The sequence below is a fragment of the Companilactobacillus kedongensis genome (assembly GCF_003946625.1).
Lineage (GTDB): Bacteria > Bacillota > Bacilli > Lactobacillales > Lactobacillaceae > Companilactobacillus > Companilactobacillus kedongensis.
Window position 1 is genome coordinate 1 of record NZ_RHOR01000006.1, and the last position, 115,343, is coordinate 115,343.

Annotated in this window: 109 protein-coding genes and 1 tRNA gene (1 of these 110 running past the window's edge); 48 read left to right on the top strand and 62 right to left on the bottom strand. The window is 35.9% G+C overall.

The genetic code is table 11. From position 1 onward, the window contains the following. Positions 1-521 precede the first annotated feature (521 nt). The 12 genes from EKM60_RS05015 to yycF all read right to left on the bottom strand — a co-directional run bounded on the left by EKM60_RS05015 (position 522) and on the right by yycF (position 15,042). Positions 522-1,727 carry a glycosyltransferase family 4 protein gene (locus EKM60_RS05015; RefSeq protein ID WP_125713080.1) on the bottom strand — a complete coding sequence of 402 codons (1,206 nt, stop codon included), beginning with the start codon at positions 1,725-1,727 and terminating at the stop codon, positions 522-524. Beyond that, positions 1,727-2,665 carry an ABC transporter ATP-binding protein gene (locus tag EKM60_RS05020; RefSeq protein ID WP_125713083.1) on the bottom strand — a complete coding sequence of 313 codons (939 nt, stop codon included), beginning with the start codon at positions 2,663-2,665 and terminating at the stop codon, positions 1,727-1,729. Before EKM60_RS05020 ends, EKM60_RS05015 begins: the two co-directional genes overlap by 1 nt. After that, positions 2,637-4,286, bottom strand: a complete 1,650-nt coding sequence (locus tag EKM60_RS05025; RefSeq protein ID WP_125713085.1) for an ABC transporter permease — start codon at positions 4,284-4,286, stop codon at positions 2,637-2,639. Before EKM60_RS05025 ends, EKM60_RS05020 begins: the two co-directional genes overlap by 29 nt. Before the next feature lie 64 nt (positions 4,287-4,350). Beyond that, positions 4,351-5,409 (bottom strand): ABC transporter substrate-binding protein, encoded by a 1,059-nt coding sequence (locus tag EKM60_RS05030; protein ID WP_125713087.1) that lies wholly within the window; start codon positions 5,407-5,409, stop codon positions 4,351-4,353. 114 nt (positions 5,410-5,523) lie between these two features. Then, complete coding sequence (locus EKM60_RS05035) at positions 5,524-6,834, bottom strand: dicarboxylate/amino acid:cation symporter (RefSeq protein WP_125713089.1); 1,311 nt, start codon at positions 6,832-6,834, stop codon at positions 5,524-5,526. Positions 6,835-7,085: 251 nt separating this feature from the next. Continuing rightward, positions 7,086-7,565, bottom strand: coding sequence for a 23S rRNA (pseudouridine(1915)-N(3))-methyltransferase RlmH (gene rlmH / locus EKM60_RS05040; protein ID WP_125713091.1), 480 nt, complete (start codon positions 7,563-7,565; stop codon positions 7,086-7,088). A 381-nt stretch (positions 7,566-7,946) separates the two neighbouring features. After that, positions 7,947-9,302, bottom strand: a complete 1,356-nt coding sequence (locus EKM60_RS05045) for a S1C family serine protease (protein ID WP_125713093.1) — start codon at positions 9,300-9,302, stop codon at positions 7,947-7,949. Positions 9,303-9,426: 124 nt separating this feature from the next. Continuing rightward, entirely contained in the window at positions 9,427-10,230 is an 804-nt protein-coding gene (locus tag EKM60_RS05050) for an MBL fold metallo-hydrolase (protein WP_125674585.1), read from the bottom strand. Further along, on the bottom strand, positions 10,220-11,032 hold the full coding sequence (locus EKM60_RS05055) for a two-component system regulatory protein YycI (protein WP_125713095.1): 813 nt from the start codon (positions 11,030-11,032) through the stop codon (positions 10,220-10,222). Before EKM60_RS05055 ends, EKM60_RS05050 begins: the two co-directional genes overlap by 11 nt. Before the next feature lie 2 nt (positions 11,033-11,034). Next, positions 11,035-12,348, bottom strand: a complete 1,314-nt coding sequence (locus EKM60_RS05060; protein WP_125713097.1) for a YycH family regulatory protein — start codon at positions 12,346-12,348, stop codon at positions 11,035-11,037. After that, positions 12,338-14,233, bottom strand: coding sequence for a cell wall metabolism sensor histidine kinase WalK (gene walK / locus EKM60_RS05065; protein ID WP_125713099.1), 1,896 nt, complete (start codon positions 14,231-14,233; stop codon positions 12,338-12,340). Before walK ends, EKM60_RS05060 begins: the two co-directional genes overlap by 11 nt. A gap of 104 nt (positions 14,234-14,337) precedes the next feature. Then, on the bottom strand, positions 14,338-15,042 hold the full coding sequence (gene yycF / locus EKM60_RS05070) for a response regulator YycF (protein WP_125713101.1): 705 nt from the start codon (positions 15,040-15,042) through the stop codon (positions 14,338-14,340). A 156-nt stretch (positions 15,043-15,198) separates the two neighbouring features. Between yycF and EKM60_RS05075 the strand changes: the two genes are divergently transcribed. Then, a tRNA-Lys gene (locus EKM60_RS05075) sits at positions 15,199-15,271 on the top strand. A gap of 759 nt (positions 15,272-16,030) precedes the next feature. Here the strand turns inward: EKM60_RS05075 and EKM60_RS05080 are convergent. Together EKM60_RS05080 and EKM60_RS05085 are read right to left on the bottom strand one after the other, a co-directional pair. Continuing rightward, on the bottom strand, positions 16,031-18,769 hold the full coding sequence (locus EKM60_RS05080; protein ID WP_125713103.1) for a cation-translocating P-type ATPase: 2,739 nt from the start codon (positions 18,767-18,769) through the stop codon (positions 16,031-16,033). A gap of 181 nt (positions 18,770-18,950) precedes the next feature. Continuing rightward, entirely contained in the window at positions 18,951-19,583 is a 633-nt protein-coding gene (locus tag EKM60_RS05085) for a pentapeptide repeat-containing protein (RefSeq protein ID WP_125713105.1), read from the bottom strand. 250 nt (positions 19,584-19,833) lie between these two features. Here EKM60_RS05085 and EKM60_RS05090 point away from each other — a divergent pair, with 250 nt between their 5' ends. Next, complete coding sequence (locus EKM60_RS05090) at positions 19,834-21,126, top strand: L-cysteine desulfidase family protein (RefSeq protein WP_125713107.1); 1,293 nt, start codon at positions 19,834-19,836, stop codon at positions 21,124-21,126. A gap of 458 nt (positions 21,127-21,584) precedes the next feature. Here the strand turns inward: EKM60_RS05090 and EKM60_RS05095 are convergent, their stop codons facing one another. Genes EKM60_RS05095 through thiD (EKM60_RS05105) form a run of 3 tightly spaced genes read right to left on the bottom strand, consistent with a single transcriptional unit; the run spans position 21,585 to position 23,448 of the window. Next, on the bottom strand, positions 21,585-22,142 hold the full coding sequence (locus EKM60_RS05095) for a TIGR01440 family protein (RefSeq protein WP_125713109.1): 558 nt from the start codon (positions 22,140-22,142) through the stop codon (positions 21,585-21,587). 10 nt (positions 22,143-22,152) lie between these two features. Further along, positions 22,153-22,653 (bottom strand): ECF transporter S component, encoded by a 501-nt coding sequence (locus EKM60_RS05100; RefSeq protein ID WP_125713111.1) that lies wholly within the window; start codon positions 22,651-22,653, stop codon positions 22,153-22,155. Between the two features lie 9 nt (positions 22,654-22,662). Further along, complete coding sequence (thiD, locus tag EKM60_RS05105; RefSeq protein WP_125713113.1) at positions 22,663-23,448, bottom strand: bifunctional hydroxymethylpyrimidine kinase/phosphomethylpyrimidine kinase; 786 nt, start codon at positions 23,446-23,448, stop codon at positions 22,663-22,665. A 123-nt stretch (positions 23,449-23,571) separates the two neighbouring features. Here thiD (EKM60_RS05105) and EKM60_RS05110 point away from each other — a divergent pair, with 123 nt between their 5' ends. From EKM60_RS05110 to EKM60_RS05130, 5 genes are all read left to right on the top strand, one after another. After that, positions 23,572-24,978, top strand: coding sequence for an aminotransferase-like domain-containing protein (locus tag EKM60_RS05110; protein WP_125713116.1), 1,407 nt, complete (start codon positions 23,572-23,574; stop codon positions 24,976-24,978). Positions 24,979-25,017: 39 nt separating this feature from the next. Next, positions 25,018-26,784: a glycerophosphodiester phosphodiesterase gene (locus EKM60_RS05115; RefSeq protein ID WP_125713118.1), complete on the top strand. Its 1,767-nt coding sequence runs from the start codon at positions 25,018-25,020 to the stop codon at positions 26,782-26,784. 49 nt (positions 26,785-26,833) lie between these two features. Then, positions 26,834-27,754 (top strand): aldo/keto reductase, encoded by a 921-nt coding sequence (locus EKM60_RS05120; RefSeq protein ID WP_125713120.1) that lies wholly within the window; start codon positions 26,834-26,836, stop codon positions 27,752-27,754. A gap of 189 nt (positions 27,755-27,943) precedes the next feature. Further along, complete coding sequence (locus tag EKM60_RS05125; RefSeq protein ID WP_164508328.1) at positions 27,944-30,265, top strand: SpaA isopeptide-forming pilin-related protein; 2,322 nt, start codon at positions 27,944-27,946, stop codon at positions 30,263-30,265. Positions 30,266-30,420: 155 nt separating this feature from the next. Next, entirely contained in the window at positions 30,421-32,478 is a 2,058-nt protein-coding gene (locus EKM60_RS05130; protein ID WP_125713124.1) for a HelD family protein, read from the top strand. Here EKM60_RS05130 and EKM60_RS05135 read toward each other — a convergent pair. Next, the gene (locus tag EKM60_RS05135; RefSeq protein ID WP_125713126.1) at positions 32,458-33,219 is read right to left on the bottom strand and encodes a YibE/F family protein; all 762 of its coding nucleotides are present in this window, start codon (positions 33,217-33,219) and stop codon (positions 32,458-32,460) included. The genes EKM60_RS05130 and EKM60_RS05135 overlap by 21 nt on opposite strands. Beyond that, positions 33,219-34,295, bottom strand: coding sequence for a YibE/F family protein (locus EKM60_RS05140; protein WP_125713128.1), 1,077 nt, complete (start codon positions 34,293-34,295; stop codon positions 33,219-33,221). The genes EKM60_RS05135 and EKM60_RS05140 overlap by 1 nt, the downstream gene beginning before the upstream one ends. A gap of 459 nt (positions 34,296-34,754) precedes the next feature. On the opposite strand from EKM60_RS05140, the gene trpX reads away from it, so the two are divergent. Genes trpX through EKM60_RS05155 form a run of 3 tightly spaced genes read left to right on the top strand, consistent with a single transcriptional unit; the run spans position 34,755 to position 37,395 of the window. Beyond that, positions 34,755-35,762 carry a tryptophan ABC transporter substrate-binding protein gene (gene trpX, locus EKM60_RS05145; RefSeq protein WP_125713130.1) on the top strand — a complete coding sequence of 336 codons (1,008 nt, stop codon included), beginning with the start codon at positions 34,755-34,757 and terminating at the stop codon, positions 35,760-35,762. Next, positions 35,759-36,649, top strand: coding sequence for an ABC transporter permease (locus tag EKM60_RS05150; RefSeq protein WP_125713132.1), 891 nt, complete (start codon positions 35,759-35,761; stop codon positions 36,647-36,649). Before trpX ends, EKM60_RS05150 begins: the two co-directional genes overlap by 4 nt. Continuing rightward, on the top strand, positions 36,646-37,395 hold the full coding sequence (locus tag EKM60_RS05155) for an ABC transporter ATP-binding protein (RefSeq protein ID WP_125713134.1): 750 nt from the start codon (positions 36,646-36,648) through the stop codon (positions 37,393-37,395). The genes EKM60_RS05150 and EKM60_RS05155 overlap by 4 nt, the downstream gene beginning before the upstream one ends. A 597-nt stretch (positions 37,396-37,992) precedes the next feature. On the opposite strand, the gene EKM60_RS05160 is transcribed toward EKM60_RS05155, so the two are convergent. From EKM60_RS05160 to EKM60_RS05170, 4 genes are all read right to left on the bottom strand, one after another. Beyond that, positions 37,993-39,144, bottom strand: a complete 1,152-nt coding sequence (locus EKM60_RS05160; RefSeq protein ID WP_125713137.1) for a serine hydrolase — start codon at positions 39,142-39,144, stop codon at positions 37,993-37,995. A gap of 133 nt (positions 39,145-39,277) precedes the next feature. Next, the gene (locus EKM60_RS11205) at positions 39,278-39,664 is read right to left on the bottom strand and encodes a phenylalanine--tRNA ligase beta subunit-related protein (protein WP_263853088.1); all 387 of its coding nucleotides are present in this window, start codon (positions 39,662-39,664) and stop codon (positions 39,278-39,280) included. Further along, on the bottom strand, positions 39,643-39,846 hold the full coding sequence (locus EKM60_RS11210) for a hypothetical protein (protein ID WP_225427006.1): 204 nt from the start codon (positions 39,844-39,846) through the stop codon (positions 39,643-39,645). Before EKM60_RS11210 ends, EKM60_RS11205 begins: the two co-directional genes overlap by 22 nt. 127 nt (positions 39,847-39,973) lie before the next feature. Then, positions 39,974-41,113, bottom strand: a complete 1,140-nt coding sequence (locus EKM60_RS05170; RefSeq protein WP_125713139.1) for a trans-sulfuration enzyme family protein — start codon at positions 41,111-41,113, stop codon at positions 39,974-39,976. Positions 41,114-41,641: 528 nt separating this feature from the next. Between EKM60_RS05170 and EKM60_RS05175 the strand changes: the two genes are divergently transcribed. The 4 genes from EKM60_RS05175 to EKM60_RS05190 all read left to right on the top strand — a co-directional run bounded on the left by EKM60_RS05175 (position 41,642) and on the right by EKM60_RS05190 (position 45,789). Then, the gene (locus tag EKM60_RS05175) at positions 41,642-42,445 is read left to right on the top strand and encodes a WxL domain-containing protein (protein WP_125713141.1); all 804 of its coding nucleotides are present in this window, start codon (positions 41,642-41,644) and stop codon (positions 42,443-42,445) included. 218 nt (positions 42,446-42,663) lie between these two features. After that, entirely contained in the window at positions 42,664-44,040 is a 1,377-nt protein-coding gene (locus EKM60_RS05180) for an amino acid permease (RefSeq protein ID WP_125713143.1), read from the top strand. A gap of 126 nt (positions 44,041-44,166) precedes the next feature. Further along, a complete protein-coding gene (locus tag EKM60_RS05185) occupies positions 44,167-45,105 on the top strand; it encodes an AEC family transporter (RefSeq protein ID WP_125713146.1) in 939 nt (312 codons plus the stop codon). 9 nt (positions 45,106-45,114) lie between these two features. After that, the gene (locus EKM60_RS05190; protein ID WP_125713148.1) at positions 45,115-45,789 is read left to right on the top strand and encodes a YoaK family protein; all 675 of its coding nucleotides are present in this window, start codon (positions 45,115-45,117) and stop codon (positions 45,787-45,789) included. 16 nt (positions 45,790-45,805) lie between these two features. Here EKM60_RS05190 and EKM60_RS05195 read toward each other — a convergent pair whose 3' ends face one another. Together EKM60_RS05195 and EKM60_RS05200 are read right to left on the bottom strand one after the other, a co-directional pair. Then, positions 45,806-46,972, bottom strand: coding sequence for a MalY/PatB family protein (locus tag EKM60_RS05195; RefSeq protein WP_125713150.1), 1,167 nt, complete (start codon positions 46,970-46,972; stop codon positions 45,806-45,808). Positions 46,973-47,263: 291 nt separating this feature from the next. Beyond that, positions 47,264-47,791, bottom strand: a complete 528-nt coding sequence (locus EKM60_RS05200) for a GNAT family N-acetyltransferase (protein WP_164508329.1) — start codon at positions 47,789-47,791, stop codon at positions 47,264-47,266. Between the two features lie 251 nt (positions 47,792-48,042). On the opposite strand from EKM60_RS05200, the gene EKM60_RS05205 reads away from it, so the two are divergent. Next, complete coding sequence (locus tag EKM60_RS05205) at positions 48,043-48,474, top strand: MarR family winged helix-turn-helix transcriptional regulator (protein WP_125713154.1); 432 nt, start codon at positions 48,043-48,045, stop codon at positions 48,472-48,474. 525 nt (positions 48,475-48,999) lie between these two features. Here the strand turns inward: EKM60_RS05205 and guaB are convergent. Then, positions 49,000-50,478, bottom strand: a complete 1,479-nt coding sequence (gene guaB, locus EKM60_RS05210) for an IMP dehydrogenase (RefSeq protein WP_125713156.1) — start codon at positions 50,476-50,478, stop codon at positions 49,000-49,002. A gap of 222 nt (positions 50,479-50,700) precedes the next feature. Here guaB and EKM60_RS05215 point away from each other — a divergent pair, with 222 nt between their 5' ends. The 6 genes from EKM60_RS05215 (at position 50,701) to EKM60_RS05240 (ending at position 52,978) form a co-directional block, all read left to right on the top strand. Next, on the top strand, positions 50,701-51,036 hold the full coding sequence (locus EKM60_RS05215) for a DMT family transporter (protein WP_125713158.1): 336 nt from the start codon (positions 50,701-50,703) through the stop codon (positions 51,034-51,036). Position 51,037: 1 nt separating this feature from the next. Further along, a complete protein-coding gene (locus EKM60_RS05220) occupies positions 51,038-51,352 on the top strand; it encodes a DMT family transporter (protein ID WP_125713160.1) in 315 nt (104 codons plus the stop codon). Positions 51,353-51,451: 99 nt separating this feature from the next. Beyond that, a complete protein-coding gene (locus EKM60_RS05225) occupies positions 51,452-51,928 on the top strand; it encodes a DUF2975 domain-containing protein (RefSeq protein WP_125713161.1) in 477 nt (158 codons plus the stop codon). 9 nt (positions 51,929-51,937) lie between these two features. Then, on the top strand, positions 51,938-52,414 hold the full coding sequence (locus EKM60_RS05230) for a DUF2975 domain-containing protein (protein ID WP_125713163.1): 477 nt from the start codon (positions 51,938-51,940) through the stop codon (positions 52,412-52,414). Continuing rightward, entirely contained in the window at positions 52,411-52,614 is a 204-nt protein-coding gene (locus EKM60_RS05235; protein WP_125713165.1) for a helix-turn-helix domain-containing protein, read from the top strand. Before EKM60_RS05230 ends, EKM60_RS05235 begins: the two co-directional genes overlap by 4 nt. Positions 52,615-52,681: 67 nt before the next feature. After that, positions 52,682-52,978, top strand: coding sequence for a nucleoside triphosphate pyrophosphohydrolase (locus tag EKM60_RS05240; protein WP_125713167.1), 297 nt, complete (start codon positions 52,682-52,684; stop codon positions 52,976-52,978). A 345-nt stretch (positions 52,979-53,323) separates the two neighbouring features. On the opposite strand, the gene EKM60_RS05245 is transcribed toward EKM60_RS05240, so the two are convergent. Next, entirely contained in the window at positions 53,324-53,878 is a 555-nt protein-coding gene (locus EKM60_RS05245) for a TetR/AcrR family transcriptional regulator (RefSeq protein ID WP_225427008.1), read from the bottom strand. A gap of 178 nt (positions 53,879-54,056) precedes the next feature. Between EKM60_RS05245 and EKM60_RS05250 the strand changes: the two genes are divergently transcribed. Both EKM60_RS05250 and EKM60_RS05255 read left to right on the top strand, forming a co-directional pair. Further along, a complete protein-coding gene (locus EKM60_RS05250) occupies positions 54,057-54,425 on the top strand; it encodes a DUF1304 domain-containing protein (RefSeq protein WP_125713172.1) in 369 nt (122 codons plus the stop codon). Between the two features lie 30 nt (positions 54,426-54,455). Then, positions 54,456-56,063, top strand: coding sequence for a putative polysaccharide biosynthesis protein (locus EKM60_RS05255; RefSeq protein ID WP_125713174.1), 1,608 nt, complete (start codon positions 54,456-54,458; stop codon positions 56,061-56,063). Between the two features lie 142 nt (positions 56,064-56,205). Here the strand turns inward: EKM60_RS05255 and EKM60_RS05260 are convergent, their stop codons facing one another. The 10 genes from EKM60_RS05260 to EKM60_RS05305 form a co-directional block, all read right to left on the bottom strand. After that, positions 56,206-57,096 (bottom strand): hypothetical protein, encoded by an 891-nt coding sequence (locus EKM60_RS05260; RefSeq protein ID WP_125713176.1) that lies wholly within the window; start codon positions 57,094-57,096, stop codon positions 56,206-56,208. 105 nt (positions 57,097-57,201) lie between these two features. After that, positions 57,202-57,624, bottom strand: a complete 423-nt coding sequence (locus tag EKM60_RS05265; RefSeq protein ID WP_125713178.1) for a GtrA family protein — start codon at positions 57,622-57,624, stop codon at positions 57,202-57,204. A gap of 17 nt (positions 57,625-57,641) precedes the next feature. Beyond that, entirely contained in the window at positions 57,642-58,439 is a 798-nt protein-coding gene (locus EKM60_RS05270) for a metal ABC transporter permease (RefSeq protein WP_125713180.1), read from the bottom strand. A 1-nt stretch (position 58,440) separates the two neighbouring features. After that, entirely contained in the window at positions 58,441-59,130 is a 690-nt protein-coding gene (locus EKM60_RS05275) for a metal ABC transporter ATP-binding protein (protein ID WP_164508330.1), read from the bottom strand. A 104-nt stretch (positions 59,131-59,234) separates the two neighbouring features. Beyond that, entirely contained in the window at positions 59,235-59,795 is a 561-nt protein-coding gene (locus EKM60_RS05280; RefSeq protein WP_125713182.1) for a hypothetical protein, read from the bottom strand. A gap of 70 nt (positions 59,796-59,865) precedes the next feature. Next, on the bottom strand, positions 59,866-60,600 hold the full coding sequence (locus EKM60_RS05285; protein WP_125713184.1) for an aspartate/glutamate racemase family protein: 735 nt from the start codon (positions 60,598-60,600) through the stop codon (positions 59,866-59,868). 1 nt (position 60,601) lies between these two features. Then, on the bottom strand, positions 60,602-62,119 hold the full coding sequence (locus EKM60_RS05290; RefSeq protein ID WP_125713186.1) for a UDP-N-acetylmuramoyl-L-alanyl-D-glutamate--2,6-diaminopimelate ligase: 1,518 nt from the start codon (positions 62,117-62,119) through the stop codon (positions 60,602-60,604). 24 nt (positions 62,120-62,143) lie between these two features. Then, positions 62,144-63,370 (bottom strand): D-alanyl-D-alanine carboxypeptidase family protein, encoded by a 1,227-nt coding sequence (locus EKM60_RS05295; protein WP_125713188.1) that lies wholly within the window; start codon positions 63,368-63,370, stop codon positions 62,144-62,146. Between the two features lie 2 nt (positions 63,371-63,372). Then, positions 63,373-64,503 (bottom strand): sensor histidine kinase, encoded by a 1,131-nt coding sequence (locus EKM60_RS05300; RefSeq protein WP_125713190.1) that lies wholly within the window; start codon positions 64,501-64,503, stop codon positions 63,373-63,375. A gap of 3 nt (positions 64,504-64,506) precedes the next feature. Next, on the bottom strand, positions 64,507-65,193 hold the full coding sequence (locus EKM60_RS05305) for a response regulator transcription factor (RefSeq protein WP_125713192.1): 687 nt from the start codon (positions 65,191-65,193) through the stop codon (positions 64,507-64,509). A gap of 93 nt (positions 65,194-65,286) precedes the next feature. Here EKM60_RS05305 and EKM60_RS05310 point away from each other — a divergent pair, with 93 nt between their 5' ends. Beyond that, positions 65,287-65,484, top strand: a complete 198-nt coding sequence (locus EKM60_RS05310) for a hypothetical protein (protein ID WP_125713194.1) — start codon at positions 65,287-65,289, stop codon at positions 65,482-65,484. A 113-nt stretch (positions 65,485-65,597) separates the two neighbouring features. Here the strand turns inward: EKM60_RS05310 and EKM60_RS11290 are convergent, their stop codons facing one another. From EKM60_RS11290 to rsmG, 7 genes are all read right to left on the bottom strand, one after another. Beyond that, a complete protein-coding gene (locus EKM60_RS11290; RefSeq protein ID WP_263852825.1) occupies positions 65,598-65,723 on the bottom strand; it encodes a hypothetical protein in 126 nt (41 codons plus the stop codon). 189 nt (positions 65,724-65,912) lie between these two features. Then, complete coding sequence (locus EKM60_RS05315) at positions 65,913-66,656, bottom strand: DUF1129 domain-containing protein (RefSeq protein WP_125713197.1); 744 nt, start codon at positions 66,654-66,656, stop codon at positions 65,913-65,915. 15 nt (positions 66,657-66,671) lie between these two features. Further along, on the bottom strand, positions 66,672-67,772 hold the full coding sequence (gene ychF / locus EKM60_RS05320; protein WP_125713199.1) for a redox-regulated ATPase YchF: 1,101 nt from the start codon (positions 67,770-67,772) through the stop codon (positions 66,672-66,674). A gap of 2 nt (positions 67,773-67,774) precedes the next feature. Next, positions 67,775-68,038 carry a DUF951 domain-containing protein gene (locus tag EKM60_RS05325; RefSeq protein ID WP_125713201.1) on the bottom strand — a complete coding sequence of 88 codons (264 nt, stop codon included), beginning with the start codon at positions 68,036-68,038 and terminating at the stop codon, positions 67,775-67,777. Between the two features lie 10 nt (positions 68,039-68,048). Continuing rightward, positions 68,049-68,921: a ParB/RepB/Spo0J family partition protein gene (locus EKM60_RS05330; RefSeq protein ID WP_125713203.1), complete on the bottom strand. Its 873-nt coding sequence runs from the start codon at positions 68,919-68,921 to the stop codon at positions 68,049-68,051. Further along, on the bottom strand, positions 68,902-69,678 hold the full coding sequence (locus EKM60_RS05335) for a ParA family protein (protein ID WP_125713205.1): 777 nt from the start codon (positions 69,676-69,678) through the stop codon (positions 68,902-68,904). The genes EKM60_RS05330 and EKM60_RS05335 overlap by 20 nt, the downstream gene beginning before the upstream one ends. Before the next feature lie 84 nt (positions 69,679-69,762). Next, entirely contained in the window at positions 69,763-70,488 is a 726-nt protein-coding gene (gene rsmG / locus EKM60_RS05340; RefSeq protein WP_125713207.1) for a 16S rRNA (guanine(527)-N(7))-methyltransferase RsmG, read from the bottom strand. Between the two features lie 184 nt (positions 70,489-70,672). On the opposite strand from rsmG, the gene EKM60_RS05345 reads away from it, so the two are divergent. From EKM60_RS05345 to EKM60_RS05355, 3 genes are read left to right on the top strand one after another with little or no spacing between them, the layout of a single operon-like run. Then, entirely contained in the window at positions 70,673-71,647 is a 975-nt protein-coding gene (locus EKM60_RS05345) for a zinc ribbon domain-containing protein (protein ID WP_125713209.1), read from the top strand. Positions 71,648-71,651: 4 nt separating this feature from the next. Then, a complete protein-coding gene (locus tag EKM60_RS05350) occupies positions 71,652-72,473 on the top strand; it encodes an SGNH/GDSL hydrolase family protein (protein ID WP_125713212.1) in 822 nt (273 codons plus the stop codon). Beyond that, positions 72,463-73,584, top strand: a complete 1,122-nt coding sequence (locus EKM60_RS05355) for a zinc-ribbon domain-containing protein (RefSeq protein ID WP_125713214.1) — start codon at positions 72,463-72,465, stop codon at positions 73,582-73,584. The genes EKM60_RS05350 and EKM60_RS05355 overlap by 11 nt, the downstream gene beginning before the upstream one ends. Positions 73,585-73,603: 19 nt before the next feature. Here EKM60_RS05355 and EKM60_RS05360 read toward each other — a convergent pair whose 3' ends face one another. After that, positions 73,604-74,338, bottom strand: a complete 735-nt coding sequence (locus tag EKM60_RS05360) for a MerR family transcriptional regulator (protein ID WP_225427009.1) — start codon at positions 74,336-74,338, stop codon at positions 73,604-73,606. 155 nt (positions 74,339-74,493) lie between these two features. Here EKM60_RS05360 and EKM60_RS05365 point away from each other — a divergent pair, with 155 nt between their 5' ends. Continuing rightward, positions 74,494-75,153 (top strand): EAL domain-containing protein, encoded by a 660-nt coding sequence (locus EKM60_RS05365; RefSeq protein ID WP_125713218.1) that lies wholly within the window; start codon positions 74,494-74,496, stop codon positions 75,151-75,153. 73 nt (positions 75,154-75,226) lie between these two features. Further along, a complete protein-coding gene (gene deoC, locus EKM60_RS05370; RefSeq protein WP_125713220.1) occupies positions 75,227-75,949 on the top strand; it encodes a deoxyribose-phosphate aldolase in 723 nt (240 codons plus the stop codon). A gap of 27 nt (positions 75,950-75,976) precedes the next feature. Here the strand turns inward: deoC and EKM60_RS05375 are convergent, their stop codons facing one another. The 6 genes from EKM60_RS05375 to EKM60_RS05400 form a co-directional block, all read right to left on the bottom strand. Continuing rightward, entirely contained in the window at positions 75,977-76,777 is an 801-nt protein-coding gene (locus EKM60_RS05375; protein ID WP_125713222.1) for an energy-coupling factor transporter transmembrane component T family protein, read from the bottom strand. Continuing rightward, positions 76,778-77,632 carry an ATP-binding cassette domain-containing protein gene (locus EKM60_RS05380; RefSeq protein WP_125713224.1) on the bottom strand — a complete coding sequence of 285 codons (855 nt, stop codon included), beginning with the start codon at positions 77,630-77,632 and terminating at the stop codon, positions 76,778-76,780. 2 nt (positions 77,633-77,634) lie between these two features. Beyond that, the gene (locus EKM60_RS05385; RefSeq protein ID WP_125713226.1) at positions 77,635-78,483 is read right to left on the bottom strand and encodes an energy-coupling factor transporter ATPase; all 849 of its coding nucleotides are present in this window, start codon (positions 78,481-78,483) and stop codon (positions 77,635-77,637) included. A gap of 6 nt (positions 78,484-78,489) precedes the next feature. Next, positions 78,490-79,059 (bottom strand): CD3073 family putative ECF transporter S component, encoded by a 570-nt coding sequence (locus EKM60_RS05390; protein ID WP_125713228.1) that lies wholly within the window; start codon positions 79,057-79,059, stop codon positions 78,490-78,492. A 33-nt stretch (positions 79,060-79,092) separates the two neighbouring features. Next, the gene (locus EKM60_RS05395) at positions 79,093-79,632 is read right to left on the bottom strand and encodes a CD3072 family TudS-related putative desulfidase (RefSeq protein WP_125713230.1); all 540 of its coding nucleotides are present in this window, start codon (positions 79,630-79,632) and stop codon (positions 79,093-79,095) included. A gap of 128 nt (positions 79,633-79,760) precedes the next feature. Continuing rightward, positions 79,761-81,077, bottom strand: a complete 1,317-nt coding sequence (locus EKM60_RS05400; protein ID WP_125713233.1) for a C1 family peptidase — start codon at positions 81,075-81,077, stop codon at positions 79,761-79,763. Positions 81,078-81,135: 58 nt separating this feature from the next. Between EKM60_RS05400 and EKM60_RS05405 the strand changes: the two genes are divergently transcribed. The 4 genes from EKM60_RS05405 to EKM60_RS05420 all read left to right on the top strand — a co-directional run bounded on the left by EKM60_RS05405 (position 81,136) and on the right by EKM60_RS05420 (position 86,828). Continuing rightward, a complete protein-coding gene (locus EKM60_RS05405; protein ID WP_125713235.1) occupies positions 81,136-81,801 on the top strand; it encodes a type 1 glutamine amidotransferase in 666 nt (221 codons plus the stop codon). A gap of 616 nt (positions 81,802-82,417) precedes the next feature. Beyond that, positions 82,418-84,178 (top strand): ABC transporter ATP-binding protein, encoded by a 1,761-nt coding sequence (locus EKM60_RS05410; protein ID WP_125713237.1) that lies wholly within the window; start codon positions 82,418-82,420, stop codon positions 84,176-84,178. Next, positions 84,171-85,958, top strand: coding sequence for an ABC transporter ATP-binding protein (locus EKM60_RS05415; RefSeq protein WP_125713239.1), 1,788 nt, complete (start codon positions 84,171-84,173; stop codon positions 85,956-85,958). Before EKM60_RS05410 ends, EKM60_RS05415 begins: the two co-directional genes overlap by 8 nt. Positions 85,959-85,982: 24 nt before the next feature. Beyond that, positions 85,983-86,828 carry a DUF3737 family protein gene (locus EKM60_RS05420; RefSeq protein WP_125713241.1) on the top strand — a complete coding sequence of 282 codons (846 nt, stop codon included), beginning with the start codon at positions 85,983-85,985 and terminating at the stop codon, positions 86,826-86,828. A gap of 44 nt (positions 86,829-86,872) precedes the next feature. Here the strand turns inward: EKM60_RS05420 and EKM60_RS05425 are convergent, their stop codons facing one another. From EKM60_RS05425 to EKM60_RS05455, 7 genes are all read right to left on the bottom strand, one after another. Further along, positions 86,873-87,232: a type II toxin-antitoxin system PemK/MazF family toxin gene (locus tag EKM60_RS05425; protein WP_125713244.1), complete on the bottom strand. Its 360-nt coding sequence runs from the start codon at positions 87,230-87,232 to the stop codon at positions 86,873-86,875. Beyond that, the gene (locus EKM60_RS05430) at positions 87,232-87,492 is read right to left on the bottom strand and encodes an AbrB/MazE/SpoVT family DNA-binding domain-containing protein (RefSeq protein ID WP_125713246.1); all 261 of its coding nucleotides are present in this window, start codon (positions 87,490-87,492) and stop codon (positions 87,232-87,234) included. Before EKM60_RS05430 ends, EKM60_RS05425 begins: the two co-directional genes overlap by 1 nt. Positions 87,493-87,629: 137 nt before the next feature. Further along, on the bottom strand, positions 87,630-88,298 hold the full coding sequence (locus EKM60_RS05435) for a type 1 glutamine amidotransferase (protein ID WP_125713248.1): 669 nt from the start codon (positions 88,296-88,298) through the stop codon (positions 87,630-87,632). A gap of 13 nt (positions 88,299-88,311) precedes the next feature. Continuing rightward, entirely contained in the window at positions 88,312-88,902 is a 591-nt protein-coding gene (locus tag EKM60_RS05440) for an ECF transporter S component (protein WP_125713250.1), read from the bottom strand. Positions 88,903-89,049: 147 nt separating this feature from the next. After that, complete coding sequence (gene proC, locus EKM60_RS05445; protein WP_125713252.1) at positions 89,050-89,817, bottom strand: pyrroline-5-carboxylate reductase; 768 nt, start codon at positions 89,815-89,817, stop codon at positions 89,050-89,052. Between the two features lie 110 nt (positions 89,818-89,927). After that, positions 89,928-91,307 carry a DUF3329 domain-containing protein gene (locus EKM60_RS05450; RefSeq protein WP_125713255.1) on the bottom strand — a complete coding sequence of 460 codons (1,380 nt, stop codon included), beginning with the start codon at positions 91,305-91,307 and terminating at the stop codon, positions 89,928-89,930. Between the two features lie 110 nt (positions 91,308-91,417). Continuing rightward, positions 91,418-92,176: a MerR family transcriptional regulator gene (locus EKM60_RS05455; protein WP_125713257.1), complete on the bottom strand. Its 759-nt coding sequence runs from the start codon at positions 92,174-92,176 to the stop codon at positions 91,418-91,420. A gap of 143 nt (positions 92,177-92,319) precedes the next feature. Between EKM60_RS05455 and thiD (EKM60_RS05460) the strand changes: the two genes are divergently transcribed. From thiD (EKM60_RS05460) to cydC, 6 genes are all read left to right on the top strand, one after another. Continuing rightward, positions 92,320-93,129, top strand: coding sequence for a bifunctional hydroxymethylpyrimidine kinase/phosphomethylpyrimidine kinase (gene thiD / locus EKM60_RS05460; RefSeq protein WP_164508331.1), 810 nt, complete (start codon positions 92,320-92,322; stop codon positions 93,127-93,129). A 29-nt stretch (positions 93,130-93,158) separates the two neighbouring features. Then, positions 93,159-94,181: a hypothetical protein gene (locus EKM60_RS05465; RefSeq protein WP_125713261.1), complete on the top strand. Its 1,023-nt coding sequence runs from the start codon at positions 93,159-93,161 to the stop codon at positions 94,179-94,181. A gap of 176 nt (positions 94,182-94,357) precedes the next feature. Then, positions 94,358-95,800, top strand: a complete 1,443-nt coding sequence (locus EKM60_RS05470) for a cytochrome ubiquinol oxidase subunit I (protein WP_125713263.1) — start codon at positions 94,358-94,360, stop codon at positions 95,798-95,800. After that, positions 95,797-96,810: a cytochrome d ubiquinol oxidase subunit II gene (cydB, locus tag EKM60_RS05475; RefSeq protein ID WP_125713265.1), complete on the top strand. Its 1,014-nt coding sequence runs from the start codon at positions 95,797-95,799 to the stop codon at positions 96,808-96,810. The genes EKM60_RS05470 and cydB overlap by 4 nt, the downstream gene beginning before the upstream one ends. Before the next feature lies 1 nt (position 96,811). Then, a complete protein-coding gene (cydD, locus tag EKM60_RS05480; RefSeq protein WP_125713267.1) occupies positions 96,812-98,551 on the top strand; it encodes a thiol reductant ABC exporter subunit CydD in 1,740 nt (579 codons plus the stop codon). Next, the gene (gene cydC, locus EKM60_RS05485) at positions 98,548-100,278 is read left to right on the top strand and encodes a thiol reductant ABC exporter subunit CydC (RefSeq protein WP_125713269.1); all 1,731 of its coding nucleotides are present in this window, start codon (positions 98,548-98,550) and stop codon (positions 100,276-100,278) included. The genes cydD and cydC overlap by 4 nt, the downstream gene beginning before the upstream one ends. A gap of 91 nt (positions 100,279-100,369) precedes the next feature. On the opposite strand, the gene EKM60_RS05490 is transcribed toward cydC, so the two are convergent. Further along, positions 100,370-101,974 carry an ArnT family glycosyltransferase gene (locus EKM60_RS05490; protein WP_125713270.1) on the bottom strand — a complete coding sequence of 535 codons (1,605 nt, stop codon included), beginning with the start codon at positions 101,972-101,974 and terminating at the stop codon, positions 100,370-100,372. 299 nt (positions 101,975-102,273) lie between these two features. Here EKM60_RS05490 and EKM60_RS05495 point away from each other — a divergent pair, with 299 nt between their 5' ends. After that, complete coding sequence (locus tag EKM60_RS05495) at positions 102,274-102,489, top strand: hypothetical protein (RefSeq protein ID WP_125713272.1); 216 nt, start codon at positions 102,274-102,276, stop codon at positions 102,487-102,489. Positions 102,490-102,531: 42 nt separating this feature from the next. Here the strand turns inward: EKM60_RS05495 and EKM60_RS05500 are convergent, their stop codons facing one another. Continuing rightward, on the bottom strand, positions 102,532-103,503 hold the full coding sequence (locus EKM60_RS05500; protein WP_125713274.1) for a polyprenyl synthetase family protein: 972 nt from the start codon (positions 103,501-103,503) through the stop codon (positions 102,532-102,534). A gap of 82 nt (positions 103,504-103,585) precedes the next feature. On the opposite strand from EKM60_RS05500, the gene EKM60_RS05505 reads away from it, so the two are divergent. Next, a complete protein-coding gene (locus EKM60_RS05505; RefSeq protein WP_125713276.1) occupies positions 103,586-104,500 on the top strand; it encodes a 1,4-dihydroxy-2-naphthoate polyprenyltransferase in 915 nt (304 codons plus the stop codon). On the opposite strand, the gene EKM60_RS05510 is transcribed toward EKM60_RS05505, so the two are convergent. Beyond that, complete coding sequence (locus EKM60_RS05510; RefSeq protein WP_125713278.1) at positions 104,497-105,690, bottom strand: acetate/propionate family kinase; 1,194 nt, start codon at positions 105,688-105,690, stop codon at positions 104,497-104,499. The genes EKM60_RS05505 and EKM60_RS05510 overlap by 4 nt on opposite strands. Positions 105,691-105,815: 125 nt before the next feature. Between EKM60_RS05510 and EKM60_RS05515 the strand changes: the two genes are divergently transcribed. The 5 genes from EKM60_RS05515 to EKM60_RS05535 all read left to right on the top strand — a co-directional run bounded on the left by EKM60_RS05515 (position 105,816) and on the right by EKM60_RS05535 (position 111,919). Continuing rightward, positions 105,816-107,723 carry a coiled-coil domain-containing protein gene (locus EKM60_RS05515; RefSeq protein ID WP_125713281.1) on the top strand — a complete coding sequence of 636 codons (1,908 nt, stop codon included), beginning with the start codon at positions 105,816-105,818 and terminating at the stop codon, positions 107,721-107,723. A gap of 89 nt (positions 107,724-107,812) precedes the next feature. Next, a complete protein-coding gene (locus EKM60_RS05520) occupies positions 107,813-108,751 on the top strand; it encodes a glycosyltransferase family 2 protein (RefSeq protein WP_125713283.1) in 939 nt (312 codons plus the stop codon). Between the two features lie 137 nt (positions 108,752-108,888). Next, on the top strand, positions 108,889-109,476 hold the full coding sequence (locus EKM60_RS05525; RefSeq protein ID WP_125713285.1) for a TetR/AcrR family transcriptional regulator: 588 nt from the start codon (positions 108,889-108,891) through the stop codon (positions 109,474-109,476). A 9-nt stretch (positions 109,477-109,485) separates the two neighbouring features. Then, positions 109,486-110,643, top strand: coding sequence for a cation:proton antiporter (locus EKM60_RS05530; protein ID WP_125713287.1), 1,158 nt, complete (start codon positions 109,486-109,488; stop codon positions 110,641-110,643). A gap of 88 nt (positions 110,644-110,731) precedes the next feature. Continuing rightward, on the top strand, positions 110,732-111,919 hold the full coding sequence (locus EKM60_RS05535; protein WP_125713290.1) for an NAD(P)/FAD-dependent oxidoreductase: 1,188 nt from the start codon (positions 110,732-110,734) through the stop codon (positions 111,917-111,919). A 201-nt stretch (positions 111,920-112,120) separates the two neighbouring features. Here the strand turns inward: EKM60_RS05535 and EKM60_RS05540 are convergent, their stop codons facing one another. Then, the gene (locus EKM60_RS05540) at positions 112,121-113,311 is read right to left on the bottom strand and encodes an ammonium transporter (protein WP_125713292.1); all 1,191 of its coding nucleotides are present in this window, start codon (positions 113,309-113,311) and stop codon (positions 112,121-112,123) included. Between the two features lie 175 nt (positions 113,312-113,486). Between EKM60_RS05540 and EKM60_RS05545 the strand changes: the two genes are divergently transcribed. After that, a complete protein-coding gene (locus EKM60_RS05545; protein WP_125713294.1) occupies positions 113,487-114,251 on the top strand; it encodes a DUF1003 domain-containing protein in 765 nt (254 codons plus the stop codon). Between the two features lie 21 nt (positions 114,252-114,272). After that, positions 114,273-115,343: the 5' portion of a KUP/HAK/KT family potassium transporter gene (locus EKM60_RS05550; RefSeq protein WP_125713297.1), read on the top strand. 945 nt of this gene lie beyond the right edge of the window; 1,071 of the gene's 2,016 nt are visible here — the first part of the coding sequence; its start codon is at positions 114,273-114,275; its stop codon lies beyond the right edge, outside the window.

Sequence of the window (115,343 nt, forward strand, 5' to 3'; positions counted from 1 at the left end):
ACTTCTTGTACATCAGCTCGGTACTTTGTCTTAGGCTTCCTTCAGATTCCACCTCGCGGTGAACACCCTTTCCCTCAACTAGTGATTCCGACTACTACGGCTCACAGTGGACTTTCACCACCAAGTTAACACCCATGCCGGGCGCACTGAGGACCGATCCGAGTCTCCGTCTCGAATCTCGGTTTGAAGCCTTGTAAAGTTCAACAAGTCTTCAAACACGCCCGATGGCGTAAGAGCTAAAGCTCTAACGCCAATACCACAGCTGGTAAATATTCTCAGATCTTCCAACTTGTTTAGTTTTTAAAAGAGTACAATCAATGTTTTTCTATAACAAAAAAAGGAGCTGTATCACGCTTGAGATAAATCAAGTATGATACAGCTCCTTTTTCGATATATTTTTAATTATATATATACTATCTAGCCGAAGATGACGTAAAGCTTGCCCGCAGTACAAGTGGCGTTATAACGGCGGTTTCCCGTTATTACAGCATGCAAGCCTTTGCGCCATCGTAGGCGGATTTTTAATGACCGCTTATTATTTCCTCAATTCGTTTTATCAAATGAGGCCAACTATTAGTTAGCACTGACTCCTTAACTGATTCGGTAAATTGTGGCTTCTCAAGTGCACCGGCAATCTGTTCTCGTAATGCAGCTTCAAGTCTATCGTAAAACGCTGGCAAGTCCTCTTTTACTGGCTCATCCTGATTGACCAATCTAGGAAGATCAACATAACTGATATAGCCACTTTTATTAACCGTATCCCCCAGTTGAGCCTGCAGAGCGGGAATTGTTGTCGTAACAACTCGAAGATCACAGGCCAGTGCTTCAATCGAAATCAAGCCGATGCCTTCATAATACGATGGCAATACAAAAACATCAGATTTTCTAAATACATCCGCTAGTTTCTTCTGTTCTTGAAATCCATAAAATTTAATTTGTGGATTTTTTTGATATGGTTTCAATTTTTCTTGAGCATATTCGTCTGCGTTACCGATCAAATTTAAAACTGCTTTAGGATACTCCGAACTGATTCGATCAAATACTTTGGCTAATGCAAAAACACCTTTGGCATCAGACATTTTCCCAGCGAATACTAGATCAACTGTATCTTTTTTAGGCTTAGGTGCCGGATAAAAAATATCAGAATCAAAACCACCACCAATGGTAGTAATTTTTTCAGCAGGAATATGATAGATATCCTCAATTTGTGTAGTTTCTGGATGACTAAGTGCAAATACATGCGTCAAACGATTCATATTAGTTACATATTTTTTCAAAAGATCCGGATGTTGATTTGCCTGACGAATGTCCGTCCCATGGCAGAAAGCATAAATCGGAATATTCTTTGTCTCCTGACAAACTAATGATGTTAAAAACCAGAGATGGTGCGTAAGAATGACATCCGGTTTAAAGGCATCAATAGCTTGATGAATTTTCTTGCGAAATACATCTTGCCATTCGGCGATCATTTCTGGTGTCATTTCACCATAAACAGTGCTTTTATATGGCATAACATCACTCATACCAGGTAGTGGAAAATCACAAATTTCATTAGGAAATGAGACTGGGAATTGCTTATTTTCTGGTAACACATCATATTTGAAGTCACCAAATCGACCATAGATACAGGCTTGTTGATGATTGTCCAAACCCTTTATAACATTAGAGAAATAAACACCACTGCCGGTTTTTGATGGAAGCTGCGCTTGAACATGTAGTATTCTCATTATCTCTCCTCCAATTTCGATACTTTATATTGTACATCAACACGAGTTCCTACTCTTAAAGGCTCCATCCGATTTAAACAAGTTACATGAAAAACATGTTTATTATAGTTAATTAAATAATTGATCGTAGAACCTTGAAAATCCATCTGTTCGATAACGCCATCCCCATTAGGATCATCCGTTATAACGATGTCCTCAGGACGGATGTAGTCGCCATTATCAAGTAAATTAGAATCTCCAATAAATTTCAAAACAAAGTGGTTTTTAGGCGTCGAATATAATCCTTGTCCTGTATCTATCTGCTGGATTTGCCCTTGATCCATTACCAAAATTTGGTCTCCAATAGAAAATGCTTCCTGTTGATCGTGAGTCACAAAAACCATCGTCATATTGAGCTCTTTTTGAATTTGGCGTAATTCATGTCGCATGGTCAAACGTAATTTTTCATCTAAATTGGAAAATGGCTCATCCAACAATAATAGTTTAGGTTCAACAATCAAACTGCGTCCCAAAGCGATTCTTTGTTGCTGACCACCACTGAGATCTTGAATTTTAGTATTGGCGAACTCATCCATCTGCAATAAATGGAGCATTTTTAGAGTTTTCTTTCGAGCATCATTACGACTCATTTTTTTAAATTTCAGTCCATACATCAAATTTTGCATGACATTCATATGGGGAAATAGACTATACGATTGAAAAACGGTCGTAATGTCACGTTCTTCAGGAGCTAATTTCGTAATATCTTTTCCATCCAAAAGAACTGCCCCCTCATCAACTGTTATAAATCCGTTTAGACAAGACAATAGGGTACTTTTCCCACAACCACTGGGACCTAAGACAACTAGGATCTTATTTTGATCAACACCAAATGATAATGAATGTAGAACGGTTTTACTTGAATATTTTTTAGTGAGATTTTTTACTTCTAAAAACATAGCCCCAATCCTTTCCGCTTAGACTGATCAATCCAAAGACAATTCCAGACATTACTAAACAAATCAAAATAATCATGCAGGCAATAACTGCGGCTACTTGATATTCTCCTCGTTGAACAACGTCAAACATTACCAAGGTCATCATATTTTGACCAGGATGAACTAAGAAAATGATTGATCCAATTGTAGTCATCGTACTAATAAACCCATTTAAAAATGTTATCGCAAATCCTTGTTTAGTCATCGGAAAGAAAACATCTTTCCATTCGTTAACTACCGTTCCACCAAGATCATGGACTGTTTTAAAATATGTCGGTTCGATCTGGCTAACAGATGCCTTAGCGGCTTTGGTAGCAAATGCCACCTGTTTAAAAATCACGTTGATAATAACGATGATCGAAGTTCCAGTCATTATTAATGGTGGTTTTGAGAAGGCGTACAAATATCCCAAGCCAAAGAATGTCCCTGGCAAAATATACGGAAATGTCCCAACCATTTCAATAAATTTCATAAATCGATCATTACGCACTTTACTGTAGTAAATAATCAAGAAACTGATCAAACTACCTAATAATCCAGCAACCAGACTGTACAAAATAGTTCTAGTAATGGTGTCATTGAGATATATTTGTGAATCAATGATCGGTTGTAAAGAAAATCGATAATTTCCCATCACTTTTACGGAGAAAGCATTCATAACGATCGATCCATATTGTAAAAGTAAGGCTAGATAAAAAATCACTGACAATATCACCGAACCTACAAAGAAGAAACCCTTTTTAGGTAGTGGAAAAGCCTTCATATTGCTGGAAAGACCATGATGTTGAACACTCATCTCACGATCGTATTTTATATATAAGAAAAAACCGATCAAGGCTGGAATCGCCAAAGTTAAGTTGATCAAAGCGGCTTTATGAATATCGCCCATACTTATTACGGCAAAATATCCTTCACTGGCTAACATTTTAAAACTTCCACCAATGATCGTTGGTGTTTGGAAGTCAGCCAAACTGCGAATAAAACTAATCAAAGCTACAACTATTAGACCTGGTTTCAATAACGGTAAAATAATATCTTTAATAACCGCATCAGTTCTTGCACCAAGACTTCTAGCACTATTGATCAAACTAGGTTCCAATTGTTTTAATAATCCAATCAACACTAAGGCATTCAAGGAAGCAAAACTCAATGTTTGCATGAGGATTATTCCCTGTGGTCCATAAGGATCAATTGTCATTTGCAACAAATCATGTGTGATCATCCCTCGACGACCAAAGAGTGTTATATAAGCCAATGACGTTACAAATGGTGGTGAAACCATTGTTATCAAAAGAAATACTCTAAGTATGCTTTGCCACTTTTTAGAAATAAAGACAAAACAAAGGGTCACTGAAACTGCTAGAAAAACAGACAAAACCATTGTAATGATAGCAACAAATAGCGAATTTTTGGTTAAATCAATATTTTGCATAAAAAAATTATTAAATGTTTCGCCAGGTTCATGTAATGCTTGAACAAAGATACTCAGATACGGATAAAAAATAAATAATAAAATACTAAGTGATATAACTATGTACACAAACCAGTTAGTAATTTTGCTACCGAGATGATTCTTGCCCATATTTTATCTCCTTTCACAATTTGAAAAAGCCGAGAGCAACTCTCGGCTTTTCGTATTACTTATTTTATTTATCTCCGACCATATCTGACCATTTGTTTAAGATAGAAGTTCTATCTGAACCAAAGTTCGATAGGTTTTCTTTAATGAGATCTTTTTTGTTTAATCCTAAATCAAGGCCCTTAATACCAGGCATGATAATTTGATCTGTATCTTTACCATCAAGTTTAGCTAATTCTTTCATATTCCTTGGTTCAAGCATGAAGTCGATGAAAGCTTCAGCAACTTTTTTACCAGGTGCGTTCTTAAATACAGCAACACCTTCGGGAACCCAAGGAATACCATCTGATGGATAAATTACTTTAAGGTCATCTTTCTTTGCAGCATCGAAGGCCATCTTGTCAACTGGAATAACTCCGATTCCAAATTCACCTGAAGCAGTCTTTTCTTGTGGATCTTTACCACGTTTGCCGTAGAAAGTAATATTATCATTTACTTTGTTCCAGTAATCCCAGCCAGCTTTTTCACCTTTTTTATCGATGATTCCTTTAACAATGGCATACATTGTACCGGAAACTGATGGATCACTCATAATGATTTCGCCTTTATATTCGCTCTTAGCTAAGTCATCCCAAGTCTTTGGAACAGGTAGGCCTTTTTCTTTTAGAACCTTTTTGTTAACTACAAATCCACCAACAGTTAATCCTTTAGATAACCAATAACCGTCTTTATCACGATATTTGGTACTGATCTTGTCGATCGAATTTGATTGATACTTTTCAAGCTGATGATCTGTCTTAGCTTGCATGAAGGCATCTAGACCACCACCAAACCAAAGATCAGCCATTGGCTTACTCTTATCAGCTTTCATTCTGGCAAGTACTTCACCACTAGACATTGATAAAACTTTAACTTTAGCCCCAGTTTGCTTGCTAAATTTATCAAATAGCGGTTGATAAGCGTCGGATGTTGCTACGACGTTCATCGTTTGACCCTTAAACTCTTTGGTTGTCTTGGTGTCAGACGATTTACTTGAACTCTTTGAAGAATTGTTCCCACATGCCGTTACAAGGACCAATCCCAAAAGAAATACGAATAAAAGTCCCAGACGTTTAATCGTTTTCATTCCTATAACACTCCCCTTTTATATAAGAAATACATTTAAAGTATAACTAATATTTTTATAAACTACAACGAAGTGTTAATGATTTCACATATTTATTTAGCTCTATTACTTTACCTAAGCCATTGCAGGTTCATTTTTTGATGTATTTGTTACAGGAACTTTATGTTCAGATGCATCAACTAATGTTGCTGCAACCATTGAACTAGTAACATTGGTAGTCGTTCTTGCCATATCAGCGAAAGCATCGATACCGGCAAAGATACTTACTAACTCTACAGGTAATCCAAGTGTGACAAACATTGCTGTTGCAAGCATGATGCCACCACCTGGAACCCCAGCTGTCCCTAATGACACTACTGGACAAAGCAAAACTATTACAGCAATTTGGAGAAATGAAACATTCATTCCCAAGGAGTTCATAGCATAAATAGATAGTAATGGCGGCCAGATCCCAGCACAACCAGACATTCCTACTGTGGTTCCCAATGGACCAACAAAATTAGCTATATTTTCGGAAACACCTTCCTTTTTAGTTAAGCATTCAACATACAAAGGTAGTGTTCCTGATGAACTTCTGGATGAAAAAGCCATCAATTGTGCAGGCATGATATTTTTAAAATATTGGATCGGTGATCTCTTAGCAACAAACTTCAATAGTAAACTATCCGTTACATACATGTGGAAGAAGCAGCCAACAAATGCTAAGACAATAATTGTTACTAAAGGCATCAAAGCTTTAGCGTCACTCGTTCCAATTGTATCTGCCATCAAAAAGATAATTGAATATGGTAAAAACTTAATAATTACACGAATAATTTGATAGACGATATCATGACAATCATCGATAAATGATTTAAAAGTCTTCATCGAATCTGGACGTTTGCTTGATAAAGCAACCACAGCTATCCCGACAATGATAGAGAAGAAAACAATTGGGATAACTTTGCCTTCGGCCATAGAAGTAAACAAATTATCAGAGAAAAAGTCCGTTATAACCTCCGTAAACTTAGGAATCTTCTCCACTTTAAATCCATTCACGACACTCAAATGACTGCCTTTACCAATTCCCGATCCAACGGCTAACGCTGCACCGACAATTGCGGCTAGTAAAGTTTGAAACAATAACCAAAACAATGATTTTGATCCGATTTTTTTCAATTGTTTCAAAGATTGCATTGAATAAATACTTTTGATCAGTGAAACCATCAACAATGGAATAACCATCATTGAAATGACTCTTGTGTAAATAGTTCCCAGAACGGCAACATAGGACGTGTATCCTTTAAAAATAATCCCTATGAAAATACCAACTATCAGAGCTACAACCGAAGTAAACGTAAAATTAGTTTTCCGGTTCAACACATAAATAAAATAACAGGCAACTAAAGAAACAAATAACGTACCTAAATTCATTGTTATATTCATCAAATCCCTCGCTTTGATAAATTTCTTTACTGTTCTTTTAGATTTGCTCAATAATCAAATCTATTTTCACCTCTTTTATTAGTTCTTTTAATTATTGAAGCATAGAACACAATTAGAATAACAAAAAAAGGAAACACCGAAAGCGTTTCCTTGTATGTTAATTCACTAATCTAATTTTTTTGATATTAATCTAATATTTTTGTTAAATTCTTTAGAGCTTGTTTTATTAAATACCCACTGTGGATAATTTCTTACTTATGATAAGTACGATGATTAATGATCATAAACGAACGATAGATCTGTTCAGTCATAACCAGGCGCATCAACTGATGTGGCAAAGTGAATTTACCAAAACAGACACTATAATCGGCTCGCTTAGTAACCTCTGGACTAACACCAAGTGACCCACCAATTACGAATGTAATGTCGCTAGTTCCATATGTGGATAAATCGTCGATCTTCTTAGCTAGTTCTTCAGATGTTAATTCCTTACCACGAAGATCTAGTAAGATCACATATTCCTTATCCTTGATTTTAGATAGAATCCTTTCACCCTCGACTTCTTTAACGTGAGCATCTTCTGCCTCACTTAAGTTCTCGGGGGCTTTTTCATCTGGACATTCCACCATTTGGAACTTACAAAAAGCGCCTAAACGCTTGGCATACTCGGCAATACCAGCCTTTAAATATTTCTCTTTTAATTTCCCTACTGTTACTAATTTAATATTCATTAATAGTCTCCTCGTAAATATAATAAGCAAAAATTGTCTCTTTGCCAAACAGTAAAAATCGAATTATCTTACTACTAATCTTATCCACATTTAATAAATAGTTTGTGTAAACCTGTGTAACATCCATAACCCCTGTTATATTAGGCTTTCACTACTAATTCATGTCAAGTTATTAGCACTTATTAACAGGTGGACTGTTAATTGTGGATAACTTGTCGACAACGTAAATATAAATAATTCATTAGTTTTACACAAGTTATCCACATATGTGGAAAATTAATTTTTATTCATCTACTAAAAAGCCGAAAAAAAACTGTCATTTATTGATAAATGTTCAAAAAAAGACGTGAAACTATTTAAATAATAGTAACACGTCTCATTTTATTCAGAAGTTTTTTTAGTTAAATGAACCTTAGATGTCTTCAACTTACCGTTATGGTAATATTGAACGCTAACCGTTTCGCCAATTGAATGCGAATACAAAGCACTGTGAAGGTCAGCAACCGAACTTACAGTTTTACCACCGAGCTTCACGATAACATCATTCTTGGATAATCCAGCCATTTTAGCAACTGATCCTGCAGTTGTACTATAAACAACTACACCCTTAGTTACTTTACTTGGCAACTTCAAACTTGATTGTGAATCATCAGTTATTTGATCCAAATCGACTACTTTAACACCTAATGATGGTCGCTCGACTTTACCACTCTTAACTAATTGATTAATGATCTTGACCACTTCGTTACTTGGAATGGCAAATCCGATACCTTCGACTGAAGTTCCATCGGTACTTGAAGCTAGTTTCATTGAATTAATACCAATTATCTGTCCCGCAGAATTGACCAGTGGACCACCAGAGTTACCTGGGTTAATAGCCGCATCTGTTTGAATAACAGTTGCTTCACCATTTGCTTGACCGGTATTTTGATCCTGTGTCTCAATAGTTCTATTTGTAGCTGAGATAATACCTTGTGTTACTGTCGTGGCATACTGGCTGCCTAATGGCGAACCAATGGCAATGACAGGGTCACCAGGTGAAATATTATCTGAATTACCAAAGTTTGATGTTGCAGGTACTTTGTCACCAGAAATTTCCAAAACAGCCAAATCGGTAGTGGAATCTGTACCGACTAATTTGGCTGACAGCTTAGTTCCATCGGCAAGGATAACTTCAAGTGAATCAGATCCAGAAACAACGTGGTTATTAGTTACGATGTAACCTTTACCATTTTGTTTAGCGTAGATCACACCTGAACCCTCACTATATTCCTGCAAATTAGCATTGGAACTATTTGAATCACTGTTAGAATTCTGATCATTTGATCCTGATGAATCAGAGTTACTATCGCCGGAATCCGAATTTGAATTTGAGTCTGAGTTACTGTCGCCAAACAGATCACCAAAGATAGACGATAAATCGCCATCACTATTCTGTTTCTGTTTTTGCAGGTTAACAACAGACACGACGGAATTACTTACTTTCTTATAGGAGCCAGACATTGTGCTGGCCGTATTTGCTTTGCTATAACTGACTTGGGTCGTTCCTGGAGAACCGTCAGATGCCGTATCAGCGACTCTATTTCCAAAGTAAGAGAATCCGGCAAAAGCTATCCCAACACCCAGCATGGCTGAAACAAAGGCTACTACGGCCGTTTTCAGCATTGAGTGATTGTTAGAGCCTCGCTTCTTTTCTTCTACTCTCGAATCAGTTTTATGGTTATTATCCATAAACATTTACCTCCCCAATACTCGATACTCTTAATATAACCTTAAATTTTGAACAAATTATGAACTAGATAAGATATTTTTTCAAAAAAAGCGCGAAATCTATTAAATTTCGCGCTTTTGTACTATTTTTTTACAAAGTTATCAATGGATCGGCAATTGCTGGATCAGTATCATGGATCGAGAAGTCGTGTTCAACTCCAAAATCATGATCTTCCAGAATATCAGCTACTGCTGTATGAGCAACTTTTTTGGTATTGTTCTCATGACTCAAATGTCCAAGATAAATTTGTTTAGTATTATTACCGATAATATCCATCAGAGTATGAGCACCGTCATCGTTAGATAAATGACCCTTTTCACTTAAGATACGTTGCTTCAAAGGCCAAGGATACATTCCATTACGCAACATTTCGACATCATGATTACATTCCAATAAATATCCATCCGCATTTTCAATCGTCTTTTGAACACGTTCAGACACATAACCGGTATCTGTCAAAATAACAAATTCCTTGCCATTATGATAGAACTTATAGAATTGTGGATCTGCGGCATCATGCGACACTGCAAAGCTTTCGACATCCAAGTCATCTAATGTCATTACTTTATTGTGCTCAAAAAGATTGATTTTTTCTTCTGGGACTTTGCCGATCTTTGGCATCATAGCATCCCAAGTCTTTTTGTTGGCATAAACGTTTAAATCGTAGCGTCGAGCAAGTACCCCGACACCTTTTATATGATCAGAATGCTCGTGTGTTACAAACAAAGAATCAATCGTATTGATATCTTTACCAACACTTTCTAATGATTCTTTGATTTTCTTGCCGGACATCCCTGCATCTACTAAAATATGGTGCTTAGGAGTTTCGATATAGGTAACATTGCCTGAACTACTGCTGGCCAAAACACTTATTTTTAAATCATCACTCACTATAATCTTCTCCTGTTGTTGAACTCTTGATCACATTCCCTGTGAAGGCATTGACCTTCTTTAGAGAATTTACTTTGCTATCACGGTTTTGGATCGTTACAAACCAAACCGGAATATAAATTGTACTGCCTTTTGCTTCCAATAACTTAGCATAAGCCAAGTTAGCGTAAGTTATTTTAGAATTATTGGAAATTTCGGAATTAGCATAGAGATTGATAATAATATCCTTCTCACTCTTAGTTGCTTCTTTTTCATGCAAGATCATCAAATCATGAATATATGTCTGTGTATACCCCGTAACCTTATCATCGTTGACTGTAAAAGTCAGTTGTGCCGTCTTATCGTAAACTTCTCCTAAATCCTTGTCTGTCTGTGAAAAAACAATCTGGCTACTTGTTGATTGTTGTGGCGAATACTTGTATTGGGTACCGAATAAAACATTTGATTCTTTTTTAATAAATTCATTGATCTTCTTTACACGATTATCTTTAGTAACAGTAATTGGTGTATTCAATGAACTTGTTAATTTATGGCTGCTTTCGTCATATTGGAATTCTTGATCACGTAATTTACCAACATTATTAACTAGAGCATCATTTGGCTTTGATCCCAAATAATAAGCCGAACCACTCTTAGTATCAAGTTTGCCAAAACTAATATCACGTTTTCTCATCTCAGAAACAGTTGACGTATTGGTACTGCTACTTGTGACAATTTGTTGACTGTTACGAAAAGATAGCAATAGGAACACATCTAACGATACAAAGACTATCAAGAAGATGATTTCAATTCTTCGAAAATCCATTACTATCCCTCCTCTGCAGATTCATTGGTCCAGTCTTGGTACGGGCGCCAATGATTATCAATTTTAATATAGTAGGTTGGAGTCAGGTCAACTACATTTTGATTCTCAGATTCACTTTCCCATTGGTATCCTGCTTGAATATCTTGAATATCGTTCACAGAATATCCGGCCTTATCCAATCCCTTGAGGATCGAAGTAGTAGACTTCAAAGTCGTCTCTGAATTAGAAGAAGGTACCGGAACTTCAAGAACCTTATTTAAGAAGTGTTCGGTCGTACCATTTCGACTAAAGCTTATCTTGATCGATCCAAATTGACTCTTCTTAAAGATCGGGAATCCTTCGACATATTCACGGAAAACTAAATCTTTATCGTTCCAGTCAGCATCATATAAACGTAGGTTAGAAACGGAGCTCTGCAAATTGACCGCTTTATTATAACCACGTTGATAAAAGGCCAACCTGTTCTTTGGAACAGAAGTATCGGTGTAATCATAGAAGGTCAACTCGCCTTTATCGTGATCTGAGATCAAGCGCTTGGTTTCACTGTAATTGTATGTATAAACATCACCATCTTGTGATGTAACTAAGTCATCACTGTTAGAGTCGAATAGTGCTGTTGTGTACTCTCTATCTTGTTTTTCATCAATAACGTATGAATAGGTCCTCATCTTGATCGGTTCAGTATAGAACGTAAAGACGCCGTGCTTCATCAAATTCAATCTAACTTTCAAATCGATATTTGCTTTCTTAGCCAGCTTCAAAATAGGCTCAGCCGCTGCATCTCGAACACTAACTTTATAGACAGCATAGTTACTATCATTGGCTAGATAGATGTTTTTATCGGTTTTATCATTCAAATTAATAATAATTCGATTGAATGAATAGTCTGTTGAATGTTTCAGAGTGGAGCTATTCAATAAATAACCTAACGTTCTCACCGTTATAGCGGTCGGATAAACTAGTTGAATCGCATTGTGCTTTTGAATGGTCTTCTGATATTTAGCACCATCCTTCTTGAAAACACGTGTGACCCGATCAAATTTCCAATCGTTCATAACATTTTGAACACTGAAAGAAATATTTTCTTCATTGTTGTAGATCAAGCGCTGATCAGTTCCGTCATGCCAAATAACTTGCGTAGGACTGATAACCTGATTGATCGGTATTTTATTCTTATCGGACTCAGTTGTCGTAACATCAACATTGCGTCCTCTTTGATAGCGTGCAGTATTCGTCCAGATAAAATAGGACAAAACTACACTAGTAATAACTGCAAAAACTAGCAGGATCTGTACAATTAATCGACTAAATTTCATCCCATTCTCCTCCAGTCTCATTAGGGTCAAAAGGCAGAGAAATATAGAATGTTGAGCCTTTACCTTCGGCACTGTTTACCCAAATTCTACCTTTATGCTGTTCAACGATCTCTTTAGAAATAGACAATCCTAGACCGGTACCACCTTGTTTACGCGAACGTGCTTTATCAACACGATAGAATCGATCAAAGACCTTCTTGATATCCTTTCTAGGAATACCCAATCCTTGGTCAGAGATACTGATAATAATATGCTTATTAGTTTCCAACAAGCGACACGTTATAACGCCTCCATCTGGTGAATACTTGATGGCATTATTTATAATGTTATCCATTACTTGCGTCATCTTATCGGTATCTAATTCAACCCAAAGATCCTTGTTAGTAAAGATTCGCTTGATACGATAATTCTTGACGACTTTTTTATCGTCTTCTTTAGCGTCAGCTTTTTCCTTTTTCAACATCATATCAAAACGATCCAAGATGTATGAGAAAAACTCATTGAAGTTGACTAATTCCTTATCTAATTTAGAACGACCTTGGTCCATACGTGATAAGTTCAACAAGTCTTGGATCATACGGATCATACGGTCAGTTTCCTCAGCCGTAACTTTTAAAAATTGTGGTGCTAGATCTTTATTTTCCCAGGCACCATTGTTCAAAGCATCGATGTAACTACTGATACTTGTCAAAGGTGTTCTCAATTCATGAGAAACATTGGAAACAAATTGACGACGTTCATCATCGATTTTTTGTTGTTCAGTAACATCATGTAGGACACAAACCATACCACTGATAAAACCACTATTTCTCTGAATTAGAGAGAAGTCTGCATTTAAGATCAATGAGTTATCGTCTTCGTCATCATCGTCCCCATCAGGTAGATCACTAGTTTCAATAATCATTGGTTCAGGATTCTCTAATAGTTGATCAAAGCTGATTCGATCATCAATACCTAAAGCTTCTACTAAGGGCTGACCATCAGCTTCTCCCTCTTCCTTATTTAAGAATTCCTGTGCCATTTCATTGATAACAGTAATGTTACCTAAACGATTAGTGGCAATAACACCATCAGACATTTGTGTCAAAACACTATCCAAACGCCTTCGCTCAGATTCTGAATTTTCTGTTGCTTCTTCAACTTTAACTGACAGGTCATTAACGGCCATCGCCAACTGTCCTAATTCATCCGGTGAATAGACACGAACTTGACCGGAATAATCTCCTTCAGCCATTCGTACAGCTTGTTGTTTCATTTCATCGATCGGACGAGTGATCGCACGGGCAATAAAAATTGCAATGACTGCTCCCAACAATCCGGCAACTAATGAAGCTGTAAGAAAAATAACAATAATATTATTTATACCTGAATATACTGATTCCATACTGGCTCTAACATAAATAGCCCCAACAACCGTACTATTATCAGGCGAAGAAACTGGTGAGATAGATTCGTAAGAACTACCTGTTGCCTTGTCATAGTAAATTTGAGTTATTTTCTTATCAGTATTGATACTCTTTTTAACTTGGTCTTTGAGAGTCTTAGTCCCGATCGACTCTTTATCTACGTCTTTGGTACCGACTATAATGCCGTTACGATCGACGATCTGCACATCAGTAATATCATTATTATTTCTTGTATAATCTTGAATAACATTACTGATATTTTCTTTAGTTTTTGAATCATTATCATTTAGACTTTCTGAAACTTGATTCAAACGGTAGGCTGGAATGACCACGGAATCCTCGAACTGTTGGACATTCTGCTCCTCTAATTGACGAACAAAGTATGCTCCAATGATTTCAATGGTGACTATCAGAATCAAAATAAACGATAATCCAATCTTGAAATTAATGGAATGTAAAAACACAAATCTATTTTTCAAATTTTCTCACCCATAATTACAGTCTTAGTTTCATTATACAGCTATGAAGATAACAAAAAAACTGACTCGCAACTTCAAGTCAGTTTTATTTGTTACATATTTTTCTAAACTTCAGAATCAGGATCTCTCAAATAATAACCTACACCACGTCTGGTCATTAACCATTCAGGTTGACTAGGATTATTTTCGATTTTTTCACGGAGTCTACGTACAGTAACATCAACTGTTCTGACATCACCAAAGTAATCGTATCCCCAAACTGTTTGAAGTAAATGTTCACGTTTCATTACTTGACCAATATGTTGTGCCAAATAATAAAGTAATTCAAACTCACGATGAGTTAACTCAATTTCTTTACCATTTTTAGTTACCGTATAAGCATCAGGGAGAATAGTTAGATCACCGATCTTTATTTCACTAACTTTATTATCTTCATTTTGAGCGTGCCTTTGTGTTCTCAAACGTGCTTTGACACGTGCAACTAATTCTCTATTAGAGAATGGCTTTGTGACATAGTCATCTGCACCTAGTTCCAAACCAATGACCTTATCGATCTCTGCGTCTTTGGCAGTTAACATGATAATTGGGGTGTCTTTAGTCTTGCGAACCGTTCTAGCTACTTCTAGACCGTCAATTACAGGCAACATCAAATCAAGTAGAATTAAATCTGGATCATCTTCTTCTACTTTATCCAATGCTTCTTGACCGTCGAAAGCTGTTATAACTTCGTAGCCTTCGTTCTCAAGGTTATATTTAACAATGTCTGAAATAGGTTTCTCATCGTCTACTACTAGAATTTTCTTAGCCATATTATCTCTCCTTGACTTGACCATTATACTAGTTATAACCTATTAAAACAAAATCAGCATAACTGAAGCTTAAAAATAAAAATTTTTATTTAAAAAACCCTTGCCCCTGATTTGTCCCTTATGGTATTATATAACTCGTTGATTGATAGATCACATGGGTGGCTAGCTCAGCTGGCAGAGCAACGGACTCTTAATCCGTGGGTCCAGGGTTCGATCCCCTGGCCACCCATAACTTAACCGATTACTTAGGTAATCGGTTTTTTTGTGTCTACAAATATTATAATATTTATAGACCTAATATGTTAAATAATAAAAGCCTAGGTTAGTAAGATTAGCAGCTATTGAAATAATTCAAATAATTTTAAAGTGGGCAAATATATAAGAAAGTTTAATAATTTTTTACATTGATATATAATTAGGACTAAGTATCAATGGAATGGTTAATCTAATTTGAAAGAACGTGATACTCATTTTGATTAGGCACAATAATTTTTTTAAGGATAATGGCAATCAATACGCTGGTGTTATTAATAATAATTAATGACTACATACCCCATCTAATCAAAACAATTTCTAAGATATTAGATGAAATTTCTGCTTTGTTAGATAGTATTAGTCTACTAATTATTAAGTTTAAGAATTTAAAAAAGCAAATTAAAAAGTAGGCCCTTATATTTAGCTTTGCCAGAAGCTAAACAGCCTACTTTTCAAAAAAGCAAAAACCATCCATTGTTACTTTCAAAAAAGAGGAGAACGGAACTCCTCTTTTTTGTTGCTCTAGAAAAATGCTTCAATATTCTATTGAGCTACAGCTCAATCTTAGCAACACAAAACATAACTGTCAACCAATTAAGATGTTTTATAAATGCCTTATAACATAAGGACATTTAAAAACAAAAGCTATGTGTTTTATAAATAATATTAATTTAAAACATCGAAAAAGACATATTTGCAATCATCCAAATATGTCTTTTTATTGTTATTAACTTTACTTCTTCAACCAAACTAATGCTTTTATCCCGGAGATTAAGAAAACAGGTATTGCAGGAATGAATATCACCATCAGGTAAACGATTCCACTTAGTCTTGCTGTACCCATTACTTCATTAAAGAATGGTGAGATAGTTACGAACAGTGAACTTATTGCTGAAAAGGCAACTGCCATAACTAGTTTTGGATTGCCAAAAGGATTTCTGTGGAACAATGTCTTAGAACTTCTAGCGTCAAAGACATTCCACAATTGACCGAATACTAATGTTAGAAAAGCAACTGTCTGTGCTTCTTCAACTCTCATCCCACTTCTAGCAGCCAATACAAAGGCTACAAAGACAACCAATCCCATTGTTATACCACGAACGATAATTCGACTCATCATCCCGTTAGCTAAGATCGACTTATGCGTGTCACGTGGTGGTTCATTCATGATATCTGACTCTGGAACATCATATCCTAAAGCAAATGATGGCAACGCATCGCTGACCATATTTACCCATAACACCATCAAGGCGGTCAAAGTTGGTGTATTACTACTAACATTACCAATATCATGAGTGATCAATAGCAGTCCTAATAACAACGACAAGACTTCTGCCACATTAGTCGTCAATTCATGACGCATAAAGTTTTTGATATTTGTAAAAATAGTTCTACCAGCTTCAACTGAATGCTCGATCGTAGTGAATTTGTCATCTAATAAGATCAAATCAGCAGAATCTTTAGTAACATCTGTCCCATTTATACCCATCGCTACACCAATATCTGCCGCACGTAGAGCTGGCGCATCATTTACACCATCACCTGTCATAGCGACAACTTCCCCATGACGTTGTAATTGATTAACAATCCTTTGTTTATGTTCTGGTGAAACACGTGCGTAAACTCTAATATCTTCAACTTTATCAAATAATTCATCATCTGATAGTTTATCGATCTGCTTACCTTCCATTACTTGCGTGCCCGTATGTGAGATGATCCCTAACTTAACCGCAATAGCTTGCGCTGTTTTGGCATGGTCCCCAGTGATCATCACAACATTTATATCGGCGTTATGAAGCGTTTCAACTGAATCTCTAACTTCTTCTCTTGGTGGATCAATAATCCCGGCCAAGCCAAGTAATGTAATATCTTTTTCTAGATCTTCCATTGAGGCATTCATAGCTTCATCTTCAGATATAATTCTTTCACCAACTGCTAAAGTTCTCAAAGCTTCATTAGCGAATTCATCGATCTTAGTTTCAAATGCTTTATTGTCAGTATTGATGGCAATATTCAACAGTACGTCAGGTGCACCTTTAGTTAATACCTTATACTCATCGCCACTTTTAATAACAACACTCATCATTTTTCTCGTACTATCAAATGGAAAGACTCTTAAAATATCATAGTCTGTCTCATCTTTTTTATTTAATAATTCATGTCGATCTAAATTTAACTTTAACCCTAGAACTACTAAAGCAACATCCGTTGGGTTCCCAAAAGGTACATAATTTCCATTCTCATCCCTTGATACGTTTGCCTCGTTGTTCAAAATACTAGCAATGACAAACTTTTTGGCTGAATCAATTTTATTTGAAGGTGTTATTTCACCTAAAGGATCGTATCCACGTCCTTCCACTTCAAATTCAGTTCCGTCAGCAAAAAATCTCGTTACTGTCATCTCATTTTTAGTCAATGTACCTGTTTTGTCAGATGCAATAAAAGTTGTTGACCCCAATGTTTCCACGCTATTGAGCGATTTGATCAGACCTTTGCTCTTAGTAAGAACTGTCGCACCAATTGTTAGAACGATCGACAATACTGCAGGCAAAGCATCTGGTATAGCGGCCACGGCTAAAGCTATCGCTGTGGACAAGATAGCTGCAAAACTAGTGAATGAAAATGTTCCCGTTGTTAACCATGTCTTCAATGATCCAGCTACAAGCGTGAATAATACCACACCACCAGCCACATACATCAACTTACGTGTTAAGTCATTTACTGTTTTCTCGATTGGAGTTTTCTGATCCTTTGTATCTTTTAACAGACCAGCAATTTTTCCTAATTCTGTTTCCATTCCTGTCGCAACTACAACTGCGTACCCATTACCATTAGTTACTGTTGACCCAGAATATCCCATATTTTTACGGTCACCAAGATCAGTATCTTCTGGTAAAGCATCAACTACTTTTAAAATTGGATCTGACTCACCTGTTAAATGTGCTTCTAAAACTTGTAATTCTGATACTTTGAACCAGCGTACGTCAGCTTCAATAAAATCGCCCATCTTTACACTGATAATGTCCCCAGGTACTAAAAGATCAACTTTAATTTTTTCCCAATCACCATCACGTAAAACTGATACCTGATGATTATTCATTTCTTTTAAACTATCAAGCGACTTTCTAGCACTGACTGTCTGCCATACTGACAAACCACTATTGATAAAAATCAGTATTAGAATGGCGATTGCTTCATAGAATGATGACATTGCGTGCTTAACATCACCGTTTTGTGTTAAATCATAAACGCCACTTACCAGAGATAATAAAACCGCTAGCAACAAAATTATCACTAGTGGTTCTTTAAATGAGTGGAGCAACACTTTCCAAATCGGAGTAGGCGCTTCTTGTTGTATTTCGTTTTTACCATATTTCTCAAGACGTATTTTGACTTCATCTCTAGTCAATCCTTCATGACGACTACTATTTAATTCTTTTAACACATCTTCTTTATTTTGGTTGTAAAACATATCCGCGCCTCCCTTGAATTAGTTTTTATTTTACTTTTGCATAAGTGACTACTTATAGATTAACAAATATTTTTATAGTACGCCAGACTTTTTAGCATTATTCTTGACATTTTCTTCTGATTTTTGATTAATAAAAAGATCTCTTCATATATACATGACGAGATCTTATTACAAAAAATTTTTACATGTAACCTTCGGCTTCTTTTCGCGTCATCCAAAAATGAATCCCGCCAGTTGAGTCGACCCATCTGTTGGGGTTAAAGTTATTAGCTACAATAACGTGCCCTACACGATAGACAAAGTTTGGATCAACATAAGAAATGGCATCATGGTAAATGTCATCAGTATACATATCATCGATTGTCATAACTTTGGCTTTATCACAGCGACATGAATTAGCCGTTGCCGATGTTCTCTGAGCATCTGCTGGGATCAAAAGCTTCACGATTCGATAATCAAAACACTTCTTATATCCTAGAAATGCACCCTTTTCTGGGCAATGCATTCTAAAGTGTTGCGTAGCTTTATCATAAATAATTCCAGTTAAATCAGCATTTTCTAGCATAGAGTGAAACATATTAGCACCAGAAATATCACTGTAACTCAAGTCACATCCACGAAGATCAGCACCAACTAATGATGCATTTTTTAATGAGGCATGTGAGAAATTACAATTCTCAAACAGACAATTGCTAAAATCAATGCCATCCAAGTCAGCTTTAGAGAAATCCACATCATTGAAACGGACATTATTATAATTTCTATTTGATAAATCCTCAGTAGTAAAATTTTTATCGATTATTTGTTCAACCATATCTAGAACCTCTTTTCGTTCATCTTGCAAACGTTTCCCTTAATACTAAGTGTAGGTCAAATAGTGAATTTAATCACTATTTTTAGAAGTTTAATTTTAGAATTTAGGAAAGCGTTTACTCATATGATATACTCGTTACGGAATCAGTATCTAGGTCGATAAACATAGGATTATGCTTGCCACCCAGAAACATATTTTAGGCATATTCTTCAACTCATCACCTGTAATTTTTTGAAAGGATATATTGATTATGTGCTTACAAGAAGAAACCAGAACCAACTTTATCCAAGCATTAAAAAATGGTGTAGTTCCAGCTACCGGCTGTACCGAACCAATTGCAGTTGCCTTTGGAGCAGCAAATTGCCTAGCCTATCTGGAAAACAAAGATATTCAAAAAATTGAAATTAGTGTTTCTTTAAGTGTTATGAAAAACGCTATGGCAGTGATCGTTCCCGGTACTGGAAAACCCGGATTGTTGATTGCAGCAGCTACCGGTGCTATTGCTGGTGATCCAACCGCCGGATTGAACGTTATAGCCAACTTGACAGATGACGATTTACCTAAAATAAATAAACTCGTCGAATCTGGAAAAGTCTCTGCGAAAATAGCTCCGGTTGAAGATAAACTCTATGTTGAGGTTATCGCGACTGATAAAGAAGACACCGTAAAAGTTTGTATTGCTGGTGGTCATACTAATATCTTCTTAATTCAAAAAAATGATCAAGTGATATTTTCTAAAAATCGCCCTGCAGCATACTCAGTTTCTGAATCACAGGAATTTCTTCAGACTGTAAAGTTCAAAGATGTTTGGAATTTTGCTCAAACTGAACCATTAGAAAATATTTTCTTCATTAAAGATTCGGCAAATTTAAATATGGCCTTAGTAGATGATGGTTTGACACATAGCTACGGACTTAATCTAGGAAAATCTCTAAAAAACTCTCCTCTAGATTCAGCAACAGATGATTTCTCTAATAAATTAATTTCATACTCATCCGCGGCTTCAGATGCCCGAATGGGTGGTTCCCAACTACCAGCTATGACAAATTCCGGATCAGGCAATCAGGGGATTGCCGCTACTGTTCCTATTTGTGTAACAGCAAAGTATGTCGATGCATCAGAAGAACAATTAATACGTGCCTTGACCGTATCCCATCTGACTGCACTCTACATTCATGCCTTCTTACCCGTTCTATCAGCTTATTGTGCCGTAGATTCAGCTGCTATGGGTGCTGGTGTAGGTTGCGTTTATCTATTGAAAAATGATTATGAAATGGCTACTGCGAGTATTAAAAATATGGTGGGAGATGTTTCCGGAATGGTCTGTGACGGTGCTGGTTGTTCCTGCGCTATGAAAGTGGCAAGTTCCGTTTCATCAATGTATCGTTCCATGAATCTAGCTATTCAAGGTATCGTAATTCCTGGAAGCAATGGTTTAGTTAGCGATGAAGTTGATACCACTATTCGTGGATTAGGAGTTCTTGCTACAGATGGACTTAAAGAAACCAATCCCGTTATTTTGGATATTATGATGAGTAAGTAGCCGGGTTTCCGCTTCCGGAAGTGAGGACTTCGTGCCTGCTGTGGAACCGACACGAACCAAGGTTTCGTGTCTCGATTTTGAGCTTTGCTGTCGCAAATCTCAGAATCGTTCATGGTGTACGGACGAAATCGTCCTACGCCATTGTCACTGCTGGCGCGAATTCCTCACTTCCTCCAGCTCTTTTTATGACAATTATTGTATAAATTTAAAATGGCTACATCTCAAATAATATTGAGATGTAGCCATTTTTGTATTGAATCTCATATATTAATAAACAAAACGGAGGTTAAGAGTAATTCCACCAGTTGTGGTTGTGGCGTTGGAACGTTGGTTTTCCGTTCTTACACCACGGACGATTTGAAGATTTGCGAAATATGCAAAGCTTCAAATTGAGTCTTCGGACCTTGACCGAAGATGATCCCACAACAGGCGATATTACTCTTAACCGGAGACCAAATCTATTTTATAGGATCATAATTAGCCCGAGGACCGCCAACATATTTAGGACGTGATCGTAACGCCGTTACATGTGCTGATCCTAAAGTGTCCTTTGTTGGGCGCACTGGAACTTGAACGAACTTAACATGCATGCCTATAAAAGTATCACCTATATCCAATCCCGCTTGAGCGGTAACATGCTCCACCTCTACTGGATCTTTAAACTGTTTAAACGCCTGAATTGAAGCTGCACCGCCAGCATGTAAAGCTGGAACTACTGAAACAACTTCTAAGTTATTATGTTTAGCAACTGACTTTTCTACTACTAAGCTACGATTAATATGTTCACAGCCTTGAACAGCTAGATTAATTCCTTTAGGAGTTAAATTAGCTAATAAAGTCTTGATGATGACTTCACCAACATCTAAGTTAGAATCTTTCCCAATCCGTCCGCCTGCCACTTCACTAGTAGAACATCCCAAAACAAACAAATCGCCATCTTCTAAATTTGCGGCACCTAAAACATCTTTAACAATACTATCTAAATCATTTTCTATCTTATTTAAATCTACTACCATAAATACACCCCTAAACTAAGTTGGGTCTGAATTTAACTAAACTTTCTACAATAAGTAATGTAACTGCCATACCAAAACCAACTTGAATAATATTACTGAAAATTGATGCAATGCCTGCTGGCCAACCGAATAACAAAGCTGTTGCCAAGCAATAACCAACTACCATAATGATGCTTCCGATAAGTAACGGAATAATTGTATTCTTGATCTTTTTATTTCTTTCTGGTGTGAAGTAAGCGACCGCTGCACCTTGTAGGCCGTGAATAATCAGAGAGAATAAACACCATTCTGGATAACCAGAAATAATATCAATTAAGAATCCGCTGACTGCTCCAACGGTGAAGCCCATTGGGTTTCCGAATAAAATTGCACTAGTATAAATACCTACTTCACAGAGCGTTACGATTCCCTTTGTTGCAGGAATGGGAATGATAACAAGTAATGACAAGCTGACGGTCATAGCAATTAAAATTGCCGCCAAAGTTATTTGTTTAACTGAATTATTTTTCATTATTTACCCCTAATGTCGATAAGCGCCTTGCCAGACGCTTCCTAATTGAGAATTTATTTTGATTCCTTTTTCAATTCCTGAATGTACAAACCTCTTAGCGAAATACACTGATTCTGGTAAAGGCTGTCCTAATGCAAGTTCAGCCGTTATAACGGCTGAAAACGTACAACCTGCACCATCAGTCGTATTTTTAGATATTTTAGAACTTTCAAACCAATAATCTCTGTCCTCATATCTTAAATAATCAACTGCCATATCTCCGGGAAATCTATTGCCCCCTTTGATGACTACATTTTGGCAACCAAATTTTTGGATTAAGATTGCGGCCTTTTTTATATCTGCTTTAGTCGCAATTTCTTTTAGACCACTTAGTTGCTTGGCTTCTTCTAAATTGGGTGTAACTACGTAGGATAAAGGTAACAGTTTATCCTTTAAAACATCCAAATAGTCAGTTTCTATTTGCGTACTGCCTTCTTTAAATACCAATACTGGATCAACTACTAGCGTCAATTCATACTGAGATATTTTATGGCAAATACTTTTAATAGCTGACAAATCGCCAAGTAATCCGGTTTTGGCAAAATGAATCGGTAATTGATCTAAAATTGAATCCAATTGCTGCAAAATAACAGCTGAATTGATTTGATTTAAAACAACTTCATCATTAATGATCGAAGCAATACTAGTTAAAGCACTGACGCCAAAGACATCTAGTTCTTCAAACGTCTTTAGATCAGCCTGAATTCCACCGCCGGCTAAACTGTCTGAACCAGCAATTGTTAAAACATCCTCCATCAATTTACCTCCCATTTAAGAACAAGTATTACGTTAGACTGGTTTTACTACAACATCCAATTGGCTTGTTTTTTATCCAGCCAATTATTATACTAAAGAAAATTTACCCGAGGTGGATTCAAAATGATCAATTGGCATGATGATTTACCCGACATTAAACCTAAATATTTGGCCATAACAAAACTCATCAAGAGTTTGATTCAAGAAGAAAAACTATTACCTGGTCAAAGACTTCCCTCTGAAAGAAAATTGGCACAATTATTTGAAGTCGATCGTTCAACCGTGACTCGAGCACTATTAGAATTAACATCATCAGGTTTGCTCATAAAAAAAAGTGGTAGCGGGACCTATATTTCCCAACTACCACAATTACATGCATTGCCAACCAGAGTTAACTGGCATTTATTTTTAGAGAACAACAAAACAAGTTACTCATCATATCAAAGTAAGATCACTCAAACACGTGCCTTGGATAATGGGAAAATTTTAGACGCTGCTGGAAATGAATTGCCAATGGAATTAATTCCCAATTTAGGCTCACTGCAGATGAATTGGCAAAGTTTCTTACTTGCTCAAAAACAATCTCAGGATGCTGGTTATTTACCGCTGATTCAAACTATCGGTCATATCCATGAACAAAAAAAGCAATTTAAATTGAACGATCAGACACTTTTGATTACTGGAGGTGCACAACAGGCATTGTTACTGGTCTTGAGAAGTTTGCTCAATGTTGGTGATTCTGTGGCCTTTGCTCAACCCTCTTACTTTAATTCCAGCGCTATCTTCAAAACTGTTGGTGTTCGTACTTTTCCCATTCCACTAACAGATACGGGCATGGACCTAAACATATTAGAAGATGTTATTCTAAAGCATCGCATCAAACTATTGATCCTTAATCCTACTTTTCAAAATCCCACGGGTGAAATTATTTCTCTTGAACAACGTCAAAGAATTCTAAAATTATGCCAAGAATATCAAATAGCCATTATTGAGGATGATGTTTTTGGGTGGCTGGTAGATTCTAAAGATGAAGTCCCAACCTTTAAATCACTGGCTCCAGAAAACGTGATTTATATCAGTTCCCTTTCCAAACTACTAGGTTCAAGTACTAGAATTGGCTCGATCGTAGCTCCAGAAACTATTGGTCAACGCCTATTACAAGTTCAAAAAAAATTGGATATCGTCCCCAGCATGCTAGCCCAGGTTATGGCCAATCTAGCTCTGACCGACGAAACATTAAATGCCGAAATCAATAAATTAACCAAAGAACTAACCACAAGACGCAACAATATCACTAAGATCTTGCAAAACTTAAAACCAGATTGGAATTTTAAAACACCCAAGGGCGGTTTTTACTTATGGATCAAACAATCTGATCCTGATATTTTTGAAAAACTACTAAAAGAAAATATCTTAGTCAAACCCGGTCCGATATACGGCACAACTAAACAAGATTTTCGTTTCAACTTTGCTAACTTTGATTTAGACAAACAGAAAAAATTACGCTCAGCACTGGCAAAAGATAAGTAGTATATTTAGTTATAATGATTTTAATTAGGGGATATTCACATGGGGAGTTTTAGAGATTTCAGAGCACTAAATCACACATTCTGGATTAATTTTTGGAAATATAGCCAAATTATCATTTTAGTGGAAATGTCGATAAACTTAATCGTCATTCCAATTTTAAATGTTCTAACAAACGGTATTTTAGACTGGGGAAATGTTAGTTACGTTTCATACACTAATATTTTAGATTTGATTACTAAAAAGCCACTGGTAATACTGGGATTACTATTCATTCTGTTGTTGATTTTGATCTTGATATTCTGTCAATTCACTTTACTCTTAACCAGTTTCCAAGCTATCAAATCAAATGCCAATTTACGCTGGCGTAATTACTTCAAGGATGTCTTTAAAAATGTTTATCAAATGTCATTTAAAGGATTCGGTTTCTTCTTACTATACTTTTTACTAGTCTTACCGATCGGTGATATCGGATTTTATTCAAATTTGTTAAACAAAGTGAAAGTTCCAGAATTCATCTTAGAATGGATCTTTCAAGAGCATTTCTATGTTGGTGCACTATTAATCATTTCATACATAGTTATCTTTTATATTGGATTACGGTGGCTATTCGTTCTGCCAGCAATAATCTTTGAAAATAAAACTATTAGACAATCGATTCATTACAGCTGGAATAAAACTAGAAATCGCACACTTCACTATTTGTTGATTTTTTTGATCATCTCAACCGTTGTGCCAGTAATATTTGAAAGTATCTTATTTCTTATCATTGGATTACAGTGGGTGATCGACAAGATTCCTGTTGTCAGATTCCCGATGGCAGTTATTAACATGACGATCGTTCAAATCGTCAATTATTCCGCTAGTATTTACGGAACATCAATTGCGGCTTTAATAATCCTCAGTAAAACAAAAACTTCATACTTTGCTTCAACGAGAAACAATAAAGCACACAAGTGGTTCTGGGCTTTACTCGCTGCAGGTATCCTTTTCAGTTTTATGAGTTACAATACCGTTTATTTCAAAGGTTGGTTATTAGAACGTCCCGTTACAATATCCCATCGCGGTGTGGATGATGGTAATGGCGTTCAAAATTCCATCCCAGCACTAAGAAAAACTTCCAAAGAAAAACCATCTTATATCGAAATGGATATTCAAGAAACCAAAGATCATCAATATGTCGTCTATCACGATACAACTTTAAAAGGCTTAGCAGGAATTAAAAAACGACCTAGTCAGATGACTTTGGAGCAACTAAAAAAGATCAAAATTCATGAAAATGGAAAAACTGCTCATATTGCAAGCTTTGATGACTACCTAGCCGAATCCACAAGATTGCATCAAAAACTATTGATCGAATATAAAGATGTTAAGGGAAATAGCAACCATTTTGTTAAGGGATTTGCTCACAAATACAATCGTCAATTGCAACATAACGGCGATATGGTCCATTCATTAGACTACAATTATATTCAAGAAAGTAAGCGTTATATGCCCAATGTCCCTGCTAGTTATATCCTATCTTATAATCTATCTGGTGTGCCAAAAACGCATGCCAATGCTTTTACTATGGAATATACGACCTTGAATTCTACTTTTATCGATGAGTCACATGTACTTAATAAACAGGTCTTTGCTTGGACGGTCAATAATTCTAGTTCAATGGATCAGATGATTTTTCTTGGTGTTGATGGAATAATAACTGATAATTTAGCGGATCTGAAACAAGAAATAAAAAATAATTTCGATGAATCTTCTTATTCAACGAGAATTCTTAATTATGTAGTTCAAATGCAGAAACCCTTTTAAGTTGTTATAATTAAATCATTAAATATGCATCAAAATAGGAGGAAATTAAATGAAACAGCGTAACATTGGTGAGACAAGTTGGGAAGCTTCAGCAGTGGCTTTAGGTATTATGCGTATGAATAAGCTTACTTCGGATCAAGCTGTCAAAACTATCGAAGCAGCCTACGATAGTGGAATTAATTTCATAGATGCAGCCGATGTGTATGGAAATGGCGACTCAGAAAAAATTTTTGGTGAGGCTTTGAAGAAAAGCAACATAAGCCGAGACGACCTCTATATTCAATCAAAAGGTGGAATTATTGCCGATACACGTTATGACTTTTCTAAACAACATTTAATTGATGCTGTAAACGGAAGTCTAAAACGTTTGGGTGTAGATTATTTAGATTCATTTTTACTACATCGTCCCGATCCATTAATGGAACCAGAGGAAATTGCCGAAGCTTTTGATGAATTGCAAACTAGTGGTAAGGTTAGACACTTTGGTGTTTCAAACTTTAATCCACAACAATACTTGATGGTTCAAGAAGCTGTCAGCCAACGTTTGATCATCAATCAATTACAATTTAGTATTATGCATACTGGCATGGTCGATTTCGGTATGCATTCCAATATGAATGACTCCCGTTCGATCAATCATGACGGAGGTATTCTTGAATTCTCAAGACGTATGGGTGTTACTATCCAAGCTTGGTCACCTTTCCAATATGGGTTTTTCGATGGCGTATTTATCAATAGTGATAAATTCCCAGAGTTGAATCAAAAACTCCAAGAGCTCGCCGATAAATATGGTGTAAGCAAAAACGGTATTGCTACTGCTTGGATCTTACGTCATCCTGCAGATATGCAAGTCATCATTGGAACAATGAATCCGGAACATATTATTGACAGTGCAAAAGGTGCTGATGTAGATCTTACTAAGCAAGAATGGTATGACATTTACTTCGCAGCCGGTAACGATTTACCATAGAATTAATCAAGATCAATCGGAAGATTGGTCTTTTTTTATTAACAAAAATATTATTGGTATATAATTTAATTACTGTTATATCGGGATTAAATAATAATTGGGCTAATTATTGTATTAAAAAATAGCCAGGATCTATAATTACGTTTGATTAAAAGATAAGAGCATTTATTGCTAAGGGAGATGTTAATCATGCGCATTAAAAGATCTAAGCTTTTAATTGCAATGATAACGGTCATATTGGCCCTTTTAGCATGGATAGTTCCAAGTTCTGAGACTGCTCGTGCCGCAACTACCGATATTCAACCATTATCATCTATTCCAGTATCTGGATTAGACGCTGGAGATGCTGTTGTAACAAATTCAAGTGGTAATGTCGTGCAAAACGGCGATACCATGTATACTTGGGAAAAATTCAAGGTAGATTATCAATGGTCAATTGCCAACGATGTTCCTATTAAAGCTGGTGATACCGCACCATTCACTTTACCTGATGGTATAAGTTCCAGTGGTGATTTGAACAATATTCCAATGTACAATGACGAAGGTGTTCAAATTGGTACCTTTACACTAAAGGCCGGTCAAAAAACTGGTACGATCACCTTTAACGATGCATTCTCATCGGCAACACAAGATAGAGAAGGAACTTTGCATTTCAATGGTACTGGTACACAAACTAATACCGAAAGTCCTGGCCATTTTGATTGGACTGTCAACAAAATAGGCTGGTTAAACGAATACGACGAAAACGGACTTCCAAAATATGTTGTCTGGAATATCGCCTTTAATCCTAACAGTCAAAAATTATCTAACGTCGTTATAACGGATACATTAGGACCCGGACAAACTTACGTTAATAGTAGCGTAAATGCCTCTGCTGGTTCCTTTAGCGACAATGGTAATTTTGTACCTAATGGATCATATTTAACACCTAAAGTTACCGTTAATGGCGACAAAATAATGTTTGACTTCGGTAATATTGATACTGCCGTTAATATGACTTTTAGAGTTGAAATTGAGCCTAAAGCTGACGCCGGAAACAACTGGTACGACAATGCTTCATTATCATCTGATCAAGTTTCTGGTAGCGTTGGTTCTGACGTAAGCTGGGGTGGATCTGGTACCGGAACCGGTAACATCCTTGGAAATATTATCTTTGAAAAACGTGCCGATAATACTGGTAACCCATTACCTGGTGCTGTTTATGAACTCAGCGATTATAAAGGCAATGTCATTATGAGTTCCATTACTACCGATGAAAATGGTAGTTTCAGCATTCATGATTTACCCGTTGGAACCTATGTATTAAAAGAAATTAAAGCTCCTGACGGATATGCGTTAAATACTGAACCAATTACCTTTAGTGTCATGGGTGATACCAGCATACCAATTGATCTTGAACAATCTGATAGTCTTCTTCGAGGAACTCTTGGATTAACTAAATATGACGGAGCAACTGGTGATGCCCTTGCTGGAGCTGTCTATAATTTACTAGATTCTGAAGGTCACGTTATTAAATATGGACTCACTACTGACGAAAATGGTGCACTTAGTGTATCCGGATTAAAACTTGGCAAATATTCACTTGTCGAGACTAGCGCCCCTGAAGGATATTTAGTAAATAAGAATCCAATTGAATTTGATTTAACAAGTGGAAATAATTACCTCATGTACCAAGCTAATGACTATCCAATTTCATCCGGTGAAGACCAATTTGGTAATCTAGACTTCACTAAGACTGATGCAACAACTGGATTTGTCGTACCAAATGCTGTCTATGAATTAAGAGACGCAAATGATAAAATCATGAAAAACATTACAACCAATCAAGAAGGTAAGATTTATCTAGAAGGATTGGCTGAAGGAAAGTATTCATTAGTTGAAATCAAAGCCCCTGAAGGATATGTCCTTGACAAAACACCAATTTACTTTGAAATAAAAGCTAACCAAACCGTTGATGCTTCGGCCAAAGATAGTCAGGAATTACCTACAAATCCTGGTGTCACACCTCCTACTGAACCTGAGAATCCTGAAGAACCTGAGATACCTGGCGTTACACCTCCTACCGAACCTGAAAATCCTGAAGAACCTGAGATACCTGGCGTTACACCTCCTACCGAACCTGAAAATCCTGAAGAGCCTGAAATACCTGGTGTTACACCTCCTACTGAACCAGAAAAACCTGAAGAACCTGAACCCGAACCTGAAGAACCTGAAAATCCTATTGAGCCTGAGAAACCTACTTATCCAGAAGAACCCAGTGATCAAAATGATGAAGAACTACCTAGCGTAAAGCCTGTGGAACCTTCTCCATCTGTTCCTATTAAACCTGGTCAACCTGGAGTTATAACCGAACCTAACTTCCCAGAAACATCTCAATCTGGAGGATCAACTTCAACCGGAAAAGGTAGATTCCCTCAAACTGGCGATGCTAAAACTACTTTAATTATTGTAGCTGGATTTGCTGTTTTGATGTTCGTACTCGGACGTATAATCCGTAAATATGATAAATAGATCCTAAAATAAAATCCGCCCCATCCAAAAGGATGAGGCGGATTTTTTATCTTTCCATAGATAATTATGTACGCATTTTTAACCCAATACAAGACTGTTATTTAACGGCATATCGTAATATCATTTAATATCTAAAACAATTGTGGAGGTATTTTATGGATAGTACTTTTGATTTAGAACAAGCACACCTAAAAAACGTTTATCAAGAATTGAGCAATACTTTAAACAGTGTTGAAAGACTGATTTCTGATAACTCTAAAAATGCTAGAGATTTCAAAAGGCAATCTGGACACGATACAGCTTTAAACTTTGACAGTTACGCTGATAATCTTGATACTTTCGCTTCTATGGAAACAATGAATAAACAAATCGACTATTTTAACAGTAAGCAAACTCAATTAGAAGTTATTAAAAGCAAAACTAAACAATTACTGCCTAGCCCATATTTTTCTAGGATCGACCTGCAATATCCCGACGAAACCGAAGCGATTCCCTTTTATATTGGATCAACTGGATTTTCCAAAACACCTGAAGAACCCTTGGTAATAGATTGGCGTTCGCCTATCGCTGATTTATATTACAACAATAAAATTGGTAAAACCTTTTACAATGCCAATAATCATAAAATAGATGTCGACGTAACTACAAGAAGACAGTTTTTACTACACGACGACGTACTTCAAGATATTTTCGACACCGACGTAGCGATTCAAGATCCACTACTAGTCAAAACACTTCAGGAAAATAAAAGTAATCAGATGACTTCGATTACGGCAACAATTCAAAAAGAACAGAACTTAATTATTCGTGATGAAAACTCGTTGGCTTTATTAGTTAATGGTATCGCTGGAAGTGGAAAAACTTCTGTTGTTCTGCAAAGAATCGCTTATTTGCTCTATCGTTACCGCGATACACTCGTGGCCGAAGACGTCTTATTGCTGACACCCAATGCTCTTTTCACAAGCTATATCAATGATGTTTTACCCAGTTTAGGGGAAGATTCTCCTTCACAGATGACTTTTGAGCAATTTTTAGCCAACTTTGGTGACAGTAGAGATTTCAAAAATAAGCAAAGTCATTTAAAAGTCATCAACGAAAATATTGATAGTTTACATTTAACTGACAATGATTTTATTGAATTAAAACTCGATGACACAGTTATATTTTCAACCAATAAAATACTAGAATTTTTTAATAGGACACCTGCTTCATTGTCGTTACCAAAACGAATCACTGCTTTAGCGGAGTTACTACTAAGTAATGTAACTGACAATATCATAAAACTGTCATCTGATCCTGACATCCAAGCACAACTAGATGATTTAACAGATATGGAACAAGAACAAATCTTTGGTAAATCAATTACACCCACTACTGATCCAGAAATACGTCAGGCAACTAAAAAAATGTTAAATTGGCAATATCGTAAACTCATCCGACAAATAAAACAAAAAAATTGGCTCGATCTGTCCCAAATACTTACTGACATTCTGGGAGTAAAAGAGCACAACTTTATAGATTTTTCTTTTATTAAATTGAAACTGTTTAATCTTGCTAAAAATAATATTAAATTCGTCATGATCGACGAAGTTCAAGACTACACTTTGGATGAACTATATTTTCTAATAACTGCCCTACCAAAAGCCAAGTGGACTCTCGTTGGTGACGAATTTCAATCCATAAAGGATACAAATGAACCACTTACTTTTACCGATTTAGAAAACTTATTTGAAACAAATAAAATATCTGTCAAGCAGCGACATCTCTACACTAGCTACCGCTCAAGCGGCAATATTACCAAGGCTTTCACCAAATTTGGATCTAGCGAATTATCTAAAAAGATAAAAATCATTCAAACAGACGGTCCAGAAATCCAAAAATACACCTTAAATTCCGAACAATTAAACGAAACTATTGAAGAACAAATCAGACAATTTGACCCAAATAAACTTTCGGCTGTTATTACTACTGATATGACAACTGCAAAAACACTATCCGATGATTTAAATATAAAACTGTTAACGTCAAATAGCTTACTGCCTAAAAACGGAATTTCAGTCATGCCATTGATCATTGCCAAAGGTTTGGAATTTGATAACGTCATAGTAATAAATAACGATGCAACTTACTACACTAACGATCGAATCGGCCAAAATCGCATGTATACTGCACTATCTCGTGCTTCCAAAAATCTAATTATCGACACTATTTGAAGTTTTTTTTCCAACCCCTCGATATACAAAATAAGCAGTGATGGGAACTGTTAAAATAACCCCAACCGCACAGATCAACATTGTTAAAATCTCCGCTACCAGTAACTTGTCATTGATAATATCCGTAAATTTATAGTTCAACGAATTCATCAAGAAAAATAATGGAAATGTTGAAGAAAAGAAATTGAACAACAAGGTATTGGTCTGCGTACTGAGAATCTTATTACCAACAGAAAAGCCATCGGAGAAAACTTCTTTGGGAGTAAGTGTTGGTTTGCTGAGGATAATTTCATTCAATCCACTGGAGATGGCAACACTAGTTTCCGAAATAACTCCTAAACTATTAACCACAATTATCGCAATTGCTAGTTGTGGAAATGAAACTCCTGCTGCCAAAGAAAATGCCTCAAGGTCTTCTTGATTTTCCATGCCCATGCCTTGAGCACTGGCCCAAAATTCTAATGGTATCGTGATCAATAAAATAATAACGACGATCAAAATAGAAGTTTTGAAGGCAATGTTAGCAGTATTAGCATTCTCGACGTTCATATAAATCGCTACAATCAGTATTATCAAAGCGATAATTGCTGTCGTAATCAAAACATTGAATCCATCAGCAATTAGGATCAATAAGGCTACGATCGAAACTAGATTTATCGCCAAACCAAATAACAATGTGAAGCCACGACTACCTGCGACCATCAATAATAAAACTACAAAAGCACCTAATAGAAATAACATTAATAAGCCCTCCTTGTAATTATTTTACTGGCAATAAAACTTGTTATCGGCACGGTTAAAACAATTCCGATTGCACTGATCAAAAGTTGTGCAAAGCCAAGACTGAGTGTCATCGTAAATGTATATCCAATTGAATTACCATTACTCAAATATAATAGGATCAAATTTAAATGCTCCGCTATAACGATGAATAACAAAATATTGATCAGTGGTCCGATTAATTCTCGACCAATGTTTATGCCAGCTTTAAAGAGTGCACTCTCTTTGACATCATTGACTTCTTTTTTCATTTCGATCAGAGACGATGATATATCCATGGTTTCATCTAAAATAACTCCCAGAACACTGAAGATAACTTGTGACAAAAAGACACTGAAATATGGCTGCAAGCCAAAGTCGGTCAATTCCAAATGTACCCCACTGTTCCCTGAAAGTTTTAACAATAAAACACTCAATAAAATAGCTAAAGTTGTGGCACAGACGGTGCTGAGATATGCCATCAGTGCATCACTTGTCGGTCCCAGAATAACTAATAAGGCTATCCCAGAAATCAGAAGTGACGTTATAACGGTCATAATGAGTAGGTAATTATTGCTATTATGAATCAATAATTTGATGAATCCGTAATAAACTAATAGATTCAAAAGTACACTTATAAGTAATTTTGCACGGCTAAACTTCATACAGAATAACAGTATTACTACTAGTCCCAGCCCAAATACCAGAACTGTATCACGTTTCACATTCTTAATTGAATAGTGTTTACCTGATTTAGCTAAAATCACCTGTTGACCAGAGCGATACTTTTGATCGATCAATTGCGATTCATAGTAAGAATTCTTTAAAGTCACTCTCTGACCCTTTTTAGATGTATTCAATAACATACCAGTTAGTTTCTGACTCACTTGAGTATCAGTATTTTTGTATTCATCGGTACTTTTATCCTTACTGACAACTTTAGATTGCTGAATTTTCATCACTGGATTTCCATACATAAACGAATCAAAATGTGTAATAATCGTTGCTGTTAAAACAAGCAAAACCACGATCAAAATCCTAATCATATTTTTTTTCATAAAAACATCCTTAACGGTTTCTGATATACCTGATATCTTATCACTTTTCATTTACAGTATTTTTACAAAAAAAGTAAACAGTTCTTCAGTGTTAGTGGCCCAACGTTTTGAGCTTAATTTATTTTATATTTCTTTAGTTAGTTTAAAAAAAATCCTGATTTCGTATTGACAAGATTTGATTTATGAAATAACATTTTAGCCATCAACAAGTTAGGAGATTTCAATTATGAAAAACTTAGATTCTCTAAACATCGTAAATATTCGTTGGCAAAGCCGATAAATCAGGTTGATCCGGTATGGATGCAATCTGAGTAGGATTGTATCCGTGTCGGCTTATTAAACTACGTTTAAATAACACCCACATGGAATAAGTTTAAATTTCATGTGGGATTTTTTTGTTCATCAAGACAATCTCACTAAGCTGAGATTGTCTTTTTTTATACATTAGGGGGAGAAAATATGAAACACACGAAACGATTATATGGCACTCTTATCTTTTTATTCGCATTTTTGATATTTGCATTCTTTTATACAGGACATAACGAAAAGGTCGCTAAAAATAGAATTCCAAAAGTTGGTGTCTTACAGTTGATGTCACATCCGGCCTTAGATCAAATCAATAAAGGCCTAGATGATACTTTGAGAGAACATGGATACATCAATGGTAAAAATATCAAAATTGAATTTCAAAATGCACAAGGCGATCAAAGTAATTTAAGAACTATCAGTAAACAATTCGTTGAAGATAACGTTGATGTGGCTGTTGGGATCGCTACTCCATCGGTTCAATCATTAAAGAACGCAACTTCAAATATTCCGATCGTAATGGGTGCTGTTACTGATCCTAAAGGATTTGGTATCATCCCTAGCAACACTAAACCGGGTGGTAACATCACTGGAGTTTCTGATAAAGCACCTCTTGAAAGCCAACTCAAGATGATCAAACAAATCATGCCTGACTTGAAAACACTAGGAATTGTCTATACTTCAAGTGACATGTCGGCTACTACTGAAATGAAATCTATGAAGAAACTCGCAGAAAAGAACGGTCTTCAAGTTAAAGTTTCAAGTATCAGTAATGTTAATGACTTACAACAAGTTGCTACCAACTTGTCAGAGAATTCTCAAGCAATCTTTGTTCCGACTGATAATACTGTTGCCAGTGGTATGAAATTACTATCAAGTGTAGCCGGCAAACAAAACGTTCCGGTCTTCCCAGCCGCAACTACCATGGTTAAAGATGGTGGACTTGCTACTATTGGACTAAGTCAATATGAACTCGGCCAAAAAACTGGTGAAGATGTCATCAAGATCCTTAGAGGAAAAGGCAAACCAGCTACAATGCCTGTTACATTTATTAAAAAAGGACATCTTGTATTAAATGAAAAGAAAGCTAAAGAATTAAATATCCAATTTCCAGACTCACTCGTTAAAAAAGCTCAAAAAGAAGGGAAGATCATAAAATGAATCTAATAATATCAACTATCAGCCAGGGCTTTATCTGGGCTATCATGGCTATCGGCCTTTACATCACATTTAGAATTTTAGATTTTCCTGATATGACCGTTGAAGGGAGCTTCCCTCTTGGGGCCGTCACAGCAGTCATGCTGATCCAACATGGTTATTCAGCTGAAATTGCTTTACTTGTTGCCTTTATATTTGGTAACTTGGCAGGATTCGCTACAGCTTTCATGTATACTAAGTTGCACATCCCTAGTCTTTTAGCTGGAATTTTAACAATGACAGCACTCTATTCCGTCAACTTAAGAATTCTCGGTAAAGCCAATATGTCATTGACTAAACCCAATAATATCTTTAATCAATACGGTTTAAATAAATTGCCAGTAAACTTTAACGGCATCATTCTAGGAATCATTCTCATTGCCATCATTACTTTCCTATTAATAATCTTTTTAAATACAGAAAAAGGCCAAGCTGTTATCGCTACTGGTGATAACGAAATCATGGCAGCATCCCTTGGTATCAATACAACGGTTATGAAATTCATCGGTATCATGGTTTCAAATGGTATCGTTGCTTTAACAGGTGGATTGATTGCGCAACAAAATGGATTTGCGGACGTTAATATGGGTATTGGCTCTATCGTTATCGGACTTTCAGCTATTATTATCGGTGAAGTTTTATACCCAGATGTTCCATTAAGTATCAGAATCATCACGATTGTAATTGGTTCTATCGTTTATCGTTTAATTCTAATGATCGTTCTACAATTAGGATTCAATACCAACGATTTGAAGCTTATTTCAGCCATTATTTTGGCACTATGTTTAGCACTTCCTACTATTAGAGAACAATTCTTCAGAGCATTCAGAAACGGGGTCAAATCAAAATGAAACCATTACTAGAAATTAATGATGCAGTTAAAACAATTTATAATGATAATCAGGATCTAAATATTCTCGATGGGATCAATTTAAAAATCTATCCAAAAGATTTCATCGTTGTACTAGGAACCAATGGTGCTGGTAAATCAACCCTACTTGATGCCATCACTGGTGCCAACAAATTATCTTCTGGTGATATCAAATTAAACGACGAAGATATCACTCAAAAAAATCTTGCTAAAAGAAGCCGTTATATCAGCCGTGTTTACCAGGATCCCAAACTAGGAACTTCCCCTAGAATGACCGTTGCTGAAAATCTTCTCCTAGCTCAACGTCGTGGTCTACCTAGAAGGTTGCGTTTACGAAAGTTGAACGACAATATGGCGAAGTTCAAAGAATTAACCAAAGATCTACCTACTTTGGATAATCGTTTAAATACTTTTACCGAAAAGCTATCCGGTGGTCAAAGACAGACATTAAGCTTCTTAATGGCAATCATTCAAAAACCAGAATTATTACTATTAGATGAACATACCGCTGCGCTTGATCCTCAAACCAGTCAAGAATTGATGGAACTTACTAGTAAAATTATTCTCGAAAAAGAATTAACTTGTCTGATGGTTACACATAATCTAACCGAAGCCGTTAAATATGGTAATCGTTTGATCGTTTTGAAAAAAGGAAAGGTTATTTTAGACTTAGATAAAGAACAAAAGTCTAAATTGAAGGAACAAGATTTACTTGAGTACTTCTAGATTTGAGAGTCTCCAGGAATAAGAAAATCCACCTGCTATGCGGAACGGGGTGAGCCTTGGTCTCTCCCTCTCGGTTTGAAGCCTTGCAAGTTCAGCAAGTCTCCAAACTCGCCCGGTGGTGTAATGGCTTACGCCATAACGCCACTCTCATAGCTGGTGGATTTTCTTATTCCTTCCGACTTGTTTGGCCTTTTAAATACTATATTAATAGGGAGTTGTATCACATCTTAGATAATCAGGTGTGGGACAATTCTCTTTTTTGGTTATATAACTAAATACTGCGTAAGTAATAAATATTTAGAGATCAGCACTCACTCTACATGCACGGTAAATAGTAAATATAGTTGTAAAAACAAATAAAAAAAAGAGGCATCTCAATTAAGAGATACCCCTAAATACAACTCAAATTAGTCGGAAGAGCTGAGAATATTTACCAGCTATGGAAGTGGCGTTATTGCTTCAGCAATTACACCACCGGGCGGTTTGGAAACTTGCAGAACTTGCAAGGTTTCAAACTGAGAGACGAGACCATGGCTCGGCTCGTTCCGCATAGCAGGTGAATATTATCAGCTCTGTAGACGGGAAGCAAAATATAAATTATTTCCCAAGAACTTCTTGAGTAACCTCTTTACCAAGAGAACCCATAGCATCCTTTTGTTCATCAGAATCACCATTTTGACTCATAACAACTAATACAAAAGCCTTATTTCCGCGTTTAAAGATTGCTGCATCGTTTTCAACACCATATTGTGCATACTCACCAGTCTTATTGTAAACATCGACTACATTGGTATTTATATTAGCTGGTAATTTAGAATGATTACTTGTATTACTTAAAATCGACAACATTTGCTTATCGTATTTATCTGAAACAACATCATGCTGATAAAGTTTTCTCATAAACATAGCTAAATCATGTGCCGTTGTCATATTATCTTTACCTTCACTAAGTGCATCTTGATCCATCAACATACGTTCCATTTTAGTATTACTACTCAAATCAAGTTCATCGATCTCATCGTTGACAGCATCTAATCCACCGATTTCCTTGGTAATAATATTAGCAGCAGTGTTATCACTCTTCGTGATCATGTAATCGATCAAATCACGATATGTCAATGAGTCACCGACTTGCATGCTTTGAACGACGCCAGTTCCACCAACTTTATCTTCACTAGTTAGTTCATAACGGTCATTAAGTGAAATCTCACCATCATCCACTTTTTGATAAGCGGCCGCCATGATATAAACTTTGATATCACTAGCAGCACGTTGAGAATCTTCATCATCTCCATAACTAGCTGAATCATTATCATTTAAATTATAGTAAAAGGCTGAAGTATCACCTTTTATCCCCGCTAAATTGTTAGAAAGAAGCGACTTCACATCTGAATTTGTTTCAGAATTATGCTTTTGTGAAGAATCATCGTCAGCATCAGATTGTTTATCATTACTATCAGATGAAGATTTGGTCTGTTCCGTCTGATTATTCTCATTTTTATGATGAGTCATATAGTCATAGCCACCAGCGGCTACTAATAAAATAATAATAATCAGCCAAATAATCATTGACCTATTACTCTTCTTTGGTCGTTGTGGCGGTGTAGGTTGTGATTGTTGTTGCGTTTGTTGCACTGGTTGTTGTGGCTGTTTTTGTTCTGACTGTGTATTTTCAATTAGTGCTCCACAATTCTCACAGAACTTTGAATCAGCTGCATTCAGATGTCCGCATTTTTGACATTTAATCATATTAATTCCCCTTGATCTTTAAAAGTAACCTATATTAATCCTTACTATATAATAGCAATTACGGCTTTCTTTTTAAATACAGTAAAAACTATCAAAAAAAGCATTATCAGAAACATTTCATTCTGATAGTGCTTTATTTAATAATTATTTGTTCCTTAATAGATATATTTTGTAAGTACCCTTCGGCGTATTTCTTAACTGAAGCTTGAACATCATTTTTTCTATCATCATCTAAACCAAACATGTAAGCTACTATCACAGCTTTTTTAGTGTCATCACTGATCATGGCTCTAGTAGAGTCTGATGTTGGACCACCGAAGGGACCCTCACTGTCTTCTAGTAGCAACATGTTTTCTAGGTTGATAGCTTTTTTACCGATACCATGATAAGTTGCACCATTTTTTCCCGTTGTCAAAGTAACATTGCTAGAAATTTTTTCAAGATCATAACTACCAAATGGTAATTTATAAATTAAAGAAAGATAGTTATTCAAATCAACTAGCGCATTAATTTGATACAATCCTTTCCCTTTACAACTCTGCGCCACAGACTATCAGATGACGGTCTAAAACGAGACGGATCTTTGCCAAGATACTTATATACTTTTTTCGTAGCTATAATTGTTGAATCTTCTCTGATAGTTTCTAAAGTATCATCACTACTTATTTGATCATTTAGTGGATTCAACAAGTCATCCCACATTTTTTGATCATATTCTTGATTATCAAAATCAATTACAGTTATTCCTAAAGATATTTTATCTTTTAATTTATCATCAATTTTAAAATTCAGGTTATTTTCCTCTAAGTATCCTAATCATACTATGTGGTTAAATACTTGCAAAGGCTTGTTTCAGATCATCTAATAGATCTTCAGAATCCTCAACACCAACAGATAAACGGATCAACTCATCCCTGATACCATTCTTTAAACGAATGTCGCGCGGAATAGCACTGTGAGTCATTACGACCGGTACTTCGATCAAACTTTCAATGCCACCAAGGCTCTCAGCCAAATCGATTAATTTAAGATTCTCTACAAAATTTTTAGGATCAAGTCCGTCCTTTAATTCAAACGAAATAATAGCTCCAAAGCCATTCATCTGTTTCTTGGCAATCTCATAACCTTCACCATCTGGATTACCCGGATAATAAATTTTACCGACTTTAGCGTTATTTTTTAGATAGTCAAAAATAATTTGAGCATTTTCTTGATGAACTCGCATTCTAACGCCGAGAGTCTTAATTCCACGCATCAATAACCAACTGTCATCTGGTCCTAATACACTACCGATCGAGTTTTGTAAAAAGAACAATTCATCAGCAATTTTTTTGTCAGCCGTGGCTACTAATCCAGCAACGACATCACTATGCCCACCGAGATATTTAGTCGCACTGTGGAGAACTATATCCGCACCTAAAGCTAATGGATTTTGATTATATGGCGTCGCAAATGTGTTATCAACGATGGTCTTTAAGTTATGCACATGTGCAATTCTAGCTATTTCTGAAATGTCAGAAATTTTCAACAAGGGATTAGTTGGGGTTTCCAAATAAATTGCTTTGGTATTTTCTCGAATAGCTGTTTCCACTGCTTTTAAATCTCTCGTATCGACCACTGTAAATTCTAAGCCAAAACGTTTTAGAACTTTATTGATCAATCGAAATGTTCCGCCATAAACGTCATTACCGACAATTATGTGATCTCCGCTTGAGAATAAAGAGAACACGGCATGGATAGCAGCAGAACCTGAAGCAAAGGCAAACCCATATTTTCCACCCTCGATCTCAGCAATAAGCTGTTCCAAAGAGTGTCGCGTAGGATTGCCAGTTCTTCCATACTCCCATTTTGGTTCAGCACCTAATTTATGTTGATGAAAAGTTGACGTCCGATAAACTGGGATCGAAACTGCTCCTGTTGTTTGATCCTCACTAATACCACCATGAATAAGTTTTGTATTGAATTTCATTTTTGTCACTCTCCTGATTTTATTTTGTGAAACAAAAAAGGCACAGATTCAAAAGAATCCGCACCTTCTACAAACATCATTATTGCCTTCAAAACTTTTAGGCACTCAAAATGATGGTTCGCACAAGATGCGAGCCACAACAACATAAACTTTGAGTGTTAGTTAAAAGCATAAGAGACCTCCCGATGAATTTATGTTTAGAAGATTATAACAACTCCATCATTCTGTCAAACAAATAATATTTTATCCACAGATTTTTAGATAGTGTTGTCTATTTAAAATAAGATCAAAATTTAATAACGCCTTTACATATTTCCTAATATTCATACTCTACATAATGCGTTACCAGTTTATTAACATGTTTCATATTTGAGACGTTTATTTTTTAGATCAAAATATTCAAATAAATTCCAATTTTCATAGAAATAATAATTCATAAATTATAAAAATCCTTTACAAAAGCTGATGAAATAAACATTCGGTTATTTGGTACTATTTAAATAGAATCTTTGTGGGAGGAGGTATACTGTGAAAAACATTAAAAAGGCTCTATTTAGTTTGTTAATAGCTACTTCGGCCCTCCTGACTTTGTCCACAAACATAGTTAATGCAGATACTACATCTGCGACAGTTGCCTCCGATGGATCTAGTACAGCTGCTGACGGTACAGTTATGGATTCAAAGACTTCCACAGTTTCAGTTACCGTCCTTTCTGGAATTTTAACTCTGGACGCTGTTCCAGATTTTAGTTTTCGTGCCGTTGACGGCGCAAAAGTTGGATTGAATTCTAACACTACTGACTTTAAAGATAATAATAATGCAGCTACTGCTAATAATGGTAATAGCGATGGTAATAATACCGGCTTGCTTAAAATTACCGATTCACGTGTTTCACTTCTTCACCAGGACGGTATGGACAAACCAGGGTCAGCTGGATTTACATTAGGAGCAAGTATCTCTAGCTTAGAACCATATGATGCAAAAGATAGTCCCATATCAGGATTTGAATTAACACTCAAGCCCCAAGCTTTAGTTGACGGCGAAGGTAATAATTCAAGTATCTATGGAGAATACTATCCAATGTTAACAAAAAAAGCCACTCTGTCAGATACTAATGTAGGCGATACTAGTATAATCGACCTTAATGCAATGTCTTATCGTCCTGGTGTCCTATCAGCCAATTTCTCACAATTTACAGATGGTGCTAGCTTTTATTTACCAAAGGGATCTACTAATATAAATAAATCTTCAAATCAAAAATATAACGCTGTAATAACCTGGACTCTAACTCCAAAACCTATCGATACATATCAAACTATACCAATGCCATAAAAAATACCAGTTGGAACTCAACTGGTATTTTTTTGTCTTGAAATCCTTTTCAAACAATAATTTATTACAGACAAACTTATTTATCTCAACTTTATTAGAATTTTATTAAGAAAACCGAGATTTTTAGAAAAGTTTGTAGTAAGATAAGACCCTATAGTAGAGTTACAGTTGTTTATCAATTGTGAACAGGGATTAAATAAGAAAGGTGGTCCATATTTATGGATAAAGAAAACAAAACGCTAAACCGTAGTTTATCGTCGCGTCAAATGCAGATGATTGCTCTTGGAGGAACTATCGGGGTTGGACTCTTCATGGGATCTGCCTCTACTATTAAATGGACCGGACCTTCAGTGTTACTTGCCTACGCTTTTGCGGGGATAATCTTATACATGGTTATGCGTGCTTTAGGGGAAATGATCTATGTCGATCCTTCAACTGGATCATTCGCAAAATTCGGAGCTGAATATATTCACCCAGTTGTTGGTTATTTAACGGCTTGGAGTAATGTTTTCCAATATCTTTGTGTCGGTATTAGTGAAGTTATTGCGGTCGGAACATATTTACAATTTTGGTGGCCCAACATGCCACAATGGATCGCAGGGGTTATCGTTGTCATAACGCTTTGCGCTGCTAACCTTACTTCCGTTAAAGCCTATGGTGAATTGGAATTTTGGTTTGCTTTAATTAAAGTTCTAACAATTATTTTTATGATTATTATGGGTCTTTTAGTTATTATTTTTGGTGTTGGTAACCACGGTCAACCTGTTGGTATCAGTAATCTTTGGACAAATGGTGGTTTCTTCACTGGTGGCTTTAAAGGATTTATCTTTGCCTTATCGATCGTCGTTGGTTCATATCAAGGTATCGAAGTTATCGGTATCACAGCTGGTGAAGCCGAAGATCCACAAAAAAATATCGTTAAAGCCATCAGAACTATTGTCGGTAGAATCTTGATTTTTTATATTGGTGCAATTTTTGTTATCGTTTCGATCTACCCTTGGAACAAGCTTGGTACGATCGGTTCTCCATTTACAGAAACATTTGCTAAAGTCGGTATTACTTTTGCGGCTGAAATTATCAACTTTGTTGTTTTGACAGCTGCATTATCCGGATGTAATTCTGGTATCTTCAGTTCCAGTAGAATGCTGTATACATTAGGTATCGAGCACAATTTACCAAAAGCTTTTACCAAATTATCAAGACATCACGTTCCATACTTACCAGTTTTAACAATTTCAGCCGGTATCTTGATCGGTTTGATCTTGAACTTCACATTGCCTGTCTTGTTCCATACATCCAGTGACGTTTTCGTTATTGTTTATAGTTCAAGTGTTCTACCTGGTATGGTGCCATGGTTTGTTATCCTCTTTAGTGAATTAAAGTTCAGAAAAGTTAACAAAGCACATATGGATGAGCATCCCTTCAAAATGCCTTGGTATCCTTTCAGTAATTATTTTGCCATTGTTTCACTATTAATAATTCTAGTTTTCATGTTCTTGAATCCTGAAACAACTGTTTCATTATTAGTAGGGGTAGTCTTCTTACTCGTCATGACGATTATTTACTTCATAAGAGAAAAGTTAGCTAAAGCTTAGTTTGGAAAGTGTTTGCGACTACTGTTGCAGGCACTTTTTTCTTTTCCATATAAAAAGTAGTTCCAGGAACAATTTAAAAGTGTAACATGTTATGGTATATACAAATTTACTAAGGGGATTTATCACATGGAAGTATTTTTTCAAAGTGTCCAAGGTATTTTCATTATTATTGGTCTAATCGCTGTTGGTTATGTTCTGGCTCGAAGAAACTGGTTTACTGAAGATACAACTAAATTGATTGCTAAATTGGTTACGCAAATTGCTTTGCCAGCCTATATGATTTATACAATTACCAATGATTTTACAGCACACAAATTGATCACTCTCTTACCGAATCTAGTCATCCCCTGTCTTTCAATGACTATCCTGATCGGTATTTCCGTCTTAATGATTCGACTATTAGGAATCGACCCCAAGCATCGAGGATTATTCTCTTCAATGTTTTTCAACTCCAATACTGTCTTTGTTGGTCTACCTGTGAATATGGCACTGTTCGGTTCACAAAGTTTGCCTTATGTCTTGGTTTATTACATGGCAAATACGACTTTCTTTTGGACTTTAGGAACATATCTAATTCAAGTCGATGGTGAACAAAAGGGTTCATTTAGTTTGAAAAAGACTTTAGGAAAACTATTTTCCCCACCACTAATGGGATTCATTATCGGTTTACTATTGGTTGTCTTTCACATTCAACTACCACATTTTCTTATGTCAGATTTTGAATATTTGGGTAATTTAACGATTCCTATGTCAATGATCTTTATTGGTATTTCAATCGCTAATGCTGGATTAAGCAACTTAACATTGCACCGTGAAAACGTCGGTATCTTGTTCGGACGTTTTATCTGCGCACCTCTTTTGATGAGTGCCTTGTTCCTGTTCATCCCCGGACCAGCATTAATGAAACAAGTCTTTATTATTCAAGCCGCAATGCCTGTTATGACTAACGCACCCGTTGTTGCTAAACTTTATCACGCCGATTCTAACTACGCTGCTGTCATGGTAACTGAAACTACCTTAATGAGTCTGGTCGTAATTCCAGTTCTCATGATGATCATCAAATAGGAACTATCTATGGAAAAAAAATTCCCAATTTACGAGAGAACGCTTATGGCTCAGCTGATGGCAATGACGTCTGGTGGGATCGATGCCTATTCGTATCTGACCCACGGACATGTTTTTGCCAGCATGCAAACTGGTAATTTAATTTTATTAGGCGTGAATATAATTGACGGTAAGTTTTCCGTTATTTTAAATTACCTCTTACCAATTTTGACATATTGCATTGCAGCAGCTATCACTAAGTGGTTCCAACTTCACTTTCCAAAAGAAGCTCGTGTTGATCGTCAGTCATTGATTCTGTCCTTTGAGTTATTTGTCTTCTTAATAGTCGCTATCATCAGCGACATTGTACCTTTGGATATAACGATTCTCATGATATCTTTCGCTATATCGGCACAGTTTGTGGAATTCAGTTCCCTACATGGAATGCCAGTTAACACCTTAATGATGTCTGGTAATATAAAAAAAGTCGGTATGTTAACAGTTGACGGTGTTATCAATAAGAAACCAAAATCAATTCGTCGTGCCAAAAGAAGCCTATTATTAATATTAGCCTTCTTTATCGGAATAATTGTCAGTGCTTGGGCAGTTAAAATATTAGATCGTCAAGCTATTTTATTTGAAGTATTGATTCTACTAGTCGCACTATTTGTGGTTCACTTTAACAATAAAAAACAGGTTGCATAATCGCAACCTGTTTTTTTTATTTATTCAAATATGCTTTAGTACCAGCTTTTAGACGTTTCAAGCCATCTTCAACACGTGATTTAGTAGTAGCTAAATTGATCCGCAAGAATTGATTACCGTTACCTTTGTATTTCTCACCATCAGCAACATATAGACCGGTTTGATCACGAACAAATTGAGCAAATTCTTCAGAGTTATCAGTCACTTTACTACAATCAAGCCAGGCTAGATAAGTAGCTTCACCATCAAGGACAGTGATTTCTGGAATATTAGCTTTAACAAAGTTTCTAAGGATCTGACGATTATTAGAAATATATTCCCTTAGTTCCTTGAGCCACTCATGACCATACTTATATGCGGCAATCGAACCATTTATTGCTAATGCTCCCGGACTACTGATACCGTCGATCGACAAACCACGTTCAACTCTTGTTAACAAAGCTGCATTTGGAACGATCAATGTAGCAGCATGCAAAACAGCCAAATTGAAAGTCTTACTTGGTGAAACTAACGAAATACTATTATCCGTAATTTCTTTATCTAATGAAGCAAATGGAACATAGCTAAATCCTGGCATTGTTAGATCACCATGGATCTCATCGGAAATAATCATTACATGATGTTTCTTGGCCAATGAACCAATTTTAGTTAATTCCTCAGCTGACCAAATGTATCCGGTTGGATTATGCGGATTACAGATAATCATAGCCGTAGTCTCAACTTCAGATAATTTGTCCTCTAAGTCCTGCCAATTAACAGCATATTTACCATCACTATAATCTAGTTCACTATTTAAAATGTGACGACCATTATCCGTTATCGTATGATAGAAAGAATTATAATTTGGTTCTTGAAGTAAAATATTGTCACCAACGTCAGTTAAATGACGAATAATTGATGCAATTGAAGGCACAACGCCAGTACTAAAAGTTAGCCATTCCATTTTTGGTTCAAAGTTATATTCTGTTTTGTACCAATTTATTATTGCTTGATAATACTCATCTGGCACGTACTGATAGCCAAAGATACCACGGTCGACATCCGCATGCATTGCTTCCAAAACCTCAGGTACAGTTTGAAAATCCATATCTGCGACCCACATTGGAAGCTCATTTTCTTCAACGTCCCACTTGATCGAGTTAGTCTTACGACGATCATTTAATTTGTCAAAATCATAAGCCATTTTATATCCCTCCAAATTATTTCACTGATAAAAGCTTATCACTGATATGTTTTTATTACCTTTATTAGTTCTTTGATCCATAATTTTGGGATTATAAATACACTCATACTAACTTTTGAGATTAAAATTGGATTAAAAAGAGGCTGTGACATAACTATTTTCATCTTAAACATGCAGCGCAACGAAACATAACCTTTCCTCTTAAAACAAACAAGACTAGCAATCCCAACGGATTACTAGTCTTGTTTGCTTTAATGCCCGAAAGCTGACCATATTTTGTCACAATCTCTTTTAGTTTGCCATTGGTAATGAAACTGGAAGATTTAGTTTCTCGTATCCAATATTATAAACTTGTTCTACGTTACTACTGTTCAATACTTTAACCATACCCGTTTCAACAAATCCCATCTTTTTGATGACATGTTGCATGCCGAAGTTCTCAAGATGTGTATCAACTCTGATACCTTTGATAGTTGGGTTCAAACTTAATTCATCCAAAACAGCATTAAAAAGCTTTGTAGACAAACCTTCACCTCGATGGTTAGCGGAGACTGCTACACGATGCAAAGCAACGTATTCACCCTCTTGTGTCAACCATTGACCATCAAGTGTTTGATAACTCATATCTGGACCAGAAATAGCAGAGATAGTTCCCAAGACTTCATCGCCTTCAACGAGAACATAGTTGTACCCATTATTAATATCGTGGACTAGGACATCCATATTAGGGTATTGTCCTCTCCATTGATTGATATTCTGGGCCGCCAGGTGGGCCTTCCCATCCAAGATTATTTGTTCAATTTGTGGTAGATCTCTCATTTCCGCATGACGTAACAACATTGTTCTCACTTCTTTACAATTATATTTCTCCACTTTTTAACACTTAGATATCTAAGCATTTAAATATCGATAAGTTAAGTTATAATACGTTTTCAAGTAACTGTCAAGTACTTAATTATTAAATATCTAACTATTAAGGATTGAAGTGTAGTAATCCCTATATTAACGGCCTAACCTAGCGTGTCATGTGGTATAATTATTAATACTAGACCTACAATACGGAGGGTTATATGGAGGACAAAAAAGCTCAGGAGATAAATTATCTATTACATTCGATACTTTTTAATGAACAGAGATTATTTAATGAGCAGTCAACAAATTTAGATTTAACAGTACAACAGGCCAGAACACTAGAATTGATCCAAAAGGACCCCGGAATGATCCAGCGCGAAATTGCTGATGCTTTAAGTATTCGTGATGCCAGTGTTTCTAGTATGCTCAAAAACCTTGAACGTGACGGCTACGTTAAACGTCGAAAAGACCGACGCAGCGATCGCAATAAGCGGATTTTTTTAACTGATAAGGGTGACGAGATCATCAAAGAATTGGGGAATCTTTTTGAAGATGTCGAAAAACAAATTGTTAAGCCACTTGAAAATAGTGAAACTAAAGACTTACTTGTGCTTTTAAAAAAAATAGACGAGGAATTGAGTGAGGATTGATTCTGCCTTCCCGCCTCCGGTATGGAGTAATTCCACCTGTTATACGACCGACTCGAGCCAAGGTCTCTCGTCTCGATTCCAAGCTTTGCTTTCGCAAATCTCAGAATCGTCGGTGGTATAAGAAGGAAAACCACCTTCTAACGCCACTTGCATGACTGGTTCCAGTACTCCATACCTACGGCTATTCAAATTTTAATATTACTTTATAGGACTACATTCAATTGAAATGTAGTCCTTTTTGACATCAAAAAAAATCCCTTCACAACAATCAGACCATAATTCATCTGAAAATCATAAAGAGATCATAATAATATTTAAAATTAAGCTGGAGGTTCCGAGTGAGTTCACCAGCTGTGACAATGGCGTTAGAACGGCGAATTTCCGTTCTTACACCATGAACGACTTTGAGATTTTCGAACTTATGAAAAGCTCAAAATCGAGAACTCAGACCGTGGCTGAGGCCGGTTCCACAGCAGGTAAACTCACTCGGAACCGGAAGCGGAATCAAAACACCAACATTCTACTCTATCTTACAGAATAATTAGGTGCTTCTTTAGTGATAGTAACATCATGTGGATGTGATTCTTTCAATCCAGCATTAGAGATTTGTACAAATTGAGCATCTTGTAATTCAGTAAGATTATGTGCTCCGACATAACCCATTCCTGAACGAAGACCACCTAACATTTGATATATAACATCCCCAACGGCACCTTTGGCAGCAACACGTCCTTCAATACCTTCAGGAACAAGCTTGTTGGCTTCGTTAACACCACTTTGGAAGTAGCGATCTGATGAGCCGTGTGACATGGCAGCCAAACTACCCATTCCACGATATGTCTTAAAGCGACGTCCTTGGTAAATTTCAAAGTCGCCAGGTGCTTCATCAGTACCAGCTAACATTGAACCTAGCATAACGGCGTTACCACCACCTGCTAAAGCCTTGACCATGTCACCTGAATACTTGATACCACCATCAGCGATGATCGTCTTACCATATTCGTGTGCAACACCAGCAGCATCATAAACAGCTGTAAGTTGTGGCACACCGACACCAGCAACAATTCTGGTTGTACAAATTGAACCAGGTCCGATACCAACTTTAACAACATCAACACCGGCATCGTATAATGCTCTAGTTCCTTCTGCTGTGGCGACATTACCAGCAATCAAAGTAGCTTCTGGGAAACGTTCTCTGATTTCTGAAATTTTTCTCAAAACACCGGCTGAATGACCATGAGCTGTATCAATAATAATGGCATCTGCGCCGGCTTTTAGTAAGGCAGCAGCACGGTCAAAAGTATCACTAGTTACACCAACAGCAGCAGCAACTAACAAACGACCATATTTATCTTTAGCAGCATTAGGAAATTCTTGAACTTTTTCAATATCTTTGATGGTTACTAAGCCTCCCAAGCGGCCGTTGTCATCAATTAATGGAAGTTTCTCGATCTTGTACTTTTGTAAAATCTTTTCAGCATCTTTTAGAGAAGTTCCAACTGGTGCAGTAACAAGATTTTCTCTAGTCATTACTTTATCGATCTTAACTGAATAATCACTGATAAAGCGCAAATCACGGTTAGTAATAATACCAACTAGTTTTAAATCTTCCATATTGGAAACAATTGGAACACCACTGATTCGATATGTGTGCATCAAATCTTCGGCTGCACTGACTGGAGAATCTACAGTTAAATAGATTGGGTCAATGATGACACCATTTTCTGAACGTTTTACTTTTAATACTTCATCTGCCTGTTGCTCAATGCTCATGTTTTTATGAATAACGCCTAACCCACCTTGGCGTGCCATAGCGATTGCCATTGGAGCCTCAGTAACGGTATCCATACTTGCACTCAAGATAGGTGTGTTTAACTTAATATTCTTAGCCAATTGAACTGAAAGATCTACTTCATTAGGTAGAACGTGACTTTCTGCAGGTACTAATAAAACATCATCAAAAGTGAATCCCTTTTTATCAAACTTTGTTTCCCATGCCGACATGGATAATCCTCCTAGATTTTTTTGTTACCCATTTAAGGGTAAAATTTATAAGATATGATAGTCGATTTTTGTAGACTAGTCAATTAAATGGTCTAGAGAACCTTGGTGGTAAGCGCTTACTGACGGATGCTGACGCAGTTTATTTTGATGGGTATGTGCTAGAATAATCACAGTTACACTTTGCTATAACTAAGTTTCTATTTTTTCTTCGAGGTGATCAAAATGACTAAAAGTTGGTTTGAAATATTTATTGGCGCCTTACTCGAAGTAGTTTGGGTATCAGCTATGAAGCACGATCATTCATTGCTTTCTGCAATCATCGTTATCCTGATTTTGATACTGAGTTTTTACTTAATGATCGATGCCAGCAAAAATATCCCTGCTGGAACAACCTATGCAGTTTACGTTGGACTAGGATCATTATTTGTCGTTCTAGCGGGTGTATTAGTCTATCACGAGGCGTTTAACCTGACCAAGCTATGTTTTCTTATCCTATTAACAATCGGCGTTATCGGGCTTAAGAGAGTCACTGATATTGAAGAAAGACAGGCACACTAAAATGGATTGGATATTTTTATTACTGGCTGGATGTGGTGAAATGTCCGGTGTAACATCGTTAGGTTACTATTCAAATACTAAAAATAAGTTTGCTTTAGGTGCTATGATAATCTCATTTGTCTTCAGTTTTACGTTTTTGTACCTATCTTTACAGACCATTCCTATGTCGATCGGATATTCGATCTGGACTGGGATCGGTGCCGCGGGTGGGTCACTCATGAATATGTGGCTCTTTAACGAATCAAAAAGTTTTAAAAGATTCTTCTTTATCTTTTTAATTATCATATCCGTTATCGGTTTGAAATTCATCGGCTAGGAAATAAATTTCCTAGCTTTTTTATTTACTTTCGATAATTATTTATCGTTTATCGATAAATATATGCTATAATGATTTCAAAATAAAAGGAGATTAACCATGAAAAGGGAAACTATTTTTTTAAGACTTGCAGTCTACATAATGGGACTAATGATGTTAGCCATCTGTATTTTCGTTATCCCAGCTCATTTGACCTACGCCAATCATCTTATGCACAATTGGGCCTATAATTTAACTTTTGGAATAGGCCTATATATAACAGCTATTTTATTTTTTATAATTCTCTGGCAGGCTTTGAAATTATTACACTTGATAGATAAAAATGAAGCTTTTTCTCATTCATCAGTTTCAAATCTTAAAAACATTAAAATTTCCGCTTATCTAGCCTGTTTGATCTACATTCTAGAATCACCATTTTTCTATATGTTCGCAGACAATGATGATGCTCCAGGTGTAGTTATTATCGGTATGATTCTCGCCGGTGCCGCTCTAGTTATTGCTCTTTTTGCCAGTATGTTACAAAAACTTTTGAGTCAGGCAATCAGGATAAAGCAAGAAAATGATTTAACTATTTAGGAGGAAACTATGAAAAAAATGACGATATTTTTGAGATTATCACTCTGTATCATGCTTTTCTTTTTGACTTTGATCACATTCCTAATGTTTCCAAATGTTCTATCATTTATGATCCAAGAAAAAACAGCACCCTTAATGATTATCTTATTTGGAATCGGAATTTATGCTTCCGCAATCGGGTCCTATGCAATTATTTTCTTTGCTTGGAGACTACTGTATTTAATTGATCATGGGAAAACTTTCTCAAATTCCAGTTTATTTTCCTTAAATAAAATCAAATTGATTGGCTTTTCTATCGCCGGTATTTATGCATTACTGATTCCTAGTGTTGCGACATTTGAAAACGCAGACTGCAATCCATTATCAGCTATCACAAATATTTTCCTAATTGGTCTAGGAGTAACAATCGGTGTTTTTGCTAATGTTTTAGAGCTGATCTGTAAACATGTTGTCAAATTTGAAACAGAAAACGAGTTAACCATATGATTGTAATTAATTTAGATGTAATTTTAGCCCAAAGGAAAATGTCTCTAACACAATTGTCGGAAGAAGTTGGTTTGACCATGGCCAATTTGTCAATTTTAAAGAACGGTAAGGCCAAAGCCGTTCGTTTTTCTACGCTCGCTAAAATTTGTGAAGTATTGGATTGCCAACCAGGTGATATTTTGGAATACCGAGTGGACTAACCAATTTTGTAGAATTCCCAACTTAATGGTAATATTCATTACACACACCAATTGAGGGGGAATTTTTATGAATAAATTGGTTCGCGACAAAATACCAGATATAGTAAAAGAAGATGCGAAATTCGATATCCTGTCAAATGACGAATACCGACTATCACTACGCGACAAACTAGTTGAAGAGGCTAAAGAAGTAAAAATCGCAAATTCACGAGCAAATCTCGTCGAGGAATTAGGGGATCTCGAAGAAGTCTTGCGCGCCATTTTAACTGATGCATCTATCACATACGAAGAAATGGATAGTATCAGGCAGTCAAAGGTCATTCAACGTGGCAAATTTGAAAAGAAAGTTTCTATTAATATATAAAAAATAGGACCTAAGACGTCGTCTTAGGTCCTATTTGGCACAGGATATGATTTGGGTAGCCCATCGTATAACGATAGAACTTATAGAATTAAATTATGAAATTATAAATTTATGGTGTGTAAGATATTAGATGTGAACGATAGGACTACCATCACCACTACCCATAATCAGAAAAGAAAAAGTAGTTTTTAGAGCCGGTGTTACCCAATGAGAAGTTTTCCCGTATCTTGCTTGTCAAAAGATTGGAAACACTTCCATTGCCCTGCCCTACCCTTATACAATAAATCTCCCAAGTATTTTATACAATTTACAAATTTATTAAAGTGTAAAATATTGAGATAATAATTAAGATTTAACGTATTTTTGTAAGTCATTGCGGAAGTTACCTTTTAACAAGGTTCCAATTTTATCAGATACTTCTTTCGGATCGGCCTTCATGCCATTTTTGATCCATTCCACAATGATGGCCATAAAAGCCAAACTATAAAAATGTGCGACAAAGTTCTTATCGTCCTGAGCTATATCTAATCCATACGCTTGTTTTTCCACGACAGTTATTACGTAGTTATTAATTATTTTGTAGATATACTTCACCAATATATCCCGATTCTGAGATCGTTGCATATTGTTGACCAATAAAGAATTTTTCTTAATTGCTAACATTAACTTATATAAACCTTTTTGCCAATGATCGTAATCAGAATTATCTTGGAGCGATTCCTTGATTGCCTGCAGACATGTCCATTCGACTAACTCGTACATATCACCAAAATGGTTATAAAAAGTCTGCCTAGTCAATCCACATTCATCCACGACATTTTTGACCGTGATCTTATTGAATGGCTTGGTTTGAAGGATACTCATTAATGCGTTCGCTAAAGATACTTTAGTAGTATTCATGATATTATCCCCTGCAGAGTTTATTTATAGGAAACCTTCTCTAAGATAAGAATATCATAATTTTATTTGTATAAAAACATTTTTTCACAAATTGGTATACATCCAAAAATCAAGCAATTATTGTATCAATTATCAAAACAGTTTAAGATATTAACTATATTTAAAGGAGATATTTAATATGGAATTATTGACACTTTTTATCGTAGCGCTGGTCGCCGTTGAACATATTGGGATCGCGATACTAGAAATGTTTGTTGCACCTGAGAAACAAGCAGAAGCTTTTGATATGCCCTTAGACTTCGTTAAACAAAAAAATGCTCAAGTTGCTTTATCAAATCAAGGTATTTACAATGGGATGCTTGGAGTATTGATCCTGGCCATTATCCTATTCTTTACCGGTGCTGTTCTCAAAACGATCCTCATTCTCTTAATGATCTACATCATCGTTGTGGCCGTTTACGGTGCTGTAACAGTTACCAAAAAGATCCTGTTCCTACAAGGATTACCTGCACTAATTGCTTTAGTTCTAGTAATGATCTTTTACTAGAAATTTTGATTATAGAAATGGGTACTCTCAATGAAAAAAGATTCATTACTTAAAAGCTCACTTTGGATTTCTGTCAGCGGGATTTTTTCAAGGATCCTAGCGGTTATCTACATTATTCCATGGAATATTTGGATCGGCCCGATTGCTTTAGGTGCTGCCAATGCGCTATATGGAAAAGTTTACAACATCTACAATCTATTCTTGATCATCGCTACCGCTGGTATTCCGTCAGCTATTTCAAAAGAAGTAGCGGCACACAATGCCTTGGGTCGATACGACCAGAGTGAAAAATTACTTAAAAAATATACGCTGTACATGACACTAGTCGGAATTGTTTTAGCTGGATTTATGTTCTTCGGTGCTAAATATGTCGCAATAATCTTTGCCGCCGGCGATATGCGTGTCATAACGCCGATCAAATACTTGAGTGTTGCTATTTTGATCATTCCTGCTTTAGGAATTATGCGTGGATATATTCAAGGATATGCCTTCATCTCATTCTCAGCCTTTTCACAGGTTATCGAACAAATTGCACGTGTGGCCTATATGCTTTACGCAACATATACGATCATGATCCTGCAAAATGGTAACTATATGGCTGCCGTTAACCAATCTACCTTTGCCTCATTTATAGGTGCCACTCTAGCTTATATTTTCTTGATCTGGATGAGACGCCGAGTCCGTAAGTCTATTCCTGCTGAAGACATCAAAACGGCCGCAGAAGTCCCTGATAGTGAATTAACCAAGGTTAACTTTGGCTCGATGTTAAAATCAGCCATTCCTTTCTTACTAGTCGATACGATCATGACTGTTTTGCAGCTATTCGATCAGACTAGCTTTGTCTGGATCTATCAAAATGTGATCCATGCTAGTCAAAGAACCGTCGACAACCTATATGCCATGTTTGGATTCCAGGCCAACAAGTTGATCATGGTTTTAGTTTCTCTAGCGATTTCCGTTTCAGCAACAATTATTCCTGCATTGTCAGCTCTAATTAGTCGTAAAGCTAAGAAAACTGATATTCAAAAATTATTACGAAATATCGTTCAATTTACAGTCTTCATTATCCTACCGGCAGCCTTTGGGATGATCGGTATCGGTAGTCAGCTTTGGACAGTCTTTTATGGCACCAGCAAACTTGGTACGCAAATCTTGATCGTATCTTGTGCGGAAGCATTCTTCTATTGTGTCTTCATGATTTTGGAAAATGTTCTTCAAGTTGATGGCCGCACCAAGACTTCCATGATTTACTTGGCATTGGCCTACCTGATAAAAGTAGTCCTGCAGTATCCATTAACGATTTATATGGGAGCATTCGGTCCAGTGGTGGCAACAACTGTTGCCTTCATGATCATGGGACACTTTGCCTTTAGGATCATCAATAAGCAATACAATATCGTCGATAAGGTCCTCGGCATCAAACTATTAAAAATAGTTTTCGATTCAATTGTCATGTTGATAGTTGTCTATGGAGCAGATTTCTTATTAGTTAAAGTTATCAATAGTGATACTAAAGTTGGAGCTACGATAATTCTATCGATTTGTGCTGTTATCGGTATTATCGTCTATGGCTTCTTAGCTTATAAAGATGGATCAATGAAAGTACTTAAAGATATTCGTGGAACGGATATTTACTAAGATAAGCCGAAAGGCTTATTTTTTTCGGCGGTATAACGAAGATATAAAGATACTAAAAAAGACGACCATCTGGTCGTCTTTTAATTTATTGAATTTCTCTATAAGCTGAAAACTTTTGTAATATTTAAAAAATCATTTTATTCTAATTTTCACTCGGCTGTCCGTCCAAAACAGTTCCATCTGGATAAACCGTCCACCAAGTCCAGCCTGCTGGAAGGCCTGGTGCTACATCCTTAACATACGTTACCCAATATGCTTTACCCCTGCTTGTATCATACATACCGTAATTGTATGAAAAGTAATAGTCACTGTGATCATCCGGCATTGAAGGATTTTGAGACTTAACTAAGTCCTCTGCTTCCTGTTCACTATTGATAACATTTCCACCCTTAGAATCATTAGTATCATCAGAACTATTAGTATCGGTCGTATTATTGTCCGTAGTAGAGCCATTATTTGAATCGTTGCTAGAATCACTACTATCATCAACAGTAGAACTTTCGGAATTAGTAGTTACATCATCTTTATGTTCCACAAAATGACGATATTCTTTCTTCAACTCTGGATCTGATAAGTTGTCTGATTTTGAACTCTTACCATCGAGATAAGCTAACTTGAAACTATCATTTTTATAACAGAACAATCCTGGATCACTAAAAATATCATCATCTATATCTTTAAAGATTCCTTTGATAGTAACCTTGCTATTAGTCTTAACGGTCTTCATTCCTGATTTATCAGATTTCAAACTATCTGATCCTAACAACACAATATCTTCCAAATCAAACTTAACATTCTTATTCGACTGGTTGTCGATCGTTAAGTTTATCTGATTTTGTCCCTTAATAGTTCCGTCATAACGCTTAAAATCAAATTTAACATGATCACGATCACCATTTGACAGCTTGTTATACATCTTAGTCTCGACTTTAACGTTGGAACTGGTCTTAGTCCGTTTACTCTGACTAGAACAACCAGCAACAACCAATAAAAGTGCAATTATCGCAGTTAAAAAAATTCCCCTTTTATTCATAAAAATTCCCCCTATTTGATATTTATAATATTATTCTTATATATTCCTTATTTCAATATACAAAAAAACCGTACTGACGAAACAGTACGGTTACACTTGGGAAGTTTATTTCCCATCTAATTTTTCTTTTTTTCTAAAAATAATGAACTTACTAAAAATGTAATTCAAAATTACAACTACCACATTAGCGATAAACTTAACGATCAAATCATTCATATGCAACAGCGAAACACCTATCATCATTGTTCCCTGGTCGATTACCCATGATCCACCACGGAATAAGAAGAATGAACCCATTTCCAGTAAAAAGGCTTTGGTTGTATCAGTATGTGAATCAAAGACCCACAATTTATTAGTCACATAAGCGAATACCACTGATACGAAATAGGCTATCACATTGGCAATTTGATAATTCATACCAACAATGTAATTGAAGAACCAAAAACCAACGATGTTTACCAAAGTTGTTAGAACTCCAAAAAACAGATAAGGTATTGTATCTTTATATTTATTCCATAATTCTTCCATATTAACTTCCAGTTCTCCTAGTGGTTTAATTTCCAATTCTTATAGCTCAATCCCATGAAGTAAACGATAACTTCAAATGATGAGATGAAGAATGTGACAGGCCAATTAGTGACAAAGGCTAAATATAATCCTAACCAGACACCTGCTAGAGATAAACCGACTGATACCATAATTAACTTTGGAACTGAGTGTACCAAATATCTGGCCGTTGCGCCAGGTAGAGTTAGCAATACGAAAACTAACATTGAACCGACGATTTGTGATCCAATGCTGACACTGAGTGCCAACGTGATCAAAAAGGCAACTGATAAGAATCTTGTTTTAAGACCGGCAGCACGTGCACCAATATGATCAAATGAATCAAAAGCTAATGATTTATAAAATACCAAAATAATGACAATAACTACGATTGCTAAGATCATTAACTGCTGCACTTCTTTAGCACTGATACCAACAATGCTACCAAAGAGGATATTTGTCGCATAACTGCTGGATTGTGACGATAATGATAAGAATAAGATCCCCAAACCAATGAATAACGACGATATGGTACTGATCGAGGCTTCACGTCTTGATGATTCGGCACTTAAACTACCTACAGCCACCGAACTGACCATAGTGAATAAAATCATCCCAGCTAATGGCGAAATGCCAATCAGGACTCCAAACGAGGCTCCTGCAAAACCGATTTCTGAAAGAGTATGCGATAAGAATGACATATTTCTTGAAACTACAAAGACTCCAACTATTCCGGCTGTTATCGCAATAAAGGTACTAGCAATAAAAGCCTCCCTCATAAATTCATACCCAAACATCTTATCTACCACCTAACTCAAACATGTCTTCTGATACATCGTTAATACTGATCGGTTTGATCGTCTTATTTTCAAAGAACAAGGCCCGCTTAGTATATTTCTTCGATAATTCATAATCATGTGTAATAAAAATAACTGTTAATTTAAATCGCTTATTTAATTCTTGAACTAGATCCATCAATTGCATCTTTACTTCAACATCTAAACTGGCAGTTGATTCATCAAGAATCAAAACTTTAGGATCATTCAAAAGTGATTGAGCCAGATAAGCCTTTTGTTTTTCACCGCCAGAGGCTAAACCTAAAGGACGATTCTTCAATTCTGTTAAATGTGTCTTTTCCAGAATTTCATTCACCAATTCGTTATCCTTACGACGTTTTTCTGGACTAAGTTTCCATTTAAGATTTAAACGAACAAATTGTTCAATATCCAAAGGATAATCTAAGTCGATATTACGAAATTGTGGCACATACCCGATCGTCTGTTTTTTATCGATCAGAATATCTCCACCGCTTTTTTTCTCTAGTCCCATCAAAATTTTTACTAATGTTGTTTTACCAGAGCCATTATGACCAACTAGACTGATAAATTCGCCATCATTTATCTTGAAATTTACATCTTTAAAAACTAATTGCTTACCGAATCTTTTCTCTAGATTTTTTGCTTCAATCACTGAATTTTCCCTTTCCATTAAAAAGTAATAGAGACCTGAACAAAGTTCAGGCCTCTAACATTTGAGGACATACTATGCCCTATGCATATTATCTGATTATTTAAATTATAGCAAATCTATCCCTACCAAATTTGGAAATATTGTCCATTAGCAGGTACTAAATAGCTACCTAAAGGTGAATCAGAATCCTTACTATAAACATTTACTTGATAACCTTCAACATTGTTCCAAGTTACTTTACCATTTGAAACATATTGTGTCGTTGAACGATCATAAGATGCTGACAAGGCATTTCCAAGATATGAAACTGCTTGATCAGCTGTTGTAATATTTACAGAACTTTGACTGTTTGATTGAGTCGACTGACCACTATTATTAGTGGTGTTATTGTCGCTGTTGGTACCATTAGTTGTTGTTGAACCTGAACCCGTGGTTGTTTTGCTATTATTACCTGATGCTTGTGAACTAGCATCATCATTTTCTTTTTCAGAATTTGATGTGTTGTTATTAGTTGCTGGTGCACTGCTTCTAACGGCAGCCTTCTTAGTAGCCTTTTTAGGTGCAGAACTTGTTTTTTCAGATTTTGTATTTGAGTCTGATGTACCACTGGACTGTTGACTAGAACAACCAGCAAGTGTAACAGCTGCAAGTACTGTAGCTGCTAGTGATAGTTTTTTAAACATAGTGGGTACCTCCCTGTTAGGTATATTGTATCTAAGGGGCAGTTTTTTTTTCAATAATTCACAAGAAACATTAATAAATCTTATTAAAATCGATTTTTTCACCATTACGGATCTTTCGAGAATATTCAATCGATTTATCAACGATGATACTTTGAGCATCGATCACATCATAGACGTGATCTGGTGCTTTTTCTTGTGCATACGATAATTCCGTACATCCCAAGACGATCACATCACAATGAAATTTATCGTGCATCGTCTTCAAAATATTATGATATTTAGCTGCGTTCATAACGCCCTTTTCTTTAATATCATCATAGATCAAGCTTTCAACTTTATCTTGAACTGTCTGATCTCCTAATGAATAATCGAATCCGGCCGCTTTGATCTCATCTTCGTAGATATGATCAGCAATCGTTCCCTTGGTAGCAATCAAGCCAACACGAGCATGTGGATATTTCTTTTTCATAACTGAAACAGCCATGTGTGGCATATGGATCAAAGGCACCTTAGTAGCTGCTTGCAATTCTTTGTAGTAATAATGAGCCGTATTACAAATGATCACCATAAATTCTGGATCAAGTTTGCTTTGTTGCTCAATATCTTCTTTTAATGGTGGCAAAAAGCTTGGTTTGCTGTTATCTAAGATATGAGCAGTCCGATCAGGAACAGTCGCATGATTTACGATAATGTAATCCAAATAATCCTGATCCTTCTTAGCTTCGGTTCTTTGATTCAATAAATGGATATAGCTCTCTGTAGCGAGAGTTCCCATGCCACCAATAATTGTAAAGAACTTCTTCATATTATTCTCCCTCGATATCTTTTAAAATACCTTTGGCAATTACAGTGTCAGTTGGGTAAGGTACGTCCACACCTTTGATCTTTTGGTATGGATCATCTCCTTTAGCTGCTAAAACAACAATGTCATCTCCGCTACTGTGTTCAATCATCTCACGAATAGCACTGGGACGGTCAATAATTGTCGTTACGTCAACTTTAGAATGGTCGATCTTTTCATCAATTTGACGACAAATATCCGCTGGATCTTCAAAAGCTGGATCATCAGTTGTCAAAATGGCAACATCAGCAGATTCTGTCAAAGCTTTAGCAAATCCCTCACGACGTGATACTCCCTTATTACCGGGACTACCTACAACTACCTTAAGTTTTGATTTAGGATACTCCTCGCGTAGAAATCCTAATAGAGCTTTCATACTAGCATAATTATGAGCATAATCCACGAATATTGTTCCGTGGCTCTTTGTATTGATATGTTCCATTCGACCTGGAACTCTGGCACTTCTTAGACCTTCAACGATATCTTTGCGGTCAACTTTAGCAACTCTAGCTGCAATAATTGCTGCTGCAGCATTCAATTCGTTAAAGTCACCGACTAGACCTAATTTGTATTCACCAGCTAAATCTAACGACTCTGCTTTTTTATCAGTTGCGGATAATTCAAAAATACTATCACTTAAAGTAGTTTCTTTACTTGTGATATTTACATCGGCATCTTTACGACCAAATAAATAGATTTGATCATCTGAACTAGTTTCTTTGGCAGCAGCGTGAACTGTTTCAAATTCGTTAGTCTGGCGATTAATAATATTGACCTTAGAATTGATCAGCAATTGCTTCTTGCAATATAGATAGTCTGCAAAAGTTGGATGCTCATTTTCACCGATATGATCAGGTGTAATATTCAAAAATCCACCAATATCAAATGTCAATCCGTAAACACGATTCTTCTTATATGCTTGCGAAGAAACTTCCATAACTAAATACTTAGCACCATTTTGGACAGCACGATGCATATCTCTGAATAGATCTAATGATTCTGGCGTTGTTAAGTCAGATTTGAATTTATCTTCTGGCTTTGGTCCAACGATTCTATCAACTGTTGAAAAGAGTGCTACTTGGTCTGGGAAGGCACGTCTTAACATATCGTAAGTAAAGTATGATGTCGTAGTCTTTCCTTTAGTTCCTGTAAAAGCAATAATGAATAAATCGTTTTCGGGATTACCAAAGTATGCGGCACTGAGCAAAGCTAACGATTTTTGAATGTCATTAACGATCAAATGGTCAGTTTCTTTGTCGAATTCTTTTTCAGCAACATAGATTTTTACACCCTTGGCAACGGCTTGTTGTAGATACTCGGCTTTAAAATTATTTCCCTTACAGAAGAAAATACTATCAGTCTGATCTTCTTTAGAATTGTAACTAATATTTTTAACGATCTCTTGATCATCAGCAACTTGACTAGAAACTAATAAATTATGTTCTTTTAATAAATTAATAGCTTTATCTATTCTTAAACTCATTCTATTCTCCTCAAATAAATGTTTCTAAAATAAATTCTCAAAAAATTCCGTGATCTGATGCCAAAATGATTTTTGAACTTTTTTGATTTTCTTAATTACAACTTGTTCTTTAGGATAAGGCAAGTAACCGCCCGGTACATTAGTAGCAATCATTTTAACTGTCTTTTTATCCGTCTTAGCCTTAAATCCCAAATCAGTCTTAGATACATTATAGCTTAATGAATTCTCATTGAAATCCCTTGGAAGCCACATATACACATCACTTTTATTTTTATATTTCTTATTTCCATCTGTGAACATTTGATCCTTAGATAGAACTCTCTTATTGATAAAATTATCTTTGACATACTTAGTCAATGTTTGTGTACTACGGAAACGTTTATCTTGATCATTGTCATCCCCACCGGCATTCATCACAATCGTAACAATACGACTATTTCCCATCGGTAAGGTTCCAACAAACGAATCCCCTGCTTGCTTAGTTGTACCTGTCTTTAGTCCATCAAATTCATAACCTGCTTGATAATCACGAGCTCCGTCCAGAAGTAGATTTAATGAAGGATAAGTCTTGGTTTCACTGCCTTCTGGGAAGACCAATCTTTGTTGAGACGTAGTCTTTAGAATCTCAGGATATTTATTCAAAATATGCTTAGTGATGATTGCAATGTCGTTTACTGAAAGCTTATTTTCAGCATCACTATTGCCGAGATACATTCCTTCTTTGAGGTCACTATTATTTAGTCCTGAAACGTTATTGATCTCAGCATCTTTAATACCCCAACTCTTCAAAGTTTTGCGCATCAACTTAATAAAACTAGTTTGATCACCAGAAACTTTTTGGGCCAACATCATAGCAGCTGAATTAGATGATACTATCCATGCGGCATCATAAAGATCCTTAACTGTATAAGCTTTATCCATGTCTAAACGAACATTCGTCAATTCATCATCTTGCGTCATTTCAGACTGTTCAGGAGTCGGTGTTAGTTGATCTGATTCTTTGATCTTCCCATCTTTTATAGCTTGGGTAACCAAATAAAGGGTAATTATTTTGGTAATAGAACCAATCGCCACTTTTTTATTTGTATCTTTGGAATAGATCACTTGACCTGTATTAGCATCAAACGCCATTGCGGCGATGGCATTAACTTCTGGTTCATTTGCTGCTTGGGCAGGGCTCAAGTTGATAATTGGAAACATTAAAATTAAAACTGATAGAACTATTAAGAACCTTTTAAAAAATTTGTTCATACTTATTCCTCACTAGTTAATGGAAAATGAATCGTAAACGATGTCAATTTCTCGTCTGAAGCTGCTGTAATGGTACCGCCGTGCATCTCGATCATGCTCTTGGCGATGGCCAATCCTAATCCTGTACCACCGGTTTTTTTGGATCGTGAATCTTCTACTCGATAAAATCGATCGAATAAATTAGGCAAGGATTTTTTTGGAATCTGACGACCGTTATTAGCTATCGTTACAACGACTCCTGATTTCTCCTGTTTAGCTTCTAAATATAGATCTGTAGCACCGGCACCGTATTTAAAAGCATTGGTGATCAAATTATTGAAAGTTCGGCCGAGCTTTTCAGTATCACCATTCATCATGATTTTTTTTGGTTCAGAAACTACATTGATCTTGATATTACGTTTTTTAGCTTCTAACTCAAAATCTGCGGACAACTGTTCCAACATCTGTACCATATCAAAATGAGTTGCATTCAACTTACTAGTAGCGTGTTGAACATTGGCATACTCAAAAAGTGAATTTACTAAATTTTGCATTTCTAACGATTTTTTGTAAGCTACATGAGTATATTTCAAAATCTGCTCGATATCTTGATAATTTTGACTTTCAATCAAGCCCAAATAACCAATAATTGAAGTCAAAGGTGTTCTGATATCGTGACTAACATTAGTGATAAGCTCGTCTTTACTCTTTTCAGATCGTTTCTGTTCTTCAATATGCTCATCAGTATTAGATATTAATAAGTTAATGCTATTAACTACACCTTGGAGCTTTTTATTTACTTTAAAATCAATTCTTTGATCCAACTTACCTGCAGCAATTATCTCTAACTGTTTTTCTACCTTATTAACTTCATATTGTTGGTAGGATTTGACCGCTACATTTACTGAAACGGCCAATTCGATCAAGATCACCACGGCCAAAAAGAACCAGATCCCCCAAAAAGTTGAATGAGTTAAATCTGATTTTAAAACGGCGATAACACTGTTGATATCGCTAAAATTTTGATGATTATAAAACAATTCTGACATTACGATCAGAATAATATTTACTATTTGAAATAAAAGAAAGGTGCCTATTCCTTCTGCTAGGAGGACACCTTTTTCTTTTGAGCTCAATTTAATTTTCTTATTCAAGGACTAAACCTCCACCTTATAGCCGACACCCCAAACGGTTTCGATAACTTTTTCACCGTCTGTTGCTTCTTCTAATTTGTCACGTAAATGACTAACGTGCACCATAACTGTTTTGGCAGAGACTACACTCTCTTGTTTCCAAACTCGTTCAAAGATCTCATTTGCTGAAAATACTTTGTTAGGGTGACTTGCCAATAGATACAAGACACCAAATTCAAGAGCAGTTAGTTGTACTTTGCTACCTGATGATGTTACAACTTCATGGGAATCTTTATAGATCGTAATCGGACCGATCTCTAGTTTATCTGGAACATTTTTGGCTGACAGTTGTTGACTGCGACGAAGTAGTGAACGAATTCTAGCCATAATTTCTAGCGGATTAAACGGTTTAGTTACATAATCATCGGCACCTGTTATCAGGCCTTGGATCTTATCCATATCAGTCGTTTTAGCGGATACAATAATGATCGGAATTTGTGAACCCTTGCGGACCCTTTTGACAACTTCGATCCCATCAATTTCTGGCATCATGATATCTAAAATCATCAAAGCAATATCGCTATGATCTCTCAAAGCATCCAATGCCTCTTGTCCTGAATAAGCCGTCACTGGTTCATAACCTTCATTTTTAATGTAGATACTAAGTAACTCTACAATTTCTTTATCATCGTCAACGACTAAAATTTTCATAAGTTAAACCTCACAGTGCAAATTTACAATATGGTAGTATTATACAATATTATGTTAGTGTATTACTAACTTAGAAAAGCAAAGGAATCCTAAATGAATTATCTAAAAAAAAGAATTCGCTTTATCTTAATAATAGTTTTCTCACTGGCCATCTTAGCATTTGTTCAATGGGAGACTCAAACTAATACTAATTTATCTGGAACTAAAGTTCTCTGGATCACAGAAATACTCAAGATCTTCTGTGGCGGCTATGCTCTTTACGGCATAATTCAATTTTTCAGAGTTAAATAGTGATGAATATCCGTCTCCAGAACTGAATTTAATTTTCTATAAAAAATAGGAGCTGTATCACACTTTGTATTAAGTGTGGTGCAGCCCCTATTTAATTTTTTAAATTTAACTTTCTAGTGTTCAGCTTCTGACATCCATTCTCTGAATGATGACTTCTTAATGTCAGCACCTTTACTATTGACCTTTGATGCAGCCAATTTACTTAATCTTTTCTTTTCAGCTTTATCTAATTTTTTCATATCTAATACCTCCATATGTTTGTGTCTTATACAAGACCTTAATATGAGTTATATAGAAGGAAAATAGGTAGCGGTATGTAAGTCATACTAGTTGGCGTTAACTATTTATAGCTAGCGTTGACGCCTGTTCTTTCTGTAATTCATACATCCGATCGCCTCTATTCTAGCACAAAAGGTTTGATGTGCTAGCTAGAAGAAGCTTCTTTCACGAATATCCATGAATCTACGATACAAGAATCTACCACCAAATGCTACAGCGGCAACGATCAAGTAACCTATTCCGGATAATGAAGGATTGATAGTAGCTGGAATGGCCTGTGCTACTCCTAAGAAGACCATCATTAAAGCAAGTCCTGCCACTAAATAACCGATAGTAATAAGCCAGCCCGGTCTTTCGTTCTTTGGCTTTCTCATTTGCATGTTGAACCATGTTAATAAGTAACCCCATAAGACTGACAGGATCAATAATGTAATAATACCAGTTTGATTTGTTGGTTGTTTCTTATTAGTTAAAGCAACTACCCCATAAAGCAGACCAAACATTGATAGGAACAATAGTGATGTATCAATTCCTAAAGCCCAGAATGGGGTCTTTTTCTTTGGCTTAACTGGATGCGCAATGTCACCAGCTTTTTTGGTAACTGGTCCATACAATTGATTGGCTGGAATACCTTTGATCTGATTTTCGATGATTTCTTTGATCAAATTATCAACTGATTCTTTGGCTTCATCTTCTGTAAATCCACCCTCGATCAAGTTCTTGTTTAATTTAAAAACATATTCTTCATTTTTATTAGACAATTGCTTGCGCAAATCTTCAACATTAGCATTTTGAATTTTTTCTTTAGTTAATTCGTGCTTTTCTTTTTTAGCAACTTTTTCTTTCTGTTTAGCAGCTGCCTTTTGATTCTTGTTTCTTATTTCGTCTGACATTGATTCTCCCCCTGGCTAGACATTAAAGCGGAACTCAATAATATCCCCGTCTTGTACTTCATAATCTTTACCTTCAAGTCTTAACTTACCAGCTTCTTTAACAGCTGCACTTGTACCACATTCGTCAAGATCCTTAAAGGACATTACTTCTGCTCGAATGAATCCACGTTCAAAGTCAGAGTGAATAATACCGGCAACTTGTGGTGCTTTCATACCCTTATGGAAAGTCCAGGCACGGGTCTCTTTACCACCAGCAGTGAAGAATGTTCTCAAACCTAATAGTTTATAACTAGCTTTGATCAACTTATCAAGACCTGACTCGCTAACACCTTCGGCTTCAAGGAAGTCTCTTCTGTCATCATCATCAAGTTCAGCAATTTCTTCTTCAGTTTTAGCAGAGACACCGATAACTTCGGCATGTTCTTTTTTAGCAAAGTCTTCAATAATCTTAAAGTATTTAGAACCTTCGGGATCAGCCATGTCGTCTTCAGCAATATTAGCTACATACAAAACTGGTTTTGAAGTTAATAGGAATAATCCCTTAACGATTGGTTGTTCTTCTTCATTAAAGTCGATTTCACGAACTGAACCGCCTTCTTCAAGAACTGGTTTGATCTTTTTAAGTACTTCAAATTCAGCAATGGCTTCTTTATCTTTACTTCTAGCTTGTTTCTCGACCTTTGTGTACCGTTTGTTAACACTGTCAAGGTCAGCAATACTTAACTCCATGTTGATAGTTTCGATATCTTCTAGTGGATCAACTTTACCAGTAACACTAGTAATATTGTCGTCATCAAAAGCACGAACAACATGCACGATAGCATCAACTTGGCGAATATTTTCTAGAAACTTGTTTCCAAGTCCCTCACCTTTGCTGGCACCTTTAACGATTCCGGCAATATCTGTAAATTCAAAAGTTGTGTGAATAATTTTTTTGGCAGGAATTACTTCATCAATTCTTGCTAAACGTTTGTCAGGTACTTCAACCATTCCCACGTTAGGATCGATAGTAGCGAATGGATAATTAGCCATCTCCGCACCCGCTTTTGTGATGGCATTAAATAATGTCGACTTTCCAACATTTGGTAAACCGACGATTCCGGCAGTAAGAGCCATTGTTAAAATTCCTCATTTCTATTGATATTTGGTTGTGCAATCTGTGTTTGTTTCAAATAAAACTGTTCTTTTGAAGGATCAACTTGATCTGCTTGAGTCATGACCTTCTTAAATTTAGTTTTGAATTCACCGCGTGGAATCATTACGATATGTCCGCAACCTAGACATTTCACTTTGATATCTGCACCCATACGAATGACTTCCCAACGATTTTCCCCACAAGCATGAGGCTTTTTCATCGTTATAACGTCGCCTAAATTATACATACTGTCTCCTCTAATCTAACTTAATTCCTAATAAGTCCAGGATTCTGTTTAAATCTTTGGTATTAGAAAAATCAATTTCTAGTTTACCACTGCCCTTGCGACTTTCTTTAACAGCCACCTGGGTATCAAACTTTTCAACTAATTTTTCTTCAGTAGCTTTAATATATGGTGATTTAGCTGGAGTATTTCTCTTCTTTTTATTTCTATCATGTTTTGTTTCAGTAGCTAATTGCTCCAATTGACGGACTGTTAAGTCTTCACTGACAGCCTTTTTAGCTAATTTATCAATTTGATCTTTATCCTTTAAACTCAATAGCGTTCTAGCTTGACCCATTGACAATTCACCATCTTGCACTAATTTTTTAGTTGCTGGGGGCAAGTTCAATAGTCTCAAGTAGTTAGCTATATAAGGACGACTTTTACCTAATCTCTGAGAAACTTGTTCTTGAGTTAAATTAAGCTTTGAAATCAAAGTTTGATAAGCATCCGCTTCTTCAAGAGGTGTTAGATCTTCTCTTTGGAGATTTTCCAAAACGGCGATCTCCATCATTCCTGATTCGCTTAATGGACGAATAATTGCAGGAATCGTAGTTTGCTTAGCAATTTTACTTGCTCTGAAACGGCGTTCACCAGCAATGATCTCAAATCCATTAACACTCTCACGAACAATAATCGGTTGAAAAACTCCATTTTGTTCAATTGATCGAGCTAATTCATTTAAAGCATGTTCATCAAAAGTTTTTCTAGGTTGATAAGGATTTGGACGGATATCTTCTAATGAAAGATCTACAACTGTTTCACTGTTCTCATCAATTGCTTCAAATTCAGAAAAAATCGCATCGATACCTTTACCAAGGCCTTTTTTATTTTTGCTTGATGCCATTACGTTTTAACACCTCCTCAGCTAGTGCTCGGTATGCCTCTGCCCCACGTGATTTATCATCAAAATCAACAATTGGCAGGCCATAACTAGGTGCTTCAGCTAATCTAGTATTTCTAGGTACGATTGCTTTATAAACACGATCACCAAAGTAAGATTTAACCTCACCAACAACTTGAGCACCCAAATTAGTTCTAGCATCCAACATTGTCAGCAAAACTCCTTCGATAGCAAGATTATTATTAAAGTGTTTTTGAACTAGACGGATCGTATTCAATAATTGACTCAATCCTTCCAAAGCATAGTACTCACTTTGAACTGGAATAATGATCGAATCGCTAGCTGTAAAGGCATTAGTTGAAAGCTGACCCAATGAAGGCGGACAGTCGATCAAGATAATATCATATTGATCATCAACTTCTTCGATCCCTGATCTCAATCTAGTTTCACGTGCCATCATGGTCGTAAGTTCCATCTCTGCACCAGCAAGTTGAATTGTAGCTGGCACAATATCTAGGTTTGGATGTTTAGAATGAATGATCGTTTTAGCTAAAGGATATTCATTGACCAAAACGTCATAAATATCTTTTTCGACATGGGCCTTTTTGATACCTAGACCACTAGTAGCATTACCTTGAGGATCGGTATCAATTATTAAAACCTTTTGGCCAAGATCAGCCAAACATGCACCAAGGTTGATAGTAGTTGTTGTTTTGCCTACACCACCCTTTTGGTTTGCAACGGATATTTTTCGTGCCATTTTATTCCCCTATTCTCCAATCTCTAAAAGATTGTTAACGTTTATTAATTCTATCATTTAATAGGAAACATTTAGAATTAATGATTATCCAACGAGTGGTTTTCTACCTGGAGTTCCAGGCTTTCTAGGATATTTCTTAGGTGTTGGTTTAGTTTTATCAACAAAGATAAAGTTTCTGACACCCTCATTATTTGGTAGTTCAAATGATTTTTGATCTCCAACTTTACCGCCAAGGATTTTAATAGCATAAGTAGCTTCACTTAATTCTTCTGGAGCTTTTTCAGACTTCATCGCAATAAATTCCCCACCGACTTTAGCAAATGGCAAACACAATTCTGTCAAAACGTTCATTGCTGCCACAGCCCGAGCCGTCACGATATCATAGTTTTCACGATAAAGTTTGTTCTTACCAAGTTCTTCAGCACGACCGTGTACCAAATTGATCCCTGTTAAATTTAATTTACCAGACAAATCGTTCAAGAACTTGATACGTTTATTCAATGAATCCACCATCGTTATTTTCAACTTAGGATTAACGATTTTTAGTGGGATCGATGGGAATCCAGCTCCTGAACCAATATCACAAAGTGACAATTCGTCAGTCAAAATTCTTTCATCCACGAATCCGAGAACTAAGGAATCATAAAAGTGTTTTAAATATACTTGTGATTCTTCAGTTATCGTCGTCAAATTCATTACTTTATTAGTTTCCACTAATTCGTGAAAATAAATTTGAAATTGTTCCTTTTGCTCACTACTTAATTCAATTCCTCTTTGTGATAGTGCTTGATAAAATTCTTCCGGTTTCATTTAAATCCTCCACTCGTGAAACACTTGTTTCACACTAGTTAATCGTATATTATTCCTGAAACAAATTCAATGATAGTTGTTCATTTCAGAAATATAAAAATGTCCTGAAAATTGGATTTTTTCTTAAACTTTAAACTAAACTCTGATACGATATTTGTAGTTATTATTATAGGGGGAAATTTATATGAAATGTCCGAATTGTGGTGCAAACATTACGGGGGAACAAAAATTTTGCAACAAATGCGGCTTTGACTTAAGCAACGTCAAAGTTGATGAAACAGTTTCGGCCTCAAAAGTGGAAACCAGCCAAGATATCCCTGCATCGGAAACTATCGTCGCAGAAACTAAACCGGTTCAGGAACAATCATCTAAGCCAAAATCAGTGACAAGTCCGATTCTGAAATTTTTAAACAATAACCAATCAATGGTATTCATTTTTATTTTAGCTTCGGCGTTGATCTACTGCTACAACACCGATATTGGTACTATCATTTTTATCGTAGGAATACTAGCTATTCTTTATTTATATTCAAAAAACGGTAAAACTAACGTTGAAACTGAATTTAATAAAACTTTAGCGGGGATCGTTCCACTAAAGAATCAAAGCGAAAACAAGTTTTGGCTACTAGAAACACTAGCCTACGGAACGAACATAATCGCTATTTTCAAATTACCAGTTATCGATTTATCTGATATTTTCAAAATGGCTGATTCCAGTATTTTCACCTCTGGCATCGTCAGTCAACTTAATGATATGTTCAACAATGGTAACATCTCACTATTCAAACTTGGTACATTAACATCAAAAGCATCAAGTATTTTAGCTGCTTATTACAAAGATGACAAAACTGCGGATATGGCAGATGTTATCAAAGGATTGTCAGAATTAAAATGGGGTATTTATGTAATTGTCTTTTGCGTTATTTTAGCTATAATTTCAAGGTTCATCAAAAACTACGAAATTCCTGCGCAACTCATCTCAGGAACTGTTCCAGCAATAATTTATCTGTTTATTTATTTCAAAATTAAAAACGGCGATTCTGATTATGCAATTATTGCCACATTTCTTGGGTCAGGATTTTACCTTGGCCTCGCCGCTTCAATTATTTTGGTCTTAACTTCTTTAGTCCGTCTGGGAAAGTTTCAAAAGAGAGCGTAATAATATGAAAAAAAGAAATATCTTAACCTTTTTTCTCTTATTATTACTGCTAGCTTCAGGAGCCAGTTTTCTCAGTGCCTGCGGCAATCAAAGAGAAAAACAGTCAGAAACTTCTGTAAAAAAGAAAACTACTAATTCTTCGAAGAAGAAAAAGAAGGTATCAAATATCACAACTGTTGCTGATAAATTAAAAAAGTCGTCTAAAAAACAATTAGTCTACTCACCTTTGGGAGATTCACTTTCGGTAGGACTATTTGCCGATAGTAAAGCTTCTCGATTCACTACTTTATTTACTGATGATATTAAAAAAGCCACTGGCAAAGACGTATCAGAAAAGGGTATGTCAGTAGTTGGTAAAACTGCTTCAAATTTTGGCGTCTATCAAGTAAATAATATTGTCAGTCAAGATCCCGATATTGTTACAGTTGAATTCGGAACAAACGATGCCGCCGGCGGCGCTACTGCAACAGCTCTAAATAGTTACGAAACTTCGATGAATCAGATTGTCGATACACTTCAACAGAAAACACATGCTCAAATTATCTTGATGACATCTTGGTCACCTAAAGACGGTAAGAATGTTGAAGCTGACAAACAATTTGATCAAGTCGTCTATAAAATTGCTAAGCAGAAGAATCTTCCCGTTGTCGATCTATCTACCATTTGGGAGCATAACGATAACGTAACGGGTCCGGCTGGTAAAACTATCAGTGATTTTTCAGATTACCTCACCAGAGATAATTTTCATCCTAATCAATTAGGACATGATAAAATTGCCGAACTTTTAAATAAACAATTAACTCGGGAGGGAACTTATGAACGATGATAAAGAGTTTTGCCCAAATTGTGGCAAACCAGTGTCTAAAAATGATGATTTTTGTCAGAACTGTGGACATGATTTAAGACCATATCATAAATCGCTAACAAAACAAGCTGAACAAAATAACGTTCAACAACCACAACCAACTCAACCAGCACAAACACAGAATTCCATACCTAATAACAGTGGTAAGAAAAAGAAGTCCCCACTTGTACCTATTATTCTAGTTATTATTGTCTTGTCCGCCGCCTACTTTGGCGGAAGTTGGTTCTACAGCAAAGGTCGTCAAACTCAAACCTTGGCCGATAATATGACCAGTGGTGTTACTTCTAAAATGGCATCTGCTGCAGTTACTGAAGATGGACAAGCTATTTCCGAAACTGATCTAAAGCCCTTGAGTAATCTTTACGTTAAAGATAGCTCAGCCAGTGATCAAGTTAAAGAATCAATTTTAAAGGATAGTCGATCGACCAATTTTAAAGTTACTCAAACCGGAAAGTATTTAGGACTATTTCCAAAATATAAAGTTGCCATCACCAGTCGTTCGATCGAAATCGAAACAAACATCGATAATCCTTCGTTTAAGATCGATGGCAGTACAGTTTCCGCTAAAAATGATGACAGTGAATATAACTTAGAAAAACATCTTCCAGGTTTATATAAAGTCTCTGTCAGCGGTAAGAAAACTAAACAAGTGACTGTTCCCATTGCCGGTGAAACTGATGAATATGTTATAAACGAACTTGTCGAATCTGACGACGACGATAATAACGAAAGTACAACTTCATCCACTACTCAAAGAAGACCATCGTCTTCAAATCGCCCTACCTATTCGGAAAGTGATGATGACGACGATGACTATTACGAACCTTCAGATGATGATGTAACATTCTTAGGTTCATGGACCAACGATACTTCTACTGTCAGTTTCTATGATGACGGTACATACAGTTTGGATGATAAAACTGGATCTTATAAAGTTAATTCATGGCATGGTGACCAAGTATCGATCACATACTATGAGGATGGTAAATCTGGCCCAGGCTGGACAGCTTCATACACCTTAGATGGTGATTCACTTGAATTAAATTCAAATCATATGACTTGGTACAGGTAAAAAATCAGGATCGATTACATTAAATAATCGATCCTGATTTTTTTTGGTCATAAACTTCCACACAGAAGTCCTTCTTACCACAATTTGGACAAGTGAGTTTCCTAGTCTTTAACGTATGCTTTGCAAAGAAGGCCTGCTTAAAAGTGGGCTTAAATTCAGCATTACAGTTGGGACAAATATAATTAGTCCCTTGAAAATATATCTTACTCAGAAATGCTGCAGCAACGATTGCCAATAAAATACCCAATCCAAACCAGAGCCAATTACCTGTCATGATCGATGCCACTAAAGTACCGACCTCAATTGCGTCCATAACCAGCCCTCCGCCAATAATTTTAAAGTGTAAATTTCTCAAAGATTTTTTATTATCCATAATGTAGTCTATGTCATCGATTGAATTTATAGGGAAATTATCCAGATCCGGCAGACTGTTTTTAATATTTTCAATCGTTTTAATTTGCTTACGTGCTTCGTTCAATTCATTTTTAATTTTTTTCGCTTGTTCATCTAACAATAGTGTTAAAATTTTGCTAGAATTAGTCTTTATTAAAATCTGTCGAATTGAATCTAAAGATAATCCCATACTTTTTAACAAGAGAATCAATTTTAATTTCTTTAAATCGTGATCCGTGTAAAGACGACGACCGCCTTCTGTTCTGGCAGAAGGATTCAAAATGTTTTTCTTATCGTAATATTGTATCGTCCTGACTGAAATTTTTGCTAATTGAGCCAGTTCTCCAGTTGTATATGACATAAACTTCACCTCCTTGATTACTTTTTACACTATGACCTAAGGACACGTGCAAGTATTTAACCGTTATTTAGGCGTTATAATTTTTAAAAGTTGGCATTCATTTTATTATAAATTAAAGTATACTTAGTGGGATAGACCACAGAAACGAGAAAGGAGTGGATTATACGTATCGATTTTTCGTTCAACCACAAGTAAATCAGAAAGATAACTCTATTTTCGGATATGAAGTTTTACTTCGCAAGCAAGATAAAAATGGAGATTGGACAATTCCTAGCGATTTCACTGAAATCCCGATCGACGAACAAACTTGCTTGATCGAAAAAACAGCTAAAGCCTTAGAAACAGCTGCAAAAGACAAAGTTTTAGCCTTCAATTTAAACAATAAACAGGCTAATGACCCACTTACGATCGGCGCTATTATTACGTTGAAAAAACGGATCAATCCTGCCGCCTTAACAATTGAACTGACTGAGGCACCCACTTTGCCCGAGATTAAAGATATGAGTACAATGTTACATCAATATGGCATTGACTTAGTCCTTGACGATGTTGGTACTGGTTCAAATACTTATATTAATATCAAACATCTATTACCTTATGTTGATCAAATCAAGTTTGCAATGCAAAACCTTCGCATGTCCGGTAATGCCGAAAAAATACCTGAATGTTTATCATTTTGGGTTAATCAAGCTAAAAAATACTGTCTGAATATGATCCTCGAAGGTGTCGAAGATAAATCAGACCAAACATTAGCCGAAAAATTCGGCATATATATTCAACAGGGATATCTTTATGGAAAACCTTGTTTAGTTTAAAACATCAGTTGCTTTTTAACTGGTGTTTTTTTTATAATTAAAAGGCTATGTAAACGTTTTACTGGAGGAAATCATGATTATAAAGGAATATACATTAGATAAACTTGCACGAATGATCGACCATACAAATTTACACGCCTATGCATCAAATGAAGATATGATAAAACTTTGCGATGAAGCGAAGGAATACCATTTTAAAATGGTAGCGATAAATCAAGTTCAATCGAAGATTTGCTATAAAGAATTAAAGGACACTGATATTGATATCGGTGCTGCTATCAGTTTCCCATTGGGACAAACCACGATTGAATCTAAATTATTTGATACTAAAAACGCTATAAGAAATGGCGCTAACGAAATTGACTATGTTATCAATATTACGGAATTAAAGAATAAAAATTATGCCTACATTGAAAAAGAGATGTCAGAGATGGTCAACCTTTGCCATGAAAATTCTGTCTTGATCAAAGTCATTTTTGAAAATACTTATTTAACTAATGAGGAAATAACTAAAGTTGCTGAAATTGCCAAAGAAGTGAAACCTGATTTTATCAAAACATCAACCGGTTTTGGACCTAGTGGTGCAAAGACTGAAGATGTTAAATTAATGAAATCAGTTGTTGGTAGCGATGTTTTAGTAAAGGCAGCTGGTGGAATCAGAAATTCTGACGACTTTTTAGCTATGATCTCAGCCGGAGCTGATCGTATCGGTACTAGCAGCGGTGTGAAAATCATTGAAGCTTTGAAACAACGTATGAAATACGATGACGTTGATACCATCAAAATTGGACGTTAAAAAAGAACTGCCGCGGCAGTTCTTTTTCTATACAACAAAATTCAAACTAACTAAAACTACAAAACTAAGAAAAATAATCATATATGCAACATAATCGCTTCTAGTATATTTTAGAGGATACATTCGAGACATTTCATTTCGTCCTGTATATCCCCTAGTTTCCATAGCCATGGCAAGATCAGATGCCTTACGAATAATTGATAAAAATAACGGTAATAATAATCTAGTCATATTTTTCATTTTTTTTATTACGCCTACATTTTCAAATCTTATCCCTCTTGAAGACTGTGCATCGATCAAAACATTCAATTCTTCAATAATTATCGGAATAAAACGAAAAGCAATCATAATAATGACTGTCATTTCATGAATAGGTACATGAATTCTTTTGAGAAATAAGAAAGCTTTTTCAAGACCATCGGCCAATGACTTTGGTGTAGATGTATAAGATAAAAGTGAAGCTCCAACGATCATCAACGCAATTCTAGATGTTAAGGCAATTGCTTTAACGACGCCTTGGTTAGTAACATCAAATACCCACCATTTGACTATGGTAGTTCCTGGTGTCGCAATCAATCTAAAGAAGAAGGTAAACACCAATAATATGATAATGCCCTTCAAACCACGTAATAAGTAGCTCACAGGTACCTTGGCTATTTTATAGAGGATCAATATGTAAGCCAAACTAAATAAATACAAAATCGGATTATGAATAATAAATAGCGAAATTATATAGATCAGTACACCCATTAATTTAGTACGAGGATCTAAAGCGTGGATGGCTGAATCTGTAAAATAATATTCACCCAGTGTTATATCTCGTACCATTTAATGACCTCGATTCTTTTTGAATACTTCTGATAAATTTTTTTCAGCTTCATCAACAGTTGTTGAGATAGATTTCAAAGGTATTCCGGCACTGATCAAATCTTTAGTTAGCTTAGTTACTTCAGGAACATCCATGCCAGCTAAATCTATAATGTCATCCCTACTAAAAGTTGTCTGAACCGATTCCTTAGAGATAAGGGTCCCTTGTTTCATTATCCAAACTTGATTCGCATAATTAGCGACATCTTCCATATTATGTGAGACAAAAACAACAGCCATCTTCTTGATAGTTATAATTCTTTTAAGAAGATCAAATATGCGACTCTTCGTATAAAAATCTAATCCAGCTGCTGGTTCATCCAAAACGATTATCTTCGGACTCATTGCCAGTACACCAGCAATAGCAACCGAACGCTTTTGACCACCTGAAAGTTCCATTGGATTGGCCGTAAACAAAACTTCGTCTATTCCAACAAATTTAAGTTCACGTTCGGCAACCGTTCTTGCCTCTTCTTCTGACATACCCAAATTTATCGGACCAAACATTGTATCTTCAATAACCGTTTTTTTAAATAACTGGTTTTCAGGATATTGAAAAACCAAGCCAACTTCTTTTCTTAATTTAAACAAATCAAAATTTTTATCATAGACATTCTTGTCATTAAGATATAATTCTCCAGAACTAGCTCTTAACAATCCATTGAAATGTTTTATAAGAGTGGTTTTACCTGAACCGGATGTTCCGATAATACCAATAAAATCTCCAACATTTATTTCAAATGAAACATCATTCAGAATGTTTTCAGAGGCACTCTTTTTATCGTAGGAGAAGCTAATATTTACACCTTTTAACATCTTTACTCCTCCCAAATCCCAGTAAGTTCATTCACCAATTGTCGCTCATTCAAAACAGGATTTGACAGGGGCAAGCCTGATTTCCTTAAGCGTTCGCCTAATTCAATGATCTGCGGGATCTCCACGTGTATCTCTCTTAATAACTCCAAATTAGCAAATACTTCACTCGGAGAACCTTTACCAACAATTTTCCCATTATTCATCAAAACAATCCTATCGGCCGCAACCACCTCATCTGTATTATGTGTGATCAAGATAATTGTCATACCGTTTTCAGTATTTAGCTTATGCAACACGCCAATTATTTCAGATCTTGACCTAGGATCAAGCATTGAAGTAGGTTCATCTAAAACCATAATTTGAGAATCATCTGCAAATGCACCTGCTATTGCGACACGCTGCTTTTGACCACCTGAAAGTCTCGTTGGAGATGTTTTACTAAAGTCAGACATCCCCACAGTATTGATACATTCGGCTACTCTCTTTTGAATATAATCGGAAGGCATGTTCTTATTTTCTAAGCCAAAGGCGACATCTTCTTCGACATTAGTACCAATGATTTGATTATCTGGATTTTGAAAGACCATTCCGACTTTATTACGTATCTCCGTCAAATTATCTTCTTTACTAGTATCTAAATCGTCCACTTTTACGGTTCCTTCACTTGGTAACAGTAAAGCGTTCAAGTGCTTAGCTAAAGTAGACTTCCCAGATCCATTAGATCCTAGTATTGCCAAGAATTCTCCTTGTTTTATATTCAAAGATAATCCATCTATAGCTATTTTCTTTGACTGTTCCTTTTGGTCATTCCAAATAGTATATTTATGAACCAATTCTTCAATTCGTATCATCTAAGTCTAGGCCTCTTTAGACTCTTTTTTAAATTTGCTCAAAAATTGCATAGGTATAGCCTTTAATAACAGATATCCGATTACTAATGTACCAATTTTATCAATTAGATTAGATCCAACATTTCTCAAGAATGAAGCTTGAAAAATTGTTGTTCCACCTTTGACAAGCGACATAACTAAGACATCAGAGAATGATCCATTAAGTCCACCGTATACATAAATTCCAATTGGTGTACCAATAGCTGGACAAATAAAGCTAAGTGCAAGACCCGTTATAACGGCTGTAAGAAAATTGAACTTAAACTTTTTAGCTACTAAACCAACAATTAAACCAATCGACATATTAACTAACGCAAAAGGTATATCTGAAACACTATAAATAAGACCTGTAATAACATTGCTCAAACCACCGACGATCATTCCGGCCACTGGTCCAGCAATAACAGCAGTCAAGACAGTCCCCAAACTATCCAAATAAAGTGGAATTCCCAGTGCGGATGTAATAATTCCTAAAACAATATTCATGGCTACCGCAATACCACATAAAGCTACGATATTTACTCTTCTATTTCGCATAAAAAAATCTCCCTCAAAATTTTTTCTACAATGTTATGAAATAAGTGAAACGGCTTCGTTCATCGTCAATATAGGTACAGATAGTGATCTTGCCTTCAACTCTTTTTGAATAACTTGCATGAACATACCTGGTTCCTTTTTCATCTCTAAACTATTTTGTATATCGGCAATATGGTCAGGGTCAGAGCCCATTTCACCGCACCATTTTTTACCAGTACACGTTAATTTATAACCGCAACTAGGACTTCCCTCTACAGAAACGATCCCCAAAATATTGAATTCATCTGGGTGTGATGCATATTCTTCAATCTGCATCATAAAAGGATCCAACATTTTTTTACTGGCGTCCTTGTAAAACGGATTATCAAATTGATCTCTGACATGTCCCCAGCGATGTGAACCATATAATAAAAATTCTGGACAAGGTAACTGTAATAATTGAATATTTTCATCCAGCGCTTTATGTAATAGCTCACTTCTTAACTTATACTCTTCAGCTAAATCAGACTCATCTGTTTTGACCTTAGAAGCCGCATTAAGAATGCAATGAGACAAAATTAAAATTGACTTCATATCGACTATTCCTCCTTGTAAACGATAACATTGTGACGTATTTCATTATACAATTATTCGGCAGTGTTTAGGCTTTATAAACAAAAAAATCCAATCAAAATGATTGGATTTACTATTAAATCTACGTTTTATGCCATTGCATCCCAAGCGGGTAAAACAACTGGCTCTTGATCAAAGACACTTAATTCCTGATCAGTCAAAAATTTCTTATTAATAACTACTTCATAAATATTATTTTCAAACCAAGCATTATCAGCCGTAAAGTATCCTTTTTCTCCGTTGTCTTCACCCCAAGAATTTTCAACCTTCCAGCGATTAGGTTTTGATTCCACAAGATTAACACCCGTCAAAACCATAGCATGAGATACTTCAGATTGTCTGTAATCCAAAGCGTCTCCTTTTTCCAACTTCATATCAGTATTAAATAGTTTATCAACTTGGTACATATCGCCTAAAAGAAGACCTTCTTTTCGTTGTGACTGATTTAAAACATCATTACCAAACCACACAGTATCATTAGCTTTTAACTGTTCAATGCTGAGCTCTTCTAAACGCTCTATCGGCAAGTTAAGATACTTCTCAGTCGTGCCGCCGACAACATTTCCATCAGTTTGGATCGTATAGACTTGATTGTATTTCTTGCTCTTTTGTGGAGAATTCATTACATTTACGTAATCGTTCAAATTGATCGTAAAATATTTGTTCAAGAAGTTCTTCGGTGTGATACTTGTTTCTTCAATTAACTTATCATCGTCATTACGGAGTGACAATTCAAAATCAACTGGTGGTTGCCCGAATGAATAAACACAAAGTTTATAAACTTCTGACAACATTTCTTCAACTCTTTGATCGATATTTGACGCATTATCGGATACCATTTGACGAAGTTCAATCCCATTTTTACGCATCATCTTTTTCAAAACAGCGTTAAATTCAGAGGTATTTTCTGAAACACTCGTTTCTGGCATAGCATATGTTGGTACGACACCATATTTGTTGATCAAATCAGCTGCATATTGCCATTGGCCACCATCAACGTTAGGATAAGTAAAGAGTAAATTAACTTTACGATCATTAACTGGCAAATCGGCTGTTTCTAGAATATTCTGGTAGAAGTAATTAGCTTTTTCCAGACGATCCCAAAATGATAGATAATTTTGAGACAGTTCAAAGTCTTTCATATTATATTTTGTAGCAAATTCCGTTCTTAAATTAGTCAAAGCTGAAAATAACCAGCAACGACCCGAACGCTTTTGATTGGAAACCTTCCCAGTTGGCACTTCAATATTAAATGTTGGATTTAGTTTCCTTTTAGCCTCAATATTTTGAGCAGCTTTGAAGATCCCAACTTGTGCAACTGCATTCTTCAAAACATTATTAGTTGCATCTTGATTTAAGTTCTTGCGAAAGTCTGCTAAAATTTCATTATTAATTTCTTTAGTCAACTCAATCACCTCATAGTTAAATTATATTACAATATTATTATTCATATTGGAGAGAATTATGCCTGAAACAATTAAAATTGCTTACTTATACGAAGATTTAATGAACACATATGGAGATAGCGGTGATGTTAAAATCTTAGCTTTTCTTCTAAAAGAACAAGGTTACGACACACAAGTTGACGACGTCAGTTTAGATGCAGATTTCAATGCCTTTGACTATGATTTCCTATTCTTTGGTGGTGGCCAAGATTTTGAACAATCCGTCGTAGCCAAAGATATTTCTAAACACAAACAAACCATTACTGATTACATTGAAGCTGACAAACCAATGCTTTGTATCTGTGGTGGCTATCAATTCTTAGGTAAGTTTTACGAAACTAGTGGTGGCGAAACGATTCAATGCCTGGATATTCTACCTTTCCACACCGTCTTTAAAGCTGACGCTAGAATGATCGGCGATACAGAATACAAGACTGAATGGGGTACTGTTAAAGCCTTCGAGAATCACAGTGGTAGGACTTATTTTGACGATAAAAATATGCTCAAACCATTAGGTACTATGGTTGAAGGTTATGGAAATAATCCTGAAGATGGCGTTGAAGGTATGCGTTACAAGAACGTTATTGGCAGTTATTCTCATGGACCTATCTTGAAAAATGAAAATATTGCCCGTGCGATTGCTGATAAGATTGTTCAATCGCATAAAGAACGCATTGCTAAATAGATAGTATTTGCCTTGCCGCTTACGGTTTGGAGTAATTCCACCTGTTGCAGGACCCCTTCAGCCAAGGTCTGAAGGCTCAATTTTGAGCTTTGCTCCGCAAATCTCAGAATCGTCCATGGTGTAAGGACGTAAAACCACTGTCCAACTGGTTCCATTACTCCAAACCTCCAGCCCGCATTTAATCTAGATAATTTAAGCCTTTTAAAATTATCAACAAGAAGCTGTATCATGCTTGATTTATCTCAAGTATGGTACAGCTTCTTTTTTGTTATATGTAACTATTAAAAATTGAACTCACAATATAAATCGTTAAAAACATACCAGTCGAAAGGTCTGAGAATATTTGCCTGCTGTGAGAGTGGCGTTAGAGTTTTAGCTCCTACACCACCGGGTTAGTTTGAAGACTTGTTGAACTTTACAAGGCTTCAAACCAAGACTCGAGACCGCTTCTCAGTCGAACTAGTCCGCACAGCAGGCAAATATTCTCAGACCTGGAGACGAAATACACCTCCAGAAAAAAGTTTTTAAATAATTTAGCAATTAATCATTGCCTTAGAGCCTACTTCAAGGTGTAGAGTTAAAAATGAATTAAATTATTAATAATGGGTGAAATAATATGGGGATTTTTTCTCGGTTGAGTTGGTTTTTTAAACACCGGTGGAAGCAATATTCTTTTGGGGTCTTAGCTTTACTCTTAGTTGCGGCTTGTAATGTGGTTCCTCCACGTATCGTTGGTGTCGTAGTTGATGCTGTCAGTAAAAAAACATTAACTATTAAATTTTTAATGATGAATTTAGGACTACTACTTCTAGTTGCCATTATGGGATATTTTTTGAGGTTTCTTTGGCAAAAAATGATTTTTGGTAGTTCGTACGTTTTGGAGCGTGATCTACGTAATCGTTTGTTCCATCATTTTATGAAGATGGATACTACCTTTTATCAAAAATGGCGAACTGGTGATTTGATGGCTCATGCTACCAATGATATCGACGCTGTTCGTGAAGTAGCTGGTCCTGGAGTTTTGACTCTAGCAGATTCATTGATAACTGGTTTATCAATGATTTTTGCCATGGGTATGTTCGTTGACTGGAAATTGACACTTTATGCGATTTTGCCGCTGCTCTTGCTGGCAATTATGGCTAACGTCTTGGGTAACAAAATTCATGATGCTTTCATGAAATCTCAGGCGGCTTTCTCAAGTATCAACAATAAGACTCAGGAAAGTGTTGTTGGTATTAAAGTTTTAAAGGCTTTGGGTCAAGAAAAACAGGATGAAGCTGACTTCGATAAATATGTTTCTAAAAATATTAAGGCTAATAAAAAGTCTTATCGCTTAGATGCGATGTTTGATCCACTAACATCGATCATCATGGGTATTTCATATGTTATTACAATTATTTTAGGCGGCTTAGCAGTTATCCATTCTCAAATTACCATTGGTGAACTTGTTTCATTCATCACTTATATGGCTGAACTAACTTGGCCAATGTTTGCTATTGGTAGTCTGTTTAACATTTTGGAACGTGGTTCTGCCAGTTACGATCGAATCACCGAACTGTTAGGCGAAAAGTCATCCCTAGTAACGCCGCGCCATGAAGTTAAAACTACTCCAAATGGCCCCTTGGATTTTGAAATGAAAAAATTCCATTATCCAGATGACAAAGCGATTGCCTTAAATAATGTCAGTTTCGTTCTCAAAGAAGGTCAAACGATGGGTATTGTCGGTCCAACTGGTGGTGGTAAATCAACTATCATCAGTCTGTTGATGCGTGATTTTGACCATTATAACGGTCAAATAACCGTCGGTGACCATGATATACGTGACTTTAAGCTTGATGATTATTTAGATACGATCGGTTATGTTCCTCAAACTAACTTCTTATTCTCCACTAATATTCGTGACAACATCCGATTTGCTAACATTGATGCTACAAAAGAACAAGTTAAGGCCGCTGCTCATGTTGCCGATTTGGACAATGACATTGACGATATGCCAGAAGGTTACGATACACAGGTCGGTCAATTAGGAGTTTCATTATCTGGTGGACAGAAACAACGTTTATCTATCGCCAGAGCTGTTTTGAGTGACCCTGAACTATTGATCTTAGATGACTCATTATCTGCGGTTGATTCAAAGACAGAACGAAATATCGAAGAACGTATTGCTGAAAATAGATCGAATGGCACGACGATCATTGCGGCAAGCCGTTTAAGTTCAGTTGAACACGCTGATCAAATACTTGTTGTCGATCATGGAACTATCATTGAGCACGGTACACATCAAGAATTGTTGGGCAATAAGGGTTGGTATTACGATACCTTCAACTTACAAGCTAAAAATGCTGAACTCGAAGGGAGGTTGAATAGTCATGGATAAAAAAGAACAAGAAACGATCAATGATATTCACGCCCTCTCTCGAAAACAACAACGAAATATTTTGAAACGATTATTCGGCTTTGCCTGGGCATTTAAAAAGCAATTCGTCACAGCAATCATTTTTGCGATTGGATTGAGTGTCATAAATATAATTTTGCCTAGATTGTTGCAATACTATATGGATAATTATCTTGTTCATCAAGATACTGGTATCCAAATCATCGTTGGCTTTGCGATCGTCTACTTCATTGGAACAATAATTAAAGCTATCGTCCAATTCATTCAGAATTTTGCTTTCTCTATGGGAGCTGAACGAACACTTGAAAGAATTCGTAGTCAACTATTTAGAAAATTGCATACCTTAGGAATGGATTATTTCGATAAAACCCCTGCTGGTTCAATTGTTTCAAGAGTTACTAATGATACTAAAACATTATATGACTTTTGGACTTTATTCTTGATGATCCTAGTAGCGGCCTTTTCAATGATCTCAGCATTTATAGCAATGATGTCCGTTAACGTTACTTTGGCAGTCGCAACGGCGTTATTCGTAATAGCGCTTTACCTACTGATTTGGTTGTATCAACGTTTAAGTTCCAAGATTTACCAACGTTTACGTGAATATTTAAGTCAAATCAATACTAAATTAAACGAATCTTTGATGGGTATCAGTATCATTCAACAATTCGGTCAACAGAAACGAATGATTTCAGAATTTGAACACAAAAATAATCAGTATTTTAACCAAAGAAACAAAATGATCAATGTAAACTCATTTTTGCTTTATCCAACTATTACATTGATGTTTACGTTATCAGAAGTAATTTCATTAGGTGGTTTTGGATTAGAAAGTACCCACACTATCGTGGCTGCTGGTGTCATCTATGCCTTTATTTCTTACCAGCAAAACTTCTTCAATCCATTATCTAACGTTATGAATTACATGTCTTATTTTCAAGATGGAATGGTTGCCGGGTATCGGATCATGAAATTATTTGATAACCAAACCACTAGCCCTGTCCAAAATGAAGACAGCGCACAAAAAATCGAAGTTGGAAAAATTGAATTTCGCCACGTTACCTTTGGCTATGTACCAAATGAACCTATCCTAAAGGATATTTCATTTACGGTTAATCCCGGCCAGACTGTAGCATTAGTTGGTCATACTGGTAGCGGTAAGAGTTCGATCATCAACGTCCTACTAAGATTTTATGAATTTGGTGAAGGTCAGATATTGATTGATGACCACGATATCCGTGATTACTCAACTCAAGAACTTCGCCAAAAACTCGGTCTAGTTATTCAGGAACCGTACTTGTTCTACGGTAATATTGCCAATAATATTCGCATGTATGATGACAGCATCACCGATGCACAAGTAGAACAAGCAGCTAAATTCGTTGATGCCGATGAATTTATTGAAAGGCTTCCCGATGCATATCATGCCAAAGTAATTGAGCGAGGCAGTAGCTTCTCCACTGGTCAACGTCAGTTGATCTCATTTGCTAGAACTATCGTCCGCAATCCGAAAGTACTGATTCTGGATGAGGCTACTGCTAATATCGATCCTCAAACTGAGCAGAGTATTACCCGAGGCTTATCAAAAATGAGAGACGACAGAACAACTATTGCCATCGCTCACAGATTATCGACAGTTCAAGATGCCGATCAAATCCTAGTTTTAAGCCACGGACGTATCGCCGAGCGAGGAACACACTCTGAATTACTCAAAGCTGGCGGACTTTATTCAGAGCTTTATGAATTGCAATCAATGGATTAAATATACAAGGAAAAGGTGGAACAAATGAAAAAATTAATTTCAGAAGGATATTTTGATGGGGAGCGTCCTCTATTTAAGGAGCATGACGCAGAGATCAACGACACAAATTTTGGTGAAGGTGAATCCCCTCTTAAAGAAACACACGACTTAGATTTAAATGATGTCGTATTCAAGTGGAAGTACCCATTATGGTACGCAAATAACATCAAAGTTGATAAATCAATCTTTGAAACCATGTCACGTTCAGGGATTTGGTATACACATAACATCGAAATAACAAATTCTGCTCTTCAAGCACCTAAATTATTTAGACGTGTTAGTCAGATTAAATTAGAAAATGTTCATTTTGCTGACGCTGAAGAAACAATGTGGACTTGCAAAGATATTAACTTAAAGAACGTTCAGATCAACGGTAATTATTTTGGTATGAATAGTGAAAATATTTATGCTGATAATATTGATGTCGTTGGAAATTATGTTTTTGACGGTGCCAAGAATATCGAAGTTCACAACTCAACTTTCGTTTCAAAAGACGCATTTTGGAATTGTGAAAATGTTACGATCTACGATTCAAAAATCAGTGGTGAATATCTAGCTTGGAACACAAAGAACCTTACTTTGATCAACTGTACTATCGAAAGTGAACAAGGACTTTGTTATTTGGATAATTTGAAGATGGTCAACTGTAAAGTATTGAGAACCGATTTAGCATTTGAATACTGCTCAAATATTGATGCTGAAATAACAACAAATGTTATGAGTATCAAGAATCCTATCAGTGGCACAATCAAGGTTGCTTCTGTTGACGATATTATCTTTGATGATCCAGAGATCGATCCTAAAAAGACAACTATTGAAACAAAAGATTAATATGGAATTAAAAAATCATCCCAAAAACTATTTTGGGATGATTTTTATATATCAAATAAATATCTGACACTATCTAACAATTTTTTTAAAACTATATCAGAAACATGACCAACAATCTCACCTTTTCGAGCTTCAAAGTCATAGCTGGGTAAATAATAAGTAACTATATTTCCCTTTATTCCACTATTTTTATCAGCAATTGGCACATAAGATCCATCCGAAACTCCGTTCATGAAGTTATGAGATGTTATCGGCATCCCTGATATTAGACCAGTTGATCGATTATACTCCGAACTGGATAAAACAACGATTGGCCTTCTGATATTATCATGACCGCCCAATTCGACTCCTGCATGCGGTTCTGCGTCAATAAACATGATATCGCCTTGTTTAGGATATTCCATTAAAATAGATTTTCCTTTCCAACTGGTTTCTCGTTACCGATATCAAATTCTAATTTCTGCATATCTTTTCTAAAATCATGATCTTTAAACTGACCATCCTTCCATGGATTATCTTGTTTAGTTGGTCTATAAACAAGATTCCCATCAACTTTTTCGAGACTGAACGTTTCATTCTCAGATATTCCTGCTGACTTAGGTACAGTTATACTCATACTATTCCCATTCTTTCTAGTTTTGTAAGTTCCAAGTAATTCTTTCATTCAGATCACCTCAAAGTTTTGTTATTACCCATATAATAACTTGTTACTAAGTAATTACAAGTTATTACTTTTAGGTGATACTTATCTTAATATATAAAATTACGCAAAAAAATCATCCCAAAGAATTGGGATGATTTTTATTCTGTAATATAATCCAGTAATTTGAATAAAACGATCTTGTTCTCTTCAGGCACAGGATATTTCATAATTTCTTCTGGAGTTTGATTTAATTTTGAACCGGCAGCATAGTCGCCATCATTAACGGCAATCTCTTTTACATCATCAGTTTGGGGCTCAAAATGAAACTGTAAGCCAATAATGCGATGATTCATAACGAAGCCTTGATTCCTCAATAAATCACTGGAGAATAGCAATTCTGCCTCATCAGGGATATCAAACATCTCTTCATGCCAATGCAACGCCATCATTTTCTCTGGAATCTCCGGAATTGCTCGTGTTTGCAAATAAACTGGTGCCCAACCCACTTCTTTAGCTGGAGATTTTCCAATATGATAGCCCAAAGTTTTTGTAATTTGCTGTGCACCATAACAGGCTCCAAACATAGGAATATTCTTATCTAACAATTGTTTGATCAATTTACGTTCATTCTTGATCCAATCAACATCATCGTTAGGACTCATTGGCCCGCCAAGAATAACTAGCATATCTGTCTCTTCAGCACTTGGCAAAACTCCGCCAAACGCATAAGGATGATAAACATAAATTTCATATCCATGTAAACGTGCCCAGTCTTTTATAGCACCTGGACCCTCATTAGGTGTATGTTGCAAAACATTGATCCTCATTGATCGAGCCTCTTTAATCTAAAAATTTATTAGCTTTTAAGATAGCTGTCGAAATAGCTGGAGCAATAATAATTGCGGCTATCATTTCCGGAATACCATTAGTTCCAACAATAATTAACAACAGCTTGTTTAATAGATCCGTTTGTGTGGCATAAGCTTGAGACAAGACACTAGCATACATGAATCGCATCAAACCTAAAACTAATACCGTATTAGTAAGAGACCCTATTGCGGCAGCGATACCCATAGCAACGACTCTTTTTTTAAAGTGCTTTTTTAACACTAAATAGACATATCCAGCTACTAATCCCACAATTATTCTTGGCACAATAGCAACGATTGGATTAGTGAATACCATCGTATCAATAATTGATGTTGGACTAGTGAAAGCTCGTATCATCGTACCCAATCCCCAAACCAGACCAACGATAGATCCATACTTTGGACCAAGTACAATTGCAGCAACGATTACAGTTATATGAATGATTGTTATATTAATGAATCCAGTTGGAATGAATCCCAAAAAAGGTACCAATGATTGAACGAAAATAATCGCCATCAGGATACCCAAAATAGCAATGCGGTAGGCTTTTCTTCTTTGCATTTACTATAAACCCCTCAAATTTATTTCCTTAATTCTATATTATTATCCAAAACATATCAAAATTTAATCTTTAAGACCCTTTAAAGAATAAAAAAAGCCCTTACCAGCGCCATAAATTACTGCGCGGCTTCAGACTTTGATTTAATATTATTCACCTTCAGCTGCATCAACAGCTTTTATAACGGCGCTACGGAATCCATTTTCTTCCAGTGCAGCAACACCTTTGATCGTAGAACCACCTGGTGATGTTACTTCGTCTTTTAATGCTGACGGATTAAGATCTGATTGTTTGGCTAGTTTACTTGCACCAATAGCCATTCCAATAGCTGCATCATAAGCTAGTTTTCTACTTAAACCATGCTTAACACCTGCATCGCTAAGTGCTTCGATAAATAAATCTAAGAAGGCTGGACTGCATCCGGCAACTGTTCCCAGAATACCTAATTGTTCGCTAGGTACTTCTACTAATTGACCTGTGTATCCTAAAATAGAAGCAACTTTCTTTTTGTCTTCAGGGGTAAATTTATCAGAGTATGTAATACCTGTGAATCCAGCTCCAACCTTTACAGGAGTATTGGGAATAGCATGTGCTACTTTGTCATATCCCAAAACTTGTCTCAGATGAGTTACGGTCCCTGTTCCAGTAAAGGCAACAACCAATTTACCGTCAACAATATCTTTTAATTCAGTCAGAACACTGTCCAAGGCATTGGCTCCAACACCAATAAAAATTACATCTGTGTCAGATAATTGTTTGATCTTAGAAACAATTTGAAATCCAAGCTGCTCTTTTAATTCTTTAGTACGTGAAGATCTGCCACCTTTAACGACGATCTCACTTGCATCATAACCATTCTTAACTAAACCAGTTATTACTGCACCACCTATACTGCCTGCACCGATAAAACCAATCATATTCAAGTCTCCTTTTCTACTTCGTTATCCCTATTCTAAAGGAATATCCGATAAATACAAATTCATATTTTGTTATTATTTTTTTCAACAAAAAAGCCGCCCTTAGGCGACTACTTAAATGTTCCACTAATACTCTTGATACCGTAATATTTTGCCATCCAGACATTTAGCCAAGAAGCTGGATCTTCCAAAGTATTGGCTGTGTAATTGATAGCATTGTACTGATTAGTTCGACCGGCATTTTCTAAATTAGGTAAGATCTTTATAGTAACTGTATCCTTACCATCTGCTTTAGCTGCATTGATTTTTTGAATGTTATTGGTTTGGATAACATAGTCGGAATGAATATCTGTGTAAGCTTTTGAGAAACTAACTGTAAAGACGATCAATGATAACGCCGTTATGACCCACTTAACACTATTCATATCAAAAATAGCGCTGCGTTGATAAACTCGATAAAGCATATAAGCCATCATAATGATCATAAAAACATATGGTCCAAAGAACGCACGATACGATCCTGATACTATCTCTAGTGGACCGGCTGGCGACAACATTAATGAGAATAGTGACGCTAAAAATCCAATAAAGAGAATTATCAAATTAGCGTAGTCATCTTTTTTCAAAACTCTGACCATCAGGGTCAAGATGACCACTACTAAGAAAGTTATCATCAGCGGCATAGAGTTATTTTTGATCAATTTCAAAATATCCAAGAATTTTACCAATAATAAAATAATGGAATTCTTGTCTCCTCTACCTTGTGAAGCTGGCGAAAGAATGATCAACAGACTTCCCGCCATACTGGCAATAATTCCTAATATATGCCAAACACGGATCTTTTTGAAGTCTCTTAAATAATAGATCCCGAACAGTACCAACATAATAACGACACTTGGACCACTATTTTCGCTACTAGTTCCAGCTAAGAATCCTAAAATCATAGCACCTAAAATCATCCAAATTGAACTTTTCTTTTCTAAGTTTTTCAATCCAAATAACAAGAAACTAAGATAGAAAATACTCATCCAAAGATAATTTCCAGCACCAGAGATCCAATAAATTGTTGTTCCTGGTAACGGTAAAAAGAACCATAGAGCAATAACAACTAAAAACTCGAGAAAAATTGGTAAGGATTTTTTGATCAAACTTTGAGTTATTTGTTTTATTAAAATTACTAGTCCTAAAAAGACAAACGTATTAACAATGTCAAAAACCCATTTTGGAAATTGCATCATTATTTGCACAAAACTATGAGCCAAAATTCTTCCGTTCCACATAAAGTAATGATTGTATTGTGAAGCAAAGATATCAAACAGACTGTGAAAGGCTCTAGTATGCGGTGTCACTGATGGTCCATCATAGAAAAAATGATACGTGTAATCATCAGCGGTTAATAGTGAAAAATGATTTAGTGTAAATACCACTAAAAAGGTTCCTAAATACAGTAACCCTGGTAGTAAATACTTACGTTTATTACTTGAATTCATGCGTTTTTAATCCCCCTTATATCACGCAAGGATAGATTAAATATATCATGAACTTAGGAAACTTTTACGAAATTTCCCAATTATTTACATATTTACAACAATCTTTCAGACTATTTTGTATAATGTTCGACAATCTCTTTCAACCATCTCGTTACAGGTTGACCAGCTTTATTATCATAATATTTAACAAATCGTTCATCACTGACATACATTTGAACTAAGCCTTGGTGAGCTTCTTTACTGTATTTTGGCAAAGTGAAACTCAGCCAATCTTTATGTTCTTGGTAAATTTTTTCTGCTAAATTTGAATCTAGATCGGGATTTTTTACGAATATATTCAAATCAGAAATCAAATCCTGTTCAATTTTTTGCATCTGTTTAAACTGTTCCTCAGTCAAATCTCCATATCGTTGATTAGACTCATCAACTGTTTTAGATCCATAACGTTGACGGATCTCTTGACCATATTCCTGTTCGTTATTTTTGATGTTTTCTTCCTTAAATGCTGCAAATTTTTCTTTATCTGTCATAATTTTATCTCCTTGATAGTGATCGATAGTTTTTTGAATATTTGTTAGGAGAGAGTCTAAGTGACGCCTTTGTTCCAACAATAATTGTTGCTGTTGTTTTAAGGCCTCAATTTCAGAATAGTCAGCATTATCCATGATTTGCCTAATTTTCATTAATGAAAAATCTAGCGACCGGAAGAATAATATCTGTTGTAGTCGGTCAACTTGTTTTTCTTCATAAATACGATAGTTTTTTTCAGTAATATAACTTGGTTTTAGCAAATCAATTTGGTCATAATATCGTAAAGTTCGAGCGCTGACCCCTGATAAATCAGCTAATTGTTTGACTGTGTATTCCATGACTTCCTCCTAGCAAAACTTATGATAGAGATTGACGCAACGTCAAGGTCAAGTTAATTTGTAAAATATTGAGGCTTTTTATCCTCAAATAAGATAATTTACGTTAATATTAACAACAAAAGGTATTTTATAGGTTGGTGAAAATTATGAATGAATTTACTCAAGTACTTACAATTGCTGGATCAGATTCCGACGGTAGTGCTGGTGCACAAGCCGATTTGAAAACTTTTATGGCTCGCGGAGTTTACGGAATGTCCGTATTGACCGCCGCTGTTGCTGGTAACTCTTATGGGATCCACGATAGTGTTAATATGCCCATCAGTTTCATTAAGAGTCAGATCAAGGATATCAAAGATGACTTTAAAGTTTCAGCTTTTAAAACTGGTATGCTATCAGATTCTGAAATCATCCACACTATTGCTGAAGAGATAAAAGACGGATCTTTCGGGACTTTTGTTCTTGACCCTGTTATCATTACGAAACATGGTGCCATGCTATTAGAAGAAGAAGCCTATCAAACTTTGATCGACGAACTTTTCCCATTGGCTGATCTGATTACTCCAAACTTCTATGAAGCTAAGAAATTATCTGGCTTAGAATTGAATACTAAAGAAGAAATAGTAAAAGCTGCTCATAAATTAAGAGATCTTGGACCTAAAAATATCATGATCAAGGGTGAACACGCTGATGATTCACTTGATTACGTTGAAGACTTCGTACTATTAGAAGACGGACAATCATTCTGGATCTCAGAACCATACATAAAAACAGACCATGTTAACGGAACGGGTGATACTTTATCATCTAGTATCGTTGCCGAAATGGCCAAGGGCTCAAGTATGGAAGAAGCCATCAGAATTTCAAAAACATTCACTTATAGAGCTATCAAAAATGAAATCGACGTCGGTCATAAATTCGGTCCAATTAATCATTTCATTCACGATGAACTATAATTACTAGTGAAGAAAGAGGAGATCAATTTATGGTAAGAATCACAAAAATATCCGTCGGTAGTCTGCTACTAATTTTGTCCATCATTTTAATGGTTAGATCCGGATTTGAAAACTTTATTGCTGCTCTAGTAGGTACCGGAGATATTGGAGGAGCAGCCGGCATTTTAATGGCTATTACATATATTATTGCTGCTGCCATCTATATTTTAACTAATCGTACATACAGCGTTGTTCCCGACGTAGTCAGCTTTATTATCTTAATCCTAGGTGGTTTGATGGGATTATTTAACGCTGGCATCCCCGGAACTCACTTCTTAATTATCTGGGCTTGGGTCGGAATTGCCATCGGTGCTATCGTTTTGATCATAAGCATCGCCGATTTAGTCTTGCATCCAGTTTCAGATGAAGATGATGAGGAAGAAGAAGATTTTAATAATCAATTTGATTACAACAATCAAATGCCTAACAACATGCAAAATAATCAAATGAATCAGTATCCTGATCCAAATAATCAATTCAACCAATTCCCTAATAATGGTAATGGATACCAACAATATCCCAACCAGAATCAACAACCTAATCAGTTTCCAAATCAGAATATGAATCAACCGTACCCTAACCAGAATCAAAATTATGGATACAATCAACCCGTTCAAAACAATCCATATCCTAATAACACAAATCCAAATAATATGAACCAAAATCCAAACTTTGGTGCAAACCCTAATCAGTCAAACCAAGGACAGTTTTCATCAAATCAATTTCCCAATAATTCTCAATCGAATCGTCGACCAATGAACAATTTTAATCAGAATCAACCTGTTCAACCAAATTCTGTAAATAATTCTTATCAAAGTCGGCAAAACCAATTTCCTAATAACCAGTTCAATGGTCAGATGAATAGCAATCCAAATAATGGTCCTGTCAACCGACCACTTTCACAAGGTCAAAGACCACAAAATCAACAACAGAATCAATTACAAAACCCTAATAATAACAATCCTTACGCATTGGGTAACTTTGATCCTTCAAAACGCCGTAGTAAGCGTTAACTAAATGTGAAAATATTTTAACTTTATATCTCAAAAATCATATGATTTTTGGGATATTTTTTTATCCAAAAATTAAAATTATGAACAAATGCTCTCTGTTGATTAATACCCTAATTAATCATATGATAAACGTAGATTTAGGGATTTTTAATAAGTTATAAGGAGGCTATTTTACCATGCTAAGTGTTGGATTAAGCATTGTCTCTTTGGCGCGTTTTCAATTCGCAATGACAACCGTTTTTCATTTCTTCTTTGTTCCGTTTTCAATCGGAATGGGTTGTCTTGTTGCCGTCATGGAGACTATCTATGCTGTTAAAAAAGACAAAGTATATTTAGATATGGCAAAATTTTGGGGAAAGATCTTCCTATTAAGTTTTGCCGTAGGTATTGTTACCGGTATTATTCAAGAATTCCAGTTTGGTATGAACTGGTCCGAATATTCTAGATTCATGGGGGATGTTTTCGGCGCTCCACTAGCTATTGAAGCTTTATTAGCATTCTTTATTGAATCAGTCTTTATCGGTATTTGGATGTTTACTTGGGATCGTTTCAAACCAGGTGTGCACGCATTTATGATTTGGATGACTTCAATTGGTACTATGTTGTCAGCTATTTGGATCTTGGCTGCCAATAGTTTCATGCAACACCCAACAGGTTTTAAGATCAACGGTTCGACTGGACGTATTCAGTTAACTAACTTTGGTGATGTGATTACCAACCCACAATTGTGGAGAGTTTTCCCTCACGTTATCCTTGCTGCTATTTTGACTGCCGGCGTTGTTATCGCTGGTATGAGTGCTTGGGGTCTACTTAGAAAGAAGAAAGGTGAAAATCTTTTCTTCAAAAAATCATTACGTTTCGGACTATGGGTCAGCATGATTTTTGCTATCCTATCAGCCGCTGCTGGTGATTTCCAAACACAACAAATTATTAAAGATCAACCTATGAAGTTTGCTGCAACTGAAGGTATTTACAAGACAACTAAAGATCCTGCTCCTTGGACAATAGTTGAATCGATCGATGCTAAAGGACACAAGGCTTCTCATCAAGTCGATATTCCTGCAGCATTGAGTATCTTGGCATACCACAAAGCTAGCGGATCTGTTAAGGGTATGAACGAGATCAATGCCGAAATGCACAAGACATACGATAAAAAATTCGGTAAAGATATGGACTACTATGTTCCACCTAAGACTATGTTCTGGAGTTTTAGAGTTATGACAGGTATTGACGCCTTGATCATGCTAGTTGCACTATTTGGATTAATTTGGTCGCGTAAGAATAAATATACTATTGAGAATAAGAAATGGTTCTTAGTAGTACTAGGGCTATGCATCTGGGTTCCATTTATTGGTAATTCAGCTGGTTGGTTTATTACAGAATTTGGACGTTATCCATGGATCGTTTATGGATTATTCACAATTGCCCAAGCTGTATCTCCTACATCTACCGTCGCCAGTCTGTTATTCAGTAATATCATTTACTTCTGTCTCTTCACATTACTTGGTGGAGTAATGGTCTGGTATTGTAGAAAGACTCTCCATCATGGACCTTATTATGAAGAGAAGGATTCTATTGAAAATGTTGATCCATTTGCAAAGGAGGCCTTTGAAAAATGACACTAAGTATATTGTGGTTTCTAATAATCGGACTTCTATTTGCGATTTTCCTATTTCTTGAAGGATTTGACTTCGGTGTAGGTATGGCAACTAGATTGATCGCACATAATTTAGATGAACGTGAAGCGTTAATGTCATCTATCGGCCCACATTGGGACGGAAATGAAACATGGCTTGTTACCGCTGGTGGTGCAATGTTTGCTTCCTTGCCACTCTGGTATGCTTCACTATTTTCAGGTTACTATTACGTACTCCTATTGGTCTTAGTAGGATTGATCCTTCGTGGTGTTTCATTTGAATTTACTAAACATGCTGAAACAAAGACGGGTAAAAACATCTGGCTTTGGGCATTCTTTATCGGTAGTGTTCTTCCACCATTCTTACTATGTATGATGCTTTTAAGTATGGTTCAAGGTATTCCAATGAATGCTAACGGTGATGCCTTTCCTAAATTCTTCGATGTTGTTAACTGGCTTTCGTTAGTCGGTGGTGTAGCTGGTGTACTACTATCACTAGTTCACGGACTAAACTTCATCAGATTAAGATTAGACGGTCCACTTCGCGATCGTGCTCGTGCTTTAAATAAAATAGTTTATCCAATTCTTTTTGCAGGTGAAGTTGTCTTTGCAGTTTTGGTATTCTTCCAAACAGACTTCTTTACTAAGAGATTTGGATCATCATTACTTATCACAGTTCTAATTGTTGCTTTTTCACTCCTAGGTTACTATGGTGTGCTAAAGAACAAAGAGGGCTGGAGCTTTGCCGGTAGTGGATTATCACTAAGTATGGTTATTGTTCTGCTATTCAACGGACTATTCCCACGTGTTATGATCGCTACAAATCCAGCACACAGTATTTTAATTAAAACTGCTGCTAACTCTCACTATACATTGACGATTATGACGATTGTCGCCTGTGTATTGGTACCAATCATATTAATTTACTTCATTTGGTCTTATACTCTATTTACAAAGAGAATAAACTCAAAGGACAATACGGTGAAATATTAATATGATCGATAAGCGATTATTTCGCTTACCAGGAACAAAACAACTTTTAATTGTGCTTGCAGGATTAACTCTCTTGCAAGCTTTTGTTGTTTTATTCCAAGGTAAGTATTTAGCAGAGGCTCTAGTAAATTCTTGGAATCAAAAAGCATTACAAACGATCATTTTACCCATGACCTTGTTTGCAATCGCCTTCATTCTCAGACACTTACTAAACCTCATCAACAATAAAATCGTCGAAAACTATGCCAGTAAAACTTCAGAAAAAATTCGTTCTCAATTACTAGACCGAGTTTATGAAGCTGGCCCTTCTCTTCTGTCTGAAAAAGGTACCGGTAATATTGTTACCGCCTCATTAGATGGAATTGATCTAATTGAAAATTACTTTAAATTGATTTTTACAAAACTGATGAATATGACATTTATTCCACCAGTTTTGTTGATCTATATTTATACACAAAATATTGCTTCAGGTATTACCCTAACGATCATTGTTCCTTTAGTTATTTTATTCATGATTATTTTAGGGCTGGCTGCACAAGCTAAAGCTGACGCACAGTATCATCAATATACGATCCTCTCAAATCATTTCTTAGATGCCCTACGTGGACTTCCTACACTAAAAATGTTAGGTCTCAGTAAGCGTTATGCTAAAAACATTTATACCGTCAGTGACGAGTATCGTCGTCGTACAATGAATACCTTGCGCATTGCTATCTTATCGACCTTTGCTTTAGACTGGCTTACAACGCTTGGAATTGCTATCCTAGCCGTATTCTTGGGACTAGGACTGATCAATAACTCCTTGCCACTATTTCCAGCCTTGGTAACTCTGATCTTGGCACCAGAGTATTTTCTTCCACTAAGAGATTTCTCAAGTGATTATCACGCTACTTTAGACGGTAAAAATGCCCTTGGTTCAATCTTTTCTATCTTGGAAAAAGACGACACCAAATCAGAAGAAACTGACTTGAAGAAACTAACTTGGAATGAAGACTCAAAATTAGAAGTCGACAATTTGATTTTTAATTACGCCGACGGACAAAATAATCATGATGCTAGCTTAGACATCAAGCAGATCCAATTAAATGGTTATCAAAGAATCGGCGTTATAGGTAAATCAGGTTCGGGAAAGACAACTTTGATCCGAACCTTAGGTGGTTTTTTAAATCCTGATAAAGCTGAAATAAAAGTCAATGATCAATCGATAAACTCATTAAAACAACGCACATGGCAAGACGAATTAGCCTTTCTACCACAATCTCCTTATTTATTCTCTGGAACGATTGCCGATAACATCGCATTTTACAAACCCAACGCCACAGAAAAAGAGATTCAATATGCGAGTGAAAAAGCTGGATTAAAGGATTTCATGGAAACATTACCTGAAGGATACCAAACCGTTATTGGCGAAGGCGGACGTGGTATTTCTGGCGGACAGCAACAAAGGATCATGATTGCTCGAGCCTTTTTAGCCAGTGACCGCCATATCCTAATTTTTGATGAACCAACAGCCCATCTAGACATCGAAACTGAGTATGCTCTAAAGAAACCAATGGAAGAATTATTCAAAGATCATTTGGTGATCTTTGCTACACATAGGCTACATTGGATCAAAGAAATGGATTACGTCATCGTTATGGATAGTGGGAAAATCACCGAACAAGGCACTCCTGACGAGCTTTCAAATCATAACGGTGCCTTTAATCAACTTATAAATAATATGCGGGGGGATCAATTATGAAAGTTTTCAAACATGACACTTGGGTCAAACCGTATATCAAAAAGTACAAGGGACTATTAACTTCAGTTCTACTGTTAGGTCTTCTAACCTCTTTCTGTGCGGCCGCTTTAATGTTCACTTCCGGTTATACAATCGATAAGGCAGCCACACACCCGGTCAATATTCTATTGATCTATGTACCGATCCTTTTGACTAGAGCTTTTGGTATCGGACGCCCGACCTTTAAATATATTGAACGTCTCAAGAGTCACAATTGGGTCTTGAAAGTTACTTCCAATTTAAGAACCAGACTTTATACGACCCTAGAGAGTGATGCTTCATTCTTTAACGAACATCACAAAGCTGGAGATATTATGGGATTGTTATCTGAAGATATAAATCATCTGCAAAATCTCTATCTAAGGACGGTCTTTCCTACCGTTATAGCGTACTTACTGACCCTCATTGGATCACTAGCCTTAGGGATCTATACACCCGCCTTTGGTATCTTCGTTTTCTTGTTATTGGTAATTGAAGTTGCTGTTGTTCCTTTCGTATCAGTAGTGATCGAAAACAATCGTAAAGAACGTCAAAAGCAACTGAAGAGTTCTCTCTATACTAAATTAACTGACAATATTTTAGGTGTTGATGATTGGATCATCTCTGGACGTTTTAAAGATTTCAAGAATCTTTCCGCAAAAGATGTTGATGAATTAAATGCATCTAAGGATAAATCAAAATCATTCAAACGTAATCGTGACTTCATATTACAACTCATCTTTGCCGCGATTGCAATTTGCTTTTTGATCTTTACTAACTTGACGATGACGGATAACCAAGAACAAGCTAACTTTGTAGCCGCAGTTGTCTTGAGTTTATTCCCACTGTCAGATACTCTGATACCGGTTAGTCAAGGATTTGAAGAATGGCCACAATACCGTGACTCGATCGAACGTTTGAATAAAATTCAACCTGTCAAAAATGAATTGCCTGAACAAGTCGATCTTATGCCAAATGATTTTAAATCATTAGATTTAAATGATGTAAATTTCGAATATAGTAGTGACTCACCAATACTGATCAAACACTTTACACAACATATTAAAAAAGGTGAAAAATTGGCCTTACTAGGACCTAGCGGTATCGGTAAAACTACTATATTACAATTGATTCTGGGAGATCTGACTCCTCAAACTGGTGACATTAAGATAAACGATATTGATATTCAATCCATTCAAAAGAATCGTGATAAAATCTTTTCTGTACTAAATCAAAAACCGTTCTTATTCAATACTTCCGTTATCAATAACGTTCGCTTAGGAAATGAAAACCGTTCAGATTCTGACGTTATAGAAGCCATCGAAAAAGTTGGATTAAAAGACTTGATTGAATCACTCCCTGATAAATACAACACTAATGTTGGTGAAAATGGAGCTCGATTCTCCGGTGGTGAACAAGAACGTATCGCCTTAGCCAGAATCCTTTTACAGGATGCCCCAATTGTCTTACTAGATGAACCAACCGTCGGCCTCGACCCTATTACGGAGAATAATTTACTAAATACCTTCTTTGATGTTCTACAAGACAAAACTATCATTTGGGTAACGCATCATCTTCAAGGTATCAAGTATGTTGATCACGTTGTTTTCATGAATGATGAAAGAATCGAAATGCAAGGGTCTCCTGAAGAGCTCTATAAAAATAATGAACACTTCCAAGAACTATATAAAATGGATCAAGGATTATAAGGAAATACAGGGATATAACAAAATAAAGCAGGCAATCCAATCGGATTGCCTGCTTTATTACTTAATGTTCGAAAGCCGAACATATTTTGTCTTATTCTTTTTGAAAAACTTTTACCTTACGGTGATTGAAATATGAATCAGCAATAACGTGCCATTCATGACTATTAGAAATACTATAACCTTGATTATTCAAATCATCTTCATAAATCATGGCTAAATCACCTTTTGACGCATGAGAGACATTATTCACATCTCTCAAGTAGCCATAAGAAGTGCTAGGAGCAGGAACAATGCTACCACTAGATCTCATTGCCTTATTCTGCATGAATAAATACTGTGAGTCAGTAATTGGCTTTTGAGATAGCCTAAAGATATTGAAAGTCTCTGGAAGACTCTCAATGTATAACTTCTTATGTTTATAATTTTTAACCATCTCATGATTAATTACTTGAGTCTCCGCTATTGACCCATTTGAGTTATTAAAGCGATTCTCCTGATGATTAAATCCGAAATAAAAATTAAATATAAAGAACCAGAATATTACAACTGGTACAGCTAAGAAAATAATCCAACTGATTCTATTAATTCTTTGAAATGCTACATAAAGACCGTAACCCGTCAAAATGGCTAATGGAAGCCAAATAAAATTCCAATGATTATAGTTTGGCTTTATAACCAACATTCCAGGTACAAATGAGAAAAGTGAAATTAAAACGATGGTATGAAAGTTTCTCATATTGTCATTAAGAAATGACTTTCTTGTTAGTAAACCTATAACGGTAAAAACCATCATGAATGGAAAGATAGCACCATATGGAGCGACACTATTTTGAGGAAGACTATCCGTTCCAAAAATAACCTGTTTTATTCCTGAATTAACATTTACTCTAATACTACTTAAAATTGATCCCTTAAAACTAATTAATGAACTAACCCTATTAGCCTGTAAATAAGGAAAATCAAAAAATAAAAATTTAGAAAATTTATCAATATGTTGAATATTAACTCTATATGCAAATACCACTAATGGAAGTGCAATAACGAAAATCACTAAACTCCAAATTAGTATTTCCTTTATAGAGAACCACTTTTTTATAATACTTGTGATAATTAAAGCTACTACCAAAAATGGTAAATACATCCAAGAAGCAACGTAACCATAGGCAGATAGTGCCAAGAAAATTGCAGAAAAAACTAACCAGATATAACGACTGCGTTTAGACGATTGAATCATCGATTCATACATGAAAATTAACCCTAACATCACAAAAATAGGCGAGATATTAGCATCTAAAACCCATCTACTAGATATAAATAACCATGGTGTAGTAACTAAAGAAACAGCAATACATACCGCCAAAAACTTATCTTTAGAACTGAAATAAATCGAAAAGACAATTCCTAAAATAGTTAAAATACTTAGTATTGCCATGGGAGCCCTAAATAAATAAATTGAAAATCCAAATAGTTTGATAAGCGGAGCTACGATCCACGAATATAATACCGACTGGCCTTGTCCCCAGACACTAGCAAAATAAATTGGATGTCTAAGACCATGAATATCCGTCCCGTAGCTTACTTTACTGATAACCTCATTCATATAATTGGTTTCATCTATATACAAACCAGGTATACGACCTAAGTCAAACATTAGAAAAAATCCAAAAATTATCACTAATAGTATGATTATAAACATTGGTAAATTTTTTCTAATACTCTGTATATAACCTTTTCCCTTGAAAATAACATTCACCCTCACATTCTTATATTAACTTTTCCATTTTACTAAAGTTTATGAACTTTTGTACTATATTCCAAAGAAATTCTTTTTTACGTTGGATTTTATTTTTAAAAAAACTAATTTCTACTTTATTTATTTTTAATAAATAAAGATATATTACGTTCATTTTTTTTAAAATAATTAAAATCTTTTCTTTGCCTTATAAGTTACTTCGATCTATCATAGCCAGAAATCAGAATACTGGACGTGATCATATGCTAAAGTGGGATTATTTTTACATTGCCGGATTATTTATTTTTATTATGTTCTGGTTTAACTTGCTTTACTCTGACAGCATTTTATTAGATCCCCTGTCATTTTTATTACTACTAAGTGTAACGATTTATTTAATTATCAAAGAGCGTGATCAAATTGCTCGTAAAACACGCCATTTAAAAAAGACTTTCTTTGATACTATCAATAAAAAGTAAAAAAGCGCCGATCAGCGTTATAACGTTGATCGGTGCTTTTTCTTAATTTATTCGGTTGATCAATTTTTTGACAACCTTACTTAATATTTTTTTATTTTCCTTATCTGGCAACTTATCAATTCTTCTCAAAGCATGTTCGCTATACGTTAAAGCAATCTCTTTAGCTTTAGCTAAATATCCTTGCTCTACCACAATTTTAGCTGCTCTAATTATCTCTTGATCAGTCAAATCATCTCTCGATAATATTTCAATTAATTCCGTATTTTTATCCTGTAACCCTAAGATGTATGGCAACGAGTAAACCCCATTACGTAGGTCTTCAAAATTAGGCTTGCCAGTATCAGTACTATTACCAAAATCTAAAACATCATCAATTATTTGAAATGACATTCCAATATCGTGACCGATATTTTTGGCCAAATTAATCAGCTTTTGATCTCCGCCTGACACAACCGCCCCCATCATCGTACTTAAACTGAATAATTCGGCTGTCTTACCAGCAATCTCAGTAAAATACATCTTAGCGGTGGCATTTACATTGTAATTGATCAACATCTGATCAAGTTCACCAGTCAAAATCCTTTTCATACTTAAAGCATTCAGAAGCACATATTTTTGTGCCGGTAGATATTTAGAAGCAAGTTCAAAATAAACAGTGAACAGGTAATCTCCAGCATATATGGCGTTACGTTTTCCATAACGGGTATGGATAGTGGCTTTAGAACGGCGTAATGGTGAATCATCTATCACGTCATCATGGATAAGTGTGGCTACATGTAACAACTCTAATGATGCTGCCAAAGGAATCAGTTCTGAGTCTGGTTTCTCTTCAGGTCCAATTTCACTAAATATTAGAAAGAAAGCCGGACGCAACATTTTACCACCCGAGGTTAAATCTTCGATCATGGATCTGATTTCTTCATTCTTTATATCGACAATATGATGAATATACTCAGTGGTTTGATCGACTTTCTTCCCCATCTGTGAATATTTTTTCCAAATTGAATGCGCCATGTAATCCCTCTCTACCCGTTACTTGTAGTAATATTTTAAATAACCTTATAATATAATATATCAAATTAAAAGGAATGATTATTTGAAACCATCAATTTTTTTCGAACTAGTTGAAATTAAAGCCAAGACAGCTAGCGTCTTCCCATTTTTAATGGGTACTTTATATTCATATTATCACTGGCATTCAATTAACGCTCTTGAGTTGATCCTATTCTTCATCGCCATGTTGTTATTCAACATGGCTGTAGATATCAACGACAATTACTGGGACTACAAAAATGCTACTGGTAGTGAAAGTTTTCGTCGTGAAACTAATGTTATCGGTGTTAACAATTTAAATATTCATTTGGTCGGCTGGCTAGACTTCTCATTTAGCCTAGTTGCCGGACTTATTGGATTATATATTGTATATAGAACTGGAATACCGCTACTTATTATGGGAATATTCTCATTTGCAATTGGATTCCTGTACGCTGGAGGTCCAAAACCAATAAACCGTGGTCCATTAGGCGAATTTTTCTCTGGTTTTACGATGGGATACGTAATTTACCTAATTGCTATCTATATCAATACATTCGATTCTCCAACAGCCATTTTAGATTTCAAATTTTATGGGGATGCACTTTTATCTTCATTATTGACCGTCTTTGCTATCTCAAATCTTCTATTGGCCAATAACATTGCCGATGATAAAGAAGATATTGGGCTAGGTCGAAAAACGCTCGTTTTCTATCTAGGCAAAAGTAATTCCATCTTTATTTTAAAGTCTCTATATGTGCTAGGGTATTTAGCTTTAACTTGTTCAGTCATCATCGGATTGTTGCCAAAAATGATGTTACTGACGTTTCTAATTACACCGATCGTCTATAAAAACACTATTGGATTTGCTAAAAACCCTATCAAGAAAAAGACTTTCCCATTAATCATCAAAAATCTTTTATTAATAACTCTAACTGAAGTGGTTACTTTTGGATTAGGTGTATTACTAAAGTTCTAATCTAATAATTTAGCAAAGCTATATGTATCTTGAGCAATCATCAATTCTTCATCGGTTGGAATTGTATAAGCTGCGATTGTAGAGTCATCAGTTGTGATCTTAACTTCTTTACCACGAAGTTTGTTATTTTCTGAATCAACTTTGACACCCATATAACTAAAACTGTTCAAAATATCCTCACGAACCTCTTTAGAATTTTCACCTACACCAGCTGTAAAGGCCAAAACGTCAACTCCACCCATTTCAGCAATGTATGAACCAACATATTTCACAATGCGGTTACGGAAAATTTGTAGTGCTAAAGCAGCACGTTCGTTGGTATCCTCAACAGCTTCAATATCACGCATATCAGCTGAAACTCCGGAAATACCAAGTAATCCTGACTTATGATTTAGAATATCGATCATATCTTCAATATCATTTAAACCTAATTTTTTCATCAAATAAGGGATCATTGATACATCAAGATCACCACTTCTAGTACTCATTGTGATACCAGTCAATGGTGTGAATCCCATTGAGATATCAAAAGCTTTACCATTCTTAATAGCGCTGATCGAAGCACCACTACCAAGATGCATAACAATGACATTCTTATCTTGAATTCCACCGTCAACTATTTCGTTCAAACGTTGTGCGATGTATCTATGACTTGTTCCATGGGCACCATAACGACGTACCTTATATTTCTTATAGTCTTCCAAATCAACACTATATAGATAATTCTCTTCAGGAATATCCGCAAAGAAAGAAGTATCAAAAACACCGACTTGAATTGCTTTTGGCACTAATTTCTTAAAGACGTCGATATAGTAAGCCTCGATTTTATTGTGTAGAGGTGCATATTCAGATAACTGTAGGATTTTATGAAGATTCTCATCGGTTACGATTTCAGATTTCTTAAATTCTTCACCACCAGCTACGACACGATGACCAAAAGCAACGATATCTTCAAACTTTTCGATGATCTTTTTATCCTTTAGAGCATCTAAGATTGATAAGACCGCGATTTCATTTGATTCAATTGCTTGTTCATATTCAATCTTTTCACCGTTATATTTCAGTTTAAAAACTGATTTTGGTGTACCCAAACGATCGATCATTCCGGAAGCAATCGTTGCTTTCTCCGGCATTTCGAACAATTTCCACTTAAGTGTGGAACTCCCCGCATTTATAGCCATTATCTTCATATTCAAATCTCCTTTTTTTAGGTATTAACATTTGTTTAAAATGGCTTTGTATCAGCTTTACACCAATTTAAAAAAATGCTACTCTTTAGTAACTATTATAAGTCTTTTCCTGGGGGAATTCATTCGTGAAATTATTTAACATGTTACGCAAAATAGATGAGAAACCAGATTCAAAAAATGAAACTGTAGCGGACGAACTACCCGATACACAAGAAAAGGATCAAATAACATCTACTGATAATAATACACCAGCAGAAACGTCAGATGAAAGCGCTAATTTACCTGTTTCTATAAAAGATCAGCGTCTTGGCATCGAAGATCAAATGAATGAACTTTCTCACCAATATACACAATTAAGAAATGATCTCAAAACTAATCTTTTTTCCGAAAAAGATGACCTAGAAACTAAGAAAGAAACTTTATCTAATTACTTAGACACGTTGAATCGTGATCAAACAGAAACCGACGAAAAATTGGCTGATATTAAGTCACAAAATGACAACGCTGAAAAAGAAAAGTTGGCTAGAGTTCGTGCGGACCAAAAAGAACAAGAAGAATTTTTGGCCGATTACAAAGAACAAAAAAATACTTTGACTGCTAAACTCGAACGTAGTCAACAAAATCTTGAAGAACAACAAGAAGATTTAGCTAAGAATGAACAATCTGAAAAAGACTTATCTGGTTCTATCAAGGAAGAAAAAGATCTACAAAAAATGCTTGTTTTAATGGAAGATCAAAAAACTTCTATCAATAAGTTGTACGATCAACGTGCTGATATTCAAAGTAATATCGACGATATTAATGCTGACATCAAAAAACTCAATGAAGAGCTTGCCGATGTTAATGCTAAGATCAATCAAACTAATTCTGCTATCAATTCACTTAAAGGCAATGCTAATCAAATCGAAAGCAAGATCAAAAATGATCGTAACTATCGCATTGAAACAACAGCTAGTCTTGAAAGACATGTTCAAAGCCTTGATGAAGAACACAAGAAGATCGAATCTGAATTATCAGAAGTAAATAACAACAAAGCTTACATTGAAAAATACATCAAAGATGTATTCCATTCAGCATTCTTAGTTCGTGACGTTTATCTAGATAAGGACAAGGATTACTACGTCCTAGCAAACTCATTCGACGATAACAATCAAATGAGTAATCTATTCGATATGGTTCGTTTCTTGGAATCTAAACTACAAAAACCAGTCACAGTTATTTCAACTTTCTACAACGAGAAACTTGCTGAAACAATCAACTCAGAAATTGAAACCAATCACTTAGAAACGCCTAACGTAATCAATTTATTTGATCAATTACAGGTTAGTGCCAATCCAACCGAGCAACCCGTATCAATTCCCGAGAATGATGGTTGGATCACTAGAACCGATGTCGAAACTAAAGACACTTTGATTTACGATCAAAATAATAATCTCTTGATGACTGTTGAATACGACAATGAAAAGATAAACCGTATCAACTATTACAAGAATGATCAAATAAATAAAACAAATATTTACAACGTTTCTGGTCAATTATCATCAGTTCAAATCTTCAATAAGAAACAAGATCTAACTGAACAAAGCTTCTATAGAACAGATGGTTCAATCGTTCTCACAGTTATCTTTGAAGGTGAAAAAGCTAATAGTTATCAATTATTTGATGCCAACGGATTGTTAGAACATGACTTCAACAAAAAAGATGAACTTATTGCTTGGTGGTTAAAGAGTTTAACACTTGATAGCAGTAATGGTATCTTCGTTGGTAACAACGACGACTTACTATATAAGCTGATTACTAACGATAACAAGATTGAAAACGATAAATTTATCCCGCTTCTAACAAATGCTCAAAAGAACATCAAGGAAGTTATAAATCTATTGACTGCAAATACTAATATTATGAATATCTTGGTCGAACACGCCGAAGACTTACAAGCTATTGAAACTTCAACAACTCGTGATATCAGTGTCAGTTCAATCAGTCATTCAAGTAGCAACGAATTGTATTTACCAGATTCACTTAAGATTTAACAATGCGGGGCAAAAGGCAGTCAAACTGACCTTTGCCCCGTATTTTCGAACGCTATTTAACCTTATCAAATGGATTGGAAGATATTTTTATGAAGACTATTTCCGTGGTCGTTCCTTGTTATAACGAGGAAGAATCGATCGAGCTTTATTATGAAGCCATGAATAAAGTAAAAATCGAAAATAACAAATTTAACTTAGAATATTGGTTTGTCGATGATGGATCTCACGACAAGACTTATCAAGTTCTACGTGACTTACAAAAAAAGCACAGTGATGAAGTTCACTACATCTCATTCTCCAGAAACTTTGGTAAAGAGTCTGCTTTATATGCAGGTTTGAACGAAGTTACTGGTGAGTATACCGCCGTTATGGATGTTGACCTGCAAGATCCACCAGAAATGCTGGTCAAGATGTTCAATATGTTAGAGTCAGGTGAAGATGACTACGATTGTATTGGTACAGCCAGAATGGATCGTGAAGGAGAAAATCCTATAATTTCCTTCTTCTCAAATTCTTTTTATGGTGTGATAAATAAGATGTCACAGACTAAGATCATTCCTGGCGCCCGTGACTATCGTTTAATGACACGCCAAATGGTCAATGCAATTCTATCAATGACTGAATACAACCGTTTCTCAAAGGGTATTTTTAGTTGGGTCGGCTTTAAGACTAAATATCTACCTTACAAAAATAGAGAACGTGTTGCTGGTACTACTTCATGGAACTTTTGGAAATTACTTAAATACGCTATAACGGGTATCGTGGACTTCACGGAACGTCCTTTGATGTTTGCAACATGGATGGGCTCTGCCTTCTCCATTGCATCAGTTATTGCTATTATCGCTATTATTGTCAGAAAGATAATCAATCCACTAAGTAGTGTTAATGGTTGGGCTTCGATGGTTACACTTATTCTACTTATCGGTGGAATTCAATTATTAAGTATTGGTATTTTGGGTGAATATATTGGTAAAATATTCCTAGAAGTTAAAAAACGTCCAATTTACATTATTAAAGAGAAAAAATAACTAAATTAGACTGTTTGAGCATGCTTGTTGATGTTCAGATGGTTTTTTTGTATATTTTATTTATCAGATGATAAATTCACTTTTTAAAGATTATGTTGGTATAATTAAGTTCAATGAACACGAGGGTGGAATAATTAATGAATTCCAGAGATAAACAAGCTGAAAAAACTAAGAATGCTATTCTCGAAGTAGCTGCAAAGGACTTTTTGTCCCAAGGCTATCAGGCTACTTCGACTAGAAAAATCGCTAATGAGTTGCATATTACTCAGCCTAATATGTACCACTACTACAAAAATAAGAAAGTTCTCTACATGAAGGCTATCGAATATGCTGTGGGTGGTTTTAGCGAAGGATTACTATCTGTCTACAAAGAGAACAAAGACCAGCCCTTTGAGGATCTGATACTTACTATATCAACATATATGATTGAAAATTTCCGGATCAATTATTTCATGATGCGTCACGATATGGAAACTATCTTTACCGATGAAGATCGTAAAGATATTAGCAAAAATTGGGATAGTGGATATTACAAAGTCATGTTTAATATTTTCCAATCACATAAAAGTGAACTGCGCTCTGATTTGGCAATTCCTGTTCAAGTGGGGACCTTTTTGACCATGCTTCTACCATATATCGAGTATAATGACGCTAAACGGAAACGTAATATCGCTAATTTGAACACGATGGTCAAGATCTTCATCCATGGTATCCAAGAAAAATAGGGAGGTAATATGGAGTTTATAACATTACTAGTACTAATGCTCTTCCTAACTCTAGTAGTTAGTCACATTTTCAATCGATTCAATCTTCCTGCAGTTATCGGACAGCTGATCTTAGGGGTCATCTTAGGAAAGGGTGTTCTAAATATCGTCCAGTCGACCCACGAAGTGGAATTATTCGCTGAGATCGGCGTTATTTTGCTGATGTTTTTGGCAGGTTTAGAAAGTGATCTGAAGTTACTACGAAAGCACCTCCGTCCCAGTATCAATGTAGCAATCATGGGAGTTATCTTACCGGTATTATTAACACTAATAACCGCACTTATTTTCAATATCAATCTTAAGGAAAGTATCTTCATTTCGGTTGTCTTTGCAGCAACATCCGTTTCCATCTCAGTAGAAGTTTTAAAAAGTTTAAATTACCTGTCCAGTAACTCTGGTGCGGTTATCTTAGGTGCTGCTGTTGCAGATGATATTTTGGCAATTTCTATTCTGAGTGTCATGTCTGGAACTTTGACAGGAAACTTTTCAGCTCAAAAACTAATGATGCTCTTTGGTATGTGGGTAATCTTTGGCGTTATTATCTATGTAGCTCATCGCTGGGTTATTCCTCAAATCATGAAGCTATCCGAATACATTGATGCAACACACGCACCAACTATTATGGCTTTAGTTATCTGTATGATTTTCGCTTATATTGCAGATGTCGTACAATTGGATGCTGTTTTAGGAGCTTTTGTAGCAGGTATCGCTATTTCCAATGCACCAAAATACAATAAAAAAATCAACCGCAATATTGAGATCATTGGTTATTCTATCTTTATTCCTGTGTTCTTTATCAGTATCGGGATCAGTCTAGAATTCAATAGTTTCTTCAAAGATTTTTGGTTGATTTTAGTTCTAACAATTACTGGTATCGTTGGTAAATTGGTGGGTGCTGGATTTGGGGCACGCATTTCAGGGTTCGATTTAAAGGATTCATATGTTATTGGTTCAGGAATGATTTCTCGTGGTGAAATGGCTTTGATAATTGCCCAAATCGGATATGGTGTAAAGCTGTTATCTGATGAGTATTATTCAGCCGTTATTATCAGTATTATTTTGATTACGATTTTAGCACCATTCTTTTTGAAAAATTCTATTAGTAAAAACCCATTAAATACTAATTAGAAGTATCCCTACTTTATTTAGGGCTTCGGATAGATATATAATGGTAGCGTAAACAATAATATTTAAAAGACGAAGGAGACAAGTTATTATGGCCCATATTTTAGTATTAGGTGCAGGTTACGGTGGATTAAAGGCTGCTCGAGATCTGGCTAAAACTACTCCATCAGATACACAGATAGATTTAGTAGATAAAAATGAAAAGCATGTAGAAAAAACAGCGTTACACATGATTGCTGCTGGTACAAGTAGAGCAGATGCCGTTAGTTTCGACGTTCGTTCTGTTCTTCCTTCCAACGTCAACTTTATCAAGGCTACAGTTAAAAATGTAGATCTTGATAATAAATCAGTTAGTTTCGAAGATCACGATGATATTTCTTACGACTACGTAATCGTAGCCTTAGGATTCAGATCTGAAGACTTCGGACTTGAAGGTGCTAGCGAAAATGCTCTTATTCTTCAAGATATTGAAACAGCTGAAAATATCTATAATAAGATCAATGAAAATATCGCTAACTATAAGGAATCACAAGATGAAGCTGATCTAAGTATCGTTGTCTGTGGTGCTGGATTTACTGGTGTTGAGATTTTAGGTGAATTAATTGATACAGCCAAGATCCTCAAAGCAAAATACGGCGTTCCTGAAATTAAAGTTACATGTCTAGAAATGGCAACACATATTCTACCAATGTTCGATGAAGAGCTTGCTGCTTATGCTGTTTCATATCTAGAAAAACATGGTATCAAGATTTTAACAGGTGCCAAGATTACTAAGATCGAAAAAGACGGCGTTATCTACATGGATGGTGAAGAAGAAAAACGTGTTGACGGAAATACTATCATCTGGACTGTTGGTGTCAGTGGTAGTGACGTTATCAAGGATTCTGGTCTTGAAGCTAGAAGAAACCGTGTTATGACAACTGCCTTTCTAAACCTTGAAGATCACCCTGAAGCATTCTTTATTGGTGATGATTCAGCCATGATCCCTGAAGGTGAAGAACGTCCACTTCCAACAACTGGTCAATTGGCTATTGCTGAAGGTACAGGTGCAGCATTTAATGTTGCTGCTTCGATCAACGGCAAGGATCTTAAGAAGTTTGTTTACCACTCACTTGGTACAATTGCTTCATTAGGTCAAAACCATGGTATTGCTGAAATTACAGATAAGAAGTTGAAATTCAAGGGCTTCCCTGCTTCACTTCTAAAACGTGGTTCAGCGGACAGAAGTATCTACGAAGTTGCCGGAATCAAAACAGCTATCAAAAAAGGTACAATTTAAAAATTTTGATCATTAATAAAGAGAGCTATGAAAATCCGATTTTGGATTATCAGAGCTCTCTTTTATTTTTCACAAAAAAATAGCCCTGCGCATAACGCAGAGCTAAGTTGATGAGGTGCGGCGACCTTCCGAACGTTTTCACGCCGATCGCGTACCCTCATCTGGTTTGGCACCACAAGTAGTATCGCATTTTACATTACCTTAAGTCAATTTAATATGTCTTAACTCATCCATTTCTGGACTGTAAACATCATCTTTCATAAATCTTTTCAATCCAGTTACGATCAAACAATTTAACGTTACAACGAAAAAGATTGTAAATAAAACACCTAATATCTGAACGAATAATAATCTAAAACCACCACCAACTAATAGTCCACCATTGATCACGCTAGGATTTACTGTTTTAGTAGCAAATAATCCTGTTGCCAGTGAACCGATAATACCGCTAACACCGTGAGAACCGAAGATATCTAAGTAGTCGTTGATATGTAGTTTATATTTCAAATCGTTCATAAAATAATAGCTCCCTAGAGCTGAAATAATTCCAATAATAAATGAGGATGCTATCGTTACGTACCCTGCTCCCGGTGTCACACCGACTAGTCCACAAACAGTACCCGTACAAATGCCGCTAAGAGTTATTTTCCCTTTATACGTATTCTCCAAGGTTATCCATGTTAACATGGCTGACAGAGGCGCTACGGTCGTTGTAAGGAATGCTTGGATTGCTTGAGCATTCAAAGCTAACGCGCTCCCTGCATTAAATCCATACCAACCGATCCACAGTAGTGACGTACCAAAGAGGATCCAAAACGAGTTACCTCTGACTTGGCCAGCAGGTTTATATGGCTTCAACAAAAAATTCGACAAAACTAAAGCTGTAATACCAGCATCAATATGAATAACTGTCCCACCGGCAAAATCCAAAACTCCCATCTTAGCTAAAAATCCATTGCTTGACCAGACCATATGAACTAATGGGTAATAAACCAACAATGACCATAAAATAATAAATCCAATCACGAATTTGATCCTAGTTCGATTGGCAATCGCACCTATGAACAATGCTGGTGTCAAAATCGCAAACATCATTTGAAAAAGGATCACAATTGCTGTTGGTAATTTTGTTTGTCCAAAAAGTGCTGTAAGGCTCACACCTGATAAAAATAAATGGTTCAAATTACCAATTATTCCAAGATGATCTCCCTCAAATGAGGCTGAATATCCAATTAAGATCCACATCAATCCAGCTAGACCAAACATTAAAAAGCTATCAAATAAAATTCTAGAAATGTCCTTCTTAGGAACAAACCCACCATAGAATACAGCAATTCCTGGCGTCATAACCCAGACTAACAAAGTGGCTAGAATCATAAATACAATACTCATAGACATCCCCGCCTTTTTATTTAATGTTCACGATTGTACTTCTTTTTTTTCAACAGGTATACCAATTTAACTTACTTAATTAAAATTTATTTAATTTTACAGTATTCGTATAAGTTGTTTAAACATTAAATAAGTATTATCATCTATGTAAATTTAGGGTCAGGAGGTTAGAAAAATGACAGTCAGAAAGAATCAAGTCTGTGTTATTTGTAATAACCGTTTTTCCGTTACTGAAGGTCTCTTTATCAGAGATCTCAATCAAAATATTAAAATTTCCATTCATGAAAGAAACCCTGACGCAAAAAATTCATCTTTCATCTGTTTAAAAGATATTCAAAAAATTCGGCTTGCCCAAATGCAAGATATGATCGACAAAGACTTGGCTAAAGATCGAATGATGAACGCCGCTTTGCAAAAGGAATTGGCTAAGGATAACTATGTCACTAGAAATATCAACGAAACGATGCACGGAAAACTGACTAAAGGACAGCGTTTGGCTGATATAGTAGCCAGATTTGGCGGAAGCTGGGGGTTTATTATCACATTTGTAGTAATTCTCGTAGTTTGGATGGGAATAAATGTATCGCATTTTCTGGGCGTCAACTTTGACCCTTATCCGTTCATTCTTTTAAATTTATTTCTCAGTTGTATCGCCGCTATACAAGCACCGATTATTATGATGAGCCAAAATCGTCAAGCTGACCGTGACCGTTTTGATGCTGAAAATGATTATCGGACCAACACCAAATCAGAAATGGAAATTAGAATTCTGCACGAAAAAATCGACCAAATGAACGAAGTCCAGTGGCCGCATATTTTGGAAATTCAGAAGATGCAAATTTCTATTTTGAGTGAACTCGAAAATGAGATTCAAAACTTAAAAGACGAACAGAAACGTCCAACATCAAGAAAACGTCATCCTACTAAACAAGATTTCTAGTGTTAGGAGGAAAATAAAATTATGATCAGAAAAACATCCTCATTTTCTAAAATGGGTATGCTGATAACTTTAGGAATCGTCTATGGCGATATTGGAACATCTCCACTTTACGTAATGAACGCCATTATAAACGATGCCGGCAGTCTAAAAGATGCTGTGCCAGAATACATTATCGGCAGTATTTCGTTGATTTTTTGGACCTTAATGCTGATAACAACAATCAAATATGTCCTAGTCGCTATGCGCGCCGATAATAATCGTGAAGGCGGCATTTTTGCTCTATATGCCCTTGTTAAATCTAGTAAAAAATGGCTACTTATTCCTGCCTTGATCGGCGGTTCAGCATTACTAGCAGATGGAACCTTAACGCCGGCAGTTACTGTAACTTCAGCTATGGAAGGTATCAAAGGTCAAAAATTCGGTAATCTAAATTTTTCTAACGATCAATTTGTTATTTTGGCAATCGTATCGGTGATATTGCTGACAATATTTGTGATCCAAAAATTTGGTACTGAAAAAATTGGACGCTCATTTGGTCCGATCATGTTAATCTGGTTTACTTTTATTGGTTTGATCGGATTAGAAAACATGTTTTCCAACTTATCCGTTCTCAAAGCTTTGTCGCCTTTTTATGCGATAAAAGTTTTAACTAGCCCCATAAATCACGTCGGCATCTTTATTCTCGGCAGTGTTTTTCTAGCAACTACCGGTGCTGAAGCACTCTACTCTGATATGGGACAAGTTGGCAAACACAACATTTATGCCACATGGCCCTTTGTTTGTCTGATGTTAATGCTGAATTATCTAGGACAAGGTGCCTGGGTCATGACACATTTTACCGACAGTAAATTCATCGGACTAAATACTGTTAATCCATTCTATGAAATGATCCCATCTGAGTTAAAGATCTTCGCTATTTTAATTGCTACATTGGCGGCTATCATAGCTTCTCAAGCCTTGATAACAGGCTCTTACACTCTAGTGCAAGAAGCAATTGGTTTAAAAATATTGCCTCGTTTGAAAGTTAAATTTCCAGGTAAATCAAAGAGTCAGCTCTATATTGGCACTGTAAATTGGATTCTTTGCTTGATC

What these genes read in the sequence shown, in the direction of transcription:
- EKM60_RS05015 (WP_125713080.1), bottom strand. Translation starts at nt 1,727, where the DNA reads ATGAGAATACTACATGTTCAAGCGCAGCTTCCATCAAAAACCGGCAGT.
- EKM60_RS05020 (WP_125713083.1), bottom strand. Translation starts at nt 2,665, where the DNA reads ATGTTTTTAGAAGTAAAAAATCTCACTAAAAAATATTCAAGTAAAACC.
- EKM60_RS05025 (WP_125713085.1), bottom strand. Translation starts at nt 4,286, where the DNA reads ATGGGCAAGAATCATCTCGGTAGCAAAATTACTAACTGGTTTGTGTAC.
- EKM60_RS05030 (WP_125713087.1), bottom strand. Translation starts at nt 5,409, where the DNA reads ATGAAAACGATTAAACGTCTGGGACTTTTATTCGTATTTCTTTTGGGA.
- EKM60_RS05035 (WP_125713089.1), bottom strand. Translation starts at nt 6,834, where the DNA reads ATGAATATAACAATGAATTTAGGTACGTTATTTGTTTCTTTAGTTGCC.
- rlmH (WP_125713091.1), bottom strand. Translation starts at nt 7,565, where the DNA reads ATGAATATTAAATTAGTAACAGTAGGGAAATTAAAAGAGAAATATTTA.
- EKM60_RS05045 (WP_125713093.1), bottom strand. Translation starts at nt 9,302, where the DNA reads ATGTTTATGGATAATAACCATAAAACTGATTCGAGAGTAGAAGAAAAG.
- EKM60_RS05055 (WP_125713095.1), bottom strand. Translation starts at nt 11,032, where the DNA reads ATGGATTTTCGAAGAATTGAAATCATCTTCTTGATAGTCTTTGTATCG.
- EKM60_RS05060 (WP_125713097.1), bottom strand. Translation starts at nt 12,348, where the DNA reads ATGAAATTTAGTCGATTAATTGTACAGATCCTGCTAGTTTTTGCAGTT.
- yycF (WP_125713101.1), bottom strand. Translation starts at nt 15,042, where the DNA reads ATGGCTAAGAAAATTCTAGTAGTAGACGATGAGAAACCTATTTCAGAC.
- EKM60_RS05080 (WP_125713103.1), bottom strand. Translation starts at nt 18,769, where the DNA reads ATGTTTTACAACCAAAATAAAGAAGATGTGTTAAAAGAATTAAATAGT.
- EKM60_RS05085 (WP_125713105.1), bottom strand. Translation starts at nt 19,583, where the DNA reads ATGGTTGAACAAATAATCGATAAAAATTTTACTACTGAGGATTTATCA.
- EKM60_RS05090 (WP_125713107.1), top strand. Translation starts at nt 19,834, where the DNA reads ATGTGCTTACAAGAAGAAACCAGAACCAACTTTATCCAAGCATTAAAA.
- EKM60_RS05095 (WP_125713109.1), bottom strand. Translation starts at nt 22,142, where the DNA reads ATGGTAGTAGATTTAAATAAGATAGAAAATGATTTAGATAGTATTGTT.
- EKM60_RS05100 (WP_125713111.1), bottom strand. Translation starts at nt 22,653, where the DNA reads ATGAAAAATAATTCAGTTAAACAAATAACTTTGGCGGCAATTTTAATT.
- thiD (WP_125713113.1), bottom strand. Translation starts at nt 23,448, where the DNA reads ATGGAGGATGTTTTAACAATTGCTGGTTCAGACAGTTTAGCCGGCGGT.
- EKM60_RS05110 (WP_125713116.1), top strand. Translation starts at nt 23,572, where the DNA reads ATGATCAATTGGCATGATGATTTACCCGACATTAAACCTAAATATTTG.
- EKM60_RS05115 (WP_125713118.1), top strand. Translation starts at nt 25,018, where the DNA reads ATGGGGAGTTTTAGAGATTTCAGAGCACTAAATCACACATTCTGGATT.
- EKM60_RS05120 (WP_125713120.1), top strand. Translation starts at nt 26,834, where the DNA reads ATGAAACAGCGTAACATTGGTGAGACAAGTTGGGAAGCTTCAGCAGTG.
- EKM60_RS05125 (WP_164508328.1), top strand. Translation starts at nt 27,944, where the DNA reads ATGCGCATTAAAAGATCTAAGCTTTTAATTGCAATGATAACGGTCATA.
- EKM60_RS05130 (WP_125713124.1), top strand. Translation starts at nt 30,421, where the DNA reads ATGGATAGTACTTTTGATTTAGAACAAGCACACCTAAAAAACGTTTAT.
- EKM60_RS05135 (WP_125713126.1), bottom strand. Translation starts at nt 33,219, where the DNA reads ATGTTATTTCTATTAGGTGCTTTTGTAGTTTTATTATTGATGGTCGCA.
- EKM60_RS05140 (WP_125713128.1), bottom strand. Translation starts at nt 34,295, where the DNA reads ATGAAAAAAAATATGATTAGGATTTTGATCGTGGTTTTGCTTGTTTTA.
- trpX (WP_125713130.1), top strand. Translation starts at nt 34,755, where the DNA reads ATGAAACACACGAAACGATTATATGGCACTCTTATCTTTTTATTCGCA.
- EKM60_RS05150 (WP_125713132.1), top strand. Translation starts at nt 35,759, where the DNA reads ATGAATCTAATAATATCAACTATCAGCCAGGGCTTTATCTGGGCTATC.
- EKM60_RS05155 (WP_125713134.1), top strand. Translation starts at nt 36,646, where the DNA reads ATGAAACCATTACTAGAAATTAATGATGCAGTTAAAACAATTTATAAT.
- EKM60_RS05160 (WP_125713137.1), bottom strand. Translation starts at nt 39,144, where the DNA reads ATGATTAAATGTCAAAAATGCGGACATCTGAATGCAGCTGATTCAAAG.
- EKM60_RS11210 (WP_225427006.1), bottom strand. Translation starts at nt 39,846, where the DNA reads ATGTGGGATGACTTGTTGAATCCACTAAATGATCAAATAAGTAGTGAT.
- EKM60_RS05170 (WP_125713139.1), bottom strand. Translation starts at nt 41,113, where the DNA reads ATGAAATTCAATACAAAACTTATTCATGGTGGTATTAGTGAGGATCAA.
- EKM60_RS05180 (WP_125713143.1), top strand. Translation starts at nt 42,664, where the DNA reads ATGGATAAAGAAAACAAAACGCTAAACCGTAGTTTATCGTCGCGTCAA.
- EKM60_RS05185 (WP_125713146.1), top strand. Translation starts at nt 44,167, where the DNA reads ATGGAAGTATTTTTTCAAAGTGTCCAAGGTATTTTCATTATTATTGGT.
- EKM60_RS05190 (WP_125713148.1), top strand. Translation starts at nt 45,115, where the DNA reads ATGGAAAAAAAATTCCCAATTTACGAGAGAACGCTTATGGCTCAGCTG.
- EKM60_RS05195 (WP_125713150.1), bottom strand. Translation starts at nt 46,972, where the DNA reads ATGGCTTATGATTTTGACAAATTAAATGATCGTCGTAAGACTAACTCG.
- EKM60_RS05200 (WP_164508329.1), bottom strand. Translation starts at nt 47,791, where the DNA reads ATGAGAGATCTACCACAAATTGAACAAATAATCTTGGATGGGAAGGCC.
- EKM60_RS05205 (WP_125713154.1), top strand. Translation starts at nt 48,043, where the DNA reads ATGGAGGACAAAAAAGCTCAGGAGATAAATTATCTATTACATTCGATA.
- guaB (WP_125713156.1), bottom strand. Translation starts at nt 50,478, where the DNA reads ATGTCGGCATGGGAAACAAAGTTTGATAAAAAGGGATTCACTTTTGAT.
- EKM60_RS05215 (WP_125713158.1), top strand. Translation starts at nt 50,701, where the DNA reads ATGACTAAAAGTTGGTTTGAAATATTTATTGGCGCCTTACTCGAAGTA.
- EKM60_RS05220 (WP_125713160.1), top strand. Translation starts at nt 51,038, where the DNA reads ATGGATTGGATATTTTTATTACTGGCTGGATGTGGTGAAATGTCCGGT.
- EKM60_RS05225 (WP_125713161.1), top strand. Translation starts at nt 51,452, where the DNA reads ATGAAAAGGGAAACTATTTTTTTAAGACTTGCAGTCTACATAATGGGA.
- EKM60_RS05230 (WP_125713163.1), top strand. Translation starts at nt 51,938, where the DNA reads ATGAAAAAAATGACGATATTTTTGAGATTATCACTCTGTATCATGCTT.
- EKM60_RS05235 (WP_125713165.1), top strand. Translation starts at nt 52,411, where the DNA reads ATGATTGTAATTAATTTAGATGTAATTTTAGCCCAAAGGAAAATGTCT.
- EKM60_RS05240 (WP_125713167.1), top strand. Translation starts at nt 52,682, where the DNA reads ATGAATAAATTGGTTCGCGACAAAATACCAGATATAGTAAAAGAAGAT.
- EKM60_RS05245 (WP_225427008.1), bottom strand. Translation starts at nt 53,878, where the DNA reads ATGAATACTACTAAAGTATCTTTAGCGAACGCATTAATGAGTATCCTT.
- EKM60_RS05250 (WP_125713172.1), top strand. Translation starts at nt 54,057, where the DNA reads ATGGAATTATTGACACTTTTTATCGTAGCGCTGGTCGCCGTTGAACAT.
- EKM60_RS05255 (WP_125713174.1), top strand. Translation starts at nt 54,456, where the DNA reads ATGAAAAAAGATTCATTACTTAAAAGCTCACTTTGGATTTCTGTCAGC.
- EKM60_RS05260 (WP_125713176.1), bottom strand. Translation starts at nt 57,096, where the DNA reads ATGAATAAAAGGGGAATTTTTTTAACTGCGATAATTGCACTTTTATTG.
- EKM60_RS05265 (WP_125713178.1), bottom strand. Translation starts at nt 57,624, where the DNA reads ATGGAAGAATTATGGAATAAATATAAAGATACAATACCTTATCTGTTT.
- EKM60_RS05270 (WP_125713180.1), bottom strand. Translation starts at nt 58,439, where the DNA reads ATGTTTGGGTATGAATTTATGAGGGAGGCTTTTATTGCTAGTACCTTT.
- EKM60_RS05275 (WP_164508330.1), bottom strand. Translation starts at nt 59,130, where the DNA reads ATGGAAAGGGAAAATTCAGTGATTGAAGCAAAAAATCTAGAGAAAAGA.
- EKM60_RS05280 (WP_125713182.1), bottom strand. Translation starts at nt 59,795, where the DNA reads ATGTTTAAAAAACTATCACTAGCAGCTACAGTACTTGCAGCTGTTACA.
- EKM60_RS05285 (WP_125713184.1), bottom strand. Translation starts at nt 60,600, where the DNA reads ATGAAGAAGTTCTTTACAATTATTGGTGGCATGGGAACTCTCGCTACA.
- EKM60_RS05290 (WP_125713186.1), bottom strand. Translation starts at nt 62,119, where the DNA reads ATGAGTTTAAGAATAGATAAAGCTATTAATTTATTAAAAGAACATAAT.
- EKM60_RS05295 (WP_125713188.1), bottom strand. Translation starts at nt 63,370, where the DNA reads ATGAACAAATTTTTTAAAAGGTTCTTAATAGTTCTATCAGTTTTAATT.
- EKM60_RS05305 (WP_125713192.1), bottom strand. Translation starts at nt 65,193, where the DNA reads ATGAAAATTTTAGTCGTTGACGATGATAAAGAAATTGTAGAGTTACTT.
- EKM60_RS05310 (WP_125713194.1), top strand. Translation starts at nt 65,287, where the DNA reads ATGAATTATCTAAAAAAAAGAATTCGCTTTATCTTAATAATAGTTTTC.
- EKM60_RS11290 (WP_263852825.1), bottom strand. Translation starts at nt 65,723, where the DNA reads ATGAAAAAATTAGATAAAGCTGAAAAGAAAAGATTAAGTAAATTGGCT.
- EKM60_RS05315 (WP_125713197.1), bottom strand. Translation starts at nt 66,656, where the DNA reads ATGTCAGACGAAATAAGAAACAAGAATCAAAAGGCAGCTGCTAAACAG.
- ychF (WP_125713199.1), bottom strand. Translation starts at nt 67,772, where the DNA reads ATGGCTCTTACTGCCGGAATCGTCGGTTTACCAAATGTTGGAAAGTCG.
- EKM60_RS05325 (WP_125713201.1), bottom strand. Translation starts at nt 68,038, where the DNA reads ATGTATAATTTAGGCGACGTTATAACGATGAAAAAGCCTCATGCTTGT.
- EKM60_RS05330 (WP_125713203.1), bottom strand. Translation starts at nt 68,921, where the DNA reads ATGGCATCAAGCAAAAATAAAAAAGGCCTTGGTAAAGGTATCGATGCG.
- EKM60_RS05335 (WP_125713205.1), bottom strand. Translation starts at nt 69,678, where the DNA reads ATGGCACGAAAAATATCCGTTGCAAACCAAAAGGGTGGTGTAGGCAAA.
- rsmG (WP_125713207.1), bottom strand. Translation starts at nt 70,488, where the DNA reads ATGAAACCGGAAGAATTTTATCAAGCACTATCACAAAGAGGAATTGAA.
- EKM60_RS05345 (WP_125713209.1), top strand. Translation starts at nt 70,673, where the DNA reads ATGAAATGTCCGAATTGTGGTGCAAACATTACGGGGGAACAAAAATTT.
- EKM60_RS05350 (WP_125713212.1), top strand. Translation starts at nt 71,652, where the DNA reads ATGAAAAAAAGAAATATCTTAACCTTTTTTCTCTTATTATTACTGCTA.
- EKM60_RS05355 (WP_125713214.1), top strand. Translation starts at nt 72,463, where the DNA reads ATGAACGATGATAAAGAGTTTTGCCCAAATTGTGGCAAACCAGTGTCT.
- EKM60_RS05360 (WP_225427009.1), bottom strand. Translation starts at nt 74,338, where the DNA reads ATGTCATATACAACTGGAGAACTGGCTCAATTAGCAAAAATTTCAGTC.
- deoC (WP_125713220.1), top strand. Translation starts at nt 75,227, where the DNA reads ATGATTATAAAGGAATATACATTAGATAAACTTGCACGAATGATCGAC.
- EKM60_RS05375 (WP_125713222.1), bottom strand. Translation starts at nt 76,777, where the DNA reads ATGGTACGAGATATAACACTGGGTGAATATTATTTTACAGATTCAGCC.
- EKM60_RS05380 (WP_125713224.1), bottom strand. Translation starts at nt 77,632, where the DNA reads ATGTTAAAAGGTGTAAATATTAGCTTCTCCTACGATAAAAAGAGTGCC.
- EKM60_RS05385 (WP_125713226.1), bottom strand. Translation starts at nt 78,483, where the DNA reads ATGATACGAATTGAAGAATTGGTTCATAAATATACTATTTGGAATGAC.
- EKM60_RS05390 (WP_125713228.1), bottom strand. Translation starts at nt 79,059, where the DNA reads ATGCGAAATAGAAGAGTAAATATCGTAGCTTTATGTGGTATTGCGGTA.
- EKM60_RS05395 (WP_125713230.1), bottom strand. Translation starts at nt 79,632, where the DNA reads ATGAAGTCAATTTTAATTTTGTCTCATTGCATTCTTAATGCGGCTTCT.
- EKM60_RS05405 (WP_125713235.1), top strand. Translation starts at nt 81,136, where the DNA reads ATGCCTGAAACAATTAAAATTGCTTACTTATACGAAGATTTAATGAAC.
- EKM60_RS05410 (WP_125713237.1), top strand. Translation starts at nt 82,418, where the DNA reads ATGGGGATTTTTTCTCGGTTGAGTTGGTTTTTTAAACACCGGTGGAAG.
- EKM60_RS05415 (WP_125713239.1), top strand. Translation starts at nt 84,171, where the DNA reads ATGGATAAAAAAGAACAAGAAACGATCAATGATATTCACGCCCTCTCT.
- EKM60_RS05420 (WP_125713241.1), top strand. Translation starts at nt 85,983, where the DNA reads ATGAAAAAATTAATTTCAGAAGGATATTTTGATGGGGAGCGTCCTCTA.
- EKM60_RS05425 (WP_125713244.1), bottom strand. Translation starts at nt 87,232, where the DNA reads ATGGAATATCCTAAACAAGGCGATATCATGTTTATTGACGCAGAACCG.
- EKM60_RS05430 (WP_125713246.1), bottom strand. Translation starts at nt 87,492, where the DNA reads ATGAAAGAATTACTTGGAACTTACAAAACTAGAAAGAATGGGAATAGT.
- EKM60_RS05435 (WP_125713248.1), bottom strand. Translation starts at nt 88,298, where the DNA reads ATGAGGATCAATGTTTTGCAACATACACCTAATGAGGGTCCAGGTGCT.
- EKM60_RS05440 (WP_125713250.1), bottom strand. Translation starts at nt 88,902, where the DNA reads ATGCAAAGAAGAAAAGCCTACCGCATTGCTATTTTGGGTATCCTGATG.
- proC (WP_125713252.1), bottom strand. Translation starts at nt 89,817, where the DNA reads ATGATTGGTTTTATCGGTGCAGGCAGTATAGGTGGTGCAGTAATAACT.
- EKM60_RS05450 (WP_125713255.1), bottom strand. Translation starts at nt 91,307, where the DNA reads ATGAATTCAAGTAATAAACGTAAGTATTTACTACCAGGGTTACTGTAT.
- EKM60_RS05455 (WP_125713257.1), bottom strand. Translation starts at nt 92,176, where the DNA reads ATGGAATACACAGTCAAACAATTAGCTGATTTATCAGGGGTCAGCGCT.
- EKM60_RS05465 (WP_125713261.1), top strand. Translation starts at nt 93,159, where the DNA reads ATGGTAAGAATCACAAAAATATCCGTCGGTAGTCTGCTACTAATTTTG.
- EKM60_RS05470 (WP_125713263.1), top strand. Translation starts at nt 94,358, where the DNA reads ATGCTAAGTGTTGGATTAAGCATTGTCTCTTTGGCGCGTTTTCAATTC.
- cydB (WP_125713265.1), top strand. Translation starts at nt 95,797, where the DNA reads ATGACACTAAGTATATTGTGGTTTCTAATAATCGGACTTCTATTTGCG.
- cydD (WP_125713267.1), top strand. Translation starts at nt 96,812, where the DNA reads ATGATCGATAAGCGATTATTTCGCTTACCAGGAACAAAACAACTTTTA.
- cydC (WP_125713269.1), top strand. Translation starts at nt 98,548, where the DNA reads ATGAAAGTTTTCAAACATGACACTTGGGTCAAACCGTATATCAAAAAG.
- EKM60_RS05490 (WP_125713270.1), bottom strand. Translation starts at nt 101,974, where the DNA reads ATGTTTATAATCATACTATTAGTGATAATTTTTGGATTTTTTCTAATG.
- EKM60_RS05495 (WP_125713272.1), top strand. Translation starts at nt 102,274, where the DNA reads ATGCTAAAGTGGGATTATTTTTACATTGCCGGATTATTTATTTTTATT.
- EKM60_RS05500 (WP_125713274.1), bottom strand. Translation starts at nt 103,503, where the DNA reads ATGGCGCATTCAATTTGGAAAAAATATTCACAGATGGGGAAGAAAGTC.
- EKM60_RS05510 (WP_125713278.1), bottom strand. Translation starts at nt 105,690, where the DNA reads ATGAAGATAATGGCTATAAATGCGGGGAGTTCCACACTTAAGTGGAAA.
- EKM60_RS05520 (WP_125713283.1), top strand. Translation starts at nt 107,813, where the DNA reads ATGAAGACTATTTCCGTGGTCGTTCCTTGTTATAACGAGGAAGAATCG.
- EKM60_RS05525 (WP_125713285.1), top strand. Translation starts at nt 108,889, where the DNA reads ATGAATTCCAGAGATAAACAAGCTGAAAAAACTAAGAATGCTATTCTC.
- EKM60_RS05530 (WP_125713287.1), top strand. Translation starts at nt 109,486, where the DNA reads ATGGAGTTTATAACATTACTAGTACTAATGCTCTTCCTAACTCTAGTA.
- EKM60_RS05535 (WP_125713290.1), top strand. Translation starts at nt 110,732, where the DNA reads ATGGCCCATATTTTAGTATTAGGTGCAGGTTACGGTGGATTAAAGGCT.
- EKM60_RS05540 (WP_125713292.1), bottom strand. Translation starts at nt 113,311, where the DNA reads ATGAGTATTGTATTTATGATTCTAGCCACTTTGTTAGTCTGGGTTATG.
- EKM60_RS05545 (WP_125713294.1), top strand. Translation starts at nt 113,487, where the DNA reads ATGACAGTCAGAAAGAATCAAGTCTGTGTTATTTGTAATAACCGTTTT.